Here is a 115,343-nt window from a genome sequence, read left to right as displayed (position 1 = left end):
TTTCCAAACTGCAAACTGGCTTGATCACCATACTTCACTAAAAGCCGATGAGCCACATTCCATATACCGATATGCTGTCCACTCGGGTCTTCAGCGTATTGTCCATGTTGCAGACGCTCTAACAATTCTTCATCAAATCCAACACCATTATCGACAATCATCAGTTGAAGCACCGTCCCATCGACCTGACCGGATGACTTCTCACCGAGGCTCGCCACGATCCGAATGACAAAGGCTTGCGTCCGGCGCTGAAATCCATGGATAATGGCATTCTCGACAAAGGGCTGAATGGTTAATGGAGGAATCACATAATGTCCCAGATTCGGTTCAACATCCAGCTCAAAATCGAATCTGCTTGGAAACCTCAGCTTTTGAATTTCCAAGTAATGACGAATGTGCTCCAGCTCTTCATCCAGACGAATAACACGTTTGCCTGCACGCAGACTGAATCGAAAATAATCGGCCAGATGACCAGCCATCTGCTGCACCAACTCATGCTTTTGCAAGGAAGCCAGACTATGAATAATATTGAGTGAATTCAGGTAAAAGTGAGGATTGATCTGCATCTGCAATTGCTTGAACTCTGCCTCCCGCGTCCGCAGCTGTTCCTCATACACATCAATCTTCAGATGTCTGATCTCACTGGTCATTTGATTGAAACTGCGAGTCATGAATTCAAGCTCCGAAGAAGCTGGCGGGTCCAGCTTCACATCGAGATCTCCACGGCTCACCCTTCTCATGCCTCGGATTAACGCATTCATCGGGCGGAATAACAGATGCCTTAAAAAGATCAGTGCAGTAACCAGAATGACTGCCGCACCAATGGGAAGCAGACGAATGATCTGCTGGAAAAACGGGAGGTTACGCATCATGTCTTCCTCAGGCAGCAGCACGATATAATTCATCTCGGACATGGTCGAGGCAATACCCAACATCAAATATTGACGCGCTTCTCCCTTGTTCACAACATCAGAGATAACCTGATACGGATTTTCCAGGCCCGGAAGATGCGCTGCAGCCAGCTGAATCTGTGCAGTATTCAATGTGGAATCCGATAATGCCCCACCGTCGGTTCCAACAATGACCGCGCCTCCCCGATCTCCGGATTCAGTGAATTGTTGGGTATGATTCAGTGCATTCATATCGACAAGTGCACCTGCATAAAACTGCTGGTTGATTCGCACTGTTTTCACCAGCGCATTCCACATCCCGCCACGCACGATGCTCCATTCCGGCTTCTGGATATCCCCTTCCAATTGCTGCATCTGGACAGGCATACTCTCCTGCACAACCGACTTTTTGACATCATAATTGCCTGAAGTGGCGAGCAGCAGATCATCATTCACGGCATCATATAAAAAAAAAGAATCGATTAGATTATAAAAACCGATATCTGTCATGAATTTGTTCATAATCCGTTGCTTGGCAATGATATAATCACCGCTGCCGTATTTCAGAAAAAACAGAGAGATAATATCCGGGTCCCGCTCTCCTAGACTATATAAATACCGATTCGTCTCCTGTAGTACTCGTTCATTCTGCTCTACACTCTTGGCGAGATGATTCATATTGGTGAGGGATACTTTTTCACGTACAACTTTCATGGCGTAGACGTTGTTGTAATAAAGCAGCATGAATAATGGCAGCATGATCAATGTAAGACCCACTATAAATTTAAAACGAAGTGAACGGATCAAGCTCATGGATTATGGATTCCCGCCCTTTTAGAGGTAGTTCAAAAAGTCCGCTTTTGATTACGAATTATGCCTAGCGGCATCATCAGCTTCGAATATGAAATTCAGCCGAAATGTCTGTTGCTCACGTAGTTTCCCTACGCTCCGCTACTCCATTTCTAACTTCATTCCATCTTCTCGGTACTGAAAACCAGACTTTTTGAACACACACTTTAGTTCAACATATTTTTTCTATTTTCTTCCTTATGATGGCATGTTTATTGTAATCACCCCTGCTTGCCATTGTCTATGGGGTCCCGTGACCTTCACATATCAATTCTGGTGACTTTCATCCACTCCAATTTCAAGAGTAACACGCTTCATGTTGTAATAAATTCTCCAGTTGTAAAAAAAATCCTTCATTATTACTCTGAAGCTTCTCCCTAAAAATAAATGCTGCGGCAAGCCCCAAACTCCACGAACGCCCGATCTTGACATGCATACGATATATCACTCCACGGGTTAGTCACCAGGATGTAGGGAGGCCTGTTCGATGAATATTCAACTCACTGCGTTACATTATGTCTATCTGGCATATATCGTCTTAATCATCGCCGTAATGATCCGGCGCAGGGACACCACGATCATCTGTGTCGCGGGTATTATGACCATTGGGCTTCTGGCAACCGAAACCTTAAGCGGGTCCGTTGCCGGGATCTTCAGCAGTTTCATCTATGCAACGAAAGAATTACTAAGTACGATCTTCATCATCTCGATTATTGTGGCAATGAGCCGTGTTCTGATCAGAACCGGCATTAATGAGGTCATGGTAACACCCGTCACCCGGTTTATCCGTTCTCCTCAGGTCGCGTATTGGGGTATCGGATTGATCATGATGGTCGTATCACTGTTTTTCTGGCCATCCCCGGCCGTAGCACTTGTCGGTGCAGTACTGCTTCCTGTAGCCGTGCGAGTAGGTCTTCCTCCGATTGGAGCTGCTATTGCCATGAACCTGTTCGGACATGGGATTGCACTGTCGGGAGATTACATTATTCAGGGGGCTCCTAAACTTACAGCTGATGCAGCGGGTATACCGGTTACTTCCGTCATGACGGCCAGTATCCCTTTAGTCATTGTCATGGGAACCGTATCTACCCTTACAGCCTTCTGGATGCTGCGCAAAGAGATGAGATCAGGCTCACCTGTTCATTCCCCAGATGCCATATCAGGTATCGTGAGTACGGAACCTTCTTCCTCATCTGAGACTGTATCCACCACTACCACCACCCTACCTGCTAATCAGCCTGTTCAACGTAAAGTGATGTCACCCCGTCTGCAACAGGCTTTCGCACTTCTTATTCCTCTGTTATTCGCAGTTGATGTGATTCTGATGTTTGTATTGAAGTTGCAAGGCGGCGACGCAACAGCTCTGATTGGCGGGACTGCTGTGGTCATACTGATCGCTATCACCCTTGCCGCACACCGACATGCCGGACCAGAGGAAACGACCAATTATTTGATAGAAGGATTTCAGTTTGGATTCAAGGTGTTTGGACCGGTTATTCCCATAGCCGCATTTTTTTATCTGGGAGATGCGGCGATTACGGAGTTGTTCATCAACCCTCTTCCTGAAGGTTCACACGGGATTGTGAATGATCTCGGGGTCGCACTTGCCGGACTGGTGCCATTGAATGATACGGTGGGCGCAATTACAATGACGGTGACCGGAGCAGTTACCGGAATGGATGGTTCGGGGTTCTCGGGGATATCCCTGGTTGGCTCGATTGCGTCCATGTTTGCAGGTTCGGCAGATTCCGCACCTGTACTGACAGCACTCGGTCAGGTTGCAGCCATATGGGTAGGTGGCGGAACCTTGATTCCATGGGCATTGATTCCTGCTGCTGCAATCTGCGGAGTCAGTCCTTTTGAACTGGCAAGACGCAACCTGAAGCCTGTATTGCTGGGACTCACGGTAACGACAATTGTAGCCATCTTTCTGATCTGACCAAAGGTCTAAACATTCTAAAAAGACGTGCGTGAACGCGCCCAGTTCCAGAGATCTTCACGTTTCATCTCGGCCAGATGCAGCATGTCCACATATGGATCTCCCTGTAATCCAAGTACATTAGCAAAAGCAGGCTCCGTCTTCCACCCTGCCTGTTTCAGTCTGCGGATCTCACGATGTCCCGCGTCTCCCCACAGTTGTAACAATCTCCACTCCACAATCATATGTAGGTATGCATTCTGCCTGTTAACTGGCACGGATTGGGCAAAAATTTCCACAGGCCAATGTCCCACTTGCAAATTACAAGTCACATAAGGACGTTGGTCTGGAAGATCCCCTCCACGTACACATTGAAACTCAGCAACGGCTCCGATTCGATTGTATATCTCGGATTCAAAGGCATCCAGATCCTTTGCATAACACAGCAGATCCAGATCACTGCCCGGAATATCAATATCAATCGGTACCGTTCCCGCTGGATATGGGTGATAGCCAGCTAATAGTTCGAGCAATCCACTGCTCTGTAACACATGATACGCGTCCTGCTGACGTGTATTACCCGAAGCCAGATGTGCCATTACTTCTGCGGTAGTACTCATCTCCCCGCCTTGGGCCACAGTTAGTTTGAGCCTCCTGTAATGACCAGTTTCACACGTCCCACTTGGCCATTCGTCAGTCTTACTTTGATTCCATGTGGATGTGTCGGTGACTTGGTTAACAGATCCTTCACAATGCCACGTGTCAGCTTACCTGTAGCTTGATCCTGCTTCAGCACAATGTCCACTTCCAGACCTGGCTTAATATTTACACGTTGTTGTCCATTCATTATGTTCACTCTCCTCTATGTTGTGATTCATACCATGTATACTATATAACCCTTAAACGCAAAGCTCCATCTATTGTAGACGTTTTGGTTTCAAAACAAAAGGGATGGGGCAATAACTTCCTACGCCTGGTTCCATGGTTGATATGAAGACCGAGATAAAGAAACCGCAGGTCTCTCTGAGACCTACGGTTTCTAATTGGATTGGCCATGTTCAGGGCTGCACATGCTTCAACATAGACGAAGGCGAAGTTCCATCCTTCGTAGCTTCGCGTGCCTTCACAGCAAGCAGCTCAGACACCGTCACGAATCGATATCCCTGCTGCTGTAACTTGGGCAGGATTGTTTTTAGTGCAGCTACCGTATGGGAGTTGCCTTCCACCTTATCGTGGAAGAGTACAATATCCCCATTGCGTGCGTTATTCAGAACTTTTTTCACGATAGCCGATGCACCTGGAGAAGCCCAGTCCCGTGTATCCTGATGCCAGGACCAGAGTACAATCGTATACCCTTTTTGTTTGGCAACCTGGATGACCATGTCATTGTAATAGCCGCCCGGTGGCCTGAACAACAGCGGGCGCTCCGCACCTGCTTCTATGATGGAACTTTCTGCTTCGTTCATATCCTTCATGTACTTGTCCGCACTAGTTGATCGAACTGCATACGTGTGCGCATACGTATGATTGGCGATTTCATGCCCTTCGAGCTGTTCCTGCTTAATCAGTTCAGGAAATTTATCTGCCCATTTGCCAAGTACAAAAAAAGTTCCTTTAGCATGATACTGCTGTAACAAAGCCAGAATCTGCGGAGTCTGAATCGGATCTGGTCCATCATCAAAGGTAAGGGCGATGAGTTTATCCTGTGTGGGAACTTCCCACACGATCTCTCCACGTTCCTCATAATACTGACGGTTCTTCTGTACAGGCTTCGCATAGGCAGAACTGCTACCCAGCAAAATAATGAGCGTGAACATTCCGATGACTCGGGCTGCCTTCAGGTTCATGTGGTGTCCTCACTTTGTCTTCATACGTAAACTCCCTGTTAGCATTTCCCGATTCACACGAACTCATTAACGAAAGATCTGATCCACGACTGCAATTTCTTCAGCAGTTAATTCCACATTCAATGTTTGCAGATTGTTAATGACCTGCTCCGGTCGCTTGGCACCCGGAATCAATGCATCAATAGAAGGCTGAGTCAGGTACCAGGCCAAGACGAGATGAGCAACCTCAACATCCTTGGATTGTGCTATGCTGCGCAGTTGCTCAACTTTATCGAGATTTTCAATGAAAGCTTCACCTGTGAACAGCGGGTTCTTCGCCCGTCCATCCTGAAAGGTTGTGTTGCGATTATATTTACCGCCCAGCAGTCCCGCAGCCAGTGGGAAGTAGGGCACAAAAGAAATCTCATGCTCAGCCGTATACGGCAACAGCTCTTTCTCCGCATCTCTTTTGAACAGATTATATTCAGATTGCAGTACGTCTACATGCCCGTCCTTGTTGGCTTCACGCAACTGATCAATGGAGAAATTAGATACGCCAACAGCACGAATTTTGCCAGCGTCTTTTAATTGTTTTAACGTATCTACTGCTTCATCCTTAGGCGTATGTTCATCCGGGAAGTGAATGTAGAACAGATCAATGTAATCGGTTTGCAGACGTTTCAACGCCTCGTCCACAGATGTTTTCAGAAAAGCAGGTGAGTTATCTATAAAAATCTTGCCATCCACAAATGTATGAGCTGCCTTGGTTGCAATGATGGTATTCTGCCGCTGACCGGTTTCCTTCAATACTTCACCGATTAGTCGTTCGGAATGCTCCGGTCCATAGATGTATGCCGTATCCACAAAGTTAATGCCTTGTTTCAAAGCTGTACGAACTACTTCCTTACCCGTCTCATCATTCAGCATGTCCGGATAGATATTATGTCCGCCTACTGCATTCGCACCCAGTCCAATGGGATTCACGATCAGATCCGTCTTGCCCAACCGAATTTGCTGTTCTGCCATGTCTCATCTCTCCTTCACTGATCGAATACGTACAATTTAGTTGCGACCTCTTTCTTGTCCCATATTATATCAAACCGTTTAGCATATTTAAAATATCGGATTTATAGGATTAGGTATTTTTCAGTGCAGTCGCTTCAACGTCGTTAATAAACCGGCGCAGTTTCGCAGCCACATCACGTGTGATTTGGCCGTTTTCATACAGTTGCTGAACCGTATTGCGCTGTTCCTGAATGGCCACCATCTGCAACTCCAATTTCTCCTGATTAAACGGATCTTCCGTTTTCCCTTGGTTCCAGGTGCGTAATTTGGCAATAACTCGCTCATACTTAGCGATGACTGACAGTGCTACGACTCGATTCCCATCATTCATATGGGCACGAATGGCCTTAATTGCCGCTTCAGAGGTGCGCAGCTTCACCTGACGGAACAGTTCTGCATTTTCAAGCATGAATGGTTGACTTGGCTTCTGGGACCGGTTGGTGAACAGATTCCCTAACAGACGCCCGATCTCGTTGATTGAGGTCATAATCTGAGTGTTTGCACGATTGGACAACATCATTTCCTTGCGATCCAGCCAACTGTCACATTTGAAGGCGGCATCGGAAGCAATTGCATTTTCATCCAGCATCGCTTCGATTTCTTTGCGTTCCGCACGGGTGGCAATCAAGTTAATAGCCGTTTCTTGTTGCTGAATATCTTTGCGTTTACCGGCGGTAAACTGACCTGCAGCCTGCCTGATATATTTGGACAGGTCGGAGACGACAGCAAGTGCCGCAGCTTTATTCTCATCGTTCATTTCGGATTTGACAGCTCGGATTGCCGCATTCAGCATAATGTCATGTGCTTTTCGTTCTGACTTCTGAGGTGTTTCTTCTGTTGATTTACCGTCATCCTTGGCCAGAACTGGAAGAAAGACGCTCGCAGCAATCAGGGAGAAGAGGATAACCCCTGCCGCCAAGAAAATAATCAGATCCCGTTCAGGGAATGGTGACCCATCCTGAAGCACGTAAGGAATGGAGAAGGCACCAGCCAATGTCACAGCCCCCCGCACCCCAGATAGGGAAATAATCGTGATATCCTTGAATCTGGGCCTGCCAATAGAGGATTTGGTACGCAGCAATTCATTCCCTTGCCAGAACAGATAGATCCAGAGAAAGCGCAGAACCAGCAATAACACCGAGATTAGGCCCACATAGCCCAACACCTGCAGATTATTAAACGATACATTTTCAAAAATGGTACTCAACACATCCGGGACCTGTACACCCAGAATGACAAACACCAGACCATTTAGTATAAATAAAATGACTGACCATGTGCTCGCAGATACCACCTGCATTTTCAACTGAACCGATTCAGCGCGGTCACGCTCAATGGCGTGGATGATACCACCTGCCACTACCGCAAGAATACCGGATACCCCAATTTCTTCACTCACCAGATAGATGATAAATGGCGTCAGGATTTGCAGCAGCATGTGAATTGTCACATCTTCCATGCCCAGTCTACGGATCCATACCCCTAGCCTGATTAATAGAAAAGATAACAATGCCCCGACGAGAAGTCCGCCAATTGCAATCAGAATAAAACTGAAGGTTGCCTGAGCCAGGGAAAACACACCTGTAACCGTGGCTGCAATGGCAAATTTGAAGGCGACCAAGCCGGATGCATCATTCATTAATGCTTCACCCTCAAGAAGCCTATGTATGCCTTTTGGCAAATGTACTCGCCCTGCCATGGCGCCAACTGCAACAGCGTCTGTCGGGGACAGTATGGCTGCAAGAGCAAAAGCAGCAGGTAACGGAATCGAAGGAATCAGCCAGTGAATGGCATATCCCGCCACAACCACCGTCACGAACACAAGTCCCAGCGCAAGCAGAAGTATAGGTGCACGCAGATTCCATAATTCATTCCTTGGCGTTCGCTTACCATCGTTGTATAACAAAGGTGCGATGAACAGCACAAAGAACAATTCCGGATTCAACGGCAGGTGTACACCTGCGGGAAGCAAAGCTATAGCTACACCAAGCACAATTTGAATGAGCGGAACGGGAATAAAAGGTACAAACCGGTTCAGGATGTTCGATAAACCAATCAGTACCAGTAACACAAGTACAGCTATAAATATTTCCATGATGACAATCCCTTTCCGCTATAGAAGTGGTGAAACCTTTGTTGCATAGGTTTATTTTAACATAATGCAGACTTTGTTATAAAAATGTTGTCATATTCATATACCCATTTAACTGCTCTCAGACTAGTCTAATTTGAAGAATTCTAATGGATTCTGTATATAAGATGTTACAATATGTTCAGGACAATACCCGTTTGGAAAGGAACTTGCATCTATGGCATTTGGAATTAAACGACAGGAGCTTGCTGCGTGGAAGGAACAAGTGGCTCGCGGTGAAATTGCGTACCTCACTCATTTCTGGATTGACAACCGATTCCCTGGCATCACCAGTGTCACCAAAGTTGGCTGTGCAGATCTGGAACGCCTCGAGCGTTGGTGTCATGATCATGGGCTGGACCCGCGATACATTCATCAGCGGCAGCCATTTCCCCACTTTGACCTGATGGGCCGCAAACAAAAGGAAGTTTTGATTCAGGAAGGCTTGATGGAGCATGTAGTTCGCTTTCATTTGTAAACCAACTCAAAAACGCCAGTCTTCAAGGCTCATCCCCCCGCAATTAGGGACGAACTCATGAGGACTGACGTCTTCAAGGAATCAAGTCATATATGGACTACCGATGGATCTGCTCAAACGACTTCATGTTCTCCAGCAGTTTCAGTTCAATTTTCTTCAGCATGCCAAACATCTGCTGTTGTTCCTCTTCGGAAAGTGCTTGCAACAATTCCCACGTCATTCGGCCACGATTCGCATTAAGTGTCTTCGCAAGCTGTGCCCCTTCATCCGTTAAGGATAGCCACACAATTCTCCGATCTTCTTCACTGCGCACCCGCTGAATCAACCCTTCTGTCTCCAGTTGATTCAGTACAATGGTGGTTGCGCCGGAAGACAAACTGAGTTGTCTGGCCACATCAACCGCCATGCAGCGTTTTTCACGTAAAATCATGCCTAATATATGACTTTTTGTCGGATTCAGTTTACAGTTGGTTTCGGTCTTCTGCTGCTGATCCAATACTTTGTTTTTATATCTGAAGAAGGCCTCCAACAATTGATCTACATTTGCCAATTGAGAGTTTCGCTCCGTATCCGGGCTCATAAACGTTCCTCCTGCCTTTCATCATAACCTACCTTATATTGTAACATATTTACACTATGATGTTTGTGAAAAATACGCTTGTATTGGCACTTTATACTCTGCCGAAAGACTTGTGTTTTATTTTGAGTTTCACCTATTGCATTATGGCAACGGGTTTGTTTATAATAACCTATATCTTTAAAGTTACTTTTAGTTACTTAATGATTTTAATAAATCTGTTGTTATAAAGTGAATAAGAGTCACCATTATATTGCAAGGGACTTATGCACATGAATCAGAATTTACAATCTCCATTAAAAACGGATGTTTGCATCGTCGGCGCTGGGCCAGGTGGTGCTTTGCTTTCGTATTTACTGAATCAAAAAGGAATATCCACGATGCTTATAGAGCGGCAACCTCACCTGCACAAATCGTTTCGCGGGGAGTTGCTTAATGTCGACGGTGAAGCGATTCTAAATAAACATGGTTTATATTCACTCATCCTGGAACGGGGAGCACTGCCATTGGAACAGATACAGTATTGGGAGAACGGGCACATTATTCATACCGTTTCGCCGGGTAATGGAGAATCTCATGTGGGTATTCACGTTCCCCAAGATCATCTACTGGAAGCCATCGTGTCGCACGCTCAGCAGCATCGTTCATATGAACAAGTACTATTCAATACGATTATGACCGGTTTTCTGCGAGACAAAAACGGCCAGATCGTTGGTATTAACATTCGGCAGAACGGCGTGCCTGCCTCCATCGAAGCTTCTGTTATTGTCGGTGCTGATGGCAGATATTCTGCTGTACGCAAACATTCCGGTTTGACCCCCGAGATTCGCAAGCACGGGTATGATCTGCTGTGGGCGCGCATTCCGGCACCTGCAGGTTGGGAACCGGCTGTTCGTATGGCCAGCATGGATGGTCAACAGCTTGCCCTGTTCTCACAGTTCGGCGGTTATGTTCAGATTGGATGGAACATCCCCGAAGGGGCATACTCCAAGCTGCGAGAGCAGCCGATTGCTCCTTTTGTAGATAAACTTGTATCTGCTTTTCCTTGCCTGTCTGATTCTGTAGCTGCCAACATTCAGAGCTGGAGCAATTTTGTTCTGTTATCTGTTGAAAGCAGCTATTGCCAGTCGTGGGCACAGGACAATGTTGTACTTATCGGTGATGCCGCTCATACCATGACCCCAACCGGTGCGTTTGGACTTAATGCCGCGCTCGAAGATGCGGATGTGCTCTCCGAATTACTTGTCCAATTGGCTGCAGATCAATTCAGTTCCACTGCACAACTTCAGGAACTTCAGACGATTCGCGGTGCAAAGGTACAACAGCAACTTGCACGACAAGTGGAGATGGAATCCTCTTTCCAACAGCGTTATGAATCCTTTCTTTAAAGCCAAATAATGCAGATGTTTGCCTGCTCCAAAAAGCAAAAAAGGTGGCATCCCTGATCAGGATGACCACCTTAACCTCGAATATGAGTCGAAGTCTATTATTATTTTATCCCTCACTGCCGTTCATGGCACTGACCCGAAGATCCGTCAGAGGCAAAGACGACTGCTCTGGATGACGAAGTCTTACCGTGCGGCTCTCACCGGGGAGCAGATCAAAATAATTGTCACTGAATCGGACACGCCCAAGAGGGAGCTCCAGCTTCACCAAGCGTGCAATCGCACCACTCGCTGTAACCGTTACAGACTGTTCCTCTTCATTCACATGTACGCTCAATTGTGATTCCGGCAATGCCAAATCCTTAGGATCACGCAGGAAGTACCGATTAATCGGCGCCGCAAACCCTTGGGATACCAGCTCAATCATAACTTCCTCCGCGCGTCTGCCCTGCAGCACCTCTGCTTCAGTTAATTCGGCAATACACAATGCAGCTTGAGATGTTACTTCAACAGCATGTATGCTGGAATAGATCTTCTCTCCATGCAGTTCATAGACATTGAACCGAAGCTCACCGTTCAGCACGTCCCGTGTATCGTTTACGACCCACAACGCAAGCGGCTCCTCCGGCTCATGCTCCAGAGACAACAGGACAGGATGGAAGAATATTTTCCCATAATAAAAAGATGCCTTCGGCAGCAGTTCATAATCAATCATGGACCAGCTTGTTCCTGGCCAGCTATCATTCAGTTGCCACACAAGCGCACCGCTGTTACGGTGATTAATACGTCGGAAATGTTCAATGCCATAGCGCAATCCTTCCGCTTGAGTCAGCATGGAATAGTTCATGTATTCTTCTATATTTTGCGGAATGCCTGTGTAACCCTCCATCAGCAGAATGCCTTTCTGATGATTGGTATCTTTGTTACGATAGGCCATCTCCGGACTGCCCCAGTAAAACTGCCCTGCGGGCATATTTTTCTCCAGCGTGTAACGATTGGCCGAAGCATGCATACCAAATTCACTGCTGAACAGCGCATGATCCTTTTTATAATTTTTGAACGTCACACCTTCAATACTGTAGTCCAGCAGCGGTGGCTCTCCATGCTTCCTCGGATAGACCGAGCCATGCCATACCTGCCAGTTGTGACGATCCCCGACATCGGGATCATTGGCATCCTGACCGTTACTTTCCCCAAACGGCGAAGAAGGCCAGTACGGACGGGACTGATCCAAGCGATCCAGCACCTCAGGGATCAGTTCATGATATATCTGTTCGCCGTAGAACGGACTGGTAATATCTCCACTTGCCGACTTCATATCATAGAGCCAGTCAATCTCGTTATTACCACACCAGAGGGCAAGCGAGGCACGGTTACGCAGGCGCAAGACATTGTTTTCAACCTCATGCCGTACATTATCCATGAAATCACGATTGAAATCCGGGAACAATGCGTTCGCGAATGCAAAATCCTGCCACACCAACACCCCTTGCCGATCACACTCATCGAAGAAGACATCCTTCTCATATATACCACCAGCCCAGACACGTAACATGTTCATATGCCCTTCCACCGACAGCTCAACAAGCTCACGATACCGGGAGTTTGGGATGGCACCAATCAGATGATCCGCCGGAATCCAGTTGGCACCCTTGGCATATACTTTGACTCCGTTCAGAATAAAAGTAAATGTATCTTCACCCCGCTCATTGTGAAGAGCCAGCTCAATCGTTCGTAACCCATAAGGCTCGCTATAACGATCCACCTCAACGCCATCTGCGTATAATGTAACCTCCAACGTATACAGATAAGGCTCACCCAGATCATGGGTCCACCATAACTGAGGTGACGGGACGTTCAACGTGGTATCTGCCTTAGCACCCTCTATGGGTAATTCAGTCACACCTGCCACCTCGTGTCCGCTGCGATCCAACAGACGAACATTACAGGTCGCAACCACAGCCTGCTCACGTTTCTGTCTGCTACGGTAAGACAAAACCGACTTCACATCCGCCGTGACATGTAAGACAGCCAGCTCTGTACTGACTGATTCCGTTCGAGCATACACACTTTCCAGCTTGGCGATTGTTCGTTTTTCCAGCCGTACAGCACCCCAGATGCCCACCGTAACCATACGTGGCCCCCAGTCCCAGCCAAAGTTCATCGCTGCTTTACGCAACCATGGCCGTTCCTTCGTATACGAGGACCAGTCGAAGGTTTCTTTGTCCCGGTGATGCAGGTGAAGCGGATCAAACTTGACAGCAATCGCATTCCAACCGCTCCGTACCAGTGACGTTACATCAAATGTATGTGACATCAGCATATTGGCCGTTTTCCCGACCTCATGGCCGTTGACATATACCGTTGCAAACGTATCCAATCCCTCAAACACCAATTCAAAGTGCTCCTCGGTCTCTGCATCTCTCACCAGATTGAAGGTTGTGCGGTACCACCATTCCTTTTGCTCGATCCAGCGACTTTTGGCATCGTTATGTCCGTAATAGGGCGGATCAATGATACTGCGCTCAATCAATGCAGCATGTACATCCCCCGGCACTTCAGCCCCGATCCAGAAACGGTCATCCAGCGCAGCAGCTGCCACATCCATTGCCCGCTTCTCTCCAACTTCAAAATGTTGTATCTTCCATTGTCCCGATAAATCCTGACTTGAACTATAGGTCTTCATCAGTATGCCCTCACTCTCCAATAACCCTGAGTAATACCATATCGAAAACGTTTGCAGAAAGGCAAGACATGTTTCCTAATCTGCTCATCTCTAACTTCCCGAAGGCTTAAACGACATTGCCTCCTCGCGATATTCACTCGGGGTCTTGCCGGTATGTTTTTTGAACAGTCTGCTAAAATATTTCACGTCTTCGTAGCCGCTAATGGCAGCGACTTCACTGACCTTCGCTGGAGACACGGCGAGCATATCCATCGCTCTTCGGATACGCATATCGGTGACAAAATCACCGAAGGTCACACCCATTTCTTTTTTGAACAGTTCACTGAGGTGACCGGGATGCAAGTGGACATGTCCAGCTACCAGCTGTAAATTAATATCCTGTGCCAATGATGATTCAATATAACCAATAGCCTTTTGCACATGGGCTGCCTGTCCCTGACCCATTCGACTATGATAGACATGCATCAGACCATACAGATGCTGAAACAACATATCCCCCAGATCTACAGGTTCGGCATCCGGTTCCATCATCCAGGGTTCGAGTCTTGCGGTTTCTTCACGTCCTGTGGCTCGCATTGTGCGAGTAAGCCAGCGATGACCTGCAATGACTGCTGAGTGCAGACAAGCACTGAACGATTCTGGCGTGACCTCCGGTTCAGCAATAAGACTAGCCACAAGTTCTCGCGTCCATGTCGTTAACGTGACTGAATCATTATCCAGCAATAATGTGCCAAGTGTGGTCTCCTCTTCGTGCGTGAGTACAGCTTTACCACCTTGGCGATCCTGAACATGCTCATAATGCCATACTTTATCATCCATCAATCCCCGATAGCGGAATGCGGCTGAAGCCGTCCTGTAGCTTTCGTGCAGTTCTGCATATCCACGCACAGGCAGACCTACCGCTGCGCGCAGGGTGCATTTTAGTAACTGCTCCACTCGACGCAATGCACTCTCCAGCCTGAACGTGAACGGATATTCCTGATCTACAGGCGGGCATGAAACTACACAAATAATGTGCTGTTTCTCTACATGAGCAATGGCGCCAGGCAGCATATCCTCAAGGGTATTCTGCACCGCAAATCGTAATAGCGCATCCGAGAATCGATCCCAACCCTCTGCTCGAAGAACAATGACTTGTCTGAGGATCTGTTTATCATCAAAGCCATCAACCGCCGTCTCAAGTCCAGCATCAGACCGTAAAAATGAAGGGAACTGGCCCGAAGCGGTGTCACCATCAATGATCCACCCGGCAAATAACCGCTCTCGATTCTCCCGCATAAGCTGTCCCTCTCTGGACTTCTCTGCCCAACGTTCCGTGATGCGCTGTTTGGCCTGTAATACGGTTTTGATGATCTCTTCCGGCTTGCTTGTTTTGAGCAGATAATCTGTGACACCTTGGCGAATCGCTTGCTGCGCATAAGAAAAGTCATCGTATCCGGACAAAATAATAACCTCCAGCTCAGGTAGCAATCGCAGGCCCTCTTCTGCCAGTTCCAGCCCTGATCTGCCTGTCATCCGAATATCCGTCATCAGGATATGTGGACGTTCCTCAGCTATGCGTGTTAACGCCTCCTCTGCCGAGGCAGCCGGTCGAAGAAGTTCAATTCCGAGTTCATGCCAAGCGATAACGCTGGCAAGCCCTGTACGGATAATCACTTCATCATCAACAATTAATAGTCTCATGGCGAACCCTCCAAGATTGGAATGGAAAACGAAATCCGGGTACCTCCCCCAACCCTGCTGTCTATTTCAAGCTGTGCATCCGCTCCATAATGGAGCAGAAGCCTCTCATTCACATTGCAGAGTCCATAACCACCTTGGTTTAGCTGTTTTTCCGGCTGTTTTCCTTTCCATTCCCTAATACTTATCCTTAATTGCTCCAGCCTGTCCGGCTCCATGCCGACACCATCATCCAGTACCAGCACATTCATCAGCTCATTATCCGGGTCCTTACGAATCATTATGGTGATGGTACCCACGCCTGTTTTGGGCTGAATGCCATGAATCATGGCATTCTCAACGAGCGGTTGCAGCAACAGTTTCAGCATCATTCGTTTCTCAAGCGCTGGATCTACGATATAATGCAACACAAATTGATCAGGGAAACGAATCGACTGCACACGCACATAATGGCGAATATGTGCAATCTCCTGTTCCACGGGATAATAATCATGACCATTGTTTAAGCTGATGCGTAGAAAATCACTCAGACCCTCAACCATATCCGCGATCCGCTTCTCTTCAGACATCAAGGCAATCCAGTGAATGGAAGAGAGCGTGTTATACAGGAAGTGCGGATTAATCTGCGCCTGAAGCACCCGAAGATCCGCCTCTTTTTTGCGAGCTTCACCACGAATAACCTCTTCCTTCAATAACTGAATATGTGCACCGAGCAGATTGTAACTCTCCCCAAGCTTGCCGATCTCATCATCACTTTCAGATCGAAACAGCGGAAGAGGTCGTTCCGGATCAATACGGGACAGATGTCGGGTAAGCACACGAAGCGGCCTCGTCACACGCCGCACAGTAAACCAGACCAAGCCTGCACTGATCGCAGCAGACATGGCAACGGCACACCCGGTTAGAATAAGGATATACCGATTCTCGGACTTGTACTGGTCATATGGGACGGTTCCAACCAACGTCCAGCCCGTTAATTCTTCCGGATAATAAAGCAGCGTCCGTTTATCCTCACCACTACCATACGTGGTGGTTCCGCTACCGCCATCTTGAATCAACGTTGTGACCCTTGGATCGACATCCTCCAGCTTAAGTCCAAGCCGGGATTTGTCCATTGAAGACAGAATCTCTCCAGAACTGCCGATGAGTTCCAGTCTGCCTTCCCCTCTGCCTAATCCCAGAGCGGCCCATCCCTTGGATATGGCCTTCTCATCCAGACTAATGGCTAACCAACCGATCGGCCGATAATCATGGATACTGCGAATCGGCCGAACCAACGTGATCACATTTTGTATACCCGCGTAATTCTGCACCGGGTATACCCCGGTCCATTGTTTGACTGCTTCACCGCTTGGAACTGAGGGGTACGACAGGTTGGATCCACTGGATTCATACCAGGTAGCGGTCGACAGTGTGGCATCAAAACGTCCAGGGTATATGGCAATGTTGGCGATATATTTTTTGGAAGCGGCCAGATTGGTCATCCTGCCCAGGATATCCACCCGGTCCAGCTCATGGTCCTCATTTTGACTAAGATAGTGCTGAATATCCCGTTCTCCAATCAGGAAAATGGACAGGTTCTCCGCATCCTGCAGCATATAACGAAGATTCGCTTCGACTTGTTTCAGTGTATCCATGCCGGACAGTTTTGTTTTTTGCTCTGTAATGCGGGAAGAGATCAGAAAGGCGAACAGACCCAAAACCAGCAATGGCACAATCATTGAAGCCGTCACGACGACCGATAGCTTTCTTTGTAACGAAGATGTGAGCCAGCGTGCCAAACGTTTCTCCTCCTCTGGATGCGCTTTCGCTTATCCTTTGACAGCTCCGGCTGTCATGCCTTTCATCACCTGTTCCTGGAATATGAGATACAAGATAATGGTTGGAATGACCGACAGTGTCATGGCTGCAAGGGTTAAACCGTAGTCGGTTTGATACCCGTCCGCAAAGTTCGCAATGGCCAGAGGTAACGTTTTCAATCCCGTTTTGTTAATGAACACAAGCGCAAATGAAAAGTCATTCCACGCATGCAGGAAACTCAGAATTGTAACCGTAGACAATGCAGGTACGGACATGGGCAGCATGATCCGGGTAAACAGCCCCCACAGCCCTGTTCCATCAATAAATGCTGCCTCTTCAATATCACGTGGAACACTTGTCAGATAAGCAGTAAGCACGAAAATAGCGGTAGGCAATGCAAAAGCCGTATAAGGTAATATTAATGCCCAGTACGTATTCAGCAAGGACATCTGTTTCATTAAAATAAATAAGGGGACAAGTGTACTATGGATCGGAATGAGCATGCCAATAACAAAGAAGGTCATGATTAACCCTTTCCACCGAAACTGGAAACGAGCCAGAATGAATGAAGCCAGCGCTGCAATAAACAGCGTCAGAATAAGTGATCCCACCGATACGATGAGTGAATTGCCAAAAGCAGTCCCCAGCCTGGAGCTTTCCCAAGCATTGCTGAAGTTGGCAACATTCCAGTTTTCCGGCAGACCAAAGGGCCTGCTATAGAAATCTTCATTTGTTTTGAACGCACTAATCACGAGCCAGTAGAACGGATACAATGTTAAAATACCATAGACCGTTAGCAGCGTCCAAACAATTCCGCTGCGAAGGCGGCGGATCGGATGCCCCGAGCCACTTCGTGGTGATGGCATGGATACAGGTGTTACTTGCATGATAGCCCCTCCTCTCTATTGATTCTCTTTTCGTTTGCGACTGGTCGCCCACTGGCTTGTTCCAATAAGTAGCAGGGAGATCAGCACAATGGTTGTTGAGATCGCACTACCGAAACCATAACGGTATGTTGTAAAGGTTGAATTGTACATGTACGTTGCGAGAAGCTCTGTTGCATGTGCCGGACCACCTTTAGTCATGATGTAGACCAGATCGAATGATTTCAGACTACCCGAAATACATAGAATGATCGCAACCTGAACCGTACCCCAGATCATGGGCAAAGAGACGGATATCAACTTACGGATGCCTGAAGCACCGTCTATTTTGGCTGCATCATGAATCTCGCCAGGAATATTCTGTAGTGCCGAGATGAAGATAATCAGATACAACCCCACAAAGCTCCAGAGCAGCGGCGGTACCAATGAGAAAATGGCAATCTTGTCATCGGAAAGCCATTGCAGCTTCCAACTCTCCAGTCCCAGTGCATCAAGCAGGAAGTTCAATATCCCGATCTGCGGATGATAGATATACTGCCAGATCATACCGATAACGACAGTGGATAATACCATCGGCAGAAATACGGCTGAACGCAGAAACCGCTGTAATGGATTGCTTTTATGCAGGATGACCGCGAGCATCAGTGCTAACGGAATTTGTCCAAATACCGATGCCAACACAAAAATAACGTTATTTTTCAGCGCCCGCCAAAACACAGGATCATGCCAGATCTCCACGTAATTATCCATACCAATATATTTGGATGCGCCGATGCCGGACCAATTGAAGAAACCGTAGTATGCCGACCATACGACCGGTACAAATACAAACAATGCATAGATGATGACTGCCGGGGCCAGCCCCAGCATAATAAAACGCCGACTTCGCAGTGCGTTCATCTGTTCACTCCCCTTTCATACTTAAAGACCCCTCCCCTGCCGGGAAGGGGTTTTAGCCTAGCTTGACGCTTAATTACTGACTAACTGCATTGGCTTGAGCTGCCTGAATTTTGGCTGCAATGTCTTCAGCCTTACCACCCATGAGCAACTCTTGCAACGCATTATTAATAACCTCAACCGTTGCCGATCCCAGCTTGGAATCGTATACCGGCGTAATCTTCACTTCCTGCATCAGATCATATAATTCAACGAACAATGGATGCGCCTTGGTTTTATCCAGATCAATCTTGTAACTCACCAATGTGCTGCTATCCAATGTGGCCTTCTGACCATCAGGTCCTGCCAGCGCGTAGAACAGTTCCATCGCTGCCTCTTTTTGTGCACCGCTCAGCTTTTTGCTTACACCCAACCCGGTTCCTACAACACCAGATGTGGTTCTTGGCTCGCCCTTACCACCATCTACTGGAGGGAGAATCGTAATATGGGTGTTGTTCAATACCTCTTCAGGTGCATTATTCACCAGATTTGCCAAGGCCCATCCGCCGTTCATAACCATCGCTGCCTTGCCTTGGAAATAAAGCTGCATCATCTGTGTCTCATCAATACTGTTGAAACCATCCTGAAATGCTTTGGTGTTGCCAAGCTCTTGCATCTTGTTCAGGGCTTCAATAAATTGCGGATCGGTAAAACTTGCACCATCTTGTGCTGTTGCTTTCAGGAACCAGTCTGTACCGGTGATCCGGTCAGCCAGTGTACTGAATATCGTCGATTGTGCTACCCAGTTAGCTTTGTTGCCAAGTGCCATGGGAATGACTTTATTTTCATTAAACGTAGCAATTGCCTGTTCCAACTCCGCCCAGGTCTCAGGCACTTTCACGTTATACTGCTTGAAAAGAGCTTCATTGTAATAGATGAAGGAACTCGGTGCCAGATTCATGGGCACGGAGTAGATATTCCCGTCCACGGTGTAACCGTCCAGTGCATTCGGGATGAAATTATCTTTCCACTCCGGCTTTGCGTCGAGCTCTGTATTAATGGGCTGTAACAGATCCCCTTTTACAAATTCCTTGGTCATGGCATCCGGCCACATCACAAACAGGTCTGGCATTTCGTTGGCAGCTGCCACCGTGCGAAGCCGGGTTTTGAGACCATCTGTCGGCAGGCCTTCATCCACGACTTCAATATCTGGATGCGCCGCACGAAAATCTTCAATAATTTGGCGCATGGCAACCGCCTTTGCATCCTGTCCGGTCCAGTTGTGCCAGAGCGTGACGGTTACTTTGTCATTGCCGTTGCCTCCTTCTGAAGTGTCCCCGCCAGCACAGCCAGCAAGAATAATGGAGAACAACGTTATTGCCAGGAAACCCGAAAGCCATTTTTTCAACATCTCTATATTCCCCCTCGGCGATTTGAATACACTTATTGTAAATGTTAACGCTATCATACCGTAAGGTGACGATCCACGGATGCAGGGGTGAAAAATATCGGTTCCCCTGTTTGGAACTTAATTTGTTGACGTATTGTTCATGACATAACAAGAAAGAGCCCTCACAATGAGAGCTCTTTCTTGTTACAGCCGTCGGTAGCTTCACCCCAGGCTATATATAATGAATAAGTGCTAAATCGTATGAAATGGATTGCATGTTATTGAATACTGTCCTTCACCAGTTCTGCAAAAGCTTCCGATCCTTGCGTAGTGAGGTGTACACCGTCTTTTTCAAAATATTCGTCATGTCCCTCACTTGCACTGTTCCAGTCAATCAACGAGACATTGCTGTAGTTGGATGCAGCCTCATTCAACGCCCTGTTCACCGTTCGTTCCCACGGACGAGGTACGCGCACAGTAACCAGATACACCTGATCCTCATCCTTCAGATAATCAAGCACAGCATTTAAGTTTTTGGAGTTAAAGGAACCATTCGTCCCGAGCTCCAGCACCACTTTGCTGCCCATTTGGTTGTTTTGCTTCAGGCCTTCCAATACATCGCCTGCCTGCCACATCTGACGGCCGACATGTCCGTCCACGTACACTCCCGATATATTTTGTTCCAGATACGGTTTGGCATCCAAAATCACTGAATCTCCAATGACGGTATAATGAACCTTGCCATCTTTGGCAGGAGGAGCCGTTTCTTCATTGTCCTGAGATGAATCAGGTGTATCATCCGCATGATCTGTATTATCGGATTGATTTGCTCCGGCGTCATCCGGTGTATCATTCTCGTTAGTCACGAAGTCATCAACCGGCGTATCTTCAGACTGACCGTCCTTGCCAGGATTCACTGAATTGTCTTGGTCGTCAGGTTTTGAGTCTGGAGCAGACTCTCCTGTTGGCTTCTCATTTCTCCCCGGATCATCTTTCGTTCCTGCTTCCGGTTTATGGGTATGAGCATCGTTCTTTTGGCCAGAGCCTGACGTTCCTGTAATAGCTGGCAACACATCCTGCCCCTGTTCCTCCGCTACGGAATTCTCACCATTCAATGTGTTGGACATCGATACCGAATGGGAGTCGGAGTTCGCTGCATGTGAGACCATCATCTGAGATACCGTATAGGACAACAGCAGAATCGTCATCAACAGACCTGCCCGCTTCCACCATACGTTACGTATACCGATCGATGACCGCCCTCTTCCCCATAATCGGAACCAAGAATCACGGAATCCATTGTACCGAATCGGATTTTCAATATATTTAAGGGACAGTGAGGCCAGTATAACCGTTACAGCAACCTGTAAAATGATTCGTACAGGATGTGCTCCTCCCGTATCCACCGCGGGATTGGTTAACATAATGACAGGATAATGCCACAGATATAATCCGTAGGATCGCTCTCCGATCCAGCGTAATGGCTTCGCTCCAATGATACGTGCCAGGAAAGACGATGGGTGAGCCAATACCGCTACCAGCAACGTTGTTGCGATAGCCTGAAGCACCATGCCCCCTTGGTATAGAAACGGATCATATTCACTGCTGTTCAGCATCATGTAGATTAATAAAACGAGTGCAGCAAGTCCCGACACATCGAGCACAAGCCGATTCATGCCAGGCAGGGAGTTCGATAACTTGCGACTAGGCCACACCACGGCAAGAGCAGCACCAGCAAGAAGTGCGAATGCCCGTGTGTCTGTTCCATAATATACACGGCTTGGGTCCAGATCCGGATTATACATAATGGCCATTGCGCCAGCAGACAATTCAGCTGTGACGACAATGAAGACGACCAGCCATCCCTTTCTTTTGAACACGACGATTGCTGCGATCAGCAGAAGAGGCCATATGAGATAAAATTGCTCTTCCACAGCCAGTGACCAGAAATGTCCAAACGGTGATGGAGGGCCAAAACTTTCGAAATAGGAAACGTTGTGAAAGATATACCACCAATTGCTTATGTATAATACACCCGAAACGATGTCACCACGAAGCGCAGCAAGCCGGGACGGATCTGTACAGGCCAACCAGATCATCACCACAGCTGTCATGGTCAGCATGCCTGGAAGCAAACGCCTTACCCGTCTTACCCAAAAATCACCGAGTGAAATGCGTCCATGTTCCTGCCACTGTGACACGAGAATATCGGTAATTAGATATCCCGAGAGAACAAAGAATATACCTACACCGAGCAGTCCACCCGGAATAAAATCCAAATTCAGATGATACGCGATTACCGCAAGTACAGCGATGGCTCGCAAGCCATCCAATCCATTCATATGTCGCTTGTTATTATGCGTTTGTGACATGCATGCCCCTCCTTGTTACTATGAGTCAACAACATTGGTGTTGGGGGCATAAAGGAACTCCTGATCGTTCTGGTTGTCATTAACATACGTATTGCACCTTCCATCTTTCATTTACAACATAAGAACAGCTTCTGTTCGAAGCACTATCCGATGATGCTATATTGATTCGAGAGTTCACGTTTAGCATTATACGCCCGAAATAAGCCCCATACTTTACAGGAATAATAACAAACGATTAAACCGATGTAACCTTTCCTGCCAGCTCATATAGCTGTAAAATCATACTCTAAATTTGTCGTTAAATATAGTACTTTTCATCGAGTGGATAAAATTACCTGTCCCGCTTGCGCAAACCAGCATACCCACATAACCGTTCATTGAAACAATTGTATTCATGACAAAAGGCTGCCGACTTGCTCAGCAGCCACTATCCATTATAAACCTATGTCAGACCGGATTGAAAGTTTTGCTCATAATTGCTTCTTCTTGCCTAGGACCCTAGAGGTGGAACGGGTGATTCTTTTCTTCCGCCCTCGCATCCATGATCCGGTATGATGAGCGCCCTGTGTACATTGGGATTTGCAACTTCTCCAGATTGACCATGCCATTCTCCAAAAAGTACTCCTGATCCTGATATCGCTGCAACACTTCACCTGCAATCCATTCATGATCACCATATGTCGTAATATCCATAACCTTGCATTCATAAGCAAAATAAGCGTCTGTCAAAATGGGGACACTTACCTTGATTCCTTCCTCATACGGAATGCCGAATCTTGTGAATTTATCCGTATCTCTTCCACTGAACGTTCCTGCTGCTTGAATCCACTCCGATCGATGAGCTGGTAGGAAATGAACACCGAATACGCCACTCTTCTCGATGAGTTCATAGGAGTATGTTTCCTTACGAAGGGAGATGCCATATACGTCTGGAGACGATCCGATGTATGTATGCCATCCGGACGCCATCACATTCTGGACTCCCTCATGACGTGAAGTCACCACCGCTACCATTCCAGGATAAGAATAAAATTTGGGTTCTTCTATTGGCTGACGCATCTAATCCCCTCTCTTCTTCGTTATAAAGACAACTTTAATTATAAAATAAAGAAACAGGTTGAAAAAGCGCTTTGCAGAGGATTTCGCTATAAGCAACACATTCAGTGTCATGTTATACTGAGATGGATCAATTTCTAAAAATATGATACCGGGAATGTGATAGGATATGGTCAAATCAGTCAAATACACCTCCTAAATGAAGGCATTATTTTAATTTAGGAGGTTATAACTTATGTTTAATCCAATCGTGTTAGATCAGTGGGATCGAAAACCATACTTTGACCACTACTTGAATCAGGTCAGATGTACCTACAGCATAACTGCCAATCTGGATATCACGCTATTGAGTACCGAACTCAAGCTTAAAGGATTGAAATTCTATCCGGCTCTTATTTATATGATCTCTTCGGTTGTTAATGCACACAGAGAATTTCGAACCAGTTTTGATGCAGAGGGCAGATTGGGTTACTGGGACGAAATGTCTCCGAGCTATACGATTTTTCATGAGGACGACAAACGATTCTCGACGATCTGGACGACATTCCATGAAGATTTCGAGACGTTCCACAATCGTTATCTGGAAGATATGAAGAATTATAAAGATCACAAGTTATTTGTTGCCAAACCCCATGAACCGCCGAATACATTTCCCGTTTCCAGTATTCCCTGGGTGAACTTTACGGGATTTAATCTGAATATCTACAATGAAGGAACCTATTTATTGCCTATCTTCACGATGGGAAAATATGTTCAACAGAACGATAAAGTTTATCTTCCCTTATCCATTCAGTTACATCACGCCGTGTGCGACGGCTACCATGCCGGCGTTTTATTTAATGAATTGCAATCACTTGCAGATTGTTGTCATGAATGGTGTTAGTTAGTTAAATGACAAAAAGGCATTCCTGACTTCATGATGGAGTCAGGAGTGCCTTTTCTTTTTCCCTTTTATCAAAAGATATTTAATTGCACTTACTGTACCCACAATTGCTGCATGTTTTGCACCCTTCAACATTCATCAGGGATGCCGAGCCGCATGAAGGACATAAATCTCTCGATTCGGTAAAGGATTTTTGATCCTCCACTTGTGGATAAGCACTCTTCACTTGGTTCTGTTCTTTTGATGCTCCAATTTCATTCTCCTGCACATTGCTCTGTACATGACTTTCCAATGCTTTGGCGACTGCATCAGCAATTGATTCGACCCGATTAGCTCCGAAGCCAATCGCGCCCGAACCACCAATTCCCTTGAGATGTTTGATCAACAGTTCCACCTTGTGCCCATGATCTCCGTATCGCAGAAACAGTGAGCATACCCGACCGAGTGCCTCAGCCATGGCGAACACGTCCGATCCCGCTTTGCCCACGTTCAGGAAGATTTCACCCGGCGTTCCCTCCAGATCATTGATCGTAATGTAAGCCATTCCGAATGGTGTATTGATTTTGTATGTCGCACCACGAAGTACCTGTGGGCGGCTTCGATATTGTTTATCCAGCACTGTGGCAGACGAAGGGGTTGAATCAGAAGAAAGAGTATCACCATCAACCTCGTTACCGAACGCTTTAACACCTGCGTGCCCTGCGATATTATTCGAGTTATCTGTTGCAGATACGACAGCCTTCTCTCCTGCTTCCACAGTGTTCTGATCTTCCGTATGAGTCTCTTCCTTCTTCGACGTGGACAACACCTGCACATCCCTGCTACCATCGCGGTATATCGTTACTCCCTTGCAGCCGAGGTCGAAGGCCAATTCGTATAGTTCTGCCGTATCCTCCACTGTAAAATCAGCCGGACAGTTGGCCGTCTTCGAAATGGAGCTATCCACCCATTGCTGAATCGCAGCCTGCACGCGGATATGATTCTCAGCCGACAGATCCATCGCCGTCACATAATAGTCTGGTAAAGCTTCACCCGGATGTTCATCCAGCCAATCTTGTGCGATTGGTACGAACTGTTCATCATAACCCAGACGGCTTTGCCGGAAATACTTGAAGGCGAAATACGGCTCAATACCTGTTGATGTGCCCACCATCGTACCTGTACTTCCCGTTGGTGCCTGTGTGATCAGTGTGACATTTCGAATGCCCTGTTTACGAATCGCCTCTCCCACTTCAGGGTACGTCGCAACCATGTTTTTCATGAAACCACTCTGTAAATACGGTTCAGCTTCGAATGCTGGGAAAGCTCCCTTCTCTGCTGCAATCTCTGCCGATGCCAGATAGGCCTCCTTCGCCATGAATCCATACAGTTTATCCAGAAATGCAAGGGATTCAGGACTCCCGTATCGAATACGCAGCTTAATCATCAGCTCTGCCAGTCCCATGGTGCCAAGTCCAACCCGGCGTTCACGCTGCTGATTCAGTCTGTTTTCCTCAAAATGATATGGTGTTGCATCGATGACATTGTCCAAAAATCTAGCCGAGATGCGAGTGGTTTCCGCCAGTTCATCCCATGCCACATCATCATTCGTTTCATCGTAGAATTTGGACAGATTGATTGCAGACAGATTACATACACCCCAACCAGGCAGGCCTTGTTCCGCGCAAGGATTAGTACAGATGATCGGGTTAAAGTACCAGCTGTTGGACATCTGGTTATAGTACTCCATGAATACCACACCAGGCTCTGCCGATTTCCAGGCTGATTCAATAATGGTATGCCAGATTTCACGCGCCTTCAGTGTACGATAGTGCACAACCGCATGACCTGCGGCTTTCCATTGCTGCATATCCCCGTTCCACTCGGTGTCGTAGTCTGGATCGTTCGTATCAGGGAAAACCAAATCCCAATCTCCGTCCTGCTTGACAGCCTCCATAAATGCGTTGCTCACACATACCGACAGATTGGCATTGGTCACCTGACCCATCGTTTGTTTCACGGTAATAAAATCAAGCACATCCGGATGCCAGTCATTCATCATGAGCATGAGCGCACCCCGGCGGCTTCCGCCCTGTTCAATCAGTCCCGTCGTATAACTGAACAGTCCGCCCCACGATACGGAACCGCTGGATGATCCGTTGACTCCTTTCACCACTGCTCGGCGAGGACGCAATGAGGACAAATTAATGCCCACACCTCCCCCCCGTGCCATAATTTCCGTCATCTCGGTCAAGGTCTTCATGATGCCACCCCGACTGTCCTGCGGAGACGGAATGACATAACAATTGAAGAGTGTCAACTCATCGCTTGCCCCTGCGCCCGCAGCAATGCGCCCTCCGGGTACTAACTTCCAATCTTCCAACACCGAGCGGAACTTGGACTCCCACATTGCCCGCTGATCTGCTGTCGATTCAACAGAAGCCATGGCTGTGGCAAGACGGTCCCACATCTCTTCCGGTGTTTTTTCTATATTAAGTGTCAGTTTCTCCACGTTTGTCTCGATGATCTCTCCGCTTCGAGTCCTAACTTGTACAAGCTGGCCCTGACGTTCTATGATTTCGCCCACTTCCTTGGTTGGGAATTTGGGATCATCCTTGGTTAATACCAATACCACATCTCCGACCTGGGCATGATTTGGATCAGCGTCCTTCCAGGCGTATCGGTCCAGAAATATTTTTTCGCTGAGTCCTTCTAATTGGTACGATCGTTGGTTTGATTTCATCGCTACGTTCAACCTCCCCGGAATAAGGCTACATTTTCACTATAAGAGTAAATTATGATCAAACACCACATATAGTGATATGAAATAAGTATAATACACCATATATTGATTTTTCCATGCGACTTTTATCATAGTCCATCTGCATAGACTCCCCATACTCGGACAAGCTTCTTCACACACCCTCATACGCACGAATACGACATCTGTGAATTTTTTGGCACAGAAAAAACCTGAAAAAGCGAAGTGTTCGCCTAAAAGCTTTCTGAAAGAAAGCTGCATCGAAAGCATACGCTATCCCCGGATTTCCCCCTCCAGAAAAGGGAATCAAAGAAATCTGGGGATAACAGCGATTGGAAGGTTGTTCTGTCATCGTAGTGTTCATGCAAATAAACTGTAGTTCAACTTATATAGTTATGAACTGACTCTCATTCGTCCATACTATTACCTACGAATAAAACGTCATCACGTATGGCAGGGGAGGAAGCATCATGAACCGGAAAAACCCGCACCACACGAATCAACCTGTAGCCGAGCTGCCCGTTCCACTGGAATTTGATCGAAGCTGGATCAATCAGTTGGAATCACGATTGGATAAAGGAGGCCCTTGGGGAGATTACCGACTCTTTCAACTGGGCATTCAAGCCGAAGAAACCAATCTGATTCCCAATTTTGACGAGATCCAGTGTTTGAAGCATCTGCAAGGCCTCACTCCACTTCCTCACCAGATGGACACTGCTCGCAGAGTATTATTTGAAATGTCAGGCCGGGCCATTCTCGCCGATGAGGTGGGTCTTGGCAAAACCATTGAAGCCGGTCTCATTCTGAAAGAATATATGGTTCGAGGTCTCGTATCCAAAGTACTCATTCTCGTGCCGGCGTCTCTTGTGCTTCAATGGGTACGGGAGTTGAATTCGAAGTTTGGCATCCCTGCCATTGCCCAAAAAAAGGCTTATTCCTGGCAAAATGAGGTGGTGGTTGCTTCCATGGATACAGCCAAACGTGATCCGCATAAAGATATGCTGCTGAATACCGATTACGACATGATTATTATTGACGAGGCTCATAAACTCAAAAACAAGAAAACAACCAACTATCAATTCATGCTGAAATTGCGCAAAAAGTATTGTCTGCTGCTCACAGCTACACCTGTGCAGAACGATATGAGTGAATTGTTCAATCTGATCAATCTGCTGAAGCCCGGTCAACTGGGTCGTCAGGGTGACTTTGCGACCAACTTTGTTGTAGACAAACGGGTTCCGAAAAATCAGGAACAGCTTAAGAACGAGTTATCCAAAGTCATGATTCGTAACCGTCGCGGCGAAGGCCCCGTTCAATTTACCAAACGGAACGTCTCCAACGTGAATCTGCAACTATCGCCCGAAGAACAGGCGCTTTATGATGGCGTGACTTCCTTTGTAAAAGACCAGTACCAGGAAGCTGGCGGCAATCTGAGCAGCATGCTCTCCCTTGTTACATTACAGCGTGAAGTGTGCAGCAGTCGGGATGCTGTATTCGTGACACTGGTTAATCTGTCGAAGAAACTTCCGTTGGACTCTCCCCTACGGGACAAGATTTGGGAACTCGTGGCCCATATTAAAGCGATCAAGGAAAATACCAAAGCCGAGAAAACAATGGAACTGATTCGGAACATGAATGAAAAAGTAATTATCTTCACCGAATACCGGGCCACGCAGGAGTATCTGCTAAACTATTTCCGGAACAACGGGCTTACGGCTGTACCTTATCGGGGTGGCATGAATCGAGGTAAAAAAGACTGGATGATGGATCTCTTCCGAGGGCGTGTGCAGGCTATGATTGCAACCGAAGCGGGTGGCGAGGGCATTAATCTGCAATTTTGCCATCATATGATCAACTTTGATCTGCCTTGGAACCCTATGCGGGTAGAGCAGCGGATCGGTCGGGTACACCGGTTGGGACAGCAAAATGATGTGAACATTTTCAACCTATCCACGACCGGAACGATTGAGGAACATATTCTGAATCTGCTGCATGAGAAGATCAATATGTTTGAGATGGTGATCGGCGGGCTGGATGTCATTCTGGAACGGCTGGAGAAGAAGGAGTCCATTGAGAAAAGTTTGTACAAAATCATGTTGGAATCACAAAATGATGAAGATATTCGCCGTAAAATGGATTCACTTGGACAATCGCTGAACTCCATTCAACGCGAGGTTGCCGATGAAGGCCCTGCCCTCTCCGGGTTGTTAGATCTTCGTAAAGGAGGTAGCTGACCCATGACCATGACTCCCCATGAAGTGCAGGCTTATGTTCTCACCTATCTGGAAGCACTCGATTGTCAGATTATGGAGCGTTCGCCTGCCCATGTTACTGTTAAACTTTCGCCTGAGGCAGACAAAGCGTTGACCAATCGCCCCTATTATTGGGGGTTCGTGGAGCGAACCGGAGCACCCGCTGAGACGATGTCCTTTACATTTATATTCGATCCTGACAGTTATCAGCAGGCCATTGAAGCAGCCGAAGCCAAAACAGTGCAAGCATCACCTGACCCTGCTCAACCGAATGGCGCAACCAACGGCAGTCCTCAAGGCGAGCCACCGAAAGAAACCATTCTGGGCCGTTATTTCGGCATTACTCCATCCATGCCACTACTGGGACCAGGAAGGATATTGCGTGAAGAAGTGGTGTACGGCAGTCGCAGGCTCCAACAGATTTTTGGCGCAGCCCGTGAAGGCGGTGCCTTTGTCAACCTGTTCGAGCAGGCTGCCAAACGTCAATTGCGCGCTACAGCGCCAGCCATATATGAGCCTTGGCTTGGTGTGTGTTTCAAGGTGGAATTCGCCTGTGATTTGAAACGGGAGGAATTGCATTTTCTTGGCATCTCCCTTCGCTCGGGTGAAATTATAGAAAAATTCGGCACCAAGCTGAACCGACGTGATCTCAGTCCACGGCTGGCGGAGAACATGCATGTGCAGACAGCTAAAGTTTCGTTATTTGATGCCGGAGCTGCTTTGGAATCTCATTTGACGAACCGCTTGCTGGAACTCGATTATAGCTGGGCTGAGAAAGCCCAAGAGCGACTTGATTTGGAGCTGGACGTGTTGGATACCTATTACGAAGCAGTACTCCGGGAAGATACACCTGAAGTAGAACCCCCGGGTAACATAGCCTCAGGCGTGGAGAGTGTCCATTCTAACCGCACGTCAGCTGTATCTCTGAAAAAAGTTCTGGATATAACTAACGCTAAACCCATTGGAACAGATATGGAACTGGCCGCAGAGGCCGTTGTGCCGATCGAAACCGAGACAGACGCTGAAGAAGAGAAAGCCAAACAGGCGGTTATCGATCGCGAAGCCATGAAACTGCAATACGAGACACGCCGGACCGAGATGATCTGGCAATACGAACCCAAAGTGAAAGTGACTGCGATTAACAGCGGCATGTTTCACTTAAGATAGACGAAGACACTACTTTTCCTGCAAATGCTGGCAAAAGTAGTGTTTATTCATGATCAGCTGCCCGACAGGTTGCGGCAACCTTTGCATAGCCCGTCCCCTAGAATGAAACTAGGACCGGCTCAGGCAACGGATAAATGAAAAGTAGGTGTAAATTTGAAACGATTCTTTCATACGTGTTGGAACAACGTTCGGAAAACAACCTGTATGACCCTGGGCTTGCTCAGTTGTCTTGCCCTGTTCTCTTTTTGGTCGATAGCCAATGCAGAGGAACAAAAAACGTCTTCACTATCCCGCGTATCTTCAACAGAATATAGTACCAAACATCATGCATCCCAGAATGAGAAATTAGCTCCCACTGCTGTACAACGGTTTGCAGAGCAACAAGCTGTTGCCCTTGGTACAGCTAACGCCGAAGCACATTGGAAGAATGCCGAACTCGACTTCTACCCTCTGGGGCCGGGTACACATAGCTGGCTCGTACAAGCTGAGTTTGAAGGCAAACCTATCGGATATATGATTATTACAGTCACAGAGCAGGGTCAGGTGATGCTTAGTGAATATGGTCATGGAGAACAGTCACCATACAACAATGAACTTCTTGGACAAGCCTTGGATCGACAACATATGAACCTTAAGGCATTACTTGCTGGCGGAGGAGAGCTTCATCTTGGTTATGCTCTTCCCCTGCTGGCTTATTGGAAAGTGGAACAGCCTAACCATCCTGCACTTTATATTGATGCTACGAACGGAGATGTACTACCTTCAGAGTTCCTGAACCTGCTGGAGGCTGATTCCAAACAAGTCTCTGCGAGCATAACTCATCTATCCACAGCTCCATCTGGTTCAGTCGATCCACTTCAACTGCGACCAGTCTTCAATCCGGCTGATAATCTGTTATGGATTACATCCAAGCCTGTTGCGGCCGACCGGGCACAAGATGTGATACAACACGGGGAGAAGCAAAAAATTGTTTTCTCAGCGGGTGATCGTAACGTTGTGTACGGCGGTCCTCTACCTGTTAGCGGTTATCAGCTATGGCATACAGATCAGGAAGGAGAGTCCATTCTATATGTAGCATTAGGCGGAGAATCATCCATTCAACGCTTTGTCCCTTTGAGCACATTGCAACAAGACGGTGAATTTTACATCGTAAAGCCTTGACCATCAGCTAACTCTAGAGATCATTCAGATAACGTTAAAACAATAAACATCCACAACAAAAAAGACGCCTTCCCATTTCTATGAAGGGATTGCGTCTTTTGGTTTTACATTAGTGAAATAGATAAGGGATAGTCACCCTTTACCCGAAGAACTTCGTTTATGAGACTGTGTATCGAATTCTTTTTCCTTTTTCCCCACCCACAGGGATACAGCGAATGGAATCATACCAAACCACTTCATCGTCCACGGCTCTTTCCTTTTGGTGCGACCTTTCCGCTCATCCTTCGGCGTATCAATATAATGAACAACACGCTGGGTAATGTATTTTACCAACTCATCACTTTTGGCCATAATGCTGCCTCCTTCGCTCCTGCACATTCGCGGAGCTTACGATAGTTCTATTGTGTGCAGGAAGTGTACTGGTTAAACATTTTTTTATTGAAAGAAGTATGAAAACCCTCAGAATGCACAGTCTAATGCCAAAGGTATCCATCGAGTCATTAATCTGCATTGGATACCTATTTCACGAAGGAGTGTGTATTCCCATGTATAAGCTGCTGACCGCTACGGTAGCCTTGCTGATCAGCTTCCATTGCCTTCCCATGCTGCCCCATGTCGCTTACGGAAAAGCAGCCCCGTCCCAGAACAGTCCATCCATGCTGCCGGTGACCGATGGAAATGCTTATCGGTCAAGTCATCATGCCTTTGCAGCACCCGTTATCCTGCTCGACGTAGGCCATGGCGGTATTGACGGTGGTACGTCAGCCCAAGGTGTGCTGGAAAAGGATATCAACCTCGCCATTAGCCAAAAGGTCTATCTCCTGCTTCGCAGCAAGGGTTATGCCGTTATCATCAATCGACTTGGTGATTATGCACTTAGCGATGAGAACCGCTGGCTAAACAGCCGCTCCCGTCACACCAGAGATCTTGCCCAACGTAAAAGTCTGAGCGAAGAAGTGAGTACAGATATCGTAGTTAGCATCCATGCAAACTGGAGTTCAAGATCGTCTACACATGGCCCGGTAGTACTACACCAGAAGGAAGGCAGAAGTTATTTGCTGGCCCAATCCATTCAGGATGCCTTGAACGAGTTATGCGGTACGGGGCGCGGAGTGGTGTGGGGCAAGCCCTTCTATATGTTGAATTATGTGAAGCAACCTGCCGTTATCGTGGAAACCGGATTTTTGAGCAATGCCGCAGATCGAGCCCGGATGAGTGATCCCGCTGAACAAAAACGAATTGCTCAATCCATTGCGAACGGAATTATTTATTACCTGTCGGTAGTGTAGGAGCCGCATGCCAGTCCCACACTTCACGAACAAGATCACCAATGCCCACAAATTCAACCTGACCCTGAAGACGGGAGACTGATTCACGAACAACAGCAGATGTGTTTAACCCCGTATGGCCGACATGACCAATGACAACACAAATATTCTTGTCGATCGCACGCTGAGCCGCCAGATCCATTTGCTTGCTAATGTGCTGCTTGGAGTTTTGATCATCCAGAAAAATGTCATTACCTACAGGTGGCATATTTTTGGAAATGGCCAGTTCCCCCACCACGGAGCGAAAGTTTGTACGGCTGTCTACAAAGAAGAGGCCCCGCTCCTTGCATACATCAAGCACAATTGACATGATGCGTTTGTCGGAAGTGATTTTGGATCCCATATGATTGTTCATGCCAATTGCGTGGGGCACATCATCAATTGCTTTCTCCACGCGGGAGCGGACTTCTTCATCGGTTAGATTGGATGTGATTGCACCCGGGCCCAGCCATTCAGGTCGTCCTTTCTTGGGTTCCATGGGCATGTGCACAATCACATCCTTCCCCTTTTCATGTGCAGCTATCGCATCTTTCTTCGTTGTTGGCAAAAAAGGCATGACCGCTACCGTTAGTTTAACTGGCATCGCCAGGATCTCTGCCGTACCCTTCATGTCATTACCAACATCATCGATGATAATCGCTAACCGTTTCTGATTCGATGGGGACTCTGAAGCAGCCGCTGTAGGCTCTCCTGTCGATATGCCTGTGTAAATCACAATCAGAAATGCCATGATACCTGCAAATAATCGATAAATCTTTCTCTGCACCTTCATCATGATTCCCTCCCCGTAACTTCTGTGATCTCATTGTTTGATAATGAAGGGAGGAATATGTAAGCCAAAGCCTTCCTTAATAACAACATCCCCCGCCAATGGAAACCTCTATCTCAAGCGAAGATCCCCATCATTCCAGTTTTCTCCTTTGTATTCAGACAAGAACTGTCATTGAATAGTTAGAAAATAGAGATTAATTAGAAAAAATACTGTAATTTGTCAGGTTTTCAGTTTAGGAATTATTTAGTAGAATCAACTAATGAAAGAGGTCATGTACTTCATTGCTTTCCTATGATTTATGGAAGGAGGTTTTGAAAGGGTTTACATAAAATAGATGCCAGACAATCTGCTATTCTTATTTGTTATCCCTGGTCGAGGTTTCTCCATGTAACCATTTACCATTATCGAGGAGGATGAAAGTAGTGAAATTCAAATTCAAAAAGACGATCAATGTTTTATTGGCCTGCTTAACAGCTCTACCCCTCATGTTAAGTCCTACACAAGTTTCGGCGGCAAGTGATGCCAACATTAATTTGTCCTCGGAAAAACAACTGATCAAGGGCTTTGGGGGCATTAACCATCCTGTCTGGATTGGTGATCTGACTCCCGCTCAACGTGAGACTGCTTTTGGTAATGACCAGAATCAGTTAGGCTTTTCAATTCTCAGGATCTACGTCGATCCAGATTCTAATAACTGGTATCGTGAAGTTGCCACAGCCAAACGGGCTATTGAAAAGGGGGCTCTCGTATTCGCATCCCCATGGAATCCTCCGAGCAGCATGGTTGAAACGTTCAACCGCAATGGGGATACGAATGCCAAACGTCTGAAATACGACAAATATGCCGCATATGCCCAGCATCTGAACGACTTTGTAACCTACATGAAAAATAACGGCGTAGATCTGTATGCTATTTCTGTGCAAAATGAACCGGATTATGCTCATGACTGGACCTGGTGGACTCCACAAGAGATCCTTCGATTCATGAAAGAAAATGCCGGGTCCATTCAAGGTACCAAAGTCATGGCGCCTGAATCCTTCCAGTATTTAAAGAACATATCCGACCCAATCCTGAATGATCCGCAAGCACTTGCCAACATGGACATTCTGGGAGCACATACGTATGGAACCCAGATTTCGAATTTTGCCTACCCTCTCTTTAAGCAAAAAGGAGCAGGTAAAGAACTGTGGATGACTGAGGTGTATGTTCCGAACAGTGACAACAATTCAGCAGACCGCTGGCCTGAAGCACTGGAGGTTTCCTATCACATGCACAATGCCATGGTAGAAGGTGATTTCCAGGCTTATGTGTGGTGGTACATCCGCAGACAGTATGGTCCGATGAAAGAGGACGGTACCATAAGCAAACGTGGTTATAATATGGCTCATTTCTCTAAATTCGTGCGTCCAGGCTACCTGCGAGTCGATGCAACGAAAAATCCAGATACGAACACATTTGTCTCAGCTTACAAAGGTGATAACAAAGTCGTCGTCGTGGCAATTAACCGTGGAACTTCGGCCACAAGCCAGCGGTTTGTGTTGCAGAATGGCAATGCCTCCACTGTATCTTCGTATGTGACGGACAGCAGTCGTAATCTGGCAAGTCTTGCACCTATTAATGTTTCCAATGGGGCATTCACAGCCCAGCTTCCTGCACAGAGTGTAACTACATTTGTTGCTGATCTCACTGGTGGCAATGGAGGCGGGAATGTAGGCACTGGCACCACATATGAAGCTGAGACGGGAACAACGTTGACTGATGCAGTGATTGAAACACTTTACCCGGGATATACGGGATCAGGATATGTGAACTTTAACGCGTATACAGGCTCAGCCATTCAATGGAATAACATCAACAATACGATTACAGGTACCAAAAACGTAAAGTTCCGTTACGCCCAGGAGAGTGGTACTCGCAATCTGGACATCTACGTGAATGGCACCAAAGTGCTCAGCAATGAACCCTTCACTGCAACAGGAAGCTGGTCCACCTGGGGTGAGAAAACCATTCAAGTTCCTATGAATTCAGGTGTAAATACCCTTCGAATCGTTACGACAGGAACGGAAGGACCGAATATCGACAGTATTAACGTTACCGCAGCACAATAAATATCAAAAATGCAAACAAAAAAGACTCCTCAAGCATTAGCTTGAGGAGTCTTTTTATTAGATGCGGTCGAGAGGACTCGAACCTCCACGGGGGGTTAGCCCACACGGACCTGAACCGTGCGCGTCTGCCAATTCCGCCACGACCGCATATTTTATCTCCGTGATTAATATCGGCGACAAGAAATAATATATCATGCCGAATCTATCATGTCAACACTGAAAATAATAACATGAAAGCCCGAACCAGACATGCTTGTCCATTCGGGCTTTATCTTCAACTACATATTACAGCTTGGAAGGCCAGTTGCCATACCATGCATAACCGCCTCTTCTTTCTTTATCAATGTCACTTAATTTGTATTTAACTACACCGTCACGACCAATAAAGATGGGTTTATCCGTTCCGATTTCATAGAAGCGTGCCCAGATCGGTCCCGCTTTGGAATCAGCGATAATTTTGCTATCTCCATTTGCTCTTTCATACTTGTAACCCGTAATTTTCACCTTGTTAAACCAATCCTCCGCTCCTTTAATGGATGCGGTAATTTTAGCGTTAGCAGGTCTCGTTTTCAGGAATTTAACGATTGTTACACTCTCTCCAGCTGTCAGCGATGGTACTTCGTAAATTCTTGCGCTTGCAGGTTTAAGCGAACTGGAATCATGTTGTTGTCCCCATGCTGTCAGCTTACCACCTGAAACGACTTGTGTATTCAGAATCGCCTCCACACCTTTGGCAACTGAGTTTTTACTGCGGTTAGCAAGTGTGCTGTCGATAAACGAGAAATCACCTTTGCGTGTTGCTACTTCATCGAGCATGATCATTACATTGATCATGGCATCATCATTGTAGGTAATATGCTTGTGATAGCCAGAGCTTTGGTAGACTTGTGGCCATCCACCGTTTGAATACTGCATGTTAATCAAAAAGTTAATGCCTTTGATTGCAGCTGTCGAGTATCGCGGATCATTTGTCTTTTTAAATTCTTTCGCTAATCTTCTAATTTCTGAGTATGTAGCCTTGTTGTCAATCGTGGACTTCGCCCACTCACCGCTTGTTTGTTTATAATCTTTTCTCCAACCTCCATCCGGCAGCTGGTTCTTCAAAATATCAGAAATACTCGCTGTTGTACCGGATGCATCCGCAGCAGATACCGTCCCTACAGGAAGAACTGCCATTCCAACTGTTGAGAAAACCATGGTGCATGCCAGGACAAAAGTAATTATTCTTTTCGCTTTCAAATGTAACACTCTCCCATGTTCATTTTAATAAAATTCACAAATCTACTTTACCTATTAACGCCAGTCCTAAACCTCCTTAATTTGAATGTATAACACAATAAAATCTATTTTCATCCAATATGTGGATTGGATAATCAGATAATATGCAATAAATCGATTTTTGTCAATATATGCAACTTAATGAATATAATTTCTTAAATTCTACATAACGGAATAGTTCTTTTAACTCATGACAAACTTATTTATTTATCCAATTTCGTCTTAAACGAATCAATAATGACGTTTTTGTCATGAATTATACCCAAACTTGTGCCCTTCTTTCATATAAAAACCTTAATTCCGCTAACATTGAGGTATTACGAGGGGTTTTAAATGGGTTTGACAATTACGCATTTATGCAATATAGTTTCAAATAGTTACAAAAACTTAATTATTCATTTGCCGAGTTTCAGGTTTGAAAACGGGGGAACCATTTTGGGTGAATTATTCTTATACATAGGAAATATAGGGAACCTTCTACCGAACCCTTAGCTAACTCCGTAGGCATCGAAGGGAGAACATTGATTTTGAAAAAACTGATTATCTCCATTTTTGGAGCGGCTGTACTATTTACATCCGGGGCAACAAGCACAGAGGCAAGCAGTATTAACTCCGTAGTGAACAACATGACAGGTATACCTTACAAGTGGGGTGGCACGACTCTGGCCGGCTTCGACTGTTCCGGGTTTATGAGATATCTTTTCAACAAATACAGCATTGAATTGCCACGTACTTCGCAACAGCAAGCCAAAGCAGGTACTCCGGTAGCCAAGAGCAATGTTCGGACAGGTGATCTGGTGTTCTTTAACACAACAGGCAAAGGCATTTCACATACAGGCGTTTATATCGGCGGCGGACAATTTGCTCACGCCTCCAGCAGCAAAGGTGTAAGCATCACTAAAATGAGCAATCCTTATTTCAATGATCGTTACGTAACAGCACGTCGGGTAACTGGACAGTTTATGTATGATAAAATGTTGGGTAAAATGTAGGTATGATATAAAAGAGGAGGCTCCGGATCAACCCGGAACCTCCTCTTTTGTTTGGCTTCCCCTTTTATGCGAACAGTCCTTGGACTACCCACCATCTGTACCTAATGCAGCGCCTTCTGCACTCGCATCGCACCCTGAGACAGGGCATGCCCGCCTCCTACAGCTCCGGCCACAGCAACGGTCTCCATAATCTCCTGATCTGTTGCACCCTTGGCACGGGCTTCTTCTACATGGTAGAAGGTACATACCTCATTGTTGGCAAACAATCCAATGCCGAGCGCAATCAGCTGTTTTGTCTTGGCATCAATTACACCAGGTTGAAAACATTCTCCCGTAAACTCATGATACGACTTCACCACACCTGGCAGCACATCGCTTAATGCTCCAATCTGATCCTTGTAGGCATGAACTTTATCATTCATCAATGTCATGGCTTGTAGCACACCCTCTCGGCTATAGTTACAGATCTTCCTCACTGTACCTATCTTCTCTCCCGAGTGAGCCAATTATGCCAAGAAATCATGGTAATTCCAAACATTTAAACGCTCATCGTTCCTGCTCAATTAAGAGCGATTGCTACTCACTAAGTGGACTCTGGCGTGGCTCGCTGAACAGCTGATATCGGTAACCTCGATCCAGCTTGACGACACGTCGATTCTGACGACGGATAAGTACCTGCTCGCCATCCCAGGCAACAACAATCCCGGTTACATCGTTCGATTCCAGCTCGTCCCGTACTACTCTGACTTTCTCACCCGACAGACGCAGGGCGTCCAATTCTGTATCACTAATCATGTTCATGGCTCCTCTATTCCAAATTTATTTACAAAAAGAGACCTAAATGAAAAGTCATTTAGGTCTCACGTGACTGTATTGGACTGTCATGTCATTCGAAATGTTGTCCCGACTGAAAGTTACCGCTGCGCGTGCTCTTTGCTGTCGTTCTTCTCGAACCAAAAATCAAGCACTTTGGCGGACATCACACGTTCTTCAAGGTACTCCACTTGATGCGGTGTAAATTGTTCTTTCCAAGAGAAGGACAACTCTTCGCACAAGCCTACAATCGTCAGTAATTCTGACCAGGCAACATAGCGTTTGTACCAGAAAAATTGAGGATGTTCAATCATATAGGGATAAAGGTCATCGAATTCCGTATGTTTACAATCCAGGGCACGTTCAAAATGAACTTTCGATTCCGCCAGCTTATCATTAAAAAATTGTTCTGTTGCCGGTTGGTTCCCCATGGTGTTGCCTCCTCTCCCTAACATAACCCCATTATAAATGAAATCCGCGGTCATGCAAAGGCATAGTTCAAAAAATAGGCCCTATTCCTTTAAAATGTCACATTTCGTTATCGTCAAATTGTACTGTTCCATCGTTCAGGGAACGAATGCGTACCAAGGCTTCCACCGGAATCCCCTGTTCACGAATCGTACGTGCCCCTGCCTGGAAACTTTTCTCGACCACAACGCCGAATCCGACGAGTTCCGCACCGGAACGCTCGATAATTTTGATGACGCCACGAGCGGCATCACCATTGGCAATGATATCATCAATGAACAAAATGCGGTCATTCTCATGAATGAACTCGCGGGATACCATAATGTCAGTTACAATTCCTTTGGTAAAGGACGGTACACGTTCACAGTAAGCATCAGGATCAGCTAGAAGTGTTTTTTTGCGACGGGCGAATACAAGTGGCACCCCAAGTTCATAGGCCGCGGCAAACGCAACCGGAATCCCCGAGGATTCTACCGTGATTACACGGGTCACTCCACTTTCACGAAAACGGGCAGCGAACTCACGCCCCATCTCCATCGTTAGTGCAGGATCAATCTGGTGGTTCAACAGACCATCCAGCTTTAATACTTGATCCGAGATTACAACACCCTCTTGTAAAATTCGTTGTTTCAATAATTCCATGATTTGACCTCCCAAGCCTATCCTATGAGGTAAAAGTATCATATATCTATCTATAAGTTCAAGCGAAATTGCCTGGGTGCTGTCCCTGAGACGTAATTCAAGCCAAAGCTCATTATCGATTGTCATGACTTTCATGGGTCAAGCATACCTTGTACCATGGTACCCGCATGTCCAAACTAAACAGGGGCCTGAGAGGGGAAACACATGAAACAGGCATTTCGGGTGCTGCAGATCGCATTTACATACATCGGAACGGTTGTCGGAGCCGGCTTCGCTACAGGGCAGGAAATTTTGCAGTTTTTTACCCAGTATGGCAAATGGGCCACCGTCACCATAGGCTTATCCACCATGCTCTTTGTCTGGTTAGGTACCAAAATGATGCTGATCGCCCACGATACCGGGTCCCGCTCTTATGAGGATCTGAACAAACATTTATTCGGCCCCAAGGCGGGCAAATGGATCACCTGGGTGACCCTTCTCATTCTCATTGGCGTGAACAGTGTCATGCTTGCCGGAGCAGGTTCCGTTTTTGTCGAACATCTGGGTTTGCATTATCAGACCGGTCTGATCGTTACACTTGTAGGGACTTATCTGCTACTCGGTCGGGGCATTCAGGCCATCCTTCAAATGAATAGCATCGTAGTTCCCATGATGCTCCTGTTATCTCTGCTTATGATCACCAGTACCATCCATCATCCAGGTGCTTCCCGATTCATCACACTGACAACAGACTCAAACCCTATTCAAGTTTGGCTGTCTCCACTGCTGTATACTTCGTTCAATCTGGCGTTAGCTCAAGCTGTTCTTGTGCCTGTAGGTAACCAGATTCGTAGTCGGAACGTGCTGAAGTGGGGCGGAGTATTGGGTGGAATTGGCGTAGGTTTCATGCTGATGGCAGCTCATTTTGCCATGTCAGCACAGATGCCAGGCATTATCCAATTCGAAATCCCGATGGGCAGCATTGCCTTCCAACTTGGATGGGCAGTGCAATCTGTGTATGTATCCCTTATTTTCATGGAAATATTCAGTACATTTGTTGCCGATATCTACGGCATGACCTTGCAACTCAGACAACATATACGTGTGCATCCTCGTCTCATTACATTAACCATTATGCTGCTGTGTTACTCACTCAGTCAGTTTGGATTCAGTTCTCTGCTATCCATCCTTTACCCGATCTTCGGAAGTTTGGCACTGTTCTGGGCAGCCAAATTGGTACTGAATCGCTGGGGCGCTTTTCGTAGACGCAACAATATGTAAACGTTAAACGTACTTCTTCATGAATATGAACATCCGTTTGCACCATAACCATAACTCATCGCGCGAACTGTTTCCTTTAAACATGACAAAAAGCCGCTGTTTAGCACAGCGGCTCACCCTTTTTGCTATCCATTTTAAGCTTTGCTGGGAAACTGTAGATACATCTTTTTCAACTCATTGACCGATCTGCCGAGCGAGTAATGTGTCTTGGCTTTTTCACACGCTGAACGAGCAAGTTCATAACGATAAGCCGGGTCCAGCATCACCTTTTCCAACGCTTCAGCCAATGCAGAAGAATCTTCTGCCGGTACAAGCAACCCATTGCTACCGTTCTCGATCTGTTCCGGTATACCACCTACATCCGTACCCACAAGGGCAAGACAACTCAGCGCCGCTTCAGCGAAGACGGAACCAAATGCTTCTGCCCGTGAAGGAAGTACAAAAATATCGAAGAATGGCATGAATTCTTCAGGGTGCAGTGTGTAACCATAGAAAATGGTCTCATTATAGATCCCCAATCGCTGCGCCAATTCTTCCAGATCAGGACGAATCGGTCCATCTCCAATAATATGTAACACATAATCATGACCTCGACCCTTCAGTTCCGCACAGGCTTTGAAAAGAATATCCAACCCTTTCGCCGGAACAAGCCGACATACCGTGACCAGCTGTGGTATCGCATTATCATGAGGAATCGGCTTAAACCGCTTCTCATCAAATCCATTGGGAATCACACCGATGACATCAGGTTCCTTCACGTAGGGAGCCAGATAACGACGGAACGAATCCGACACCGTTAAGAGGCGCTCTGCCTGGTGTTCCAGCTCCCCATATATCGCAAGCAGGAATCGATGCTCCGGTCCATCCGCTTCAATGCGTCCATTAAGGATTAATTCTCGTTCATAACTGGAGTGAATCGTCTGAATGAGAGGTGTATCCGGGAAAACCGTTTTCATCGCAAGTCCTGCAATTGGGTGGTGGGCATGGATCAGATCATAGGGCTTCTGAATACGCAGTTTGGTCCACCATAGATAATCACGATAAGTTTGAATATATTTTTGGACAACGGGACTATCCTGATACTCCGTCCAATCAAACGTTTCGAACCGGACTTCCTCTCTGCCTTTGTTGCGAATTCGCTTTGGCAACGAGAACAGATCCATTTCCCACCTCGGGGTTGTAAATCTCTCTTGCATATACGGAATCATAGAGGATACACCTCCGGGCTGCTCCGGAGGAAAGAAAAGCGCCTGCAGCAATCTCACCGTTAGTTTCCCCCTTTCTGACTTACGTACTGATCTACTATCCATTATGACATAGGGAAGCAGGAACATCTATATTACGAAAGATAGTGCAAACTTTTGGCTATTTAAACCGCTCAATCAAATCTAAACGGACCAAGCCATGGTTCACCAACTCGTATATACAACATATTCATGAATCGTTCCCCTCAGAAGCAAAAGCTTTAATCCAGCAGTCAATCGCTCGCGTTGTCGTCAAACATATTCATTGGATAACCAGAATTTTCAGCTCCGTAGCTCCACGGGCTTCTCATATGTACTGTAACCATCGGTCTCTCCCAAAAAAGTATACCCGTTCCGCGCGTAAAAGGCGTTCAACGTAGCATTGCTTGCTCCGCAATCTAACCGAACAGTATGTTTGCCTTCAAAATGTATGCCGCTGCTGGACCATTGCAAAATGGACCGTCCCAGACCGCACTGTGCATATTTTCTTCGAATCGCCAGCCGATGCAGATAAATTGCGCCATCCTCGGCATGAGCTTTTGAACTCCAAAGATGAATATCCCAAGGGCTTGGCTGAACCAAAAGGATGACCATCCCCGCTACGTCCGCTCCTTTTTTAAATACAAACACATCCCCACGCAGAATCGCCCCTGCCGTATCATGTGAATCTTCACCTTTAAGCAAAGCGTTCCATTGGGAAGAACCTTGGCTCTGTAACCATTCGGCTGTCTCCACCAGCAGCGACATCACATCCTCCGTATCTTCCGGCTTCGCCTGAACCGCTTGAAAACCATCGTTAATATATTCGCTACTGATCCTGAATGAGTGCATCATTGTTCTCCTCCGCTTCTTGATCTCTGTTAAACTAATGGTACTATACCGGGAAATGGATTTTTCGTCAAAATGAGTACAAAAAAAGGTAAAAGGCAGCTGCCTTTTACCCATCTATTCTGGCTTCATCAATAATCTGATTTCGATACAACATCGTAAGGTGCAGCGTATCAAACTCCATTTCCTTGTCCAATTCCTGCATCAACACTTCGACCAGGCTCTTTCGCTGCACGCTGGTTCCAGGAACCTCGTAATCGATGTATCCCGTCAGATCGGATTGAGAGGTGTCTATTGTTGCTGTTCCCACAGGCAATCCACCTCGTTCCTGAAGAAACAGCTCATAAACCCGGAACTCCCGATCCTTACGCTTCAGCATGACATAACATGCTTCTTCAGCAGCCTCCGAAGCATACAGATCCGATTCATCGGTATCCTCAAACTCCTCGGTGAAATCACGATGTATCCACTCTAATGTCTCAAGTTCGTTGCCCTGATGCCACATGCGGATCGTAATCGTATCGATGATGTCCTCATCCAGCTCTCTGACCAGCAACTCTGCCGCGGCTTCCATTTGATGCTCTTCCGGCTCGTCATACCAGTGTATTTCACCTTGTACATCAGCGCCATATTGTTTTAAGGAAGCTTCTGCAAGTTCCTGTCCTTCGACATCATTGAATATATACGTGGATATGCTGCGTCCCGCGCTTACCATCTCCATCTCCAGAACCTGATCCCGATCTTCATATGTAAACGATTCGGCTTGTGAAACAGGAATTACCTTACTCTCCATGTTGTCTATCTCGTCGTAGCTGCCTTCGTCATGATTCATATCTTCTGACGACCACACTGTCTCTGACTCAGTCTTATGCAGAACCGAATGTAGTGAGCCACAACTAACCAGCACTTCATAATATGCAGCTTGCAACGCATCTGCAAGAGATCGGACATAAGCATGCACTTTTTCTACAATATGTTGCTCTGTACCATCTGGCAGAGACTCCTGCTCGATCTGAAGACTACCTGATAAACGGTCTCCTTCTCTGTACACAAGCAAAAGTGAACCCGCATATTGACCATTAACCATCACGTCCTGCACTTCTCCACCTGATGTCCGCAGGTCAGCAACCAATTCCACATCATATTTCATCACGTGTCCTCCTCCATTCCTAAGGTTATTCTCTTATGATGCCCCTAAGGACGGTAGATTATGAGGGAAGCGTGCATTTCAAATATAAGATGTAAGCTTAGACGGATAACACATATTTTTGAATTGCGTGTGCAACACCTTGCTCGTTATTGGAGAGTGTAACCTCGTCCGCAGCAGCTTTCACCTCGTCCGGTGAGTTATCCATAGCGATGCCTTTACCCGCAAAGGTCAGCATCGTAATATCATTGAAGTAGTTGCCAATCGCCATGATCTCCGAAGGCATGATTCCTTTGGATTCGGTCAGCCTTTTAAGTGCAGCGCCTTTGGACGCTTCGGGATGCATCAGGTCAATAAAAAAGTCACCACTCCGTGTCATATAATAAGGCAGATTCCAGGTAGACCATTCCTGAAGTACTGCATCCATCTGTTCAATCGGACCAAATGCAGTGAATTTCGCCAGCGGTTCTGTCATGTCAACCCACTTGGGTAACTTCAGTGGCTCTGCCATAAAGTTGTAATACATCTCACGCACCTGCAAACCCAAACCTTCCGGTTGATCCACATACAGACCAAATGCTGTATTGATGTCAAAATGTACTCCATTGGTTCGACAGTAGGATATGATCGGCTCCAATCCTTGTCCATCTAATGCAAAATGATGAACCACCTCACGGGTATCCACTTGTGCGGTTACGGCACCATTATGTGTAATCACATATCCATCCAGTCCCATCTGTTCCATAAAAGGAATCGTGTTGGCAGGACCTCTACCTGAACACAGAACAATCTCTGCGCCCTGACGGGAAGCTTGAATCAAGGTCTCCTGAGTCCATTCGGTAAGTTCATGATGATCATTCAGCAATGTTCCATCTACATCAAGTGCAATTAATTTATAAGTCATTCTGGCTTCATTCCTCATCTATTAGTAGTCGCACCCACCCAAACCCTCCCTTCCGAGGGAGGGCCCCAGAGGGCTCTGCCCTCTGGACTCCCTTCTTGCTCAACGGTGGTAGGTCGGGTCTTGCTATGTAACGGTTGGCGTAGGAACGCTTGTTGCCGGGTAAACTGCTGGTCAGCAGTGGTCCCGCCCAAGCTTAACCGGGACCATTGCGGGCAGGGCTTCGCTCTCTGCCCGGCTCCCTGCTCCGCTTCGCGAAGGACGGGAGCTTTCTCGCCTTCGGCGTTCGTACCGGGGCTTCGCTTCCCTCCACAACTCCCTGCTTCACTTCGTGAAGGACGGGAGCTTTCCCGCCTTCGGCGTTCGTACCGGGGCTTCGCTTCCCTCCACGACTCCCTGCTCCGCTTCGCGAAGGGCGGGAGCTTTTACTTCCGCAGAAGGTTCAACTCGTCTGCGCTTAGTTCACGATAGCTTCCGATAGCAAGATCGGAAGCTAGTTCCAGCTCACCCATGGCAACGCGTTTCAGATAAATCACTCGCTTGCCTACCGCCTGAAACATACGTTTCACCTGGTGAAATTTCCCTTCGTGAATAATAAGCGAGATCGACGAGATCGTACCTTCTTCCGTTTCTTCCTGACCAAGTATAGTCAGTTCGGCCGGTAGCGTCTCGTATCCGTCATCCAATTGAATGCCCGCTTTGAAACGTTGCACATCATCTTCATCCACACTCCCCAGTACACGCGCTTCATAGGTTTTGGGCACGTGCTTGCGTGGAGATAACAGATCATGCGCAAGTGGACCATCATTCGTAAGAATGAGTAGTCCTTCCGTATCCTTATCCAGTCGTCCGACAGGAAACGGATTGAAGACCCGATCCTCTTTCCGGAGCAGGTCCAGCACCGTCTTATCTCTGTTATCCTCGGTAGCAGACACGACACCCGGAGGTTTATGCAGCATCAGATAGATCATCTCCCGATACACAATCCGCTCCCCATCGGCTTCAATGACGTTGACCTCGGGATTCACCTGTACACCACTGTCTTTCACCGCTTTCCCGTCCACATGGATTCTGCCTTGCTTCACCATCTTTTTGAGTTCACTTCGTGTTCCCACACCCATATGGCTTAATATTTTGTCCAGACGCAGCGTTTGTTTGCCTTTTCCACTCATACCGATGTCCACCTCCAGCCTGCCGGATATTCATTCTTCAGTACACCATCCAGCCATTTCCCCCAGCCAGCGGCATAACCATCTACACATACAAGAACATACCCTTTGGCAAACGTATCCGCCTTGAGCACCACTCGTTCTTCTTCAATATTTAACGTCTCACCCTTGAGGTATCTCACAGCTTCGCCATCAGCGGATGACAGATTTACGCTTCGCCGTGCCTCAGATGCATTCAGAGCACACGCAAGCGGGTGGGACGGAACAAATCGTCCATTCTTGATCGTGCCCATAAACCAGCCTGGACGAATGACTTTCAGTCCCTCCAGCCGCACTGCACCAACCGATGATTGATACACACGATCTCCGTAACAAACCGTTTCTCCAATTAACTCAATCTCCAATTGTTCTTTCATAAACTGAGTGTAGATCGCAACCGGATCAATACTTGACGGATCAGCACCGCGTCCCTGACCCCGTTCCGATTTACGTCCGCCGTGATCTTTACCTTTTTTGCTCTGTCTACCCGGATTTTTGCCGCCACCTGCCTGTCTGTCATGGGACTCTCGGGATTCGATTCGGAGCAAACGTTCCTTTTTACGATCAGCCTTGGTCATAGCAATTGAAGAAGCAGCAATAGAGTGATCCTTGTTCCCCTCTACTTCAATCCTGGACACATCCACGACCTGTCCATACTCCATTGCTCCTTCTTTAACTACTCCAGGTTGATCTGTTTCCATTCCTTGCCCTGCACGATGCTGCAATACAGCGACATAATGTCCTTCCCCTTCCAAAAGGTGAGGCCACAATCTTGCGGTTCCACGCGTTTGATCCAGTACGGCTTCCGTCTCTTCTGCCTTCTCTGGCATCATCTGACGTACCCATTCCGGACGTCCTGGAGCAAATCCTGTCTCTACAGGGATGTCCATTACTACGAACTCACGGTTTGCATTCAGAAACTCTGCAATCATTGCTTCATTTTCCTCCGGCGCAAAAGTACATGTCGAATATACGATGGTTCCTCCCGGGGCCAGCAATCGTGCCGCAGTCTCCAAGATATCCCGCTGCATCAGCACACATTTTTCCACCGAATGATGTTCCCATGATTTCACCATGTCTTCATCCTTGCGGAACATACCTTCACCTGAACAAGGCGCATCAATTAATACTTTGTCAAAATAATGAGGAAATGCATTTGCGATCCGCTCTGGCGACTCATTCAAAACAACGGCGTTACGTACCCCGTACAATTCCACGTTCTTGGCTAGCGCTTTTGTGCGTTCAGCATGGATATCGTTCGTGACAAGTACACCCTTGCCTTGCAGCTTTGCGGCAATCTGTGTTGTTTTCCCTCCCGGGGCAGCACACAGATCAAGCACGCGATCTCCAGGCTCAACCTGCAATAATTCAACTGGAGCCATTGCACTTGGTTCCTGTATATAATACAGCCCTGCATGATAATAAGGGTGCAGCCCCGGTTTAACACCATGAGGTACATAGAACCCTGTCTCACACCAAGGAATAGGTCTTAGATCAAACGGAGCAATATCATCGAATTGTTCCATCGATATTTTCAGCGTATTCACTCTCAGTCCCGCATGGGGCGACTGTTCATAAGATTTCATAAATTGTTCAAACTCATCACCCAGCAAACTTTTCATTCGCTCAGCAAATATCAAAGGTAACTTTACACCCATATTCCCACTCATCCTGTCTTGGTAAGATTGCAATATCGTTTTATTTTATCATATCCAAGCTTTGCTTTCCTATCATATCGTATCTATTCCACTACAGCGTGTAATGTAGTATAATGGCAAGTAGATTGATTCCTGAGCAAAAATTCGGGTGTTTATGCATATTATCCCAACCTTTATTTTTGCCCAAACTATATTTCGATATGATCGATGGGGGATGTCCAATGAAATCCAAGAAGAAAAAGAAAAGTGCTGCAATCCTTATATTCCTGGGTATTTTAATCATTATGATTGCAGCACTGGTTGTCGTAGACCAACAATCCAAGAAACAGATGGATTCAGTGGAAAATGCTTATGGCATCGCTGCTTCCAAGCTTAATCCAGCTACACGGGAGCTACTTAGTGATCCCAATTATCAACAAATTATTGTACCCACTGATCTCAAAGCCAAAATCGATAACAAAGACAGCTTCTTTGTTTATTTCTTCGCTTCCGACTGCTCGCACTGCCGTGCCACAACACCTCAGTTGATGCCACTGGTTGACAGTGAAGGTATTGAGCTTCCGCAGTTCAATCTGCGTGAATTCGAAACAGGATGGACCGATTACAACATCGAGTTCACGCCTACACTCGTCTATTATGAGGCTGGTGTCGAGAAAGACCGTATGGTTGGCGGACTGCAAGAGAATGGCAGTGACCAGGGCTACACGCTGGACGATTACAAACAATTTTTCCAAAAATATAAAGGCAGTGCCACTCCTTCGGCAAGTTAATTAATAATAGATCCGTTTCCACGAGTATCTACATTCAGGCACTTGTATCACCAGACACTGTTCTGATGAGGGACAGGCTGTACCACCTGCAATCATCTGAATATGACGCAACATTCAAAAAACACCCCGATTGTTCCCTTTACAGGAATCGTCGGGGTGTTTCATAACCATGGAACTTCATATCCATGGGATGCTCATTTGGATGTCAACGCTGATTACTGCTTAACTTTTACCCTGATCCATCGCCTTCATCTTCTCTTCGTATATTCGCCCTCTGGTAGGACTCCGGCGTTGCGGAATATTAGGTTGTAGCTCAAGCGATCTTCTAGATATCTCTTGTTCCAAGACCTCATCAACAATTCGTATGGACAAATCCCTGTAAGTCACAGACTGAACATCTGATTGGGATAGTTCCTTCACGATTTCCTGTACTTCTGATACCAAAGCCCCTAGGTCAATGCCCAGAATCGTAGCAGGAAAAGGTTCCAGAAGATCAAGTGAGCTCTGTAACATCATCGTTCCTCCGCGGAGATTGCCATTTCTGAAGTGGTACAAACCAACCGCAATCTGCAACAATCCTTTATAGAGAGAATCCCGGTTACGTTCAAGCCACAATTCTTCCAGCACCTCATGGCACTCGAAATAATCCTGATCCCGGTTGAAGTAGATTAAGTAGTCAATGTACAGTGGCTCATAGCTGCTCATCCGGGTTCTCGCCCTTTCTGGCGTTGTTCAGAAGTTTTTTCACGTCATCCAGCAAGTCTTTGAGCCCTTCCATATCATGTCGTTCCCAATACTCGTTAAAGCGCTTCTGTGCCTCAATCGCTTCACTGACAAGGTGATAGAAGTATAATTGATGTATAATATTCAATGTTCTTGAAACGATATTGGAATCATCTTCAAAGGCCTTCTGCGCCTCCAAAATCTGTAGACGAATTGCAGACATCTCATTATCCAGTACAAAAGCGGCTTCAGCTGTTTTTTTCAGCCTGGCTCGCATGTCATCCGGTAAACTCTCCCGAAATTTGTAACTCAGGGAATGTTCAATGGTAGCCCAGAAATTCATGGCAAGTGTCCGGATCTGAATCTCGGCCAATACGATCTTTTGTCCCAGAGCCGTCTGAACGGGATACTCAATAATCATGTGGAAGCTGCGATAACCGCTCTCTTTGAAATTCGTAATATAATCTTTCTCAATGAGTACCGTGAGATCCTTGCGACCTCGGATGTATTCTGCAACCCGACGGATATCATCTACGAATTGGCACATGATACGGATACCTGCAATATCCTCAATGCCTGTCTCCACGTCGTCAAGTGACACATTCAGTCGTCTGGATTTCTCCAGAATACTGGATATTTTTTTGACACGACCGGTAACGAATTCAATCGGGGCATACTCTTCCCGTTTTTTCAGCTCCGCCCGCATTGTCTTAAACTTGACTTTTAATTCCTCTACCGCTTGTTCATAAGGAAGTAAAAATGTACCCCAGTCTCTACCGTCCATGCTTATGCCTCCTGTCTCTATAGCGTCCCCTGTTCTATTCCATTATACATGATGTTTGGTGGGGGGAAGAGTCCCGAAGCATTTTACGCTCTTCCATGCTTCTATATTATTATTCCGGGGATTTAACAATCCTTCTTAACGATGCTCCGCACCAACCGCTTCAGAGATATGACGATAACCGTCCTTGCGCAGTAACTCACGCAGTCCGGCATGAATACGCCGATTCACCTCAGGTCCTTCATAGATCAATGCTGTATATATTTCGACCAGGCTTGCTCCGGCTTTAATTTTCTCATATGCATCCTCACTTGTGAAAATGCCACCTGAACCGATGATCGGAAGTTTGCCTTCGGTCTGACGATAGATCTGGCGAATAATCTCCGTAGAACGTTCACGCAGCGGTTTACCGCTCAGACCGCCAGTCTCTTTCGCATGTTGGTGGGAAAGTCCTGTACGACTAATGGTTGTGTTCGTTGCAATAATGCCAGCAACGCCGCTGTCTGCAATGGTGCGAACCATATATTCAAGTTCCTGATCATTCACATCCGGTGCAATCTTCACCAGAACGGATTTGGCCGCTCCGCCTGCCCGTGCATGCTGCACGTTCATCTCGTTCATAACCGCAGCGAGCAGTTCCTTCAATTCATTCCCATGTTGCAGATTACGCAAATCTGGTGTATTTGGTGAACTGATATTAACCACGAACAGATCAGCGTAATCGTATAGTGCCTGAATGCACTTCGAATAGTCCAGGTGAGCTTCCTCATTCGACGTTGCCTTATTTTTGCCGATGTTAACCGCCACTGGAATACGCCGATCCTGAAGACGTGCCAATTCACCTGCCATGGCTTCCGCACCAAGATTGTTGAAGCCCATTCGGTTCACCAAAGCCTCATCTGGAGGCAAACGGAACAGTCGTGGTTGATCGTTACCCGGTTGTGCAAGTGGTGTCACGGTTCCCACTTCCATGAATCCAAATCCGATGGAAGAAAAGCCCGTTACGGCCTGTCCGTTTTTGTCCAGACCCGCAGCCAGACCAACAGGTGTAGGGAAATGACACCCAAACATGTCAACAGCCAGATCAGACGTTTCACGAACGCCGTACATCACTCGCAGTCCGGAAGGTACCGGGCGGATGCTGCCCACGCCACTAAGGCCGCCAATAATCAGATGATGGGCCTGTTCAGGGTCCATTTTGAACAACAAAGGTTTAGCAAGACTTCTGTATAACAAATCACTCACTCCGTTCTGGTCCGGTACGCCAAAAAGCCGTTTTCCGTCTTTTCATATGTAAAAAACACTCTACACACAAGTCTATCTGTTTCTTATTAAAAAGAAAAGTATTTTGCACATAGACAGCACAAATCGAATAATACAAAATGCTCACAAGAAATCCACCCGCCCACTGGAAATAACGAGTTGAATTCTTTACAATGAGAGCATGGTTACTCTACACCAGTTCTATTCCAATAAGGAGGAATAACTCATGGCTCCCAAACGTAAACCACCTGCATTACAGCAAAAGAAAGAAGAAGTGAATCGCAAAGCCATTGCATGGACTGCAGCCAGTGTAGGCGGCTTGATCATCATTATTGGTGCTCTTATCATTATTGCCAACATGTAGATGATTCAGGCTGAATCCATCTGATTCTACATATCAAGCAGATCAATTCAGCCAGTGATACGTTTTGTTCGGATTATTCTGCTTTGGAACAAGTGTATGCTGATAACGCTGCTTTGCTTCTGGAACAAGCGTCAGATCTGGCAGTACATCTTCTCCAATGCGTACCGGAGTACCTTGCGGAGCGAGAGCGAACAGCTCTTCTACATCTCCTGTACGCATTCTCACACATCCAAGGGACTCATCCAGTCCGATACTGTCTGGCTCATTGGTCCCGTGGATGGCATAATTCGTGTTGGAGAGCTGCATCCCCCTGCTGCCAAACTCACCATTCGAGCGCCCATTCGGATTGACCACTTTATCCGTAATGACAAATGAACCTTCCGGTGTTCGATCACCACCAAGCCCTACATCATACATACGAACAATGGTATCCCCACTGATTAATGCAAGTTTATGTATATCCTTATCAATGACAATTTCAAGCGGTTCCTGCAAAAAAGGCTGACCTCCCAGCGTATCTGCAAAAACGGCATTCTTGCCTTGAGGTGAATTGGAAGTCGTCGAACCGTTCTCCTCACCACTCTCATCGCCCTTTCCTTCCAATGCCTTTCCTTGATGCAAGGCTAGCAGCTTTGGAAACATCTCTGTCATGCCTGGCGCAGTCTCTCCCAGAATATTGTTCGGAAATGGCTGGGCTATTTGCGTTACACTCTTGGGCCAAGCGTCATTTTTTTTGCGATAGGCAACGATTGCACTTGATAATGATGCAGCCGCTTCCTGCTTGGCGGTCCACGCCAAGGCCATCTTTTTGATTTTCGGTGTAACTTCAGGAGGTTCACAGTTACATTGCTTGGCATCATAACTCTGTGCAGTTAATTTGCCGCTTGTATTGGTTTGTACTATGTATTTCACAGGCATATTTCGCTTCCATAAAGACCAGTCATCCGAGGTTTGCATACCCAGTACAGCCGAAGTCTCTACTTTTGGGCCAGACCCGGACCATGCAGCTGCGAGCGCAGCCTCGCCATGGTTGCCTCCACCAAATGCGGCAGCGGTGAACACATTACTTGGTGGAATGGATGCAGTCCCAGCCTGTTGATCCGCTCCTACTGGGTCAGGGATTTCATCCGTGGATTCCAATGCTGCTGACAGTGCGTCGGCCTCTTCACGACTGAAACCCGGAGCGTCGGCAGGCGGCAGACCAGCCAACACAAGCAGCATGAACAACGTAAGCCACATTTTGCGTCTACGTTGTTTTTTCTCTTTTTGCTCAGACATCTCCACCAATTTCTCCTGATAGTCCACCCAGATGTCAGCTGGTGCTTTACTGCGTTCAAATGCTTCGTAAACCTCGCCCGCTTGCTGAAAGCAATAGTTGGCTTTGGCCTCCTGTCCTTCGCCCAAGTACTCCTTTCCAAGCAAGTACCAGGCCATTTTATTGTCTGGATGTTTCTTGACATATGTTCTTAGATGAGTATTTTGCATCCGATCCTCCACTATTTCGCCTTTTTCCGTATATTCTTATATATCGGCATAAGCAGGCGTTGAATCCATAGGACTTCAGTACCCGGTGGAAAAAAGGAATTTCGACAAGGTTCGTTCTGGGTCCAAAGATCAGATAATTCCAGTTAAAATGAAAAACAAAAGAGCACCTTCCCCTGTCATAAAGACAAAAGAAAGTGCTCTGTATTCATGTGAGAAAACCTTAACCCTCTTTATTGAAAGGCTCGTCCGCTACTTTGATTGAATCTGTAGGGCAGCCGTCGCATGCATCCTGCATATCGTCAAACAAGTCGTCTGGAATAGCTTTAACACCCTTGTTAGCATCGCCGTCAAAGATAACTTCTGCCAAACCTTCATCATCGTAATCGTAGATGTCTGGAGCCGTTGCTCCACAAGCGCCACATGCGATGCAAGTGTCTTTTTCAACCCAAGTATATTTACTCATTTACATTCTCTCCTCCTAAAATTCGAAACGTACAGTGTTTTTATCTAGAAACATATTAAACCAAAGTAAGAATAATTACAAATCATTTTGCAACCACAAGTCTTTATTATCCCCTATTTAATCAAGACTTTGCAAGTTATCTTTTTGCAGGGAAGTCCCGCGCACTTTATGATTGCGAAGCAACACGGAAGGATCATCCCCAAGCATGCCTGCGGTCACAACAGCATTCTCACCAAATTTATCACGTAACTGATCCATAATGCGAATCAGATTGTCCTTCTTGGGCTTCTGCTCATATTCGAACAAATCCATCTGCACAGCGGATTCTTCTCTTGGAATCAGGTTCTGAAGTGTCACACCCAGCATGCGTACAGGCTTGCCACTCCCCCAATGCTTCTCAAATAGTTTACAGGCTTCACGATAGATGACCGCTGCATCCTCCGTAGGAACTTCCATTAGACGTGATCGGGTGATTGTCTTCATATCCGGTGTGCGAATCGTAATCTGAATCCCCTGGCTGAACATTTCGTGCTTGCGCAATCTTCTGGCTACCTGGTCACTTATATTGAGAAATACCCGATGAATCTCATTCATATCCGATACATCCGCCGGTAAAGTGGTTGTATGCCCAATGGATTTATTGGCCTCCCGTTCCGCGTGAACTGCGGAATGGTTAATGCCATTCGCAGAATTTTTGAGCCATGCTCCATTAACTCCGAATAGTTCGGTCAACATGTTCTCATCCGACTTGGCCAATTGACCAATCGTTTCAATGCCCAGTTTTTTCAGCTTTTCAGCCGTTTTTTTGCCAATGCCAAACATCTCATTGCATGGTCTGTGCCAAAGAATCCGGGGTACGTCCCTCATGCGTAAAACGGAGATACCGTTCGGTTTTTTCAAGTCCGAGGCCATTTTCGCCAATAATTTATTGGGTGCAATGCCAATGGAACAAGGCAGTCCCAATTCATCCTTGATTCGACGCTGAATGCTCTCTGCAATCTCCATTGGATTCCCGAATTGTCTTGAGCCTGTAATATCCAGATAACACTCATCAATGGACGTCGCCTCAAGCAGAGGGGTATAACTATACGCAATCTGCATGAACGCTCTTGAATATTGACGATATAAATGAAAATCGGGACGAATCACGATAAGATCAGGGCACTTCTTCATCGCTTGGTGTACAACCATGCCTGTTGAGATCCCCCGGTTACGAGCGGTATATGAGCAGGTTACGATTACACCCTTGCGCAGTTCACTACTGCCCGCAACGGCCGTTGCTTTTCCTCTATATAGATCCGGTTCCTCCGCTTCATGTACAGAGCAGTAGAAAGCATTCATATCCACATGCAGAATCACCCGTCCGGCTGTAGGGTAATATTGATCCACATTCGCTGGAGGATTGCCGTCTGAAGACATCATGACCCCCGCCCTTTCATGCACACTAAATAATGAAAACTAAATTACTTTCTTCTATAGTATATCAAACCTGTTATGTTAATTCAGTTGCCGGATTTTATTTTCTACGAGATCTGATCAAAGACCGAATAATCAACCAGCCTACACTCACAAAAAGGATTAAAGTGATCAGGGCTATAACTGTATTTTCCCATACAAAACTCAAAATCAACCCTCCTTTTATTCCATATATTCCAATTAAACCTTAATAATAGATTATAACATACATTCGGATTATGATTAACATCCTTCTTTTTAGTCTAAAATCCGAGAATTGTTACATGAAACTGCGATTTCGATGTAGCTTTTGGTTATAATGGTGCTATAATAATTAATTATACAAATTGACGACTTTAGGACAAATCAACGCATCCAGTTTAACACAGTGTAGCGTTGCCGAATCGAAGGATTTATCCATTAACGTACTTAACTGCTATTCCCAACTTACAATTCAAATTTTTAAAAGAGCGCTTTATCTCAAAGGAGGATCTTCATGTCAAAGGCCATTTCCATCTTCGATACGACTTTACGTGACGGCACACAAGGGGAGGGTGTCAGCTTATCGGCAGACGACAAACTCAAAATTGCCAAGAAGCTTGATGACCTGGGTGTCCATTATATTGAAGGCGGAATTCCCGGCAGCAATACCAAGGACATCGAGTTTTTCAAAAGAGTCAAGGAATTAAACCTGAATGCAAAGGTCGTTGCTTTTGGCAGTACACGCCGTAAAGGCAGCGTTGCCAGTGAAGACGCCAACCTGAAACGCATGATCGAATCTGGTGCTCAGGCCGCAACCCTTGTTGGAAAATCCTGGGACTTCCATGTGCACACCGCTTTGCAAACCACACTGGAAGAGAATCTGTCCATGATCTATGATTCCATCGCCTATCTGAAACAGAATGGTATGGAAGTCATCTTTGATGCAGAACATTTTTTCGATGGATTCAAACATAACCCGGAGTATGCTCAAGCGGTCTTGACCAAGGCTCACGAAGCTGGAGCGGACTGGCTCGTTATGTGTGATACCAACGGCGGGACAATGCCTAATGAGGTGCACGAGATCGTATCCACACTGCACAGAAGCCTGCCTCACGCCCATCTCGGCATCCATACACATAATGATTGTGAACTGGCTGTGGCCAACACACTCAGCGCTGTACAAGCCGGAGCCCGTCAGGTTCAAGGAACGATGAACGGTTATGGAGAGCGTTGCGGTAACGCCAACCTCGCATCCATTATCCCGAACCTGCAACTGAAGCTTGGCTATGAATGTGTTACTGAGGATTCAATGAAACAACTTACAAACGTGGCTCGTTATGTTAGCGAGATTGCCAATGTGAATATGCCGATTAATCAGCCTTATGTCGGCAATGCTGCTTTTGCTCACAAAGGTGGAATTCACGTCTCTGCCATCCTGCGGGATTCACGCACGTATGAACATATCGTGCCTGAACTGGTCGGTAACAAGCAACGTGTACTGGTCTCGGAACTTGCCGGACAGAGTAATATTGTATCCAAAGCGCAGGAACTGGGGCTTGAGTTCGACCCAAGCAGTGCCAATTCACGTCAGATTATTGAGAAAATCAAAGATCTGGAGCATCAGGGTTACCAATTCGAAGGCGCGGATGCCTCGCTCGAATTGTTAATTCGTGAAGCGAACGGTGACATGAAAGAATTGTTCACTTTCGAATCATTCAAAATGCTTGTGGAGAAAACGGCAGGCAAATCCGTTGTTTCTGAAGCTTTTGTCAAACTTAATGTAGCTGGAACAAGTGTCTACACCGCTGCTGAAGGTAACGGTCCGGTTAATGCACTCGATAACGCGCTTCGGAAAGCACTGGTACAATACTTCCCTTCACTTGCCAACATGCATCTCTCGGACTATAAAGTACGTGTACTGGATGAGAAAGATGCCACTGCTGCCAAAGTTCGTGTTTTGATCGAATCCAAAAATACGGAAAACACATGGAACACGGTTGGTGTATCCGAGAACGTCATTGAAGCAAGTTGGGAAGCTCTCGTGCACAGTTTCCGCTATGCGCTGCTTCAAGAAAAATTGCAGGATGAGCCGGGTATACTCCCCGTTCCTGCTCACGGGCTAAGTAATCATTAAAGTGTATTTCCCGGAAAATAAAAAGAAGCCTATTGTACCCATGATTCATGGATACCAAGGCTTCTTTCTTTGCAGAAAATTAATTTGCAATCAATTTTTTGATCTTACGTTCCAACTCTTTCTCGGGCAATATGCCCAGAACGATCTCCTGTATAACTCCTCTGGAGTCAATCAAAACGTTCGTTGGAAAAGCAACTCCATTGTATTGAGCATATACAGTTCCCTTCTCGTCCAAGGGAATAGGGAATGTCAGTTGGTACTCATCCACAAAAGCTTTGGCATCCTTGAGTTTATCGTAGGTTGTTACGTTAACCCCATACATGTCAAGCTTGTCCTTGTATTTCGCAGCCATTCTATTCAGCTCGGGAGCTTCCTGCTTGCACGGCTCACACCAGGATGCCCAGAAACTGACGAACGTGGCTTTATCTTTGGCTCCGCCCACACTGTACGTCTTTCCATCCATTGCTGTCAGAGAAAAAGCAGGTGCCAGAAGACCCGCACGCGGTCCCGTCTCAGTAGGCATGGGTTCTTCCTGCTTAAAGACGGCTGCAATGCCGTCACCCGCATTCTGGGCCAGTGCAATACCAACCAGCAAGACAACACCAAGGAGTATGTATATGTTTCGTTTCATAACCCGCCACCCTTTTATATAATTAGCATATTGATACTGAAACCGTAATTTCTGCACATGCTAAGTGTTTATCACGCTCTATCACAGTTCACCAGAACATGATTCCAAAATGTTCTCTTTAATATTGTACCCTTTTCCTTTAAAATTTTACAATCCGGATTACAGAAAATAAAATGAAAAAGGACTCCTGCCTAAGCAGGAGCCAAAGAGAGAGGGGTGAATACAAATGGCAGCACTTCACGGGCAGCAAAACACCTTCTACATCCCTTCTTCCGTAGAACAAGAGATGTGTAAGCACATGTTCCTTTCGCTGCCGCAAGAAGCCTGCGGGGTTATGCTGGGTGAAACCGCAGCGGGTGGTATACGAATCAGTCGGTTTCAACCCATTCGTAACGTAGCACCTGACCCGCTGCACCATTTTACTCTGGACGATGCCGAATGGATTCGGTGCGTATTCTCCGAGCCTAAGCTCATTGGTATCTTCCATTCTCATCCGCAGACCAGGCCTGTTCCTTCCGTAGAGGACATGCAAGCTCTTCCGGCCTTCGCCGGTTTGCTTCAGATGTACCTCATCGGCTCACCCGACCTAACAAGCGGGTTGCGATCTCATATGCATCTGAACGGTTATCTGATTGAATCTTCGAAGAAATTGCCGGATCAAGCACACCACGTTGCGCCTTCTTACCATCTGCTTCCCGTTCCGTTATGCGTGACTTAGCTGAGTGTACAAATCACCCAGGGTCTCCACATTTTTACGCATCATGTCCTCCAAATAACAGGACCATAACTGTGCAGTCATTTTTGAATCTTCCAGTGCATGGTGACGCCCATAGATCGGAATGCCTCTGGATTCCAACAATTCATCCAGACCATACCCTGGCCTGCTTGGTTCAAGCCAGCGGGCCAACATCATCGTATCAATTAAACGATGTGTCAGCCTTACTTTCGAAGTCCGCCACAGAGCAGCATTCAGAAAGGCTCGATCATGCGCACTTGCGTGTGCAATCAGAACATTTCCACCTACAAAAGACATGAAATCATGCAGCCCTTCCAGCAAAGTCGGTGCGTCCATCGTCATCTCCTGTGTAATACCTGTAAGTTCAGTAATATGTTCCGGAACCGCAGTCTTGGACTGCACCACCGTATAGAACTGCTCCCCTTCCAGTACCACACCACCATGGATACGGACCGCACCAAATGAGATAATCTCATCCCCATGCTGGGGCGAAAAACCCGTCGTTTCCAGATCAAATACAACTGCGTCCAGCTCATTTAGAGGCGTATGCAGAACCTCAGGTCTGCGCTGTTCTCTCATCATGGAGCGGATAAACGCCATGTGTTGCGCCGTAGGGGCTCCCATAATGGAAGCGATGGCGGAAGGAACCCCTCCCTGACGCAGCGAATTCCAGAATCCTGTATTGCCCCTTGCCGGCTCTCTCATGGACGTCTCCTTTCTGCAAAACGCAACTGTCTTTGCAAAGCACGATGCACTCGTCGTACCAACCCGAGCGTATCCCTGAGCTCATAATGAATCTGTTTTTGTTTCATCTGTTTCTCATCCAGGAACCCGCTGCTATGTTGCAAATCCCCCTGGATGACAACCGGCGTACTTCGGCGAAACTTCAAAGCGGCTATGAAGGCCCGCTGACATGCATCCAGTAATGTAAATGGAACAGCTTCAAGTGAAGTCAGTCTCTCCATTCTTTTTAACGTAGATGCCTCCTTGATCCCATGTTGCAAAGCCAAATAACGGGCACTGTTCACCAGCGGAATGTACAAACCATACTTGACATCAAATCCACCCGCATGTTCACCAAATCGTTCTGTGACCACACGTCCAAGCACATTTAATGTAGCTTTATGTTTAACCGTATTGCGAAGAACTGCATCCGAAAGTTCAGGAACCAGTCTGAACTGTTCATAAAAACTCATGATCCATTCCTCCGCCAGACTTTGCTCACCTGCAACAAAACGCATGTCTGAAGCAATAATCAGATTACGAACAGGCTCCCAATTCAGATCCGAGCTCCAATCTGCTAATTGTTGTTTCCATGACGCCAATGTTTTTCTCCACAGCGGCTCAGAGCACATGACTTTGCCTTCGCACTTGGCGTAACCAAGCTCTTCCAACATGTCTGTCATTCGCTGTCCGAGCTGAGCAAAATATTCCTCTTTACCTTCAAGCGGAGTATCGCTAATGATCATGCCATTATCCTGATCACTCCATAACGTTGCTTCTTCCCTGCCGGAACTGCCAAATACGATAAAGGCATAGGGGACGGGAGGTTGGCCGAAGCCTTCCTCAACCATCCCCTGAATGCATAACTCTACTGCTTTCCGTGCAATCCGGTCATGCAGTTCATTTACCGTTTGGTACCACTCGATCGGCGACAAGGAAGCGGACAACAATTCCTGGAGCTCGTTCTGTAATATCACACGTACCTGGCGCAGTTCTTGAGAAGACACCGCACCATCGATTCCCTTATAAGACCAGGAATAGTTTGTATACGAGATGGGTTCCATCATGTCCAGCCTCCTTGAAGCATGATTCAGCATTATTCACCTCAGGAGCTGAACGTACCGCCACCCGATTTAGAATCTACATTTTTCATTTGTTCAGGGTATCCGTAAGTTCCGTGCTCACTGATATCCAGACCCATTGTTTCTTCTTCTTCAGTAACACGGATGCCCATAATTGCTTTCATTCCGCCCAGAATAATGAAGGACATTACCAGTACGAAGGCAAAAGCACCTGCCAGACCTAGAAGCTGTACGCCCAATTGGTGGAAGCCACCGCCATAGAACAGACCCGCTTGACCTACACCGGCATTCTCGGCAAGTTCAGGAGTAGCGAACAAACCCGTGGAGATCGCACCCCACATACCAGCAATACCATGCACGGAGAAAGCGTAGATTGGATCGTCAATTCCTTTACGATCGAAGTACTGTGCTGTGAAGAATGTGATGATACCCGCCAAAGCACCGATAACCAGAGCGGCCCAAGGTTCAACGAATGCACATGCTCCTGTAATCGCAACGAGTGCCGCAAGCACACCGTTTAACATGCTAGGAATATCAGACTTACCAAGTACTGCCCATGAGATCAACAGCGCAGCAACACCACCGGCTGCAGCAGCTACGTTAGTAGTTAATGCAACATAACCGAAGAATCCATCTCCCATGGCAGACAATGTACTACCTGGGTTGAATCCGAACCAACCGATCCAGAGGATGATAACCCCGAGTACAGAATACACTTGGTTGTGACCTGGAATGATGTTAGGTTTGCCGTCTTTGTTATATTTACCAATACGTGGTTTCAACAGGATGGTAGCTACCAATGCTGCAGTCGCACCAGTCAAGTGAACAACCGTCGATCCTGCAAAGTCTTGCATACCCAGCTCAGCCAACCAGCCGCCGCCCCATACCCAGTGAGCAACAACCGGATACATGATAATGGTGTACAGTGTACCGAAAACAATATATACGCTCATCTTTGCACGTTCAGCCATACCACCGCAGGCAATGGCCAGAGATACCGCCGCAAAGGCGAGGTGGAATACAAATTTGATGGTCAGCGGAACATCCGAGAAAGCCAATGATTCAAAGGAAGCTGCCATACTGTCTCCACTTAGGAAGAATCCGGTAGTTCCAAAGAATCCATTACCATTACCGAAGCCTAGACCAAAACCCAGTCCCCAGAAGGCAATAACTGAAATCCCCAAGGTCAGGATGGTCTTACCCGCAATGTGTCCTGCATTCTTCATCCGTGTTGAACCCGCTTCGAGTAAAGCAAATCCCCCTTGCATCAAGAACACGAGTACCACAGCCAGAAACGTAAAGGCTGAGTTCAAACCACTTTGAAGTTCAATGTTAGTCGGACCCTCCGCAGCCGCAAATGCGCTGACCGGAAAAGCGAACAAAGTAAGCATTACTAACACGGAAACCAACCATTTCTTTCTCATATACCCCACTCCCTCTTATGTTAAGTTTCTTCACATAACGTGAAACTCTTAATGTCATTATAAGCAGAAGAGAGGAAAGTTGACAAGAGTATTTTCATCAAAACTGAAAATTATTTCTGGGAATAAAGTCATACGTCTTTTTCTTGCACTTAAGTACATAATCACATTCTATGAGCACATAGATATAGAAATGCAGTATGAAGATTGCCAAAGCATAACGTTTGACTGTACGGTTAAAGATCATGTATCATACTTATTAGTAAGAACAATTGGGCGTAGTCTAGAAATTCACAAACGGAAACTACAATTCCCTACATTTGAACTTGCAAGCGAGGTGAATATCATTGGGGATATGAAACTTTTTCGGATTGGCGAACTTGCCAAAACCGCTGGTGTTAGTGAACGGACGATTGATTATTACACAAAGCTTGGACTAATCGCTCCCGAAGAACGTACACAAAAAAATTATCGTCTCTATAGTAATGAAACTTTAACGAGGCTTGAACGTATTGTACAGATGAAACAAGAGAAGTATAGTCTCGACGAGATTAAGCAATCTCTTGAGAAGTGGCGTCTGGTTAGTACAGAAGAACAAGTTGCCAGCAAACTGACAGCATTGGAGCTTCATGTACTACAACTTGAGCGAGAGGTTAACGAACTCAAACCGCTACTTGGAGAGATGAAACCTGTACAAGCACGCAAAATGATGGCAGGACTTCTCACCAAAAGTGCCGGTACGATGGAGGCACTAAAAATCTTGCTTGAGAACACCATGATGTAGCTTATTTTTAGAAAGCGGAGGAATGAATATGAGTTTTAATAACGGTATGTTCGTATTGATCATTATCGCCTTTTTGCTCTCTTTATGGGCGCAATTTCGCGTTAAAGGTACATTTAGACGTTGGTCGGAGGTACCGAACCAGAACGGAATGACTGGTTACGATGCCGCTCGCCAGATGCTCGATGCTAACGGCTTGCATGATGTTCCAATTGAACCCGTACGCGGCACGCTCTCTGATCACTATGATCCGATCAATCGGGTTGTACGTTTATCGGAACCAGTATATTACGAAAACTCAATCTCAGCTGTTTCGGTAGCGTGTCACGAAGTTGGCCACGCCATTCAGCATAAAGAAAGTTATCCAATGCTGGCGCTGCGTCACCGGATCTTCCCCATTGTGAACTTTGCATCCGGATTAGCTCCGTTCCTGTTAATTGCAGGTTTCATCTTCAATGCCATGAACCTTGTCGGTATCGGTATCATCTTCTTCTCCGTAACTGTAGCATTCCAACTCATCACTTTACCGGTTGAGTTCAATGCAAGTAATCGCGCTAGAGAGATTATGGTATCCGAAGGGTACATCCGTAACGAAGAAGAAAAAGGTGTTGCAAAAGTTCTGAATGCCGCAGCCTTGACTTACGTCGCTGCAGCACTGATCTCACTGCTTGAATTGATTCGTTACATCGGAATCTTCAACAGCCGTGATTAATTGGATACCTAATATAACAAAACAATACCCCACCGTTAATCGGATGGGGTATTGTTTTGTTGTAAACCGAAATAATGAAGCAAAAATGAACGAAAGGACTGAGCAACCAACGGCAATTTGTCATCCGCACGGTGAATTAACCCGATGGTCCGTGTTACTTTGGGATGGGAGATGGCCACATGTGCCGGTTGCAACGGATTCGTCTGGAATAACGCCATCTCAGGCAGCAGACTGACCCCCATGCCCGCAGCAACCAATCCACGAATGGTGTCGGTCTCTTCACCCTCAAAAGCGATTTTGGGTGTAAAGCCAGCTTCCAGACAGGCATGCCACACAATAGGACGAAGAGAATAACCTTTGCTAAACAATACAAATTTATCATCCTTGAGCTGTTCCAGTGCAATTGTCTCTTCACCAGCTAACGGGTGATTGGGAGGAAGAATCGCATGTAATTCTTCCGTGAGTACAATATCGCCATCTACTTGATCATGCTTCTCTGGAAAAGGAGAAATAAATGCCAAGTCTACCTCTCCGGATAACACATCACGAATCAGTGTAGGGAACATCCCCTGCTTGAATCTGAATTTCACGTTAGGGTAGCGCTGACGGAAAGCAGCCACAACGGAAGGAATGAGATGAATCCCCAGGCTATGCGGAAATCCAATTCGAATCTCTCCATGCTCCGGGTCAAGAAACTCATGAACTTCCCCGACTGCCTTGTCCAAATCTTTCAATATACCTTCAATTCGTTTGCAAAAAAGCTGTCCTACAGCAGTCAACTGCAGATTACGACCCTTTTGCATAAAAAGGTCCACGCCCAGTTCTTCTTCCAGCTGATGAATCTGACGACTCACCGCCGACTGTGCCACATGCAACTCTTCAGCAGCCTGTGTTACATGTTCCTTCTGTGCCACTTTCAAAAAGTAATGCAACTGTCTTAATTCCACTCGTCCTGATCGCTCCAATCTGTTATACCCTACTTATCCTGGACTGCATTCCATCTTGAGAACGTTCTGACTATCGCTTTAAGCTGCGGGGTTTCCACAATCTGATCAACAGTCCGTAAATGAAGAATCCACCTAACAATCCTCCAAGGTGTGCCATCCAATTGATGCCCGACATGGCGAAGGAGAATATGATCCCGAACAAAAGCAACGTGTACATCGTTTTGCGCGAAGCCTCGTCCATCATCGTTCGCTGGAATAGCGCTACATAGAGGAATGCACCATAGACGGCATAGATCGCTCCTGAAGCACCTACCGAGATGGTAATACTCCCAACCGAGTTGTACCACGCAACAGCAAGAATATTACCCAATACACCGCCACCCAGGTACAATACACCATACCTTACCGACCCGAGCAACCGCTCCATCGGTGGTGCAAATACAATTAACGCAAAGCTGTTAAACAATAAATGACTGAAGCCCGCATGCAGGAAGATGGATGTGATGTAACGCCACCACTCCTGTGCGAACAGCTCATGATTCGTAAGTGCCCCAAATTTCAGCAGCACCATATTGTTCGTTGATCCACCGTTCACCGTTAACACGATAAACATGACTACATTGGCAATTAAAAAAAGCGACGTCAAAGGGAAATACTTCAAATAACCTTTCCAGTTCTCATAGCGAATAAATATCATAAATTTCTTCTTTCACTCCACCCTGTTCAGATCGGACTTACATCTCTGATCCATCGTAATGGTACATGTCCGAATTGGACAATGCCTTTCATAAAAGATTATAATGGATTTTGGCACGGATCACCAATTTATAAGGAGGAACATTATTATGACACAAGAACGTACAGGCGCAGCCACATTTAAAGGCAACCCTATTACATTGATCGGACCCGAACTGAAAGTGGGCGATCAAGCACCTGATTTTACACTGAGCAAGAACCTGGTTGAGGATGCTTCCCTGAAAGACTTCGCAGGCAAAATCAAATTAATCAGCGTTGTCCCTTCCCTGGATACTGGCGTATGCGATGCGCAAACTCGTCGTTTCAACGTGGAAGCTGGAGAACTCGGAGACAATGTTGTTGTCTTGACAGTAAGCGTTGACCTTCCGTTCGCTCAGGCCCGTTGGTGTGGAGCGGCTGGTGTTGACCGCGTAGTTACATTGTCAGACTACAAAACACGTTCTTTCGGTGAAGACTACGGCGTTCTGATCAAAGAATTCCAACTCGACATGCGCGCCATTTTTGTTTTGGATGCCAAAGACCGGATTACATATGTGGAGTATTTGCCTGAAATGACAGACTCCCCTAACTTCGAACAAGCGATTGCTGCTGTAAAAGCTTTGCTATAGAAGTTATCATACGTCCAGAACAAAAGCGAGGAAGGTTAACCTTCACTCGCTTTTGTTATTAATCATCTATTTCAATCATTTGCTTTATACTTGCTTAGCTTTTTATCCAGTACAGAGAATAAGTTCATAATCGTGCGATAATTGGAACCCAAATCTCCAAGTGAACCACGTGAAGCTGAATACATATCCACTGCACTGCGAACAGGACTTACCGAGATAATGGAAACTGTAATATCCATCGTCCGTCCAAAGGTAGTCCGCTTCTCCAGAATAACTTCTCCAACAGAAGGCACTTCATGCAGCACTTTATAACCCGGAATCTTTTTGAGTGTCGAAGAGACCTCTTCCCAGGCTCTATCTTTGGATAAGTTATAATACCGTGTTTTTAATTTGGGATCCTTGGCTCGATCGCTGGTCCCCTCCATGCTGCGGATGATACCGACGAGCGTTCTCTTTAAGGTCAAGACCCTTCCTCCTTTGAATGTAACCGTTCCATTTATGTATCTTAGTGTAACATTGTTCAAGTAGTAACAAAAGGGCAAGCATCATATTTATCGTCAAAACATTCATCACAACTTAAAAACACCCTGAAATTCCTTCTGAAGAGGAAAAGTCAGGGTGCTGTACATGAAAAATTAGGAACCCGCCTATGCCGTCCGGCTACATTGTCTTATGAACCTGCTTGGCAGGTGGGTGACCGCAAAAATGCTTTTTGAAGTCCCCATGTCGTATAGACAGGGCTTTTCAGCAACATTCTGTGTTGATCTCCCGAAGACATCATCATTGGTTCAAAACAACGAATAACCGAAACGTACATCGCAGGATGTACAATTATTATATCCCTAACTGTGTAAAAAGTAAATGGCGATCCATCAGTTTTATTTTTGCAATGTAATGTTTTTGTCGTCTGATGGCTCAGATGTTTCACCATTTTCTGCTGATTGTTCAGCCAACGCAGCAGCTTCCTCTTCTTCCTTCTTGAGTTGCATCTTCTCCATCTGCTCCTGCATCTTGTTGAAGGTTGCGTAGAAGTTAAAGAACGCGAACCAAGCAATGATGCTGATAATGAAGAAAACGAACAAGACCGGATAACGGAAACCGATGTAGAACAGCAATCCGCTTCCCAGCAATGTGGAAAATACACGGAATGGTCTGATCAGCGTAAGCAATACCGCGTTTTTGATAATGAGTCCGATGGACATATGATAGTGTACTACCATCGAGAAAAAGTTAAAGAGTGATACAAATAACAAGAGAAGCAGTACTAACATGATGATTCCCACGAGCTGCATGTTGCGGAACTGCGTCATGTACACTGTATAATCCAGATACATAATCGCGAATAGCAGTGTGTAAAAAATGCCCCCAATTAAACTTTGTTTGTAGTTTTCCTTATAACCTACAAAGAAAGTACGGAAGATCGGTACATCCGTATCGCCCATATTCCATTTACGAACAACCGTAAACAGCGCCGAAGTCGCCGGGAACAGTGTAAGCGGTGCCACAATCGCTATAGCCCAGTTCATTTGCAATGATTCATTTGCGAGGTTCTGCTGCATCACGAGCAGTTTCATAATCAAGAAAAACAAGAACGGAGACGAACAAATAGCCCACAACAGATTGGTTGCGGCCAGTCTCGTAATCCACTCTGTAAGCCGGTAGATCCCACCCATAGCTCCTTTAAATTCCAAACATTTCTCCTCCTCTGCAGCCTTGCGTATTACCTGAAGTCTAATATTAATATACCTTATTATAGATAGGAAAAGCCAGCACTTCCCGAAAAGAGATCGTCATTCTCCTTAACTAACGCTTCTGGCAGTGAAAAAAATGATGCAGTAATTTTGAAATAAAAAAAATGGAGCAGTTGCCCGCTCCATTTTTCAAATTATACGTTTATATTACTCGAAAGAAGAATCTTTCGCTGGACGACGTCCTTCGTTGCTGCTTGGACGCGGTTTGCGGTCACGGTTGTAACCACCTTCTCTGCTTCCACCGCCAGTGCTGCCGCCGCTGTTACGATCACGGTTGTAACCGCCACGTCCGCCACCACTGCTGTTGCGATCGCGGTTATAACCACCACCACTGCCGCCGCTACCACTCGTGCGGTTACCGCTGTAACCCGATGGTTTACGTCCGCCAGAGCGAACATCCGGTTTACGACGTTTTGCACGGATTGGATCTTCAGGAGTCAGATCAACTTGAGCATCTTTCTTGTCACCTGTCAGGAGCTTCAGTGCAGCCGACAACAGTTGAACAGAATCATATTGCTCAAGCATTTGAATCGCAATACCTTTGTATTCGTTCAATTCGCCTGATTGTACGATTTCCAGCAAGCGCTCTGCTGTCAAACGTTGTTTACCTTCAACCGCTTCTGCCATTGTTGGCAGTGGTTTACGCGGAATACGGTGACGTGTTACACGCTCGATGAAGTGCAAGTGATCAATCTCACGCGGTGTAACGAAGGACCAAGCAGCACCCTCTTTGCCCGCACGACCTGTACGACCGATACGGTGAACATAGCTCTCCGGATCTTGCGGAAGGTCAAAGTTAACAACATGAGTTACGCCAGATACGTCGAGACCACGTGCAGCCACGTCTGTTGCAACGAGTACGTCAATGCTGCCGTCACGGAACTTACGCATTACCGCATCACGTTGATTCTGGGACAAGTCACCATGAAGACCGTCTGCAGAATATCCACGTTTTTGCAAAGCTTCAGCCAATTCGTCAACACGACGTTTTGTACGTCCGAATACGATCGCCAGTTCAGGAGATTCCATATCCAACAAACGGCTCAATGCTTCGAATTTTTGACGTTCAGGTACTTCGATATAGGATTGGTCAATCAATGGTGCACTAACATGTTTCGGAATCACAGAAATGTGTTCAGGATTGTTCAAGAATTGTTGTGCCAATTTTTGAATGTTAGGAGGCATTGTTGCTGAGAACAGCATCGTTTGGCGCTCGTCTGGAACTTGTTTCAGGATGGATTGGATATCCTCCATGAAACCCATATCGAGCATTTCATCTGCTTCATCCAGTACAACAGTTTGTACATCATCTAGTTTGATTGTTTTGCGGTTGATGTGGTCAAGGAGACGTCCAGGTGTACCAATGATGATCTGTGGTTTTCTTTTCAGTGCACGGATTTGGCGCACGATATCTTGTCCGCCGTAGATTGGCAGGGAGCGCAGACCTTTGAAGCGAGTGAGTTTTTCGATCTCTTCAGCAACTTGAATGGCAAGTTCACGTGTAGGCGCCATAATAAGGGCGCGGATTTTATCGTCACTTTTCGTGATTTTACTGATCAACGGAATACCGAATGCAGCTGTTTTACCCGTACCTGTTTGAGCTTGACCAATCAAATCTCTGCCCTCGAGTGCCAAAGGAATCGCTTTGGATTGGATCGGTGTTGCTTCTTCAAACCCGAGCTCAGTGATGGCTTGCAGCACCAGTGGTTCAAGATTGAAATCTGTAAAGTTTAAATTTGTCAAAATTATTCATGCTCCTTTTATATGGTGGACATGGTGGACAATCCACTTTGTTGTCTGTATTCTTAAGTAGCGTTAATATTTATAGGGTATCCCAACGGGACGAATTATTTTCATGAACGAATATAATTCCATGAATGGGTCCCCAACATAAGACTAAAACTACATACACGTGTTTGAAACATTTCAAAATTTTATTGCTCCATTTAGGAAAAGTTTCCTACTCAAGAATATCCACAAATTATTATATCACAAAACAATTCAAGATTACCAGCAATCTGGTTTTAAATATAAATGAGGTGATTAAATTGCCCAAAATAATTTGGCACTCTTTAGTGATCATTTTGGGTGCTGCAGCTATTGCCTGTGGCTTTAACTGGTTCTTGGTTCCCCATCAGCTTTTAAGCGGCGGGGTGTCCGGTATTTCAATGCTTCTGGGTTATTTTACAACGTTGAATCTTAGTATAATGTATTTTGTTCTTAACATTCCCCTGCTCATTGCAGGTTGGTTTATTCTTGGACGACGCTTCATTACATTAAGTATTCTCTCGGTAGCAGCCACTTCCTGGTTCATTGCGCTTCTGCCTGTTTTTGCTGTGGCTACGGACCCTTTACTTAGTTCTGTATTTGGGGGTGTGCTTATTGGAATGGGCACTGGCGTTTCCTTCCGAGTCGGCGGCTCCACAGGAGGACTCGACATTGTTGGGTCCATTTTCACGCGTAAACGCGACTTTCCGATCGGTACAGTGATGGCCGGCATGAACGGTTCGATTATTATGCTTGCAGGATACCTGAGTGACAACTGGAACACTGCCTTGGCCTCCATGGTATCCATTTACATCACAGGCAAAGTGCTTGATCTGATCCATATCAGTCACGTCAAAGTAACACTGTACATTATTACAAACGAAACCGAAGCCATGTTAAAAAAATTACTTGTTCGGCCTCGTGGAGTAACCAAAATTAAGACTCAGGGAGCATACACGGATATTGAAAAAGACATGCTCATGACCGTTACCACCCGCTACGAGTTGGTTGAAATTAAACGTATTATCAAGGATACAGATCCAAACGCTTTTGTTAACATTGTGGAAACGGTTGGTGTTATGGGTTCATTTCGCAGAAGTTAAGACACCTGTACGGTTAACAATTCACAACATTGTGGTATAATAACGGTGTACGGCTCCTAAATATGTTGTATAGCAGGTTCAACCCTTCAATTTCACAGGCCATATGCTTTCCCGAATTGCACCGAATGACTTACCATTTTGGAATTCGAGTAGGAAAGGGTGATTATTGTGGATATGGAAACGGTAAAACTGTTTGAAATTGTCAACAGATGGTGCCCGGAAATGCTCCCTTTCTTGAAACCGAATGAACTCGACTCACTGATTGTCCTCCGGGATGGGCTGGGCATCCTGGAACAGGGAGACGCAATGGAAATCATTCAGTACAGTATTTGTGAGCATCAAAATGAGATTTACATTCAATAATTTTTTTAGATTGATCACGCCGCTTCTCGCAGGGGATTTCCTCAGCAGGAAGCGGTTTTCATTTTTCCATGTGTTTCATTACTTGATTAATATGGTTAAAAGCCCAGAGGCTTTAATGTATAATTCATACATGGAATGCACATAAGGGAGTTGAAATGAATGAACATGTTTTGGGCTTTACTGGCTATGGCCTTTGGAAGCTTTGGTGGTGCCCCCGCAGTGGCGGACCAGGGAAACTCTCAATTCCAATCGTTAACCAACAGTTTTAACACCGCAATCATCCAATCTCAAAAAGATCAGGTTGTTATTGATGCCGATAACCCCCCTGCCAAAATTGATCCTCAACCTGATGCACCTGTGGTCAAAGGTATTTATGTAACGGCCTACAGTGCTGGCGGCGCACGAATGAAAGAATTGCTGGAACTGACAGACAGTACAGAACTGAATGCCATGGTCATTGATATCAAAGACGATCTCGGATACATAACTTATCCCACAGAAAACAAAGCACTTCAGAAAATGGGCAAATCCCAACCTTTTATTCGGGATATCGATGCTTTGATGAAACGATTGCAAAAACATGAGGTCTACCCGATTGCACGTGTCGTTGTATTCAAAGATACGATTCTTGCCAAGAAAAATCCGGAGCTCTCCTTCCGAAACAAGGATGGATCTATATGGGCAAATGGCAAAGGCGACAGCTTCGTGAATCCGTACAGCAAGGAAGTATGGGACTATAACATTAAGATTGCCAAGGAAGCAGCCAAGCTTGGATTCAAAGAGATTCAATTTGACTACGTTCGTTTCCCGGAAGGTTTCGAAACTCGAGCTGATGTACTGAAATATACCAAATCTGACAAGTCACGCGTCGATGTCGTGGCTGAATTCGTGCAATATGCACGTAAGGAGTTAGCCCCGCTAGGTGTTCGTGTCTCTGTTGATATTTTCGGTTATGCCGCTTCTGTACCTGCAGCTGAAGGCATTGGACAGGATTTTGTTAAAATATCCGAAAATGTGGACGTGATCTCACCGATGGTATACCCTAGTCACTATTCAACTGGCTGGTATGGGGTCAAGGACCCTGACAAAGATCCTTACACAACCATCAAGGGTTCAATGGAAGATACGCATAAGAAACTGGATCCTACCAAAGAACTCAAACCCGTCATTCGTCCGTGGATTCAGGACTTCACAGCAAGCTGGCTGGGCAGCGGGCATTATATCAAGTATGGCAAGAAACAAGTGGAAGACCAGATTAGAGCAATGAAAGACATGGATGTACATGAATATCTGCTCTGGAATGCATCAAACCGTTATACATCAGGTGTACAATATAAGTAATCCGCACTCTTTCATACTTCTCATTTCATCCAACCTCGTCCTGTTTGAAGCGGAGCGAGGTTTTTTGGTGTTCATTTTTCTTTGTCCCCTCCTCTGCTTTCTGTCCCTATTCAAATTGAACAAAATCCACTACAATAAATAGCTGTCCATATATGACACTTGGATGACATCTTTTTAGAATAGCGAGGCACTGCCAGTGAACATGAACACAATAAGTTTTTCACAAAAAGTGAAGCAATTCCTGATTATATTTTTGCCCATCTTCACCACTCAAATCGCCCTCTCTGCCATGTCGTTCTTCGACACGAATATGTCAGGCAAGTTTTCTCCTGCCGACCTTGCAGGCGTCGCGATTGGCACAAGTCTGTGGATGCCAGTTCAAACTGGACTAAGCGGGATTCTGATCGGTATTACACCTGTCGTTTCCCATCTGTTAGGTTCCAAACGTAATGATCAGATCGGGTATAACGTCATACAGGCGCTGTATCTTGGAATTGCTGTCAGTCTTGTCGTTATCGGAGCCGGGACGTTGTTACTTGGCCCTATACTGAACGGAATGCCTCTGGAACCCCGAGTTGCCCAAGTTGCCTTCTATTTTTTGTGTGCACTTGCTTTTGGCATTATCCCGCTCTTCGGATATACGGTGCTGCGCAGCTTCATGGATGCACTTGGCCAGACACGGACTACGATGTTCATTACGTTGGTTTCCCTGCCCTTTAACATCTTTCTAAATTATTTGCTGATATTCGGCCGCTGGGGCTTTCCACAGTTGGGCGGTGTTGGTGCTGGTGTTGCTACAGCATGCACATACTGGCTGATCTTTCTTATTAGTCTCTTTTTTGTCCATCGGGTCGAACCTTTCGCCCAATACGGCATTTTCCGTCAATGGACCCGTGTATCATTGTGCAAATGGAAAGAGTTACTGAAGATTGGAGTGCCCATCGGATTCGCGACTTTTTTCGAAACGTCCATCTTCGCTGCTGTGACTTTAATGATGAGTCGTTTTGACACCACAACGATCGCTGCCCATCAAGCGGCACTGAACTTCGCTTCTACGCTCTACATGCTGCCTGTGAGCATATGTATGGCTCTGACAATCCTTGTGGGCTATGAGGCAGGTGCAGGACGTCTGAAAGATGCCAGACAATATAGTCTGCTCGGAATTGGTGGAGCCATCGGCCTCTCACTGCTGACAGCCATCGTGTTGATTGTGTTCGGCGAACAGATTGCAGGCGTGTATTCAAACGATCGAGAGGTCATTGCACTTACGCAGCATTTCCTCATCTACGCCATTTTCTTTCAGATCTCGGATGCAATTGCTACACCGACCCAAGGAGCATTGCGTGGTTACAAAGACGTTAATCCGGCACTAATCATTACGTTCATAGCGTATTGGATTATTGGCTTGCCTGTAGGTTATCTAACTGCTACGTATACTTCTCTTGGTGCCTTCGGATACTGGATTGGACTCATCGCCGGCCTTGCTGTAGGAGCAACAGCGCTTCTCTGGAGACTCTTCCTGGTACAAAAACAAGCCGCACTCCGCAAGGCGTAGTGTTGATATACTCACTCCTGAAAACAACAAAAAGAGCACAATCCTCACTTATGCGGGATTGTGCTCTTCGCTTATAAATCGAATTATTGGGACAAACGTTGTGCAAGCTCGTAAGTTTCCATGTCGAAATCTTTTTTTGTGTTAACCACTTTATCAATATCCGTCAGGGTGAGTTCACCCTTGATAATGCCACAACCTTTGTCTGTCTCGCCTGCGATCAGACTGCGAACAGCGAAGTCGCCCAGACGGCTCGCCAGATTACGGTCGAAAGGTGTTGGCGTACCCCCACGCTGAATGTGACCCAGAACGGTTACACGCGGCTCATACGTCGGGCAACGCTCCATCAGTTCTTTCGCTACATCCTCACCCTTGCCCACGCCTTCTGCAACGATGATAATACTGTGACGTTTACCATGTGCAAAGTTAGCTTTCATCCGATCTGCCACTTCGTCCATGTCAAACGGAACTTCCGGCACAAGAATCGTCTCAGCACCCGAAGCAAGTCCGGCATGCAGAGCAATATCCCCACAGTGACGACCCATAACCTCAACGATGGAAGAACGTTCGTGTGAAGACATCGTATCACGCAATTTGTTTACTGCGTCAACCACGATGCTTACAGCTGTATCAAATCCGATCGTATAGTCGGTGAATGAAATATCGTTATCAATTGTTCCTGGCAGACCCATGGTGTTAATGCCCAGTTTGCTCAGTTTGTTTGCTCCGTTGTACGAACCATCCCCACCGATAACAACCAGACCGTCAATGCCACGCGCACGCAGAATGTCCGCACCTTTTTGCTGACCTTCAGCGGTATAGAACTCCTTGCAACGTGCCGATTGAAGAACCGTTCCCCCACGTTGGATGATATCCCCTACACTCCGCAAATCCATTGGGAAAATGTCATTATTCAAAAGACCTTGGTATCCACGTTGAACTCCATATACTTCCAGACCGTGAAACAGTCCGCTGCGAACAACCGAGCGAACAGCCGCGTTCATCCCCTGTGAATCACCACCGCTCGTTAACACTGCGATTTTCTTTACTGCTGTCATGATGTTTCTTCCTCCTCTAGTTTCACTTCAGGCTCCGCAATATTACACCTGACTTACATATTTTTCCGTATCCAGCGACTGAAAATGAAGAAAAATATTCTCGTCATCGGACTATTCTTCATCAGACGTTTGGATACGACGCGAACTTCCTGCTGTTCGCTGACTTTGGGATCAGACAGGTAAATGGCAATCAGTCCTTCGATGATCATCCGGTGAAAGGAACTTCCCGGGATCTTCTGCACATCGCTGCGCGCCATCTCCACAATAAAAGCAATTCTGTCCAGCATGGTCTCTACATTCTCATAATAGTTGCAGAAGTTGAGATCTCCCCCGATGCGGTCCTCATCCTGATCAATTAAATAATCGAGCATAATGTGCAATGCGCATACATGTGGGAAATAGGCCGTGTGGATCGAGGCCGCTTGCTCTTCAGTCAACTGATCGTCACTCGCAGCCAGAAACAGCATGAAAACGCCCAGTGTAGAGCCAGTTGCAGCAGCAAATTCGTTCCAACGAAACTGAGGTGTGCGATGACGATGCTCCGACCACCATTCGAGCAGTGCCGTCTCTCTCAGTTCCGGCTTGATATGCTTATATACCTGCAGGTCCGTGTATAGGCCTGCCAGATCCTGAATTTTGGGCTTGGCGGACACATAGCCTGGTAACTGACGGGTCAGTTCCTGACATGTGGTCACCAGATTCCGCAGATATCCGCCGTCATCCTGCTCCTCACGGAGGGCATAATAATTGACGGGAATTGCTTCGGGATCTACCGCATCAAGCATAGATTGATGGAGAAGACGAAAGTCATCCGGGTCCATCGACGTGCTGCGGTCGCACAGATTGTCCAAATAATCACTAATAGTTTGATATGAAACGATCAGCGGAATCAGAATGTGTCTGTTGGGCAAATCAGCTAATGCGTAGACGGTTCCACCTTCACAGTGAAACTGCTTATCCCTCAGACTGGCAAGTGCTTGCGTACGCAATTCCTCATTCGGAATCGCTTCAGCTTGAGCGCGCCATCCATTCAGTGCCTTCCGTGTTTCCGGAATGGTGTATTTGTACACCCCTCTCATCAATGCCAGCGGTCCACGCGGATATTGATGACGTTTTCGATTTGATTGGCTCAAAATAAATGTGCCTCCACTTGGTTGAATACGTAATAGAGCGATTTTTAACCATTCTTATTATAATATGATCCCCTTAATTGTACAAATAATCTACCGCATATTCCGCATAAAAAATCGCATCCGCGCCCAAAGCTTTGTGATATACTAGGCATATTTCATCCATCAAAGGAGTCGTTGACATGTCGTCAAGTGAATCACTTTCGTGGAGACGGTTATTTTCTTTTTTTGTGCCACTTGGCATTTCCGCCTCTCTCGTCACCATTTCTCACGTCATCATAAACAGCACATTAGCACGTTCCGCTCATCCCGAGACGGTTATTGCCAGCTATGCCATCGCCGGTAGCTTGTTAACCCTCACGGAACGCCCCTCCACCCTGCTGCGGCAAACCTGTTCCGCACTGGTTCGCGATCGCCTATCCTTTCAGGCCCTCACGTTTGTGACCAAAATATTTCTTGCCTGTGTGCTTCTCATAGGGTTTCTCATCGTATACTCTCCCGTTGGTACCGGGGTGTTCAAATACTTGTTTGGCGTAACTCCGGATCTGCTGAACAAAGTCATCGACGTATATGAAATTCTCATGTATGTGAGTATCTTTTCAGTTATTCGCAACATCTATCAAGGGATCATCATTACGAATAACCGCACCAAATGGTTAACCATCGGGATGGTATTCCGTTTAGCTGGCATGTACGGCCTATCCCTCTATTTCATATATACAGACAGCATTGACAGTGGACGTGTAGGCGCTATCATTTTTGCTGCTGGCATGATGATTGAAGCGCTCGTCAGCTTTCTGGAGGGAGACAGCATCAAGCGCAAGATGCCAGCCAAGCTTGAGGATCACCCCGTCGAGAGCAAGGGAGACGTATTTCGCTTTTATAAGCCACTGCTGTTATCCAGCTTTGTAGCGCTGTTCATAGGACCGGTCATTAACATCGTACTTGGCAAAACGACCGGGATCGCACTAGCCATTTCGTCCTTTGCCATAGCAAGCAGTCTGATGCAGTTGATGCTAAGCTTCTTTACATACATCCATCAGATCGTGCTGAATTTCTACCTCGTGGACGCCAAATTGGTACGAAAATTCGCACTTGTCACCGGATTTATTCCGTTTGCGATGATGGTGTCGATTGCCTATACCCCCTTGGGACCATGGGTACTCGAAAATGTCATGAGCGTTCAGGGCGAACTGTTGGAACAAAGTCTGTGGACACTGCGTGCGTTCATCTTATTCCCGCTGATCTTCCCTTTTCTGGATTTCAGCAATGGCCTCATTCTGCTTCGCGGCCAGACAAAAACGATGTTTCGTTCCCAAACGGCGAATGCAATCTGCACGGTTATTGTGCTGCTTGTACTTGTTAGCATTTTCCCTGCGTGGAACGGCATGATTGGAGCTGTTGCCCAATCCCTTGGCCTGCTCGCCGAACTTGTTATTGTCTGGCTTGTCATCCGGCGCACGCAGAAAGAACCTACGATGTCTGTGCCTAAAGCCCGTAAATCAACATCCCTGAAAGGGTAATAAACTCATTGAATTGTTATCAAGATTGGAGTCTCTCATCATGAAATTTAGTCACAACGCCCGCCCGGACCAGAACTGGCTGCGGGCTCTCATGTTTACCATCTTTGGTTCCACCGTTCTGGTAGTATCCTACTTCCAGCTTTACTTCAGTCATCTGGGCTTCAGTCGGGCTGAGATTGGATATCTCTACGGAATTGGCCCTCTCATTTCTGTGTTCTCCAATATGTTCTGGAGTATGGCCAGCGACCGCTACCAAACGGTACGCAAAGTGATGATCATTCTGCTTGGTGGTCAATTGATCACAGGGATCATGCTCGCCAATGCAACAACGTTCGGTCAGGTATTTGTTCTCGTGACCCTGTTTTACTTCTTCTATTATCCGGTCTATCCACTCTCCGATACGATGGCTATTACAACGGCCAGCAAGTACGGCCGAAATTTCACTTCCATTCGGGTCTTTGGATCGATCGGTTATGCCTTCTTTGCATTAAGTATCGGGTATTTCCTTGGATCTTTTGGTCCAGCATGGACGATTTGGGTCTGCGTTGGTCTTGCTGCCACTACACTATTGATCAGTTTCCAATTGAAGGATCAACCTTCAGGAAGTAGTAGCAAAATGGACCTATCGGGGTTATGGGCTATTTTGAAACGCAGAGATGTGCTCACCTTTTTTGGCTGTGTATTTTTGCTTGCCATGGGACATCGGATGAACGAAGCTTTTCTTACCATCACGCTGAAAGAACTGGGTGCCAGTGAGGGGCTGATCGGTTGGTCTTTGCTGATCTCTTCCGTAAGTGAAATCCCCATATTTCTACTGCTCAGCAAGTATGGAAACCGTTATAAAGAACTTCCACTAATCGCTTTTGCTGCACTGATGTATACGGTTCGTTTACTTCTCATGTCCATATCCGATACACCTGCAGCTGTCGTTGCGATTCAGACGATGCACAGTGTTACCTTTGGTATTTTCTACGTTACGGCGGTCCGCTACATCATTCGCCTAGTTCCGGACGGCTACAGAGCTACGGGTATGGCTTTGTTCACCATTGTCTGGTCCAGTGCTTCGGGACTTCTTAGTGGAACGTTGGGCGGACTGTTGCTGGAACATGCAGGCAGACAAACCTTCTATCTCACCGCTATGGCTTTCTCTCTGGCTGCGCTGATCGGTTTCGGATTGAAGTTATGGTCCAGCATGACCAATCGTGTGTCTTAAACAACAGCGAACCTACACCATATTCAATCGTTATTTTCACCGAAAAATTAGAATCAAAAAAAGCACAGCCTCCCATGGGGGACTGTGCTTAGGTTCTAATATTCAGCTATAAATTTATCATATATAAGAAGTCCGTTAACCGGAAAAATTCTTACAGTTTGTTTACGTTAGCTGCTTGAGGACCACGGTTTCCATCAGTGATTTCGAATTCTACCGCTTGACCTTCTTCCAATGTTTTGAAGCCGTCTCCTTGAATTGCGGAGAAATGTACGAATACGTCCTCGCCGCCTTCAACTGAAATAAAGCCATAGCCTTTTTCTGCGTTAAACCATTTAACTGTACCTTTCAAATGAAAAACCTCCTAAAAATATCGCCATCTATGGCGAATACCCTTATTATACTGTATGGGCTTCCATTTTGCAATTTATCTTTCCATAAATGCCGAAAAAATTTGCTTTGAATCGTAGGGTACGGTATCATTTTACCAAAACCGTTAGTTTGGAGACTACCTATGATAAAAAAACATGAAATATACAAAACAGACAAGTGGAATATGATGACCGTAGAAGTTCAGGGCAAATATCTCGTACTGCGAGAAATTTCGGAAGAATGGGGCGAAGAATGCCATACTTTCCTTAGCCGTCCTGCATTAATGCACTGGGCTGAACGCCGTTTCCCAAAAGCAGATTTTGAGAACCGTGAGGATGAATGGCGTCAATTGATGGCTGCCTTCAAAGGGGTCTAACCCATGCAGCTTGATTCAAGCAATGTCGTCATTTTTATTATCCTTGCCTTCTCCCTTGGTATAGTGCTTATTCTGGGACGCAATTCCATCCCGGATCGACTGAGACGGGGAATGGCGCTTATTGCCACACTGCTCATTTGTTTCGCCTTTTTCTTGATCGTTTATTTTCTGTATAACATGGGAACCTAATAACGGGGACCCAGATATTCAAATATTTCAACGTGCCCAAGGTCATACTATACGAGATTATTCGTATCGTAAGGAGGAAGGCCGTTGAAATACCAAAAATCGCTATCTGTTATTCTGGTACTTAGTCTGATTCCTTCGTCTCTCTCCGCACAGGCGAGTGCGACGAAGGCAGCTTCGTCCATACAATCATCAGATCATCAAAGGAGGATTTCCATGAGTCAATTATTGAAACGTTCCGAGGTGCCGGCTGAGCATAGCTGGAAACTGGAAGATTTATTTGCCGATCAGAAAGCCTGGGATCAGGAATATGAAGAAGTATCGTCTTTGACCAAGAAGGCCTCCGAATTCCAAGGCAAACTGAATCAACCCGATGTACTCAAATCTTGCTTCGAATTCGAAGATGAGATCAGCCTCAAAATAGAACGCCTCTTTGTGTACGCACGCATGCATCAAGATGAAGACACAGCTAATCCTACATATCAAAACCTGTCCCAAAAAGCCCAGAAATTAGGCGTACGGGTTGGTGAAGCACTTTCTTTTGTCACACCGGAGATTCTCTCCCTGCCAGATGATCAGTTGGACGCATTTATTGCAAACGAAAAACTCTCCGCGTATACATTTACACTGGAAGAGATGAAACGGGAAAAAGCCCACGTGCTTAGCCAAGCAGAAGAGGCTTTGCTTGCACAGGTAGGCAACCTTTCACAAGCACCACAGACCATCTTCAGCATGCTGAATAACGCCGATCTCAAGTTCCCAAGAATCAAGGATGAACAGGGTAACGAAGTCGAGCTGACACATGGCAGCTACATTCAGTTCCTTGAGAATCCCAATCGTGAAGTTCGTGAACGTGCCTTCAAAGCGGTATACGAAACCTATGCCAAACAGAAGAACACCATTGCAGCTGCCTTGAATGCAAATGTAACCAAAAATATGTTCTATGCCAATGTGCGAAAGTACCCTTCCGTGATGGAAATGTCCTTATATGGAGATAACATCCCAACGGATGTGTATACCAATCTGGTAGACACCATTCACGAGAGCCTTCCGTTATTGCATCGTTATATGGACCTGCGCAAAAAGTTGCTGGGTGTGGATCAATTGCACATGTACGATCTGTTCGCTCCACTCGTAGACGAGTACAAAATGGATATTACCTATGAGGAAGCGAAACAAACGGTCAAAGACGGTCTGAAACCACTCGGCAAGGACTATGCAGATGCATTGCAGACCGGATATGATAACCGCTGGATTGATATATATGAGAATGAAAATAAACGTTCAGGCGCATATGCCTGGGGCGCTTACGGCACTCACCCGTATGTCTTGTTGAATCACAAAGATAACCTGAACAGCATGTTCACACTCGCACATGAAATGGGTCACGCTCTGCATTCACATTACTCGGATACATCACTTCCGTACCGTGATGCTCAGTACACCATCTTCCTGGCTGAGGTTGCATCCACAACCAACGAAGCATTGCTGATGGATTATTTGCTTAATAAATCAACAGATCCAAAGGAAAAATTGTATCTGCTCACGTATTATGCCGACCAATTCCGTACAACGGTATTCCGCCAGACCATGTTTGCTGAATTCGAGAAAATCATTCATGAGCGCGCGGAACAAGGTGACGCATTAACACCACAATTGTTATCCGAGATCTATTATGATCTGAATGTGAAATATCACGGGAAAGACATGGTTGTTGACAAAGATATTGAGATGGAATGGGCTCGTATTCCCCACTTCTATAACAGCTTCTACGTATACAAATATGCTACCGGCTTCTCCGCAGCGACCAGCTTCTCCAAGCAAATCCTGGAAGAGGGGCAACCAGCTGTTGACCGTTATCTCGGTTTCCTGAAGAGCGGTGGCAGTGATTACTCCATCAACATTCTGAAAAAAGCAGGTGTGGATATGTCTACACCTCAGCCAATTCGTGAAGCCATGAGTGTATTCAAGGAATTGATTGAACAGATGGAGCAACTAACCAAATAAGGTTATCCTTTCATATGACCTGCATCCCTTGCCCGTTTGGGCAGGGGATTTTATAATCAATGCAAGATGCAACATATCCGAATAAGGGTAATGCATACTAGTTCTCAATTGTTCAACAAGGAGGCAACACCATGAAAATGCAATGGGCACTCATAGCAGGTCTTGTTTTTGCACTGCTCACAGGAATTTTTGCGGTTATTAATGTGGATTCCGTACAAGTGAACCTGTTGTTTAACACCCTTCAAATCCCACTGATTTTGCTGATTCTCGGCTGCACCCTGATCGGTGGAATTATTGTAGGGTCATATGGCATCTATCGCCAATACCGACTGCAACGTGAGAATAAACAATTGAAATTGCGTGTATCTGAATTGGAAAGTTCCGCGACAAGCAAATCTACGATGGATTCTTTCAAATCGATGGATTTACCTGACTCAAATGAATCCGACAGCCTATTGGAGAATGATTCGATCCAGAGTCAGCGCAAAGGAAACCCTACGGGGACACTGTAACCAATCAGAGACAGCCTGCTGGCGAGTCAGGAATGGTAGTATCACATTCTCTCCCCCAGACAGGCTGTATTTTGTTTCACACCATACCCACGATCCGAGGAGGAAATTACACAATGAGTTTTACCATTGATGAATCTTACGTTTTGTCTTTTTTGAAAAAATTGCTGGATACACCAAGCCCAAGTGGTTACACACATCATATTATCGAGATGATTCGCAAAGAAGCTGAATCACTGGGCATCTCTTGTGAGCTGAATAACAAGGGCGGTGCAGTACTTACGTTGCCAGGACAGAATTCGTCCAAGACGATTGCTTTGAGTGCCCATGTGGATACGCTAGGGGCCATGGTACGCTCCATTACATCTTACGGCACATTGAAACTGACATCTGTCGGTGGATTTTCCATGCAAAGTATCGAGAATGAGTACTGCAGCATCCATACTCGGGACGGAAAGACATACACAGGAACCATTCTCTCCCTTCATCCGTCTGTACATGTTTATCCAGATGCACGTACCTTTGAACGGACGGAGAGCCACATGGAAGTTCGAATCGATGAAGTCGTCTCCTCCAAGGAAGATGTGTTGAAACTCGGGATCGCTGTCGGTGACTTTATCTCCTTTGATGCTCGCGCAGTCATCACGCCGAGTGGTTATATCAAATCACGTCATCTGGACGACAAAGCCAGCGTAGCTGCATTGTTCGGCATCCTTCAGTCTGCACATCGTGAAAGCTGGAAACCAGTACATAATGTTTCTCTACTCATCTCTAACTACGAAGAAGTCGGACATGGAGCATCATATATTCCTTCGGAAATCAGTGAAATGATCGCTGTAGACATGGGAGCCATGGGTGATGACCTTAGCTGTAAAGAAACGGATGTATCCATATGTGCCAAGGATTCTTCTGGCCCGTATGACTACGATATGACGAGTCGTCTCATTGAACTGGCCAAACAAAATGGGTTGGATTATGTCGTCGACATTTATCCCCACTATGGCTCCGATGGCAGTGCAGCATTACGCGGAGGAAACAATATCCGAGCAGCACTGATTGGTCCGGGAGTTCATGCATCTCATTCCATGGAGCGTACACATAAGGATGCTGTCCTGAATACGGCACGATTGCTCGCAGCCTACATTACAACCAAGTAAAAAGAATCATTGATCGACGAAATTATCATGGATAACATTCACATGTTCGTCTAAGCAGAAGGCCACTTCCAAGCACAGCAATTCGGTGCGCTTGGAAGTGGCCTTTGTTGTCATATCTTTTAATTTGCCTGTTCGACATATGCATGATACTTACGATCCAATATCTCTAACTCTGCCTTATGGTCACGCATTTCATTTCTTAACACATGCATGGTTTTCCGAACCGCGCTCAGTCCATCCTTCACCTGACGTTCGGCTTTGCGAATTTTGTCCTGAACCATCCAGTCTACGAAGAGGTTATCGAAGAAATAGTCTGCAAATGAAAGCAGACCTCCCAGATGCAGATCCGCATGTACTGCCATCTCTACATCCTCCAGTTCCTTCTGAAAACGTCGTAGACGCTTACCTGCATCCATAATAGCGACCTGAGCGTCATCCATTCGTCCTCGCTTGATATGTGTGGAGATCACTCCACCACCCATCATGTCATATACCCCCCAATTACCTGCCGAAGACAAAGCCTTCTCGGCACGTTCAAGGGCATAGAGCAGATATTCTCCCTCCCGAAAAGCTTCATCCAGTTCCTGTATCTCGCTCGCCAGATGTTCCCGATTCTCAGCCATCTGTTGCAATTCCGCATCCTGGTCCAGCAGACGACCTTCCTTTTTCCCCCACAGCGCGTTGTAGTCGCTCTGCCAGTACTGATACTGCCGCCCGCCCTCCAACTCCTGCTCCACATGAATTCGTTGCTCCTGTACGTCTTGTAACATGCGACAAGCGGTATCGTATGCAGCCTTGCTCTCCATCAGTTCCAGCTCTTCCTTTTCCAGACGCTCTGTCTTCTTACCAATCAGTTGATAGAAAAATGCTGACAAAGTCATACTGTTCAGTCGATCAACGTCCTTCTGCTCCTTCTGGAGGTGCTCCAGACGACGCTTTACCTTTGCTTCCCATTCAGCTTCCTCCGTTTGAATCTTCTCCAGACGTTTGGTCCATTTCTCGTAAATTCTCCCCTTTTCCTTGAGTACTGCCAACTGTTGATTAATTTCCTTATACATAAGTGTGGTGTCCTCTCCCTTCTATGAAATTCTTTACTTATACAACGTAATGAACATACAGAACGTTTCACATAAAAGCGCAAATTCGCAGACAAAAAAATCGCCCTTTCCACCTATGCGACATAATGTCACTAAGGAAGAAAGGGCGACGGTTAATCATAATTCAAGACTTGCTCTGTTCAATCTGCTCTGCAAGTTCATTCAGAACGGTCCAGCGTTCCATCAATTCGTCCAGATGACGCTCAGCCTCGACCTGTTCCGCCATCAACTCCTGCAGACGGGCAGAATCGCTAAATGACTCTTCCATCTCTTTGTTAATCCGGACAAGATTGGCTTCAGCCTTCTCAATATTTTCATCAATCTGGTCGTATTCACGTTGCTCCTTGAAGCTGAATTTCAACTTCGGTTTAGCCGCTGACACAGCAGGCGTCGTTTTATCCGATAACTGCTTCGCCTTCGCTACTCCTGTGTCGCTCTCTTGAATAGCTCCAGGTGCATTTTTCAGCATCCATTCCGCATATTCACTATAATCGCCGACGTGTACACGTACAGCACCATCGCCCTCAAAAGACAACACTTTATCCACAGTACGATCAAGGAAATAGCGATCATGGGAGACCACAAAGACAACACCCGGGAAATCGTCCAGGTAGTCTTCCAGTACAGCGAGTGTCTGGATGTCCAGATCATTCGTCGGCTCATCCAGCAGTAGTACATTCGGCGCAGCCATCAGCACACGCAGCAAGTATAGACGACGCTTCTCTCCACCAGACAGACGGGAGATTGGCGTCCACTGGGATGCCGGGGTAAACAGGAATCGCTCCAGCATCTGGGATGCTGTAATCAGTGAGCCATCGGCTGTTTTCACATTCTCGGCTACTTCCTTGATGTACTCAATGACACGAAGAGATTCATCCATCTCCTGATGTTCCTGTGTGAAATAACCCAGATTGACCGTAGGACCTACGTCAACCACGCCTGCATCGGGTTCCAACTTGCCAGATATCATCTGTAACAGCGTGGACTTACCACTACCATTCGGTCCGACAATCCCGACCCGATCTCCAGGTACGGCAATATAACTCAGATCTTCAATCAGTTTGCGACCATCAACGGCTTTGGAAAGATGTTCGATCTCCAGAATCTTTTTCCCCAGACGAGTGGAACCAACCGATACTTCCAAAGAACCCGAGCGCTGGACTCCTTGTTGGTCTTTGAGTTGTTCGAAGCGATCAATTCTCGCTTTTTGTTTTGTCGTCCGTGCCTTGGCACCACGACGAATCCATGCGAGCTCCGTCCGAAGCAAGTTCTTGCGTTTCTGTTCGGAAGAGGCTTCCCGTTCTTCACGCTCTGCCTTCAGTTCAAGAAAACGTGTATAGTTGGCTTCATAGCGGAACAAACGACCATGATCCAATTCCAGCATGACATTCGCCACACGATCCAGGAAATACCGGTCATGCGTAATCATAAGCAGTGCGCCGCGGCGCTTCTGCAAGTACTGCTCGAGCCATACTACTGAATCATTATCAATATGGTTCGTCGGCTCATCCAGAATGAGCAGTTCGCACGGGTGAATCAGAGCAGCAGCGAGTGCTACCCTTTTGCGTTGTCCACCAGACAATGTGCCCATCAGTGCATCGAATTGACGAATACCCAGTTTGGACAAAATGCTCTTCGCTTCACTCTCCATCTGCCAGAGCTGAAGCTGCTCCATTTGCTGATTCAAACGTAATAATTGCTCTTGCAAAGCTGGATCGGACGAATTCAGTTCCAATAATTCCATCGTTTCCGTATAGTCACGCACGGTTTTCATTTCCATGCTGTCACCTTCGAATACTTGTTGCAATACCGTATTATCCGGATTGAAGTCCGGATTCTGCGCCAGGAACTGAATGCGTACATCATTACCGATCGAGATCTGGCCCGCATCAGCAGGTTCCATTCCTGAAATCACACGCAAAAACGTGGATTTACCGGTGCCATTTACCCCAACGACGCCAATTTTGTCCTGATCAGCCATACCAAATGAAGCATCCTTGAACAATATTTTTTCGCCATAACTTTTTGTAATTTGCTCTACCGTCATTATGTTCATTGCTTGTACCCACTTCTCTGTAAAATAGTATTCCATATTCCCCGTATCCACACACAAGCACTTACGTTTTCAAAAAGGACCGACACCCGTCCAGAAACAACGCTGCGGAAAAGGCAATTCGCTTGTTCAGATCCTCTTCGTTGAACTCTGGATTAAGCATAATATCCATCTTCAGACGATCCAGAATCCCAATGTACGATTTGGCCAACAAGACTGGCTCAGGTACACTTGCACTCTCCAACACCTCACACACCATGCTCATATATTGATTCATAAATTCTTTCATGAATTGCATCAGATCCGGATCATTATTGGGTGCCATAAAAAAGAGCTTGGTATGATTGCGGCGCTCGTAATAATACGTAAGGTGAGTCTTGGCTATTGCTCCAAGTTTATCTCCTGTGTTCTCATGTGAGTTCAAAGCATATTCAAGACGACTGATAAAGCTGTTACAGTCCCGCTTGGACACTGCAACAAATAATTGTTCCTTGCTTTTGAAATATAAATAAATGGTGCCTTTTGCGATGCCGGCCTCGTCTGCAATATCAGACATCTTGGTCTCATAAAAACCTTTCGAGCCAAAAATACCATAGGCCGCATCCAAAATAACCTCCGATTTGTCTCCATGTACCGTGCTCAAATGTACTCCCCCCTACAACGCCAAAATGTTACCTAAACCTATCGCGACGCATCCTCCGATAACCGAACTAAGCACGTTAACCAGGTCGTTACTCATCCATGCCCACCCACGTGCCCGAACCGTTGGATGCCCGCAATGTTCATGTACCTCAACTTCACGGGCACACACAGTGCAATGATACATCTTCTGCACCGTTGCGCCCAGATAGGAATCGGTAAAAGCACCTGCCAATCCACCCACAAGGCCGACAAAAGTCCAACTAAACAGACCAAGCCCTTCGATCCCGGCGATCCATGAAAACAAGAAGGCTCCCACTCCAATCAGAGCCCCACCTAAGGCTGCAGCCACGGTGCCGAGAAGTGAGACACCTCCAGAAGCACCTGGCGTAAGTACCTTCCATGTGAGAACAGAGCGCGGCGGCTTGCGACTGAGACTTCCGAGTTCGGTTGCCCATGTATCCGATGTAACGGTAGCCATTACACCAATGAAAGCATACACCCATGCCGGATGTGGAAATATCCAGTATCCCAGACATAGGAACATGCCCATCCCACCATTAGCCATCACTTGCCCGGCGTCCCTATTTCCTGACTTGGCATAGGATTTCTCCAGCTCCTGCTTCCGATCTTTACGGAACCTGGAGAGCAACGTTGAAGTCATAAAGAACAACAATAACGTGCCAAACCAGAACAGGTTACCCGCTCCGTAATATATCGTTCCCATCATGATGGCTGCCAGGCAGCCAGACAGGGTTAGCGACTTTTTTGCATAGGCAGCACCTGCCACCATAGAAGCGCATACGGCGCCAATAATCCAATCCATAATGTCTCCTGCATGCAGCGTATGTAAAGCCCGCATGACGTTTATTGTATTTTTGAAATTCAATTATACCACGGTTTGATGCCAATGCCGAAACTCCTGAGGCCAGCACACAAAAAACCTGTTCTGGCCTCGTGTAGAAGTGCCAAAACAGGTTATTGATCAAACGTTACAACAAGATAATTTTGCTTTTCTTTTTTTCAGTCACTCTCCACTAGGTTGAAATTACTTATCTTATTTTAAGTTTCACTTCAGGTTTTCCGTTTACACTATTCTCAGATCGATACATCAACAAATACATCTACGACAAGCTACGAATCAGTTCGTTCGTACTCCACTACAGAAATGAGGATTATGCATATGAACATGAAAAGAGTCATTATTATAGGCACAATGATTGCCACCATGTCCTTCGCCGGAACAGCATGGGGCCAATCTGCCATCTCCCCCATACCTACTGCCAAATGGTCCATCGTTGACTTGGATACTCGTGAGGGAAGCAGTGACGAACTGCTCAGTGCTCTAAATCAGCCTTCAGAAGCGGATCTGTATCAGGAGCTGTACAACGGCAAATCACTGAGAACGATTACGGAAGAAAACAAGGGGAATTTGGATGAGGTGATTGCTATACAAGTAAGACAGCTCAGAGAGCAGTTGGATGAGCGACTCGCAAGTGGAAGTATCAGCTCGAAGCAACATGCTGCACAACAAGCTGAACTGGAAGAGTTGGTCACGCAGAGCGCCAATACAGCTTATAACCTGGCGTAATTAGCGACCCATCCGTACGATGAAATATGAAGTTGCTATTAAAAACATGACAAAAAGGAGCGTATTCACGCCCCTTTCCTGTACCCTATTCATCTCAAGCAGGAATGCTGTGTAATCCTTATTGCGCTGCCCCAATCGTGCACGCCCCCAAGGTTTCGCCGTCCCATGCCAGTTCGAGCATATCTCCTGCTTGTGTTGGTCCAACACCTTCCGGTGTTCCTGTAAAAATGACATCTCCCGGCCCCAGGCCGTAATGATGACCTACATAATCCACAATATCTTGTAAACTGAAGATCATGTTACGAATGTTACCACGTTGGACTTCCTCACCATTTTTGGTCAATGTAAAGTCTTTCTCCAGTAATGTTGCCGCACCCGGAAATGCCTGAAATGCAGTAACCGGAGCGGAATTTTTGAACCCTTTGGCGGCTGTCCACGGGTGGCCCTTTTTCTTAATCACGGTCTGAACGTCACGTAACGTAAAATCAATACCAAACGCATACGCATCCACCAGCTCATCTACCGCCATACCTGGCTCATAACTCCGGCCGATTTGAACGACCAATTCAGCTTCGTAGTGAACTTCACCCTTGGTAGCAGGCAATTCAAGCGTTTGACCATTCAGGGGCACGACTGCATGAGAAGGTTTCATAAAGATCATTGGCTCATCCGGAACCGCGTTACCCAATTCTTCCGCATGAAGTTTATAATTGCGTCCTACACAGTATACATTGCGAACGTTAGTTAACATGGGTATATTACCACCTTTATTGGATTCAATAGTGCATTTAGGATAATTACGGTCTGAAAAATCGGCTGCTCGTCTCCTGAAATGCCAACTCCCATACGTCAGGACGGTTCGTACATAACATGAGTTCTGGATCAACTGCCGCCAGTTTCTTCATAATGGTCTTGTCATCCACTGTCCAAGCCATCACCCGAATGCCTGCACTCCGCATCTCGTTCATTAAGGATTTATCTACATTGGTGTATCCAATCGAGAGGAATGTACAATTCATCTTCCGCAGCGCGGTTAACAGGTCACCTGGTCGTGCATCGATAATCAGCCCCGTCTGGAACTCTGGTGCAAGTTTCTTCACTTCGATCAGAGCAGCTGGTTCAAATGAGGTGATCACAACATCATTTTGCATATGTCTTTTTCTCACTTCATGTATAACAGCCGCAGGCAGACCCGGGTACATGTCTCCCTGCGTTTTCAGTTCAATGTTCAAACGTACTCTGCCGCACGAGCGATCTAACAATTCACTGAGCGCCGGAATCCGTTCGCCTTTGTAAGACTTATTTTTCCATGCTCCGGCATCCAGACGTTGCAGATCAGCCCAATCGGTTTCCCGAACCAAACCCTTGCCATTCGTCGTGCGATCCACTGTAAAATCATGAATGACCACTGGTACACCATCACGCGACAACTGCACATCCAACTCCATCCACTGAACTTCAGGCCGCTCCATGGCCATCAGGAATGCAGCCATCGTATTCTCTGGTGCAATAGAAGAAAATCCACGGTGCGCTACACATAGGTTGTTCATTCGATTCCCTCCACAGAAAGGTTTTTAATTAGGCGAAGCAACTCCATTCCCATCATAACGAATGCCTGGGGAAAGCTTTGCCATCTGTTCAAGTAAAAGTTTGTTTGCCTCATCGATCATCGGGATGGCCTGACCAAGCCCGGCCTCATAAGGGATAACTTTCATGCTGCAAGCTGCATCCCGACTACAGCGAGCCTGAAATACCGCTGTTTTCCATGTCTCTTCAGTTGTTGATCTGGAGAAAATGAAATTTCCCGTACTGTATGCAATCCACTTCCCCTTATAGTACTCCAACCCTTGCAACACATGAGGATGACCACCTATGACCAGATCAGCGCCCGCATCGACAAACTCATGAGCCAATCGCGTCTGATCACTGTTCGGAGTACTTACACGTTCCTCACCCCAATGTGCAACCACGATCACCAGATCAGCCTTCTTACTAGCCTCCTGGATCGCTTTGACCGCTCCTGTGGAATCATAAGCTTCAGCCACGCCAGCCCGATTGCCCTCAGCCTTCCAACTCGTTTCCGGTACAACGCGGGAGAACCCAAGCAATGCAATCTTCATGCCTTTGCGTTCCAGATATGCTGGTGCATAGGCTTCATCCCTGTTCATGCCAGCCCCGGTGTGAGCTATACCATATTCCTTGAGATAGGTTAACGTATCTACCAAACCCTCTACACCCTGATCCAGAATATGATTGTTAGCTAAATTGACAGCATCAAAACCCGCAGAGGCCATTGCCGCCAATGCTTCGGGCGAAGATTTGTATACATATGTTTTGTCAGCTGCCCCCGTACCACCCAGGGTTATCGGTGTCTCTAAGTTGCCGATGGTAAGATCATCATCCTTGAATAATCTGCCGAGTTTTGCAAAGGGATAATCATAACCGTTCTTATCCAGCAGCTCAGCAACTTTGCCCGAAAATTGAATATCACCGACAAAATTAATGGTGACATCCTTCGCTGAATTGGAAGGTTTCGATGTCGCTGATTCGGTATCCACACCTGCATTTCCCTTGGTGCCGGACGGTGTCGAATCTGTAGCAGGTTTTTTCGTTCCGGATTCGGCTTTCCCATTATTGGTATTGCCTGAAGTATCAGGTTTCGCTACGCCAGATGGCTCATCTGCATCTGCTGTTGTTTCTTCATTCGTTGCTTCAGCTTCTTCTTCCGGAGTCTTATCAGACTCCTCCCAGTCTGGAGAACTTACCTGATCCCCGCCTTTGGCATCGTCTCCAATGGAAGGCTGATCCTGATCAACCATTTCTTGCTTCACCGGCGTGTCTGCCTGTTGTTGACGTGTATTAATGACATAAAAAATGCCCACCAGACCAATTGCCATGATCAATACAAGATTAACTGTCCAGATGATTCTATCGCGGGTGCGCTTTCTTTTTTTTCTCTCTACACTTCGATCTGATCTTGGGGGATACATAAGCAACTCCTCTTCTTCACAGCCATACATACCATTATATCAGGCATATTCTGGATTTCCATCATTCATTGGAACTGCATCGATTGAAAGGGTATTAACTCGGTTAGCTTCTATATCTTCATATGAAAAAAGCCATCTCTTCAGTAGATAATTCTACGGTTGAGACAGCTCTCTTGCTGTACTTAATCTGCTGCAAGCTCTTGTGTTGCCAAAATAGACATTTCCTTCGCTTGTCTGATGCAATCCGGCAAGCCTACGCCCTCATAACCTGCACCTGCAATGTACACACCCGGTAACTTGCTGCCAAGCTCCTCACGAAGGGCGGCAATATGTTGGAGGTGTCCCACCGGATACTGTGGCATGGATTTACGAAGCCTTGTAATCTCGGAGAAGATCGGCACTGCTTCAATACCCATCGTCTCTCTCAGATCCTTGAGAACCAGATCGGTCAGCGCATCATCCGGAAGCTCTACGTTCTGTTCGTCACCAGAGCGACCGACATAACAGCGGAGCAGCACTTTATCATCCGGGCTGGTATGCAGCCATTTCGTCGATGTCCATGTACAAGCCGTAATATTCCGGCCCTCTTTCCGCGGAACGAGGAAACCCGAACCGTCGAATACATGCTCCACCTCTTTTTTCTCAAAAGCGAGCACTACATTGGCTACAGACACATAATTAATAGCATCCAATGCCGCTGTGTCCACGTGAGGCTTCAACAGCTCTGACGCGACATATGTCGGCACAGTAACCACTACATCATCGGCTTCAAGCATTTCGCCATTACCAAGTTCAACACGGTACCTGGTCTGCGCTCCATCAAGACGTTGCAGCGACTTCACCGCGGTGTTCAGACGTTGATCCACATCCTGCAGCTCATGGACGAGTGCATGAACAAGGCTCTGAAGTCCCTGACGAAAGTTCAAAAAAGCACTTCGTTTCGTTCCGGTATGCGTCTCAGCCGGTTTGCGACCCGTCATCATGCCCCGGATCAAGCTGCCGTAATCGCGCTCTACTTCTCCGAACTGCGGGAAGGTAGCCTGGAGGCTCAATCGCCGCATATCACCTGCATAGATTCCTGCGAGCAGTGGTTCCGTCAAGTTCTCCAGCACTTCTGCTCCAAGACGGCGTTCAATCATATAACCGAGCGATTCATCCTCTGTTGTACGACGCGGCGGGATGACAAAATCCATCAAAGCCCGCAGTTTGCCTGCCGGAGAGACCAGACCACTTCTCAAGAATGGTCTTAGTTCTGTGGGAATACCAAGAACAAGTCCTGCTGGCATTGGATGAAGCTTGCCACGCTGCATGATATACGTTTTCTTCGACTCCGGATTCTGACTGACCAGTTCATGATCGATCTCCAATTCTTTAGCCAGGTCAATCATTGCTGTTTTGCGAGCCAGGAAAGAATCGGGCCCCTTTTCAATCACAAATCCATCCCGGTGCAGTGTCTCAATCATGCCTCCCATGGACGAGCTTTTCTCGACCAAAGTAATCACGGGTTCAACTCCCGCTTCCCGGTAATGCTTGCGGATATAAAATGCCGCGCTGAGGCCGGTGAGGCCACCGCCGACGACAACAACACGGCGTTTCTTATCACCCATTACTCATCCGACCCTTGCTGCCATTGGCTTATAATAACGTCGCTTAACGTCTCCATGTATAGAGGATCGCTATTGAGAGAATCAATACGCATCAGGCGCATGTCGATCTCTTTGGCAATCGATTTGGCCTCAATATCGAGATCATATAGCACTTCGAGATGATCCGAGACAAATCCGATTGGTGCCACAAGTACATCCTCTACCTGTTCACGAGAAAGCTCCTGTAACGTATCCAGAATATCCGGTCCGAGCCAAGGCTCAGCTGTTCGTCCGGCACTCTGCCATGTAAATTGCCAATTGGTTATGCCTACACGTGAGGCAATCACTTCCGAAGTCTCCAGCAATTGTTGCGGGTATGGATCACCCATCTCCACAATACGTGCCGGCAGGCTGTGAGCACTGAACAAGACTTTTACATCCCCGCGTTTTGCTCCAGCTTCTTCGAACGCATCCAACTTGGCACTGACACGCGTGGACAACGCCTGAATTAACTTCGGATGCAGATGATAACTCTCAATAAAGGACATATGAACGCCCAGCTCTTCTGCTTTTTCACGCGCACGTTTGATATAACTGCCTACACTCATCGTGGAAAAATGAGGAGCCAGTACAATCCCAATCGCTGTCTGAATTCCATCCTTGGCCATCTGCTCCACGCCATCCTCGATAAACGGATAGGCATGCTTCAGTCCTTGATAACAGCGGAATTCCACATCAGTGCCACGCTCATCGCGGTTTAACGTCTCTTGAAGGGCCTTGACCTGATTGTCCGTATTCTCCCGAAGTGGAAAAACACCGCCAACAATGGCTTCATAACGATCCGTCAGTTCCTTCAATTGCTCCGGTTCAGGCGGACGTCCTCTGCGGATATGTGTGTAATACGCTTCAACACTCTCCATATTTTCTGGTGTGCCATACGACATCACCAGTACACCTACAGTATTAGTCATTGGTTACCGTCACCCCAGTCTTCATTGCTTCGGCAGAATATTCATGAATATAAGCCGTTAGTTCTCTGAGCTTCTCTAGCGATGCTTCAGGAAATAATCCGTGTCCCAGGTTGAAAATATACCCCGGCTCCTTGATTCCTTCGTCAATAATCACTTTGGCTTGCTCTTTGATCATTTCCATCGGGGCAGTCAGCACATATGGGTCCAGGTTACCCTGTACTGCAAATTTGCCGCCAAGACGTTGACGCCCTTCCGAAATGGATATTCTCCAGTCGAGTCCAATCACATCGGCCTGCAGATTATGCAGTGCCGGCAACAACTCACCCGATGCAACACCAGGGAAATAAATCTTCGGTACATTCAAATCCGATAATTCGGTAAAGATACGGGTAATTGTAGGCAATACATATGTTCTGAAGTCTTTGGGAGAAAGTGCTCCAACCCAGCTGTCAAACAACTGGAATGCCTTACCGCCATTCGCAATATGCGCACGGACATATGTAATAACCATATCACCAAGCTTCTGCATCAACTTATGCCACACCTCAGGCTCGCTGTACATCATCGTTTTCGTGCGGATATAACCTTTCGAAGGTCGGCCTTCAATCAGATAACTCGCAATGGTGAAAGGTGCGCCCGCAAACGTAATCAGAGGCACGTCAAGCTCCTTATCCAGAATTCGAATGGTTTCCAGAATATGTGACAGATCTCCCTCTACGTCGATGGGGCGCAGACGATCCACATCTGCAGCTGAACGAATAGGATTATCGATTACCGGTCCAATATTTTTTACAATGTCAAAATCAATGCCCAATGAGGCAACCGGATTCATAATATCGGAATACAAAATAGCCGCATCTACACCAAGTTTGCGCACCGGCATGAGTGTAACTTCAGCCGCCAGCTCGGGTTGTTTGCAGATTTCTAACAAGGAGTACTTTTCTTTAATTTTGCGATATTCAGGATCGTAACGTCCAGCTTGACGCATGTACCATACCGGGACACGGTCTATCTGTTGTTTAAAACTTGCCCGAATCAGTCGATCATTATAGCTCATGTAAGAAGCCTCCAATAGTTTTTGGACTCATAATTACCATTATGCCCTTTTTAAACAGCCGTAACAACCACATGCAGATGCGTTCTACGTGACAATACTATGACATTCCTTACACCCATCCCTCATATGCCAATTATGTTATAATGAAAGAATGGTGTTTTTTTGAGAATTGCAGAAATATCTTTGAAAGGAAGTGAAAGCACTTTGAAAACGTGGAAAGTAAACCTCATTGTGCTTTGGTTCGGACAATTTTTGGTCAATTCGGGCATGACCATGATTACCCCATTTTTGTCTCTTTATCTCGCAAGAGATTTGGGCGTTGTTGGCGAACATGAAATTGGCATTTGGGCCGGATTTATTTTTGCAGCCAATTTCCTCACCTCATTTTTGTTCCAACCGCTCTGGGGCAAGTTATCAGACAAGTATGGTCGAAAAGTGATGCTGTTGCGTTCGGGATTCGGGATGGCTATCGTCATTGCCCTTATGGGTCTGGCGCAGAATCCCTGGCAGCTTCTCTTATTACGTTTGCTTAACGGTACCATCTCCGGTTTCAATCCTGCAGCTGTTGCGCTGATATCAGGTACCACGCCGAAAGACCGTATGGGTTTCGCCATGGGAATCAGTCAGTCCGGGCAAGTTGCCGGTACAATCCTGGGTCCGCTTATTGGCGGCTTGCTGGCTGATGCGGTAGGCTTCCGTCCCATTTTCTACATTACAGGTGCATTGATCTTTGTCGCTTCCATGCTCGCCATGTTCCTGGTGAGAGAGAAGTTTGACCGTCAAGAAGCAGCCAAACTGCCGGCACAATCCGTATTGTCCGGTTTGAAGGAGTTGAACAAGTCACCACAACTGCCCGCACTGTTTGCTGTGACGTTCCTGCTGCAGTTTGCGATGATTAGTCCCATGTCACTCTTGCCGCTGTATGTGCAAAAATTGCATGCTTCGGATGTAAATGTGGCCTTCTGGGCGGGACTTGTCGGTGCAGTTACGGGACTATCCAATATGGCCATGTCTCCTGTTCTCGGGAAGCTGAGTGACCGGATTGGTCCTCACAAGGTGCTGACGTTCTCCCTCATAGGTACAGGACTCATGCTTATTCCGCAGGCATTTGTTCAGACCGTGTGGCAGCTCATTCTTGTTCGATTCATGATGGGTGTGTTCATGGGTGGCCTGCTTCCGAGCGTCAATGCCTTGATCCGTTCCTATACAGCAGATAGCATGATTAGCCGTGCATTCAGTTTTAATACGAGCACCCTTGCGTTAGGCAATATGCTTGGAGCGATCATTGGAGGTTTTATGGCAGGATTCATCGGAATCGAAGGTCTGTTTATCGTCTCTGGCGGACTGCTGCTGCTTAATATGGTTTGGGTCAGATTCAAATTGTATAACAAACCTGCTTCTATCCAGAAATCCTGATTACCCATCCATTTCTTAACGAGTCCATCTTACTTTTATATTTGAAAAAGCCGCTTCCAGCGCCTAATTGGCCTGAGAGCGGCTTTTGTCATTCATGTGCCGTCCATTATTTATTTATTAGATTGAATTGTATCGGATAATGTTTCACACCAAATACAAAGGCACTTTGTATCGGTTGCAAGACTGTTTCCGGCACAAGCTGAATACGCTCCATGTGCTGAAGCAATGTATGAAGAACTACCCTTGCCTCCAAACGAGCGAGTGGTGCCCCCAGACAAAAATGAATGCCAAAACCAAATCCCATATGCCTGTTCGGCTTGCGATCAGAGATGAAATCTTCCGGGTGTTCAAATTGGGCGCTGTCCCGATTGGCTGCTCCAACCCAGGAAATCACCTGCTCTCCAGCTTGAATCGTCTGACCATTCAACTCTACATTTTCCTTGGCGACCCGACCAATCGCAACGATTGGCGGATAATATCTCAGCGTCTCTTCAATCGCAGAAGTAATCCGTTCAGGATGTTCGCGCAACTCCTGTTGTAACTCGGGTTGTTCAGACAGAATACGAACCGCATTGGTAATCAGGTTGGTTGTTGTTTCATTACCGGCAGCAAGTAGGAGAATACAGAAGCCTACCACTTCATCTGAAGTTAATTTCTGACCATCAATCTCCGCAGCAAGCAGTAATGAGATCAGATCATCTTTTGGCTGTAACCGACGTTCTTCCATAATGCCAGTGAAATAGATATGCAACTCCTGCATATTTCTTTTTTTCTCCTCCAGTAATTCCTGAAAGGCCTGTTCACTATCATCACGTGCGCCTTTTACCAATACATCAGACCAATCTTTGAACTTTTGACGATCCGCCGCAGGGACTCCGATTAATTCTGCAATTACAATGACGGGTAATGGCGTTGCAAGGTCATCAATAAGTTCCATGTGTCCTTCTGACAGGTGTGGAGCAATTAACTCATCCGTGATTTCCTGAATACGGGGAGCCAGCGCTTCAATTGCCTTGGGTGTAAACGCCTGATTCACCAGATCACGCAGCTGTTTGTGTTTGGGAGGGTCTGTCGTCAACATGCTCGTATTGCCACGATCACGTGCAGAAGAGAACAGTTTCGGGTTTTTCAATACGTACTTCACATCTTCATAACCAAAAACATCCCAACATTCTCGATGCTCATCATATCGGACTGGAGTGTTATCACGAAGTTCTGCATACACCTTGAAGGGAGATAACCTCTCTTCCAAAGTCTCCAGTTCCCGAATCGGAATGTAATTCGCATACTTTCTCGGTGCCTGTTTCATCGGTTCTCCTCCAATCAATATTATATATTTATTTACATATGTTGATCACCCCTATTATAAACATAACTCTATATCGAAACCAATCTTTAGACTGTAATTGAGACCCATTACCTAATATGTGCGACTATCATCCTCTCATTCTGTTACCTACTTCTGATATGAGACCCAATTCGACATTCTTTTTTTAAACGCTTCGTTTTATCAGGACAAAAGACTCAATATGTAATATTAACTAACATTAAAAAGACTTATATTTCTTTGAAACTACTAAAATCAGTTCTTTTCTATCTCTAGATGATTGTATAATCTTTCATAATCACTTATAAACAATCACTTTACTCTCATTATCTTTGAATGTAACCGATTACTCTATCATTATCTATGTTTGTCATATTACTTAACATGAAATACAATCAATTTGAAATGGTATACATATTCTTCTTAACAAACTTAACATCACACTTACTTGAAGGAGAGTGCTATTCATGAGTAAAACATCCAATCTTCGTCCCTGGGCCGTATGGAGTACCGCAGCTTTAACAGCACTAACCATCTCGTTGTCACCCATTGGAACCTATGCTGCGCACGCAGCTACGGTGGAGGTGAAAGGCACAACAGGTGCTGTTCAGACAGCAACCACTACTCCGGCTCGCAATACTTCCATTCCTGCAATACCCGACTCTTCCAAACAATCTGCACTTCCTAATGTATTGGTAATCGGAACGGGCGGAACAATAGCCGGACAATCCGAAGATGCCACCAGCTTCCAGAATTATAAGGCAGGTACGCTTCCCATCGAAGAGATGGTAGACGCCTTACCGGATAAACAGAAGATTGCTGATGTTAGCACACTCCAATTCGGAAACTCAGGTTCGGGTTCCTATAGCATGGCCGACCTCTATGACTTGTCGCAAACGGTAGATAAAGCTCTTGCAATGTATGACAGTGTTGTCGTTACCACAGGTACAGATACAATGGAGGAAATCGCCTATTTCCTCGATATGACGGTTCAGAGTGACAAACCGGTCGTGATCACAGGCTCCATGCGCCCATGGACTGTCATCGGTTCTGACGCTCAAGCCAATCTGTACAACGCAATCAAACTTGCAGGCAGTGGTCGCACCACTTCATTTGGTACAGTACTCATGTTGAATGACACGATCCAGCTTGCTCGTGGTGTAACCAAGACGAATGATTATCGTACAGATACATTTGAAACCCCAATGCTCGGCGCTGTAGGATACATTGATGAAGAAAACATTCGAATCTATCGCGCTCCTGCACGTGCGTTGAAACCTGAAGGCACAGCGAAGCCCGTATTCGATCTAAGTAAGATCACAAAGGCAGACCTGGCCAAAGTTGAAATTGCAATCTCATATCAGGAAGCTGGCGGCGGAGCCATTGAAGGATTCGTAAACAGCGGTGCCAAAGGCATCGTGACTTCCGGCACTGGAGCTGGCGGCATCTCCAGAGCTATGGGACAAGCTCGTACCAAAGCCATTGAAGAAGGTGTCATCTTTGTGACCACCACTCGGACGGGTTCAGGAAGTGTGTATGGCGGCGGCAAAGGTATCATTGCAGGCGACAACCTGAGTCCACAACAAGCTCGTGTATTATTGATGCTGGGCCTGTCCTTCAGTGATGATTTTGACACCATCAAAAAATGGTTTGAAACGTACGGAACACCTGAAGTATAAATAAAACTCATCCTTTATAAATCTGGACAAAGAAGAGACGATGCTCCCTGTGATTCAAGGTGTGTCGTCTCTTTCTTTGTGTGTTTTCAGATTTTGTGTATTACTTTCCCACATCGCGGTGGGCTATTAATTCAAGTACGGTTCTATTTTAAATGGAGCCACCTCCAGTATACACATTACCATTAACTGTACTACCAATTTTAACCTCTACAGTAGTATCAGTAAGTGTAAGCCCAAACCATCTAAAGCCAAGAGTCGATTCTGTTCTAAGTCTGCTATACACTTCCGCGTATTTGTACCCTTCAAGATCCACCGTTCTTGAAAGTCCCATCCCTCTATCAGTTAACTCCAATGTCGATCCCCAGAATTTACGTTCGTAACCACCATCTTTAGTAGCAACCTCTACCTTTGAACCATCATATCTAAAACTTCCCGATGCCCAAAGATCAAACATTTTTAGACCTAAGGCATTATAAGCTGATCCGGTCGTCCTTTCGTTAGCGGTGTAACTCCACGCAGCAGCTCTGATGGCACTATTAAGGTCAATTTCAGAATGTAAAATAAAAATTCCTGATTTATCAATATAAACATCTGTTTTTGTAGTTTCTGTTGAGAAACTTAGGACTTCCTCGTTTTCTTTTTGCTGTGAAATAAACTCATTTAAACTGAATGTTTCCTCGTTATTTAACTGATTCTTTTGTGATTCATTTGGAAATACATCTTCTAGAGAAATCGAGTCATTATTAGCCAATTCTAAGGGTGCGGGATTGTTCTCATAATAGCTCTCAATAACATCATGAATTTCAATCAGAGTTACATTCTCCTTAGACATTTTTAAGTTCTCCAACTCATTCGCTATTTCAGAACTACTCTTAGTTATATAGGCCCGAGCTTCTGCAATGTTATTTAAATTTTCTTTTCCTTCTAATGAATCTGCTGAGACTGTAACAGCGCCTCCTACCAAAAGTGAAAACGACATCAAAAGTGCAGTGAATTGTTTCTTCATAAAAAGTATCCTCCTTAGTATTATAATCACTCCTTTTATAAATTCTCTGATTAATTTCAAATTCTTTCTTATTTAGTAAAATAATACCTAAAAAGATAAAAAATCAAAAAAACGAGTATCACAATAAGTACAATATAAACTGGCAGTATTAAAAAGGGCGTGTATACGTTAAGAAAATGAAATACGAAACCTGAGATCAGAAGCAAAGAAAGAAAAATGAATAAAGGTCTCAATTTAACACCTCCATATATAGAAATTTATTACTTCTTATATACAATATTACCATAAAATTACCTGAAAGTTAGTTATGATCTCTTCTTCGCTAAAAAATCAATTCATTTTTAGATAAACCTCAATAAAAACTCATTCTCAACAATCAATATTTTTTACACTAAAAAAACTCCGATGGAACACGCCCCCTCACAAACATAGAAGCGTGAGATCGTGTTTCATCAGAGTTATATCTTTAGGAAAATCTCACTTTCACTTCACCCAGGCAAGTACGAGCCCATCGTAGTCCGGCAACATCGTCGTCACCAGGCGCGGGTCACTCGCCATCTGTTCATTGAAGCGACGAACAGCAAGCACAGCCGGTCCCTGCTTGTCCGGATTCAGCGTACGACCACGCAGGAAACAATTATCACCTACAATGACCGCACCTGGCCGGGCCAGCTTAATGGCATAGTCAAGATATACCGGATAATTCTCCTTATCTGCGTCAATAAAGAAGAAATCAAATGTGCGACCTTCCTGCTCCAATTGCTCCAGGCTGTCTGCCGCCGGGCCAATGCGATATTCCACCTTTTCGCCAAAACCGCCTTCTTCCAGATGACCACGCGCCATTGCCGCATATTCCTCTTTCAGTTCCAGCGAAGTCAGGGTTCCATTCTCACGCAAACCGCGTGCAATGCAGATACCGCTGTAACCGCCCAGCACACCGATTTCGAGCGCAGCTTCCGCTTTGGATGTCTTGGCTAGAAACGTGAGCAGACGTCCATACGCCGCCGCAACGGAAACTTCAGGCATACCGTTCGAACGGATGGCCTCTTTCACTTTCAGCAAAAGATCATCCTCTTGAAATAATTGATTTACATATTCATCAGGGGTCAGATTCACCACTAAAATCCTCCTTGGACACTTGGACTGCTTTCCATATGGATGCCAATGTTCTATAATAAATGTTTGTTATCAACACAGGCGGTTGATTGGTGCATCACCTCGAAGGAGGCGTGTATACGTTCACCGCATTTCTCATTGTAAGTTTTTTCACGGAAAGCGGCAAGGCCGCACCGTCACTATACAGCAGAGAGAAGGATATCCTTCTCCAGCTTGAAATGGAGTTGAAATGAATCACATGGCTCAATTGCAATTGATTGCAACCTCGGCGATGGGACTCGAGGCTGTTGTCGCCCGGGAACTGAAGCAACTGGGGTATGAAGATGTTACGATCGACAATGGACGGGTTTTCTTTACAGGAGATTATATCGATATTTGCCGTTGTAATCTGTGGCTGAGAAGTTCGGATCGCGTATTGGTGAAAATGGGTGAATTCCCTGCTACGACATTTGACGAATTGTTTGAAGGCACCAAAGCACTTCCATGGGAAGAGTGGATTCCAGCCGACGGCGAATTCCCTGTAGAGGGTCGTTCTCAAAAATCCCAGTTAAGCAGTGTACCTGCATCACAAGGGATCGTGAAGAAAGCAATCGTAGAGAAACTGAAGCTGACTTATGACACAGAGTGGTTCCCAGAGGACGGGTCTCGCTATGTGATTGAGGTCATTCTGCTGAACGATCGCGCCCTGCTTACTTTAGATACGACGGGACCAGGGCTGCATAAACGGGGGTATCGCAAACTCGTCACCGAAGCGCCTCTCAAAGAGACACTTGCAGCAGCTCTGATTCAGCTCAGCCGCTGGAATGTATCCCGTCCCTTCTATGATCCATGTTGCGGATCAGGCACAATGCTGATTGAAGCCGCCATGATCGGCTGGAACATTGCACCCGGACTTCGCAGGACCTTCAACTCAGAGGACTGGGCTGTCATTCCAGAAGAATTATGGGAACAAGCGCGTGAAGAAGCATTTGATGCTGTGCGTGATGATATCCCGTTACAGATTTCAGGCAGCGACATTGATCCGGAAGCGATTGAAGTAGCTCAGGCTGCAATCAAGAGCGCGGGCTTCGCCAAAGAGATTGAAGTCAGCGTTCTGCCCGCGCATCGCGCAAGACCACAAGGCGAATATGGTGTTATCATTACCAACCCTCCATATGGTGAACGTTTGAGTGAAGAAAAAGAAGTTCAAAAGCTGCTTCGCTCATTAGGGCGCAGTTACCTCGACATGCCAACATGGTCCTTTTTCGCAATCACGTCGACCAAAGCTTTCGAGGAGTATTTCGGTCATAAGGCAGACAAACGTCGCAAGTTGTTCAACGGACGAATTGAAACCCAGTACTATCAGTATTTAGGCCCATTGCCCCCACGAAATAAAACACCACAATCTTCATAGTTGTTCCAACTATAAAGTGCCCCCGCCAACCACGGCCGGGGTGCTTTTTTTGTGTACTTTTCTGGTCATAAGAATTCACCGACTTCGGTCTTCGCTTCCGCAGAAATCAATTCTTCCGAGGCATAGTTGAAAACACATGAGGCCACGCTATAATGGATGGAGCCCTATTTTACATTCCGATAACAAAACAACAAAAGTAAGGGGGACATACATATGGTTGACACTCGGCCTACGCGCAACTCCATGCCACGCGGGCTTCTGAATCATCCACTAACGTTATATCTTATTTTTCTTGGGCTCATGCTGCTCAAACTCATGTGGCTCCATCACAATCTTCACGCCTATAACATTACGATGGGACTGCTGGATAAAGTTATTGCCATTGGATCATTGCTACTCCTGTCCTTCTGGACCTGGTGGCTGCCTCGCAGAGGCATGATCGTATCTCTGGTCGCGCTTAACCTGCTGCTTACCGCACTAATCTACGCCGATATGGTGTATTATCGTTATTTCCAGGATTTCTTGACCATCCCGGTATTGTTGCAGGCCAGACAAGTTGACGCATTGGGTGACAGTATCGCTACACTGATCTATACAAGCGATCTCTGGTTCTTTGCCGACTGGCTTGTCGTCATTCCGTTCGCAGCGATCGTACTGTTCAGCAGACGTTACCGTTCGAAGCACTCCAGTACATCTGTTACTGGTTACGGGAGTTATTCGTATAACGGTGGCAAGACACGGTTGCGCCGCCGTCTCACGGCTGGCAGCATTGCCCTTGTGCTAGGGCTGGGTCTCGCCGTTGGCCCAATATATTTCTACAGCAAAACATGGGCCAAGGGCCTGTTCGATAACAACTGGTGGAATGTATCCATGTACAATGTGACCGGACTCCTCGCTTTTCACGGTTATGATCTGTACAACTATGCCAAAGACCACATTGGCTCCGGGCCACAGGCTGATCCCGCTGATGTTGAGCAAGCAAAAGCATTCTTCGCTGAAAGGCAAGGAACTGATACGCAGAATGATGCCTTGTTTGGCAAATATAAAGACAGCAACGTCATCATTGTCCAGGGTGAGGCTTTTATGAACTTCATGATCGGCCAGAGCATCGGCGGTCAGGAGATCACACCCCATTTTAATGAACTGATGAAAGAAAGTCAGTATTACAGTCACTTTTACCACCAGACCGGTCAGGGTAGAACGTCAGATGCCGATTTTGGAGCGAACATTTCCCTGCATCCACTGCCGGTTGGTTCAGCCTTTGTACGATATGCAGACCATACGTATGATTCCCTCCCTTCCATCCTGAAGGATAACGGGTATAGCACCAACGTATTTCACGCTTATGAGAGTGGCTTCTGGAATCGATATACGATGTATAAGAACATGAAGTATGACAAGTTTTATAGTAAAAATGATTTTGCACAGGATGACCCGCTTGGCTGGTCCCTGTCTGATGAATCCTTTTTCCGGCAATCCGTTGAGAAAATGAGCAGCGAGGTGACCGAACCGTTCTATTCCTTCCTAATCACTCTTACCAGTCACCATCCGTATGCATTGCCAAAAGAGAAGCAGCAGCTGAATGTAGGCGAGTTCCAGGGAACCATGTTTGGTAACTATCTGCAATCCGTTCATTACGTGGATTCGGCGCTAGGCAAGATGGTGGAGGATCTGAAAAATCGGGGATTATGGGAAAATACCATTTTTATGTTCTACGGGGACCACGACAACTCGATCAAGGAACAATCACAATACGAGCAATTTCTGGGACGTTCATTGAACGAACTCGATATGGCACAGATTATGAACGAGGTTCCCCTGCTCGTGCATTTACCGGACGGAGCAGCTGCCGGAACCATCGACGAACCTTCGGGACAACTGGACATCACACCGTCCGTGTTGCATCTGCTTGGCGTGTCCGACCAGTCCTATTATCATATGGGTAACGACGTATATGACGGGACTGCACGTACGGTTGTGCTGCGTAATGGTGCATTCTCAGATGGTTCTGTATTCTACACTCCATCAGATGATTATATCTACGAGAACGGTACTTGTTATGACCTGTCAACACGTGACAAAACAGATATTAACGCATGCTCCCCCGGTCATGATGAAGCAGCCAAGCGACTGCATGTCTCGGACACCGTGATTACCTATGATTTGATTCAGCGCTTTCGAGAGGAAGACAGTTCAGCAGTAACATCGCAATAAGCAATATCCTAATGACAAGCTAAAACAAACATAAGATGAAGTAAATTGGATTTTAAAAAGGAGAACTTGCATTACATGACATCACACACTGAACCACTCCATATTGAACAGCAATTGTTCGATGCAGCCGCCAACTTTGTGAAGCAACGTTATCCTCAGGGATGGGGCGGTGCGGGTGCCGTCTATACCGAAGCTGGCTCCCTGCTGATTAGCGTAGCTCCAGAGGTCATCAACGATGCCACGCATCTGTGTATGGAAACAGGAGCTTATCTGGAAGCCCACAAATTGAACGAACGCGTCACCCACTCCCTCTGTATCGCTCGTGATAACGAGCATTCAGAATTCAAGGTCCTTACACCTTGTGGTGTATGCCAGGAACGATTATTTTACTGGGGTGAAGAAGTTAAAGCTGCCGTTTACGTTCCTTCTGGTCAACTGATCTTCAAAACACTGGATGAGATCCAGCCTTATCATTGGTCCAAGGCATATCGGGATAAAAAGTAATCTCCTTGCGAATTATAGAAAGTGGCTTTATAATTGTAACTATATTAGTTTCAACTAAAAGGATAATGGAGGTTTAACATAATGAATATTGAGATATGGTCTGATTTTCTGTGCCCTTTCTGTTATATCGGCAAGCGCCGCCTGGAGAATGTACTGGAACAGTTCCCACACCGTGATGAAGTGAAGCTGCAATTCAAAAGCTTTGAGCTTGATCCAAACGCTGCATTGAACCCAGGCAAAACCAATACGGAATATCTAGCTGCCAAATATAATATGAGCGTGGAACAGGCCAAAGGTATGAATGCCCAGATGAATGCCAATGCTCGCACGGCAGGACTGGAATACAATATCGATGCCATGATCCCTACCAACTCCTTCTCCGCACACCGGTTGACACACTGGGCGGATACACAAGGCAAAGCGCTTGAACTGAGTGAACGGATATTCCAAGCTGTGTTCATTAAAGGTAAACATTCAGGAGACCCTGAAGTCTTGGCTCAGTTAGCAGAAGAAGTAGGCCTGGATCGTGATGCAGCTACGGCAGTGTTGTCCGGTGATCAATTCACCGACAATGTCCGCGCTGACCAAGCGGAAGGCGAGCAACTGGGGATCCGTGGTGTACCTTTCTTTGTATTTGACCGCAAGTTCGCTGTATCTGGCGCTCAGCCGGACGAGGTATTCCTGGATGCCATTCAAAAAGCATGGGACGAGCGTTCCCCTTTCACAATGGTTGAATCCAACACAACAGAAACAGACGGCAGCGGAGTCTGCACAGATGACGGATGCGAAGTACCACCATCCAATTCGAATAAATAACACAAAAGCAGCAGGATCAGGGGACACTCCCCGATCCTGCTGCTTTTTTATATGCTACACACCACTCTAGCTCATTGTATATATTTGTGTTTGATGAACAGTTACTGTGGAGGGGACGGAATGAATTCTGAAGAAGCGAAGCGTTCGCCTGAAAGCTTTCTGCAGGAAAGCTGCATCGGAAGCATAAGCTGTCTCCAAATTTTATCCTCTGAAACGAGGAATCAAAAAAATTTGGAGACAACAGCGATCAAAAGGACGATTCCGTAACCGGAACAAACACAAGTAGTTCATCAAACACTCATATTCAATTAGCGTCTACCCACTTAATCCCAGAACAATTGATCCGGATGCGGGCCCGTCCGCTTATCTGAATCCAGCGCATCAATCTGTCTCAACTCATCCGGTGTCAATTCAAAGTCAAAGATGTCCGCATTCTCACGAATACGCTCCGGGGTAACCGACTTCGGAATCGTCACAATCTGATTCTGAATATCCCAGCGCAGAATGATCTGTGCTGGCGTTTTCCCATATTTCTGGGCCAGCGCTTTGAGGGTAGACTCTTGGTTCAGCTTGCCTTTCATGATCGGGCTCCAAGCCTCCAGTTGAATTCCCTGCGCCCCACAGAAATCCTGAAGTTCTTGCTGGATCAGACCCGGATGCAGCTCTACCTGATTTACCGCAGGCACCGTTCCGCCCTCATCTATGATATCTTGCAAATGATGTACTTGAAAATTGCTCACACCAATTGCGCGAATACTTCCTTCGCTATATAGACGTTCGAATGCTCTCCACGTCTCCTTATACTGGTCTCTGCCAGGCCAGTGAATTAAGTAAAGATCAATCACATTCAGTCCAAGTGCTTTCTGACTGGCTTCAAATGCTCTCAACGTTGAATCAAATCCCTGATCCTCGTTCCAAAGCTTGGTCGTCACAAACAGTTCGTTACGGGCAACACCACTGCTTGCAATAGCTTGTCCCACTTCTTCTTCATTGCCATAGATGGACGCGGTATCAATACTGCGATATCCAACCTCCAAAGCCGTCTCGACCGCCTGTTGCACTTCCTTACCTTTTGCTTTATATGTTCCAAATCCTAGCCATGGCATCGTTACTCCGTTGTTCAGAATCGTACAATCTGTAATATGTTTTGTCATTCTGTACCTCCCGTATGGAATTTTGCCTGCTCTTGTTCTATTAACCTTCTCACAGAATTTTAAGCGACCATTCGACACGTTGTCGAACCAGACCCATGCCTTGGGAGTCATTGCAAAAGGACAAGAAAAACCCGCAAAACATTGCTGCTCTGCGGGTTCTGTTGTGACAGGAACGTTACAAATTCCCTTGACCGTGCTGACTCTGGATGGAATTCAATCTTCTCTTCTCCTCGATGAACATCTCTTCTGCCAACTCAACACCTTGTCCTCCGAGAGAAAGCTCTGCTTGACGCATCGCCTGCTCCGTATGTGCCAGACGACGTTCCGCCTGTACAATGGTCTGTGCAGTCGGGTGTGACAGGGCCTGAGATACAGCATAATGAAGCTTGTTCACCGCATTTTGCGCCTGAGATACGGTGGTATCAGCTTGCAAACTGGAATCATAACGCTTCGGCATGAGTATTCCTCCTTGGGATTATCATGTTCCTGTTACCCCTTTAGGATGGATAACACAAGCCTTCCTTATTCTTCTTTTGTGTTTTTATCGTAACTTTAGTTGATTTGGCTACGTTTATTAGATAATCATGCCGAACGGGAGGAAATCATTTGAAGAAAATATTAATGACACTCTGTATGCTGCCCTTCCTCATTTGGGTACAAGGCTGCGCTACTGCAACATACGAGATAGAAGGATATACAGCGTCATCCATGAACCCAGGCATCCCAGTCCCAAGCAATGCGAAGCTCATTAAAATCATAACTGATTCAGGCAATCGAAACATTAAAGAAGGCATGATGTATGAATTGAAACATATTGGAGGGGAGCAAGGACTCTACCCGCCATTGGATTATTTTCAGAAGTTAGCGGATACAGGTTGGGTCGAATTGGAGGAAGAACGAATGGGGCATGTACATTTTCTGAAAAAGGATAATACGGTCATTGCTATTGAAATTCAAGAAAATACCTTCAAAATTTATGAAATGATCAAAGGCGCTTTAGAGTAACACATTTATCTCACGCTATCCAAACACAAAAAAGGAGAGGCACGTCGCCTCTCCTTTCCGGTGTGTGGACAGTTTTCCCCCTCCACCTTGTTAAATCCTTATATCCTTTACTTCACGAACTTTGCGACTTTGACGAGCACTTCTTCTTCTGTCGGAGCACTGATATACCGACCATTAATAAAGACAAATGCACGTTTCGCGCAAGGACCGCAATAGGATTTGCACCCAATCTTGATCTCCGTGTCTGGAGCCATTTTTTGCAACTTGGGTACAATCGATTTCAGTCGGACATGATTACACTTTTCGCATACGCGGATATCGTTCGCCATGAGTTCCCCTTCTTCGCGCCCTTAGTGGTCGCCGTGATTGCCTTGGGACGGATTCGTAATGACGAATCCCTCTTCCGGGAAGTAGAGATAGTCAATTTTAACACCGTTCAACAGAGGCTGATCATTCGCGAGAATGACATCAATCTCTTTATCGGTAGATACAACCGTATCATTTTCTTTTGGTGTGTCGAGATCAAGGCCGTAGTGAGCATGGTCACCATGTGCATGGGTGATAACAACGCGCAGTTTTTTTCCTTCGTTCTCCGGCTTGTCCAATTCAAGCTTCAATACTTTAGCAGCATTACGCGTAATTTTGCAGTTCATTCTCTTCATCTCCTATATTGTAATTGCAGGTTTCAACAATTTCAGCATTCTTAAACTACAGCATCTATTGTAAAGAAAGTTACCGCTCTTCGCAATAACATTGATGCGAATTCGATGTTAAAATGATCCATTGGGCTGCAAATTAAGAAGGTGCACGCTCCTGAAGTACAGGATATTTACGTTCTGCCCGGCTTACAAACCAGTTCATCAGAATTAAAGTGACCCCGATATCATCGATGGGCATAAACGGCATGACGTCAGGAAGTACCCAGTACAACAGTGCCGGGATAATAAACAACAGCTTTTCTCCCAAAGGAATCTGCGGAGCCCGGAGCAGCCGGGGGAGCCTTTTGAAAACTTGTGTCCATCGTTTGAACGACAGCAGTCTTCTCCACTTCATTCGAATCCCTCCGTATAATCATATATATCGCCTAAACGGCACATCCATCATTACCCGTTCGAAAACCATCCAGAACGAATGATGTAGAATGCAATGTATAAAAAAAATAAAAACGGAACGTCGCTCATAGCGTCCGTTCCTGTTATACGAATGATCTGCTGATAAGTTTCACAGCTTCATACCAAGCTTTAACCCGATTACCCATTGGTTAACAGTTCAGCCAGCAACATGCCGACTTCGATACAGATATCATCAAACTGCTCTACGGGAAGCGGATTAACACCCAGTCCCACTTCCACCGTGAAGCCAGGTTTACCAAAAGCTTGGATAAACCAGTCTTTGTATCCGGCATCACTTCCACCAAGCTTCACTGCTTTGTAACCAGACGCTTTGGCAAGTCTACGCGACAGCGGTCCACTCTCTCTGGGTTCAAGATCACGGTAGTTCCAATAAATCTCCTGTCCCTGACTATGCAGGGATACAACCGCATCGAATGTGTGTTGCTGCGTCCACTGTGCAAGCGCCTGTGCCTCCGGTTCTGTCAATGGCGCTGTCCCTGCATAATCCCTGGGGCCAGGTGAGGTCACACCTCTTCTCGCTGCTTCTTCATCCCAATGGGCCGGAAATTGATCATTCAGATCCACCCCTCTGATATTGGCCTTCCAATGGGTGAAATGTGATCTGCCGGCATTCCAGGCCAACAACTGCTGTGCATGTGGATGCTGATTGACCACACCTTCCTGAACCAGTTCGACCCCGTCCGGATTAACCATCGGCACGGCCCAGAGTGTCGTCTCTTGGATCCAGCGTTCTGTCTGGTATTGATGCCATGTCCCATGTGCACTATACGCCGCGGCATACTCTTCGATAAACTTCATCAGAACTGCTGATGTCAGCCACTCATTGGCATGAACAGAAGCGTTAACATGGATATGTCTCGGCCCTTGCCCAATACGTAAATAAGGCAGCGACTTCCCCATGACACTTGTTCCAATGGACCCCGTTTCGATAAACGGGTATTGATTCTCCAACTTATCTATATCCTTGATTAATTCTCGATAACCATACTCTCCCTGAATCTTCACAATAGTTTCTCCATTCGAAGCCGGAATATGAATACAGCGACCGACCCAGTCGGGTATATTGGTAATTTCGGGATTGGCCTGGCGCAATGTTTCTTCGTCCAGACTAAATCTCCCTGCAATCTCTCCTACACTTTCTCCAGGCCGTACAGCATATCTGCGACCTGTCCCAGGGACAATACACAGCATCTGACCTGCCAGCAAGTAAGGCTGGGCGGCTGCTTCCGGGTTCAGTGCGGCAAGTAACTCCCTGGTCATATGGTGTGCTGACGCAATTCGCGGCAGTGTATCTCCCCGCTGAACGATAATCCATTGCAGTTCCATGTTGCTCTCCTTTCCACAGGAAAAGACAGGTCTCCTGTCGGGTTCTCACCAACTTCGTGTATGTAACATATGTATGCAGGTCCGGTTGTCCGTCATGTGACATGAATCATATTCATCACCTGTTGATCCAAAATCACGACAAAAAATCCCGAAACTTCACAGTTCCGGGATGGTTCACAATCAAAATACATTAATTAAAAGTCTTATTCATGCATATTTTGAGTATAACTATGATAATTGCGTAACCTGCCAGACAACAGGAGTCTTGGAGATCTGCTCCCCCAACCATCGACGGGTGATATTCTGGAACATACGAGGGTCGCCAGTGCAGAAAAATTGATGCACCGGGGTCTCATCCCCACTGGCCAGCTTTCGTTTATCATATAAAATCGTACTGATTTCACGTGCCGTTTCATCTGCCGAACTGATTAACTTCACTTCCTGTCCCATAACTTCCTGAATGGTATCCATGAGAAAGGGATAATGCGTACAACCCAGAATAAGACAATCTATTGGCTGTTGTTTGATCTCGCCCAATGATTGCTCCACCGTATGTGTCGTGTGCTCGGAACGAAATTCACCTTGTTCCACCAACGGCACCAGCGCCGGACAAGCCTGACTGACCACATCAATATAGGGGGACAACTGCTTGAGTGCCGATGTATAAGCCCCACTACTTATGGTCCCCGTGGTACCAATCACACCAATACGTCCTGTACGTGTCGCTGTGATTGCGGCCCGTGCACCCGGATGTATAACACCAATGACAGGCATATTCACCTTGGCACGGATATACTCCAACGCTGCTGCTGTTGCTGTGTTACAGGCGATAACGATAACCTTCGGATCGAATTGGATCAAGAAATCAACGATTTGTTCCGTAAATTGTTTTACTTGTTCGGACGAACGGGGTCCGTACGGTGTCCGGGCAGTATCCCCAAAATAAATGATCTTTTCCCGCGGGAGCTGACGCATCACTTCCTTGGCGACGGTCAATCCCCCCACACCGGAGTCTAATATAGCGATTGCTTGCTGCACGAACACACCGCTTCCTTCTTCATTGAATTGGTTCTCATTACATTTGTTTCCCAGAGCTTTCTTCCTACCGTATGAACATTCAGGCAAAAAGGTACCTACATCTTACCCGATTTCATCGCAGGGTTCAAATTAAATCCACGCTACGTCATCTATGTGTGGACACGCAACAAAGCAGGCTCTCCTCTAAATAGAGGAAAGCCTGCTCATCTCAAGCTTTGCTTAGTTGTCGTCCTTGGACTCATCCTTAGGAAGCTTCGCTACGATGTCAATCCCGGATTCATCCGCTGCTTTATCGCCATCGTTATCAACAATAGCTGCCGAAATGCGAATTTCTTTGCCTTCAGCGCAGTTGCGCCAGGATTGAATATCCTGAATTACGACATCTGCGGTCTCCTTAACTTTGGATACGATCTGTGAACTTTGTTCTCCCACGATACCGGCCAGTTCCTGACCTTTCTCCGATACCTGACGAGCACCTTCTGTAATATCCTGACGAAGTTCACGTCCTGATTTCGGTGCCAGCAATAATGCTGTTACAGAACCTACCACGGAGCCAATAAGAGCTCCCCACAACAAACTTTTGTTAGAATCCTTCACGTCACATCTCTCCCTTGACTATGGTTTAAGTACCGGATCAGAAGCAACGGTCTGTCGCTCAGCCATCCGGGCGAATGCCTACTCTGTTGATGCATTATAAGCAGCACAGGCTTGACCTGACACTCCAGATGTGAAAAATAATCTAAACACCCTTTTTGGAATGGATGCAAATGACTTGGCTTAAACTCAGTTCTGACGAGCCTCGAGATCAGCCCCGGTATGCTCATCCCCCGGGTCCAAATCAATCACATACCGTCCAGGTGCAATCAACGCCGCCTGATGTTCACAACGCCAGCGACGTCCACCTGAAGAACCCAGCGTCTGTCCATCTTGCAGGACATCTCCCTGATCAAATATGTAATACGCTGCCCCCAGTAAGGTCTGAGCCACCGTATCCGGATCAAGACCGACGAAATGACACTGGACATCAGGTACACCCAGCGCAGACAATCCCACGGTATCCATGACCAACCCGCGCTGTTCCTCCGTACCTCCGGCCTGATACATCCGAACGTTCATAGCTGCATACAGATGTTCCTCACGTTCCTGAGCTTGCGTGTAAGCCTCTGGTTCAACCAGCTTATCACTCCCATACCAATACAGCGCATCACAGGTCAAACTCTCCATAATTGCCAGTACAGTTTTCTGGAACAGCTCTAAACGCTGTTTACGAGGCATGGCAGCCGTGAACATATCATGTATCCGGATGGAATAACGCGAAGCTTTGACAACTTGTCCCACCTCCGGCCAATGCCATGCTTGTTGCACAGCTCCGCCAAAGCGTGCACGATCTGCGATTTCATTCACTGGAAGCATACAAGTCTGAGCAGGGATAGCCCCTTCCTGAAAGGTTACCTTATGGTCCAGATGATAGAAGACTAACATCTCATGCTCTTGCTCTCCACTTCCTTGTTTCACATCCAGTCGAACTTGTCCTGTATGACGAATCATCGCTTCCTGCAAACGCAGGCGATCCACCTCTGGACGTTCCCGGAACAAGAGTTCAACCATATACACCGGGTGGAATCCGGAAGGTGTTTCATTCGTTTCGTTACTTTCAGTATTTACTTCATTGAATTCTTTTGATTCATTTGTCATGCGATTTCCCTCATTCCTTACGCTGTCCCTCGGCCTGTGCCGTATTGAAAGGACCAAGTTCTGTTTCCACGTAGGCGCTAACTTGAGTAGTAAAATGTTCAAGTATACTCGGCAACTCTACGCTAAGCGGATGGAGCTCAGACCGCTCCCAACTGTAATAATCCTGCACCAGTGGTTTGCGTAACGTGACAAGCTGACGCAATGTCTCATAGGTCGAATTATCAAAAACTTTTTCTTCATAATTAATCTGAATAATATCATCATAACTGCTCGCATCTCTCATGATGAAGCCATCTATCAGATAACTTCCCACATCGGTAACAATCTCAATCGCCAGGTGAAGACAACGTTCCTGTACCATCCCCAGCATGAGACCGCCATCCCAAGCCGCTGCTGCCCCGCGAAGCCCTTCAGCTACTTCCGGTACAGCAGCAAGCCGGCGGGCAATCTGTTCTCTGTTTACATAATACATTCGTTCACTTCCCGTTCAGTGAGTTATCGGTTCCGTTTCCCTCTTCGCTTAAGCCAGAATATCATCACAGGACAAGCGATTAGAAACACAACAAAAATATATAGAAATTCCATAACGTCTCTTAAATCGC

The 115,343-nt window shown here is 46.4% G+C and carries 107 protein-coding genes, 1 tRNA gene, 1 other RNA gene and 1 riboswitch (1 of these 110 running past the window's edge); of the genes, 37 read left to right on the top strand and 72 right to left on the bottom strand.

All coding sequences use genetic code 11. The features are described from left to right. Positions 1–1,703, bottom strand: partial view of a sensor histidine kinase gene (locus ABTV53_RS09830; RefSeq protein WP_433752617.1) — the 5' portion only. 97 nt of this gene lie to the left of the window's left edge; the window shows 1,703 of its 1,800 coding nt (coding positions 1–1,703); it begins with the start codon at positions 1,701–1,703; the stop codon falls past the left edge of the window. A 523-nt stretch (positions 1,704–2,226) separates the two neighbouring features. Here ABTV53_RS09830 and ABTV53_RS09825 point away from each other — a divergent pair. Then, entirely contained in the window at positions 2,227–3,678 is a 1,452-nt protein-coding gene (locus tag ABTV53_RS09825; protein WP_433752616.1) for a hypothetical protein, read from the top strand. Positions 3,679–3,695: 17 nt separating this feature from the next. Here the strand turns inward: ABTV53_RS09825 and ABTV53_RS09820 are convergent, their stop codons facing one another. From ABTV53_RS09820 to ABTV53_RS09800, 5 genes are all read right to left on the bottom strand, one after another. Beyond that, on the bottom strand, positions 3,696–4,277 hold the full coding sequence (locus tag ABTV53_RS09820) for a DUF4269 domain-containing protein (protein ID WP_433752615.1): 582 nt from the start codon (positions 4,275–4,277) through the stop codon (positions 3,696–3,698). A gap of 20 nt (positions 4,278–4,297) precedes the next feature. Continuing rightward, the gene (locus tag ABTV53_RS09815) at positions 4,298–4,504 is read right to left on the bottom strand and encodes a YwbE family protein (protein WP_433752613.1); all 207 of its coding nucleotides are present in this window, start codon (positions 4,502–4,504) and stop codon (positions 4,298–4,300) included. Positions 4,505–4,715: 211 nt separating this feature from the next. Continuing rightward, a complete protein-coding gene (locus ABTV53_RS09810; protein WP_433752612.1) occupies positions 4,716–5,504 on the bottom strand; it encodes a polysaccharide deacetylase family protein in 789 nt (262 codons plus the stop codon). 66 nt (positions 5,505–5,570) lie between these two features. Continuing rightward, entirely contained in the window at positions 5,571–6,509 is a 939-nt protein-coding gene (locus ABTV53_RS09805; protein ID WP_433752610.1) for an aldo/keto reductase, read from the bottom strand. 109 nt (positions 6,510–6,618) lie between these two features. Then, complete coding sequence (locus ABTV53_RS09800) at positions 6,619–8,643, bottom strand: Na+/H+ antiporter (protein WP_433752609.1); 2,025 nt, start codon at positions 8,641–8,643, stop codon at positions 6,619–6,621. A 214-nt stretch (positions 8,644–8,857) separates the two neighbouring features. Between ABTV53_RS09800 and ABTV53_RS09795 the strand changes: the two genes are divergently transcribed. Then, positions 8,858–9,157: a hypothetical protein gene (locus tag ABTV53_RS09795; RefSeq protein WP_433752608.1), complete on the top strand. Its 300-nt coding sequence runs from the start codon at positions 8,858–8,860 to the stop codon at positions 9,155–9,157. A gap of 97 nt (positions 9,158–9,254) precedes the next feature. On the opposite strand, the gene ABTV53_RS09790 is transcribed toward ABTV53_RS09795, so the two are convergent. Further along, a complete protein-coding gene (locus tag ABTV53_RS09790) occupies positions 9,255–9,737 on the bottom strand; it encodes a MarR family winged helix-turn-helix transcriptional regulator (protein ID WP_036609579.1) in 483 nt (160 codons plus the stop codon). Between the two features lie 269 nt (positions 9,738–10,006). Here ABTV53_RS09790 and ABTV53_RS09785 point away from each other — a divergent pair, with 269 nt between their 5' ends. After that, a complete protein-coding gene (locus ABTV53_RS09785) occupies positions 10,007–11,122 on the top strand; it encodes an FAD-dependent monooxygenase (protein ID WP_433752606.1) in 1,116 nt (371 codons plus the stop codon). Positions 11,123–11,228: 106 nt separating this feature from the next. Here the strand turns inward: ABTV53_RS09785 and ABTV53_RS09780 are convergent, their stop codons facing one another. From ABTV53_RS09780 to ABTV53_RS09745, 8 genes are all read right to left on the bottom strand, one after another. Continuing rightward, positions 11,229–13,805 (bottom strand): beta-mannosidase, encoded by a 2,577-nt coding sequence (locus ABTV53_RS09780; RefSeq protein ID WP_433752604.1) that lies wholly within the window; start codon positions 13,803–13,805, stop codon positions 11,229–11,231. Between the two features lie 90 nt (positions 13,806–13,895). After that, positions 13,896–15,488, bottom strand: a complete 1,593-nt coding sequence (locus ABTV53_RS09775) for a helix-turn-helix domain-containing protein (protein ID WP_433752602.1) — start codon at positions 15,486–15,488, stop codon at positions 13,896–13,898. Continuing rightward, positions 15,485–17,266: a cache domain-containing sensor histidine kinase gene (locus ABTV53_RS09770; protein ID WP_433752600.1), complete on the bottom strand. Its 1,782-nt coding sequence runs from the start codon at positions 17,264–17,266 to the stop codon at positions 15,485–15,487. Before ABTV53_RS09770 ends, ABTV53_RS09775 begins: the two co-directional genes overlap by 4 nt. A 30-nt stretch (positions 17,267–17,296) precedes the next feature. Further along, positions 17,297–18,172 carry a carbohydrate ABC transporter permease gene (locus ABTV53_RS09765; protein WP_421897052.1) on the bottom strand — a complete coding sequence of 292 codons (876 nt, stop codon included), beginning with the start codon at positions 18,170–18,172 and terminating at the stop codon, positions 17,297–17,299. A gap of 15 nt (positions 18,173–18,187) precedes the next feature. After that, on the bottom strand, positions 18,188–19,069 hold the full coding sequence (locus tag ABTV53_RS09760) for a carbohydrate ABC transporter permease (RefSeq protein WP_421897055.1): 882 nt from the start codon (positions 19,067–19,069) through the stop codon (positions 18,188–18,190). A gap of 73 nt (positions 19,070–19,142) precedes the next feature. Beyond that, entirely contained in the window at positions 19,143–20,456 is a 1,314-nt protein-coding gene (locus ABTV53_RS09755) for an extracellular solute-binding protein (RefSeq protein WP_433752597.1), read from the bottom strand. 257 nt (positions 20,457–20,713) lie between these two features. After that, positions 20,714–22,807, bottom strand: coding sequence for an acyltransferase family protein (locus ABTV53_RS09750; protein WP_433752595.1), 2,094 nt, complete (start codon positions 22,805–22,807; stop codon positions 20,714–20,716). A 498-nt stretch (positions 22,808–23,305) separates the two neighbouring features. Continuing rightward, entirely contained in the window at positions 23,306–23,866 is a 561-nt protein-coding gene (locus ABTV53_RS09745) for a flavin reductase family protein (protein ID WP_433752593.1), read from the bottom strand. A gap of 232 nt (positions 23,867–24,098) precedes the next feature. Here ABTV53_RS09745 and catA point away from each other — a divergent pair, with 232 nt between their 5' ends. Next, positions 24,099–24,746 (top strand): type A chloramphenicol O-acetyltransferase, encoded by a 648-nt coding sequence (gene catA, locus ABTV53_RS09740; protein ID WP_433752591.1) that lies wholly within the window; start codon positions 24,099–24,101, stop codon positions 24,744–24,746. An 82-nt stretch (positions 24,747–24,828) separates the two neighbouring features. Here catA and ABTV53_RS09735 read toward each other — a convergent pair whose 3' ends face one another. Continuing rightward, positions 24,829–27,468: an adenosylcobalamin-dependent ribonucleoside-diphosphate reductase gene (locus ABTV53_RS09735; RefSeq protein WP_433752590.1), complete on the bottom strand. Its 2,640-nt coding sequence runs from the start codon at positions 27,466–27,468 to the stop codon at positions 24,829–24,831. Positions 27,469–27,956: 488 nt separating this feature from the next. Here ABTV53_RS09735 and ABTV53_RS09730 point away from each other — a divergent pair, with 488 nt between their 5' ends. The 3 genes from ABTV53_RS09730 (at position 27,957) to ABTV53_RS09720 (ending at position 32,066) form a co-directional block, all read left to right on the top strand. Further along, positions 27,957–29,720 (top strand): DEAD/DEAH box helicase, encoded by a 1,764-nt coding sequence (locus tag ABTV53_RS09730; protein WP_433752588.1) that lies wholly within the window; start codon positions 27,957–27,959, stop codon positions 29,718–29,720. Positions 29,721–29,723: 3 nt separating this feature from the next. Continuing rightward, positions 29,724–30,905, top strand: coding sequence for a YqhG family protein (locus tag ABTV53_RS09725; RefSeq protein ID WP_433752586.1), 1,182 nt, complete (start codon positions 29,724–29,726; stop codon positions 30,903–30,905). Positions 30,906–31,109: 204 nt separating this feature from the next. Continuing rightward, a complete protein-coding gene (locus tag ABTV53_RS09720) occupies positions 31,110–32,066 on the top strand; it encodes a hypothetical protein (protein WP_433752585.1) in 957 nt (318 codons plus the stop codon). A gap of 132 nt (positions 32,067–32,198) precedes the next feature. Here the strand turns inward: ABTV53_RS09720 and ABTV53_RS09715 are convergent, their stop codons facing one another. Beyond that, positions 32,199–32,417, bottom strand: coding sequence for a YqzE family protein (locus tag ABTV53_RS09715; protein WP_433752584.1), 219 nt, complete (start codon positions 32,415–32,417; stop codon positions 32,199–32,201). A 194-nt stretch (positions 32,418–32,611) separates the two neighbouring features. Between ABTV53_RS09715 and ABTV53_RS09710 the strand changes: the two genes are divergently transcribed. Beyond that, on the top strand, positions 32,612–33,355 hold the full coding sequence (locus ABTV53_RS09710) for an N-acetylmuramoyl-L-alanine amidase family protein (RefSeq protein ID WP_433752583.1): 744 nt from the start codon (positions 32,612–32,614) through the stop codon (positions 33,353–33,355). Here the strand turns inward: ABTV53_RS09710 and ABTV53_RS09705 are convergent. Beyond that, a complete protein-coding gene (locus tag ABTV53_RS09705) occupies positions 33,330–34,124 on the bottom strand; it encodes a divergent polysaccharide deacetylase family protein (protein ID WP_433754141.1) in 795 nt (264 codons plus the stop codon). The genes ABTV53_RS09710 and ABTV53_RS09705 overlap by 26 nt on opposite strands. A gap of 455 nt (positions 34,125–34,579) precedes the next feature. On the opposite strand from ABTV53_RS09705, the gene ABTV53_RS09700 reads away from it, so the two are divergent. After that, complete coding sequence (locus tag ABTV53_RS09700) at positions 34,580–36,274, top strand: carbohydrate-binding protein (RefSeq protein WP_433752581.1); 1,695 nt, start codon at positions 34,580–34,582, stop codon at positions 36,272–36,274. A 62-nt stretch (positions 36,275–36,336) separates the two neighbouring features. On the opposite strand, the gene ABTV53_RS09695 is transcribed toward ABTV53_RS09700, so the two are convergent. Both ABTV53_RS09695 and pelA read right to left on the bottom strand, forming a co-directional pair. Further along, positions 36,337–36,421 (bottom strand) — tRNA-Leu (locus ABTV53_RS09695). A 138-nt stretch (positions 36,422–36,559) separates the two neighbouring features. Continuing rightward, positions 36,560–37,522: a pectate lyase gene (gene pelA / locus ABTV53_RS09690; protein WP_433752579.1), complete on the bottom strand. Its 963-nt coding sequence runs from the start codon at positions 37,520–37,522 to the stop codon at positions 36,560–36,562. Between the two features lie 420 nt (positions 37,523–37,942). Then, positions 37,943–38,074, top strand: a riboswitch (cyclic di-AMP (ydaO/yuaA leader). Positions 38,075–38,079: 5 nt separating this feature from the next. On the opposite strand from pelA, the gene ABTV53_RS09685 reads away from it, so the two are divergent. Beyond that, positions 38,080–38,544 (top strand): C40 family peptidase, encoded by a 465-nt coding sequence (locus ABTV53_RS09685; RefSeq protein WP_433752577.1) that lies wholly within the window; start codon positions 38,080–38,082, stop codon positions 38,542–38,544. A gap of 101 nt (positions 38,545–38,645) precedes the next feature. On the opposite strand, the gene ABTV53_RS09680 is transcribed toward ABTV53_RS09685, so the two are convergent. From ABTV53_RS09680 to ABTV53_RS09665, 4 genes are all read right to left on the bottom strand, one after another. Next, positions 38,646–38,975: a carboxymuconolactone decarboxylase family protein gene (locus ABTV53_RS09680; protein WP_017689352.1), complete on the bottom strand. Its 330-nt coding sequence runs from the start codon at positions 38,973–38,975 to the stop codon at positions 38,646–38,648. Positions 38,976–39,120: 145 nt separating this feature from the next. Beyond that, complete coding sequence (locus ABTV53_RS09675) at positions 39,121–39,339, bottom strand: hypothetical protein (protein WP_307413871.1); 219 nt, start codon at positions 39,337–39,339, stop codon at positions 39,121–39,123. Between the two features lie 119 nt (positions 39,340–39,458). After that, positions 39,459–39,788, bottom strand: a complete 330-nt coding sequence (locus ABTV53_RS09670) for a hypothetical protein (protein WP_036609615.1) — start codon at positions 39,786–39,788, stop codon at positions 39,459–39,461. 97 nt (positions 39,789–39,885) lie between these two features. After that, positions 39,886–40,467, bottom strand: coding sequence for a xanthine phosphoribosyltransferase (locus ABTV53_RS09665; RefSeq protein ID WP_036609617.1), 582 nt, complete (start codon positions 40,465–40,467; stop codon positions 39,886–39,888). 204 nt (positions 40,468–40,671) lie between these two features. Here ABTV53_RS09665 and ABTV53_RS09660 point away from each other — a divergent pair, with 204 nt between their 5' ends. Then, positions 40,672–41,727, top strand: coding sequence for a YkvI family membrane protein (locus tag ABTV53_RS09660; protein ID WP_433752575.1), 1,056 nt, complete (start codon positions 40,672–40,674; stop codon positions 41,725–41,727). A gap of 134 nt (positions 41,728–41,861) precedes the next feature. Here the strand turns inward: ABTV53_RS09660 and ABTV53_RS09655 are convergent, their stop codons facing one another. The 6 genes from ABTV53_RS09655 to ABTV53_RS09630 form a co-directional block, all read right to left on the bottom strand. Continuing rightward, positions 41,862–42,992, bottom strand: a complete 1,131-nt coding sequence (locus ABTV53_RS09655) for a glycosyltransferase family 4 protein (protein WP_433752574.1) — start codon at positions 42,990–42,992, stop codon at positions 41,862–41,864. Positions 42,993–43,253: 261 nt separating this feature from the next. Continuing rightward, positions 43,254–43,802: a GNAT family N-acetyltransferase gene (locus ABTV53_RS09650; RefSeq protein ID WP_433754139.1), complete on the bottom strand. Its 549-nt coding sequence runs from the start codon at positions 43,800–43,802 to the stop codon at positions 43,254–43,256. A gap of 106 nt (positions 43,803–43,908) precedes the next feature. Next, positions 43,909–44,949 carry a hypothetical protein gene (locus ABTV53_RS09645; protein ID WP_433752572.1) on the bottom strand — a complete coding sequence of 347 codons (1,041 nt, stop codon included), beginning with the start codon at positions 44,947–44,949 and terminating at the stop codon, positions 43,909–43,911. A 97-nt stretch (positions 44,950–45,046) separates the two neighbouring features. Further along, the gene (locus ABTV53_RS09640; RefSeq protein WP_433752570.1) at positions 45,047–45,850 is read right to left on the bottom strand and encodes a Cof-type HAD-IIB family hydrolase; all 804 of its coding nucleotides are present in this window, start codon (positions 45,848–45,850) and stop codon (positions 45,047–45,049) included. Between the two features lie 422 nt (positions 45,851–46,272). Beyond that, positions 46,273–47,019, bottom strand: a complete 747-nt coding sequence (locus ABTV53_RS09635) for a pseudouridine synthase (protein ID WP_433752568.1) — start codon at positions 47,017–47,019, stop codon at positions 46,273–46,275. Next, complete coding sequence (locus ABTV53_RS09630; protein ID WP_433752567.1) at positions 47,016–48,713, bottom strand: RsmB/NOP family class I SAM-dependent RNA methyltransferase; 1,698 nt, start codon at positions 48,711–48,713, stop codon at positions 47,016–47,018. The genes ABTV53_RS09635 and ABTV53_RS09630 overlap by 4 nt, the downstream gene beginning before the upstream one ends. 221 nt (positions 48,714–48,934) lie before the next feature. Between ABTV53_RS09630 and ABTV53_RS09625 the strand changes: the two genes are divergently transcribed. Beyond that, positions 48,935–49,483 carry a thioredoxin family protein gene (locus ABTV53_RS09625; RefSeq protein ID WP_433752565.1) on the top strand — a complete coding sequence of 183 codons (549 nt, stop codon included), beginning with the start codon at positions 48,935–48,937 and terminating at the stop codon, positions 49,481–49,483. Positions 49,484–49,705: 222 nt separating this feature from the next. Here the strand turns inward: ABTV53_RS09625 and ABTV53_RS09620 are convergent, their stop codons facing one another. The 3 genes from ABTV53_RS09620 to ABTV53_RS09610 form a co-directional block, all read right to left on the bottom strand. Continuing rightward, on the bottom strand, positions 49,706–50,188 hold the full coding sequence (locus ABTV53_RS09620; RefSeq protein WP_433752563.1) for a DUF309 domain-containing protein: 483 nt from the start codon (positions 50,186–50,188) through the stop codon (positions 49,706–49,708). Next, positions 50,175–50,990 (bottom strand): GTP pyrophosphokinase, encoded by an 816-nt coding sequence (locus ABTV53_RS09615; protein ID WP_433752561.1) that lies wholly within the window; start codon positions 50,988–50,990, stop codon positions 50,175–50,177. The genes ABTV53_RS09620 and ABTV53_RS09615 overlap by 14 nt, the downstream gene beginning before the upstream one ends. Positions 50,991–51,125: 135 nt before the next feature. Beyond that, the gene (locus tag ABTV53_RS09610; RefSeq protein ID WP_278295852.1) at positions 51,126–52,223 is read right to left on the bottom strand and encodes a quinone-dependent dihydroorotate dehydrogenase; all 1,098 of its coding nucleotides are present in this window, start codon (positions 52,221–52,223) and stop codon (positions 51,126–51,128) included. Positions 52,224–52,476: 253 nt separating this feature from the next. Between ABTV53_RS09610 and ABTV53_RS09605 the strand changes: the two genes are divergently transcribed. After that, complete coding sequence (locus ABTV53_RS09605) at positions 52,477–52,614, top strand: hypothetical protein (protein ID WP_017689367.1); 138 nt, start codon at positions 52,477–52,479, stop codon at positions 52,612–52,614. 42 nt (positions 52,615–52,656) lie between these two features. Here ABTV53_RS09605 and ABTV53_RS09600 read toward each other — a convergent pair whose 3' ends face one another. From ABTV53_RS09600 to ABTV53_RS09590, 3 genes are all read right to left on the bottom strand, one after another. Then, complete coding sequence (locus ABTV53_RS09600) at positions 52,657–54,099, bottom strand: L,D-transpeptidase family protein (protein ID WP_433752560.1); 1,443 nt, start codon at positions 54,097–54,099, stop codon at positions 52,657–52,659. A 220-nt stretch (positions 54,100–54,319) separates the two neighbouring features. Beyond that, positions 54,320–54,562, bottom strand: coding sequence for a ferredoxin (locus ABTV53_RS09595; RefSeq protein ID WP_433752559.1), 243 nt, complete (start codon positions 54,560–54,562; stop codon positions 54,320–54,322). A 117-nt stretch (positions 54,563–54,679) separates the two neighbouring features. Beyond that, positions 54,680–55,981, bottom strand: a complete 1,302-nt coding sequence (locus ABTV53_RS09590; protein WP_433754137.1) for a DNA polymerase IV — start codon at positions 55,979–55,981, stop codon at positions 54,680–54,682. Between the two features lie 532 nt (positions 55,982–56,513). On the opposite strand from ABTV53_RS09590, the gene cimA reads away from it, so the two are divergent. Beyond that, the gene (cimA, locus tag ABTV53_RS09585) at positions 56,514–58,133 is read left to right on the top strand and encodes a citramalate synthase (RefSeq protein ID WP_421897135.1); all 1,620 of its coding nucleotides are present in this window, start codon (positions 56,514–56,516) and stop codon (positions 58,131–58,133) included. A gap of 79 nt (positions 58,134–58,212) precedes the next feature. On the opposite strand, the gene ABTV53_RS09580 is transcribed toward cimA, so the two are convergent. Then, positions 58,213–58,764 (bottom strand): TlpA family protein disulfide reductase, encoded by a 552-nt coding sequence (locus ABTV53_RS09580; RefSeq protein ID WP_433752558.1) that lies wholly within the window; start codon positions 58,762–58,764, stop codon positions 58,213–58,215. A gap of 226 nt (positions 58,765–58,990) precedes the next feature. On the opposite strand from ABTV53_RS09580, the gene ABTV53_RS09575 reads away from it, so the two are divergent. Next, positions 58,991–59,482, top strand: coding sequence for a M67 family metallopeptidase (locus tag ABTV53_RS09575; RefSeq protein WP_433752556.1), 492 nt, complete (start codon positions 58,991–58,993; stop codon positions 59,480–59,482). On the opposite strand, the gene ABTV53_RS09570 is transcribed toward ABTV53_RS09575, so the two are convergent. The 3 genes from ABTV53_RS09570 to ABTV53_RS09560 are packed head-to-tail and all read right to left on the bottom strand — an operon-like array spanning position 59,468 to position 62,729. Beyond that, positions 59,468–60,205: an exonuclease domain-containing protein gene (locus tag ABTV53_RS09570; RefSeq protein ID WP_433752554.1), complete on the bottom strand. Its 738-nt coding sequence runs from the start codon at positions 60,203–60,205 to the stop codon at positions 59,468–59,470. The two genes, ABTV53_RS09575 and ABTV53_RS09570, sit on opposite strands and share 15 nt — an antisense overlap. After that, on the bottom strand, positions 60,202–61,287 hold the full coding sequence (locus ABTV53_RS09565) for a DUF294 nucleotidyltransferase-like domain-containing protein (protein WP_433754135.1): 1,086 nt from the start codon (positions 61,285–61,287) through the stop codon (positions 60,202–60,204). The genes ABTV53_RS09570 and ABTV53_RS09565 overlap by 4 nt, the downstream gene beginning before the upstream one ends. A gap of 41 nt (positions 61,288–61,328) precedes the next feature. Next, positions 61,329–62,729: an ammonium transporter gene (locus tag ABTV53_RS09560; RefSeq protein ID WP_433752552.1), complete on the bottom strand. Its 1,401-nt coding sequence runs from the start codon at positions 62,727–62,729 to the stop codon at positions 61,329–61,331. A gap of 352 nt (positions 62,730–63,081) precedes the next feature. Here ABTV53_RS09560 and ABTV53_RS09555 point away from each other — a divergent pair, with 352 nt between their 5' ends. Both ABTV53_RS09555 and ABTV53_RS09550 read left to right on the top strand, forming a co-directional pair. After that, positions 63,082–63,510, top strand: a complete 429-nt coding sequence (locus ABTV53_RS09555; RefSeq protein ID WP_433752550.1) for a MerR family transcriptional regulator — start codon at positions 63,082–63,084, stop codon at positions 63,508–63,510. 28 nt (positions 63,511–63,538) lie between these two features. Continuing rightward, positions 63,539–64,219 (top strand): zinc metallopeptidase, encoded by a 681-nt coding sequence (locus tag ABTV53_RS09550; protein ID WP_036609646.1) that lies wholly within the window; start codon positions 63,539–63,541, stop codon positions 64,217–64,219. A gap of 35 nt (positions 64,220–64,254) precedes the next feature. Here the strand turns inward: ABTV53_RS09550 and ABTV53_RS09545 are convergent, their stop codons facing one another. Continuing rightward, positions 64,255–65,166, bottom strand: a complete 912-nt coding sequence (locus ABTV53_RS09545) for a LysR family transcriptional regulator (RefSeq protein WP_062833647.1) — start codon at positions 65,164–65,166, stop codon at positions 64,255–64,257. Between the two features lie 70 nt (positions 65,167–65,236). After that, positions 65,237–65,863 (bottom strand): rhomboid family intramembrane serine protease, encoded by a 627-nt coding sequence (locus ABTV53_RS09540; protein ID WP_341006797.1) that lies wholly within the window; start codon positions 65,861–65,863, stop codon positions 65,237–65,239. A gap of 148 nt (positions 65,864–66,011) precedes the next feature. Between ABTV53_RS09540 and tpx the strand changes: the two genes are divergently transcribed. Continuing rightward, positions 66,012–66,530, top strand: a complete 519-nt coding sequence (gene tpx, locus ABTV53_RS09535) for a thiol peroxidase (RefSeq protein ID WP_433752547.1) — start codon at positions 66,012–66,014, stop codon at positions 66,528–66,530. A 71-nt stretch (positions 66,531–66,601) separates the two neighbouring features. On the opposite strand, the gene ABTV53_RS09530 is transcribed toward tpx, so the two are convergent. From ABTV53_RS09530 to ABTV53_RS09515, 4 genes are all read right to left on the bottom strand, one after another. Beyond that, positions 66,602–66,994 carry a DUF1499 domain-containing protein gene (locus ABTV53_RS09530; RefSeq protein ID WP_017689382.1) on the bottom strand — a complete coding sequence of 131 codons (393 nt, stop codon included), beginning with the start codon at positions 66,992–66,994 and terminating at the stop codon, positions 66,602–66,604. A gap of 172 nt (positions 66,995–67,166) precedes the next feature. Beyond that, a non-coding RNA gene (gene ssrS, locus ABTV53_RS09525) (6S RNA) lies at positions 67,167–67,358 on the bottom strand. A 50-nt stretch (positions 67,359–67,408) separates the two neighbouring features. Then, positions 67,409–68,221 carry a YesL family protein gene (locus tag ABTV53_RS09520; RefSeq protein WP_017689383.1) on the bottom strand — a complete coding sequence of 271 codons (813 nt, stop codon included), beginning with the start codon at positions 68,219–68,221 and terminating at the stop codon, positions 67,409–67,411. Between the two features lie 207 nt (positions 68,222–68,428). Further along, the gene (locus ABTV53_RS09515) at positions 68,429–70,024 is read right to left on the bottom strand and encodes a DEAD/DEAH box helicase (protein WP_433752545.1); all 1,596 of its coding nucleotides are present in this window, start codon (positions 70,022–70,024) and stop codon (positions 68,429–68,431) included. Positions 70,025–70,329: 305 nt separating this feature from the next. Here ABTV53_RS09515 and ABTV53_RS09510 point away from each other — a divergent pair, with 305 nt between their 5' ends. The 4 genes from ABTV53_RS09510 (at position 70,330) to ABTV53_RS09495 (ending at position 74,410) form a co-directional block, all read left to right on the top strand. Next, a complete protein-coding gene (locus ABTV53_RS09510) occupies positions 70,330–71,151 on the top strand; it encodes a YitT family protein (RefSeq protein WP_091017520.1) in 822 nt (273 codons plus the stop codon). A 174-nt stretch (positions 71,152–71,325) separates the two neighbouring features. Further along, positions 71,326–71,514, top strand: a complete 189-nt coding sequence (locus tag ABTV53_RS09505) for a hypothetical protein (protein ID WP_029880762.1) — start codon at positions 71,326–71,328, stop codon at positions 71,512–71,514. 159 nt (positions 71,515–71,673) lie between these two features. Then, entirely contained in the window at positions 71,674–72,855 is a 1,182-nt protein-coding gene (locus ABTV53_RS09500) for a putative glycoside hydrolase (RefSeq protein WP_433752543.1), read from the top strand. 202 nt (positions 72,856–73,057) lie between these two features. Then, positions 73,058–74,410, top strand: a complete 1,353-nt coding sequence (locus ABTV53_RS09495; protein WP_433754134.1) for an MATE family efflux transporter — start codon at positions 73,058–73,060, stop codon at positions 74,408–74,410. An 83-nt stretch (positions 74,411–74,493) separates the two neighbouring features. Here ABTV53_RS09495 and pfkA read toward each other — a convergent pair whose 3' ends face one another. Beyond that, complete coding sequence (gene pfkA, locus ABTV53_RS09490) at positions 74,494–75,465, bottom strand: 6-phosphofructokinase (RefSeq protein ID WP_433752541.1); 972 nt, start codon at positions 75,463–75,465, stop codon at positions 74,494–74,496. A 53-nt stretch (positions 75,466–75,518) separates the two neighbouring features. Beyond that, the gene (locus ABTV53_RS09485) at positions 75,519–76,598 is read right to left on the bottom strand and encodes a tetraprenyl-beta-curcumene synthase family protein (protein ID WP_433752539.1); all 1,080 of its coding nucleotides are present in this window, start codon (positions 76,596–76,598) and stop codon (positions 75,519–75,521) included. A 179-nt stretch (positions 76,599–76,777) separates the two neighbouring features. On the opposite strand from ABTV53_RS09485, the gene ABTV53_RS09480 reads away from it, so the two are divergent. Further along, on the top strand, positions 76,778–78,118 hold the full coding sequence (locus tag ABTV53_RS09480) for a multi antimicrobial extrusion protein MatE (protein WP_433752537.1): 1,341 nt from the start codon (positions 76,778–76,780) through the stop codon (positions 78,116–78,118). A 40-nt stretch (positions 78,119–78,158) separates the two neighbouring features. After that, complete coding sequence (locus ABTV53_RS09475) at positions 78,159–79,331, top strand: MFS transporter (RefSeq protein WP_433752536.1); 1,173 nt, start codon at positions 78,159–78,161, stop codon at positions 79,329–79,331. A 151-nt stretch (positions 79,332–79,482) separates the two neighbouring features. Here the strand turns inward: ABTV53_RS09475 and ABTV53_RS09470 are convergent, their stop codons facing one another. Beyond that, positions 79,483–79,680, bottom strand: a complete 198-nt coding sequence (locus ABTV53_RS09470; protein ID WP_017689394.1) for a cold shock domain-containing protein — start codon at positions 79,678–79,680, stop codon at positions 79,483–79,485. 162 nt (positions 79,681–79,842) lie between these two features. On the opposite strand from ABTV53_RS09470, the gene ABTV53_RS09465 reads away from it, so the two are divergent. From ABTV53_RS09465 to ABTV53_RS09445, 5 genes are all read left to right on the top strand, one after another. Next, a complete protein-coding gene (locus ABTV53_RS09465) occupies positions 79,843–80,076 on the top strand; it encodes a hypothetical protein (RefSeq protein ID WP_017689395.1) in 234 nt (77 codons plus the stop codon). Positions 80,077–80,079: 3 nt separating this feature from the next. Beyond that, positions 80,080–80,265, top strand: coding sequence for a hypothetical protein (locus ABTV53_RS09460; RefSeq protein WP_047842378.1), 186 nt, complete (start codon positions 80,080–80,082; stop codon positions 80,263–80,265). 213 nt (positions 80,266–80,478) lie between these two features. Continuing rightward, a complete protein-coding gene (gene pepF, locus ABTV53_RS09455; RefSeq protein WP_433754132.1) occupies positions 80,479–82,269 on the top strand; it encodes an oligoendopeptidase F in 1,791 nt (596 codons plus the stop codon). A gap of 131 nt (positions 82,270–82,400) precedes the next feature. Beyond that, positions 82,401–82,781 (top strand): LapA family protein, encoded by a 381-nt coding sequence (locus ABTV53_RS09450; protein ID WP_433752535.1) that lies wholly within the window; start codon positions 82,401–82,403, stop codon positions 82,779–82,781. Between the two features lie 113 nt (positions 82,782–82,894). Next, on the top strand, positions 82,895–83,935 hold the full coding sequence (locus ABTV53_RS09445) for a M42 family metallopeptidase (protein WP_433752533.1): 1,041 nt from the start codon (positions 82,895–82,897) through the stop codon (positions 83,933–83,935). Between the two features lie 119 nt (positions 83,936–84,054). Here the strand turns inward: ABTV53_RS09445 and ABTV53_RS09440 are convergent, their stop codons facing one another. The 4 genes from ABTV53_RS09440 to ABTV53_RS09425 all read right to left on the bottom strand — a co-directional run bounded on the left by ABTV53_RS09440 (position 84,055) and on the right by ABTV53_RS09425 (position 88,550). After that, a complete protein-coding gene (locus tag ABTV53_RS09440) occupies positions 84,055–84,993 on the bottom strand; it encodes a hypothetical protein (RefSeq protein ID WP_433752532.1) in 939 nt (312 codons plus the stop codon). A 163-nt stretch (positions 84,994–85,156) separates the two neighbouring features. Next, on the bottom strand, positions 85,157–87,088 hold the full coding sequence (locus ABTV53_RS09435; RefSeq protein WP_433752530.1) for an ABC-F family ATP-binding cassette domain-containing protein: 1,932 nt from the start codon (positions 87,086–87,088) through the stop codon (positions 85,157–85,159). 61 nt (positions 87,089–87,149) lie between these two features. Then, positions 87,150–87,728 carry a TetR/AcrR family transcriptional regulator gene (locus tag ABTV53_RS09430; protein ID WP_433752528.1) on the bottom strand — a complete coding sequence of 193 codons (579 nt, stop codon included), beginning with the start codon at positions 87,726–87,728 and terminating at the stop codon, positions 87,150–87,152. A gap of 12 nt (positions 87,729–87,740) precedes the next feature. Continuing rightward, complete coding sequence (locus ABTV53_RS09425) at positions 87,741–88,550, bottom strand: DUF92 domain-containing protein (protein WP_433752526.1); 810 nt, start codon at positions 88,548–88,550, stop codon at positions 87,741–87,743. 357 nt (positions 88,551–88,907) lie between these two features. Between ABTV53_RS09425 and ABTV53_RS09420 the strand changes: the two genes are divergently transcribed. Further along, entirely contained in the window at positions 88,908–89,315 is a 408-nt protein-coding gene (locus tag ABTV53_RS09420) for a hypothetical protein (RefSeq protein WP_433752524.1), read from the top strand. Between the two features lie 118 nt (positions 89,316–89,433). On the opposite strand, the gene ABTV53_RS09415 is transcribed toward ABTV53_RS09420, so the two are convergent. The 6 genes from ABTV53_RS09415 to hemE all read right to left on the bottom strand — a co-directional run bounded on the left by ABTV53_RS09415 (position 89,434) and on the right by hemE (position 95,919). Then, entirely contained in the window at positions 89,434–90,066 is a 633-nt protein-coding gene (locus tag ABTV53_RS09415) for a fumarylacetoacetate hydrolase family protein (protein WP_433752523.1), read from the bottom strand. Between the two features lie 46 nt (positions 90,067–90,112). Then, complete coding sequence (locus ABTV53_RS09410; RefSeq protein WP_433752522.1) at positions 90,113–90,865, bottom strand: glycerophosphodiester phosphodiesterase; 753 nt, start codon at positions 90,863–90,865, stop codon at positions 90,113–90,115. A gap of 24 nt (positions 90,866–90,889) precedes the next feature. Beyond that, positions 90,890–92,305 carry a CapA family protein gene (locus tag ABTV53_RS09405; RefSeq protein WP_433752520.1) on the bottom strand — a complete coding sequence of 472 codons (1,416 nt, stop codon included), beginning with the start codon at positions 92,303–92,305 and terminating at the stop codon, positions 90,890–90,892. 182 nt (positions 92,306–92,487) lie between these two features. Beyond that, positions 92,488–93,912 carry a protoporphyrinogen oxidase gene (gene hemY, locus ABTV53_RS09400; RefSeq protein ID WP_433752518.1) on the bottom strand — a complete coding sequence of 475 codons (1,425 nt, stop codon included), beginning with the start codon at positions 93,910–93,912 and terminating at the stop codon, positions 92,488–92,490. Further along, the gene (hemH, locus tag ABTV53_RS09395) at positions 93,912–94,862 is read right to left on the bottom strand and encodes a ferrochelatase (RefSeq protein ID WP_036609705.1); all 951 of its coding nucleotides are present in this window, start codon (positions 94,860–94,862) and stop codon (positions 93,912–93,914) included. Before hemH ends, hemY begins: the two co-directional genes overlap by 1 nt. Further along, a complete protein-coding gene (gene hemE, locus ABTV53_RS09390; RefSeq protein ID WP_433752516.1) occupies positions 94,855–95,919 on the bottom strand; it encodes a uroporphyrinogen decarboxylase in 1,065 nt (354 codons plus the stop codon). The genes hemH and hemE overlap by 8 nt, the downstream gene beginning before the upstream one ends. A 204-nt stretch (positions 95,920–96,123) precedes the next feature. Here hemE and ABTV53_RS09385 point away from each other — a divergent pair, with 204 nt between their 5' ends. After that, entirely contained in the window at positions 96,124–97,335 is a 1,212-nt protein-coding gene (locus tag ABTV53_RS09385; protein WP_433752514.1) for an MFS transporter, read from the top strand. 106 nt (positions 97,336–97,441) lie between these two features. Here the strand turns inward: ABTV53_RS09385 and ABTV53_RS09380 are convergent, their stop codons facing one another. After that, positions 97,442–98,644 carry a cytochrome P450 gene (locus ABTV53_RS09380; protein WP_433752512.1) on the bottom strand — a complete coding sequence of 401 codons (1,203 nt, stop codon included), beginning with the start codon at positions 98,642–98,644 and terminating at the stop codon, positions 97,442–97,444. Between the two features lie 485 nt (positions 98,645–99,129). Here ABTV53_RS09380 and ABTV53_RS09375 point away from each other — a divergent pair, with 485 nt between their 5' ends. After that, a complete protein-coding gene (locus tag ABTV53_RS09375) occupies positions 99,130–100,341 on the top strand; it encodes an asparaginase (RefSeq protein WP_433752510.1) in 1,212 nt (403 codons plus the stop codon). 148 nt (positions 100,342–100,489) lie between these two features. Here ABTV53_RS09375 and ABTV53_RS09370 read toward each other — a convergent pair whose 3' ends face one another. Next, positions 100,490–101,347, bottom strand: a complete 858-nt coding sequence (locus ABTV53_RS09370) for a hypothetical protein (RefSeq protein WP_433752508.1) — start codon at positions 101,345–101,347, stop codon at positions 100,490–100,492. Positions 101,348–101,830: 483 nt separating this feature from the next. Next, entirely contained in the window at positions 101,831–102,463 is a 633-nt protein-coding gene (locus tag ABTV53_RS09365; protein WP_036610944.1) for an O-methyltransferase, read from the bottom strand. A gap of 238 nt (positions 102,464–102,701) precedes the next feature. Between ABTV53_RS09365 and ABTV53_RS09360 the strand changes: the two genes are divergently transcribed. The 4 genes from ABTV53_RS09360 to ABTV53_RS09345 all read left to right on the top strand — a co-directional run bounded on the left by ABTV53_RS09360 (position 102,702) and on the right by ABTV53_RS09345 (position 107,390). Beyond that, positions 102,702–103,856: a THUMP domain-containing class I SAM-dependent RNA methyltransferase gene (locus tag ABTV53_RS09360; RefSeq protein ID WP_433752506.1), complete on the top strand. Its 1,155-nt coding sequence runs from the start codon at positions 102,702–102,704 to the stop codon at positions 103,854–103,856. Between the two features lie 213 nt (positions 103,857–104,069). Beyond that, positions 104,070–106,070, top strand: a complete 2,001-nt coding sequence (locus ABTV53_RS09355) for an LTA synthase family protein (RefSeq protein WP_433752504.1) — start codon at positions 104,070–104,072, stop codon at positions 106,068–106,070. 75 nt (positions 106,071–106,145) lie between these two features. Further along, complete coding sequence (locus ABTV53_RS09350) at positions 106,146–106,574, top strand: cytidine deaminase (RefSeq protein WP_433752502.1); 429 nt, start codon at positions 106,146–106,148, stop codon at positions 106,572–106,574. 81 nt (positions 106,575–106,655) lie between these two features. Next, positions 106,656–107,390, top strand: coding sequence for a DsbA family oxidoreductase (locus ABTV53_RS09345; protein ID WP_433752500.1), 735 nt, complete (start codon positions 106,656–106,658; stop codon positions 107,388–107,390). 323 nt (positions 107,391–107,713) lie between these two features. On the opposite strand, the gene ABTV53_RS09340 is transcribed toward ABTV53_RS09345, so the two are convergent. After that, positions 107,714–108,544, bottom strand: coding sequence for an aldo/keto reductase (locus ABTV53_RS09340; protein ID WP_036670089.1), 831 nt, complete (start codon positions 108,542–108,544; stop codon positions 107,714–107,716). Between the two features lie 175 nt (positions 108,545–108,719). Continuing rightward, positions 108,720–109,001 carry a hypothetical protein gene (locus ABTV53_RS09335; RefSeq protein WP_091017568.1) on the bottom strand — a complete coding sequence of 94 codons (282 nt, stop codon included), beginning with the start codon at positions 108,999–109,001 and terminating at the stop codon, positions 108,720–108,722. Between the two features lie 149 nt (positions 109,002–109,150). On the opposite strand from ABTV53_RS09335, the gene ABTV53_RS09330 reads away from it, so the two are divergent. Beyond that, entirely contained in the window at positions 109,151–109,549 is a 399-nt protein-coding gene (locus ABTV53_RS09330; protein ID WP_433752499.1) for a hypothetical protein, read from the top strand. Positions 109,550–109,656: 107 nt separating this feature from the next. On the opposite strand, the gene ABTV53_RS09325 is transcribed toward ABTV53_RS09330, so the two are convergent. The 8 genes from ABTV53_RS09325 to ABTV53_RS09290 form a co-directional block, all read right to left on the bottom strand. Further along, the gene (locus tag ABTV53_RS09325; RefSeq protein WP_091032287.1) at positions 109,657–109,878 is read right to left on the bottom strand and encodes a DUF1450 domain-containing protein; all 222 of its coding nucleotides are present in this window, start codon (positions 109,876–109,878) and stop codon (positions 109,657–109,659) included. A gap of 21 nt (positions 109,879–109,899) precedes the next feature. After that, positions 109,900–110,202, bottom strand: coding sequence for a heme biosynthesis protein HemY (locus tag ABTV53_RS09320; protein WP_036670085.1), 303 nt, complete (start codon positions 110,200–110,202; stop codon positions 109,900–109,902). A 142-nt stretch (positions 110,203–110,344) separates the two neighbouring features. Beyond that, on the bottom strand, positions 110,345–110,602 hold the full coding sequence (locus ABTV53_RS09315; RefSeq protein ID WP_433752497.1) for a hypothetical protein: 258 nt from the start codon (positions 110,600–110,602) through the stop codon (positions 110,345–110,347). 197 nt (positions 110,603–110,799) lie between these two features. Next, complete coding sequence (locus ABTV53_RS09310; RefSeq protein ID WP_433754131.1) at positions 110,800–112,002, bottom strand: M14 family zinc carboxypeptidase; 1,203 nt, start codon at positions 112,000–112,002, stop codon at positions 110,800–110,802. Between the two features lie 234 nt (positions 112,003–112,236). Beyond that, positions 112,237–113,046 carry a glutamate racemase gene (gene racE / locus ABTV53_RS09305; protein WP_433752495.1) on the bottom strand — a complete coding sequence of 270 codons (810 nt, stop codon included), beginning with the start codon at positions 113,044–113,046 and terminating at the stop codon, positions 112,237–112,239. A gap of 219 nt (positions 113,047–113,265) precedes the next feature. Beyond that, complete coding sequence (locus ABTV53_RS09300) at positions 113,266–113,643, bottom strand: YtxH domain-containing protein (RefSeq protein ID WP_433752493.1); 378 nt, start codon at positions 113,641–113,643, stop codon at positions 113,266–113,268. A gap of 186 nt (positions 113,644–113,829) precedes the next feature. Further along, positions 113,830–114,741, bottom strand: coding sequence for a DUF4261 domain-containing protein (locus ABTV53_RS09295; RefSeq protein ID WP_433752492.1), 912 nt, complete (start codon positions 114,739–114,741; stop codon positions 113,830–113,832). Between the two features lie 10 nt (positions 114,742–114,751). Further along, positions 114,752–115,213, bottom strand: coding sequence for a DUF86 domain-containing protein (locus tag ABTV53_RS09290; protein WP_433752490.1), 462 nt, complete (start codon positions 115,211–115,213; stop codon positions 114,752–114,754). Positions 115,214–115,343 lie beyond the last annotated feature (130 nt).

This window comes from Paenibacillus amylolyticus (assembly GCF_050990605.1).
Classification (GTDB): domain Bacteria; phylum Bacillota; class Bacilli; order Paenibacillales; family Paenibacillaceae; genus Paenibacillus; species Paenibacillus amylolyticus_H.
Note: the sequence above shows the minus strand (reverse complement) of the source record. Positions and strands in the feature narration are given on the sequence as shown.

Coding starts and splice junctions, on each gene's coding strand:
- ABTV53_RS09825 (WP_433752616.1), top strand. CDS start 2,227: ATGAATATTCAACTCACTGCGTTACATTATGTCTATCTGGCATATATC.
- ABTV53_RS09820 (WP_433752615.1), bottom strand. CDS start 4,277: ATGAGTACTACCGCAGAAGTAATGGCACATCTGGCTTCGGGTAATACA.
- ABTV53_RS09815 (WP_433752613.1), bottom strand. CDS start 4,504: ATGAATGGACAACAACGTGTAAATATTAAGCCAGGTCTGGAAGTGGAC.
- ABTV53_RS09810 (WP_433752612.1), bottom strand. CDS start 5,504: ATGAACCTGAAGGCAGCCCGAGTCATCGGAATGTTCACGCTCATTATT.
- ABTV53_RS09805 (WP_433752610.1), bottom strand. CDS start 6,509: ATGGCAGAACAGCAAATTCGGTTGGGCAAGACGGATCTGATCGTGAAT.
- ABTV53_RS09800 (WP_433752609.1), bottom strand. CDS start 8,643: ATGGAAATATTTATAGCTGTACTTGTGTTACTGGTACTGATTGGTTTA.
- ABTV53_RS09795 (WP_433752608.1), top strand. CDS start 8,858: ATGGCATTTGGAATTAAACGACAGGAGCTTGCTGCGTGGAAGGAACAA.
- ABTV53_RS09790 (WP_036609579.1), bottom strand. CDS start 9,737: ATGAGCCCGGATACGGAGCGAAACTCTCAATTGGCAAATGTAGATCAA.
- ABTV53_RS09785 (WP_433752606.1), top strand. CDS start 10,007: ATGAATCAGAATTTACAATCTCCATTAAAAACGGATGTTTGCATCGTC.
- ABTV53_RS09780 (WP_433752604.1), bottom strand. CDS start 13,805: ATGAAGACCTATAGTTCAAGTCAGGATTTATCGGGACAATGGAAGATA.
- ABTV53_RS09775 (WP_433752602.1), bottom strand. CDS start 15,488: ATGAGACTATTAATTGTTGATGATGAAGTGATTATCCGTACAGGGCTT.
- ABTV53_RS09765 (WP_421897052.1), bottom strand. CDS start 18,172: ATGCAAGTAACACCTGTATCCATGCCATCACCACGAAGTGGCTCGGGG.
- ABTV53_RS09760 (WP_421897055.1), bottom strand. CDS start 19,069: ATGAACGCACTGCGAAGTCGGCGTTTTATTATGCTGGGGCTGGCCCCG.
- ABTV53_RS09755 (WP_433752597.1), bottom strand. CDS start 20,456: ATGTTGAAAAAATGGCTTTCGGGTTTCCTGGCAATAACGTTGTTCTCC.
- ABTV53_RS09750 (WP_433752595.1), bottom strand. CDS start 22,807: ATGTCACAAACGCATAATAACAAGCGACATATGAATGGATTGGATGGC.
- ABTV53_RS09745 (WP_433752593.1), bottom strand. CDS start 23,866: ATGCGTCAGCCAATAGAAGAACCCAAATTTTATTCTTATCCTGGAATG.
- catA (WP_433752591.1), top strand. CDS start 24,099: ATGTTTAATCCAATCGTGTTAGATCAGTGGGATCGAAAACCATACTTT.
- ABTV53_RS09735 (WP_433752590.1), bottom strand. CDS start 27,468: ATGAAATCAAACCAACGATCGTACCAATTAGAAGGACTCAGCGAAAAA.
- ABTV53_RS09730 (WP_433752588.1), top strand. CDS start 27,957: ATGAACCGGAAAAACCCGCACCACACGAATCAACCTGTAGCCGAGCTG.
- ABTV53_RS09725 (WP_433752586.1), top strand. CDS start 29,724: ATGACCATGACTCCCCATGAAGTGCAGGCTTATGTTCTCACCTATCTG.
- ABTV53_RS09720 (WP_433752585.1), top strand. CDS start 31,110: ATGACCCTGGGCTTGCTCAGTTGTCTTGCCCTGTTCTCTTTTTGGTCG.
- ABTV53_RS09715 (WP_433752584.1), bottom strand. CDS start 32,417: ATGGCCAAAAGTGATGAGTTGGTAAAATACATTACCCAGCGTGTTGTT.
- ABTV53_RS09710 (WP_433752583.1), top strand. CDS start 32,612: ATGTATAAGCTGCTGACCGCTACGGTAGCCTTGCTGATCAGCTTCCAT.
- ABTV53_RS09705 (WP_433754141.1), bottom strand. CDS start 34,124: ATGGCATTTCTGATTGTGATTTACACAGGCATATCGACAGGAGAGCCT.
- ABTV53_RS09700 (WP_433752581.1), top strand. CDS start 34,580: ATGAAAGTAGTGAAATTCAAATTCAAAAAGACGATCAATGTTTTATTG.
- ABTV53_RS09680 (WP_017689352.1), bottom strand. CDS start 38,975: ATGACATTGATGAATGATAAAGTTCATGCCTACAAGGATCAGATTGGA.
- ABTV53_RS09675 (WP_307413871.1), bottom strand. CDS start 39,339: ATGATTAGTGATACAGAATTGGACGCCCTGCGTCTGTCGGGTGAGAAA.
- ABTV53_RS09670 (WP_036609615.1), bottom strand. CDS start 39,788: ATGGGGAACCAACCGGCAACAGAACAATTTTTTAATGATAAGCTGGCG.
- ABTV53_RS09665 (WP_036609617.1), bottom strand. CDS start 40,467: ATGGAATTATTGAAACAACGAATTTTACAAGAGGGTGTTGTAATCTCG.
- ABTV53_RS09660 (WP_433752575.1), top strand. CDS start 40,672: ATGAAACAGGCATTTCGGGTGCTGCAGATCGCATTTACATACATCGGA.
- ABTV53_RS09650 (WP_433754139.1), bottom strand. CDS start 43,802: ATGCACTCATTCAGGATCAGTAGCGAATATATTAACGATGGTTTTCAA.
- ABTV53_RS09645 (WP_433752572.1), bottom strand. CDS start 44,949: ATGAAATATGATGTGGAATTGGTTGCTGACCTGCGGACATCAGGTGGA.
- ABTV53_RS09640 (WP_433752570.1), bottom strand. CDS start 45,850: ATGACTTATAAATTAATTGCACTTGATGTAGATGGAACATTGCTGAAT.
- ABTV53_RS09635 (WP_433752568.1), bottom strand. CDS start 47,019: ATGAGTGGAAAAGGCAAACAAACGCTGCGTCTGGACAAAATATTAAGC.
- ABTV53_RS09630 (WP_433752567.1), bottom strand. CDS start 48,713: ATGGGTGTAAAGTTACCTTTGATATTTGCTGAGCGAATGAAAAGTTTG.
- ABTV53_RS09625 (WP_433752565.1), top strand. CDS start 48,935: ATGAAATCCAAGAAGAAAAAGAAAAGTGCTGCAATCCTTATATTCCTG.
- ABTV53_RS09620 (WP_433752563.1), bottom strand. CDS start 50,188: ATGAGCAGCTATGAGCCACTGTACATTGACTACTTAATCTACTTCAAC.
- ABTV53_RS09615 (WP_433752561.1), bottom strand. CDS start 50,990: ATGGACGGTAGAGACTGGGGTACATTTTTACTTCCTTATGAACAAGCG.
- ABTV53_RS09605 (WP_017689367.1), top strand. CDS start 52,477: ATGGCTCCCAAACGTAAACCACCTGCATTACAGCAAAAGAAAGAAGAA.
- ABTV53_RS09600 (WP_433752560.1), bottom strand. CDS start 54,099: ATGCAAAATACTCATCTAAGAACATATGTCAAGAAACATCCAGACAAT.
- ABTV53_RS09595 (WP_433752559.1), bottom strand. CDS start 54,562: ATGAGTAAATATACTTGGGTTGAAAAAGACACTTGCATCGCATGTGGC.
- ABTV53_RS09590 (WP_433754137.1), bottom strand. CDS start 55,981: ATGTCTTCAGACGGCAATCCTCCAGCGAATGTGGATCAATATTACCCT.
- cimA (WP_421897135.1), top strand. CDS start 56,514: ATGTCAAAGGCCATTTCCATCTTCGATACGACTTTACGTGACGGCACA.
- ABTV53_RS09580 (WP_433752558.1), bottom strand. CDS start 58,764: ATGAAACGAAACATATACATACTCCTTGGTGTTGTCTTGCTGGTTGGT.
- ABTV53_RS09575 (WP_433752556.1), top strand. CDS start 58,991: ATGGCAGCACTTCACGGGCAGCAAAACACCTTCTACATCCCTTCTTCC.
- ABTV53_RS09570 (WP_433752554.1), bottom strand. CDS start 60,205: ATGAGAGAGCCGGCAAGGGGCAATACAGGATTCTGGAATTCGCTGCGT.
- ABTV53_RS09565 (WP_433754135.1), bottom strand. CDS start 61,287: ATGGAACCCATCTCGTATACAAACTATTCCTGGTCTTATAAGGGAATC.
- ABTV53_RS09560 (WP_433752552.1), bottom strand. CDS start 62,729: ATGAGAAAGAAATGGTTGGTTTCCGTGTTAGTAATGCTTACTTTGTTC.
- ABTV53_RS09555 (WP_433752550.1), top strand. CDS start 63,082: ATGAAACTTTTTCGGATTGGCGAACTTGCCAAAACCGCTGGTGTTAGT.
- ABTV53_RS09550 (WP_036609646.1), top strand. CDS start 63,539: ATGAGTTTTAATAACGGTATGTTCGTATTGATCATTATCGCCTTTTTG.
- ABTV53_RS09540 (WP_341006797.1), bottom strand. CDS start 65,863: ATGATATTTATTCGCTATGAGAACTGGAAAGGTTATTTGAAGTATTTC.
- tpx (WP_433752547.1), top strand. CDS start 66,012: ATGACACAAGAACGTACAGGCGCAGCCACATTTAAAGGCAACCCTATT.
- ABTV53_RS09505 (WP_029880762.1), top strand. CDS start 71,326: ATGGAAACGGTAAAACTGTTTGAAATTGTCAACAGATGGTGCCCGGAA.
- ABTV53_RS09500 (WP_433752543.1), top strand. CDS start 71,674: ATGAACATGTTTTGGGCTTTACTGGCTATGGCCTTTGGAAGCTTTGGT.
- ABTV53_RS09495 (WP_433754134.1), top strand. CDS start 73,058: ATGAACACAATAAGTTTTTCACAAAAAGTGAAGCAATTCCTGATTATA.
- pfkA (WP_433752541.1), bottom strand. CDS start 75,465: ATGACAGCAGTAAAGAAAATCGCAGTGTTAACGAGCGGTGGTGATTCA.
- ABTV53_RS09480 (WP_433752537.1), top strand. CDS start 76,778: ATGTCGTCAAGTGAATCACTTTCGTGGAGACGGTTATTTTCTTTTTTT.
- ABTV53_RS09475 (WP_433752536.1), top strand. CDS start 78,159: ATGAAATTTAGTCACAACGCCCGCCCGGACCAGAACTGGCTGCGGGCT.
- ABTV53_RS09465 (WP_017689395.1), top strand. CDS start 79,843: ATGATAAAAAAACATGAAATATACAAAACAGACAAGTGGAATATGATG.
- ABTV53_RS09460 (WP_047842378.1), top strand. CDS start 80,080: ATGCAGCTTGATTCAAGCAATGTCGTCATTTTTATTATCCTTGCCTTC.
- pepF (WP_433754132.1), top strand. CDS start 80,479: ATGAGTCAATTATTGAAACGTTCCGAGGTGCCGGCTGAGCATAGCTGG.
- ABTV53_RS09450 (WP_433752535.1), top strand. CDS start 82,401: ATGAAAATGCAATGGGCACTCATAGCAGGTCTTGTTTTTGCACTGCTC.
- ABTV53_RS09445 (WP_433752533.1), top strand. CDS start 82,895: ATGAGTTTTACCATTGATGAATCTTACGTTTTGTCTTTTTTGAAAAAA.
- ABTV53_RS09440 (WP_433752532.1), bottom strand. CDS start 84,993: ATGTATAAGGAAATTAATCAACAGTTGGCAGTACTCAAGGAAAAGGGG.
- ABTV53_RS09435 (WP_433752530.1), bottom strand. CDS start 87,088: ATGAACATAATGACGGTAGAGCAAATTACAAAAAGTTATGGCGAAAAA.
- ABTV53_RS09425 (WP_433752526.1), bottom strand. CDS start 88,550: ATGGATTGGATTATTGGCGCCGTATGCGCTTCTATGGTGGCAGGTGCT.
- ABTV53_RS09420 (WP_433752524.1), top strand. CDS start 88,908: ATGAACATGAAAAGAGTCATTATTATAGGCACAATGATTGCCACCATG.
- ABTV53_RS09415 (WP_433752523.1), bottom strand. CDS start 90,066: ATGTTAACTAACGTTCGCAATGTATACTGTGTAGGACGCAATTATAAA.
- ABTV53_RS09410 (WP_433752522.1), bottom strand. CDS start 90,865: ATGAACAACCTATGTGTAGCGCACCGTGGATTTTCTTCTATTGCACCA.
- ABTV53_RS09405 (WP_433752520.1), bottom strand. CDS start 92,305: ATGTATCCCCCAAGATCAGATCGAAGTGTAGAGAGAAAAAAAAGAAAG.
- hemY (WP_433752518.1), bottom strand. CDS start 93,912: ATGGGTGATAAGAAACGCCGTGTTGTTGTCGTCGGCGGTGGCCTCACC.
- hemH (WP_036609705.1), bottom strand. CDS start 94,862: ATGACTAATACTGTAGGTGTACTGGTGATGTCGTATGGCACACCAGAA.
- hemE (WP_433752516.1), bottom strand. CDS start 95,919: ATGAGCTATAATGATCGACTGATTCGGGCAAGTTTTAAACAACAGATA.
- ABTV53_RS09380 (WP_433752512.1), bottom strand. CDS start 98,644: ATGAAACAGGCACCGAGAAAGTATGCGAATTACATTCCGATTCGGGAA.
- ABTV53_RS09375 (WP_433752510.1), top strand. CDS start 99,130: ATGAGTAAAACATCCAATCTTCGTCCCTGGGCCGTATGGAGTACCGCA.
- ABTV53_RS09370 (WP_433752508.1), bottom strand. CDS start 101,347: ATGAAGAAACAATTCACTGCACTTTTGATGTCGTTTTCACTTTTGGTA.
- ABTV53_RS09360 (WP_433752506.1), top strand. CDS start 102,702: ATGGCTCAATTGCAATTGATTGCAACCTCGGCGATGGGACTCGAGGCT.
- ABTV53_RS09355 (WP_433752504.1), top strand. CDS start 104,070: ATGGTTGACACTCGGCCTACGCGCAACTCCATGCCACGCGGGCTTCTG.
- ABTV53_RS09350 (WP_433752502.1), top strand. CDS start 106,146: ATGACATCACACACTGAACCACTCCATATTGAACAGCAATTGTTCGAT.
- ABTV53_RS09345 (WP_433752500.1), top strand. CDS start 106,656: ATGAATATTGAGATATGGTCTGATTTTCTGTGCCCTTTCTGTTATATC.
- ABTV53_RS09340 (WP_036670089.1), bottom strand. CDS start 108,544: ATGACAAAACATATTACAGATTGTACGATTCTGAACAACGGAGTAACG.
- ABTV53_RS09335 (WP_091017568.1), bottom strand. CDS start 109,001: ATGCCGAAGCGTTATGATTCCAGTTTGCAAGCTGATACCACCGTATCT.
- ABTV53_RS09325 (WP_091032287.1), bottom strand. CDS start 109,878: ATGGCGAACGATATCCGCGTATGCGAAAAGTGTAATCATGTCCGACTG.
- ABTV53_RS09320 (WP_036670085.1), bottom strand. CDS start 110,202: ATGAACTGCAAAATTACGCGTAATGCTGCTAAAGTATTGAAGCTTGAA.
- ABTV53_RS09315 (WP_433752497.1), bottom strand. CDS start 110,602: ATGAAGTGGAGAAGACTGCTGTCGTTCAAACGATGGACACAAGTTTTC.
- ABTV53_RS09295 (WP_433752492.1), bottom strand. CDS start 114,741: ATGACAAATGAATCAAAAGAATTCAATGAAGTAAATACTGAAAGTAAC.
- ABTV53_RS09290 (WP_433752490.1), bottom strand. CDS start 115,213: ATGTATTATGTAAACAGAGAACAGATTGCCCGCCGGCTTGCTGCTGTA.